We start from the raw sequence: 115,343 nt of genomic DNA on the forward strand, positions 1-115,343 counted from the left end.
GTCCGGCAATTGTAGTAGATTTTGGTACAGCTACGACATACGACGTCATAACAAGCAAAGGAGAATATTTAGGTGGAGTTATTGCACCCGGTGTAGAAACAATGGCCGCAAATCTTTTTAAAAGAACGTCTAAATTACCGAGGATTGATTTGCGATTTCCGGATGAAATTATTGCCAAGGATACCGCTACCGCAATTCGGTCGGGTGTTATGTACGGAGCAGTAGATTCGTTCGAAGGAATGGTGAGGAGGTTGCGGAGAGCGGCAGGGAAATATGCCACCGTCGTTGCAACAGGAGGTTATGCGACAATCATCGCTGAAGTAACGAATGAAATTAAATATATGGAGCCGAACCTTGTACTTGAAGGAGCCAGAATGATTTTTGAAAGGATAGCTAAAAAACCGAAGAAATAATACAAATGAATCTATATGTAAGCTGATTCGCATACTCTTACTACTCCCGGGATTTTTTTTACCCGAATTCCTATTTACATCGCCAAATCAGAGATTGAACGCGGCTTAAACTTCAAAAACCTTTCATCTTTTTAAAAATTCTCCCTTATTTCTTGATTCTCACGGCATGTTTTAGTATTATAAACCATGAATTATAACTTGAACCATACGCAATCTCTTAAAATATTCAACCGGTATAAATGTGATATCGAAAAACGGCTCAAGATATTTGATCAAAATAAATCTCCGTCATCGGTATACGATCCGATCAATTATGTTCTATCAATTGGTGGGAAGCGTGTTCGGGCGATCTTAACCTTGCTTGCGTGCGAAGCCGTCGGTGGCCGGGTAGCTTCGGCATTCAATGCTGCCGCGGCTATAGAAATTCTTCATAATTTCACACTCGTGCACGATGATATAATGGATCATGCTGAATTGAGACGCGGGAAACCGACAGTCCATAAAAAATGGGACGAGAATTTTGCCATTCTCGCCGGCGACGAGATGATTGCGCAGGCATATCGTATTCTTTTGAAAACAAATTCACCAAGGATAAAATTAATTCTCAATGTTTACACAGATGCGCTCGTTAAGGTGTGCGAAGGGCAGGGTTTTGATAAGGAATTTGAAACGAAAAAAAACGTGTCGATTGAAGATTATTTTATGATGATCTCAAAAAAAACCGGGAGAGTGATCGCGGCGTCATCCGAAATAGGAGCGCTTGTTGGCGGCGGATCTTATGCCCAGGTAACCGCTTTGAGAAAATATGGTGAATATCTCGGTAAAGCTTTTCAAGTGATGGATGATCTGCTCGATATTGTTGGAAGTACTGAAGAGTTCGGGAAAAAAATTGGTGGAGATATTCGGGAAGGGAAAAAAACATTTCTGCTTTTGAAGGCAATTGAGAAATCGAAAGGCAGAGAAAAAATAATATTAAAATCAATCGTACCGGGAAATGATAAAAGTGAATTTGAGATTAAGAAAATAAAAAATATTTATATTAATAGTGGCGCAATCGAAGCGGCAAAATCCGAAGTAAAAAATAATACTCTCAGCGCTAAACTTATGCTCTCATCATTACCCGAGAGCAAAGCTAAATCGATGCTGTTATGGTTATCGTCTCAACTGATCGATAGAACTTCGTAGTATGGTAGAACTGGAAGTGACTATTAAAAACCGCGCCGGTATGCACACAAGGCCAGCCGCCGTACTGGTGAAAACAGCCGCAAAATTTAAATCAGATTTTTACATTTACAAAGACGGAATGGAAATCAACGGAAAAAGCATTATTGGTGTAATGACACTTGCAGCCGAACAGGGCTCGAAACTTATTCTCCGGTTTGACGGTGTCGATGAACAGGATGCTTCGAAAGAAGTTTTGGATCTTTTCAACCGCGGCTTTGATGAGTGAACCATGCCTGAGACACAAAATATAAAAAACGAAATTGTTCTTCGTGGTATTCCAGCTTCACACGGAATTTCAATCGGCCCGGCTTACCTCTTTCTTAAAGATATTCCGATAGTGGAAGAAAGAATCATCAAACCCGAAGAAATCGAATTAGAGCAACGTCGGTTCAGCATATCTCTGGAAAAATCTTCCAAAGAATTGAATAAGATACTTTTATTCGCACAGGAAAAAATTGGTGAAGCTAAAGCAAAAGTATTAGATGCGCAGATTATGGTCCTCGATGATCCGGTACTGATAGGCACGATCAAAAAAAGAATCGCCTCGGAAAATCGGAACGCTGAATTTATAGTTAACGACGAAATTGGCAGATATGCGACTCTTATGCTAAAAGCACAAGACGAATATATGCACGAACGCGCTCATGACATGGAAGATTTGAAGAACCGTATCATAAGGAATCTTCTGCAAGAGCGTTTGATATCGAAACTTGAAGGATCGATCATAGTTGTTGCGCATACGCTTACACCTGCTGATACAATGATACTAAGCCGTAATCATGTTCTCGGTTACGCAACCGATCGCGGCGGGATTACATCTCATGCAGCACTCTTTTCCCGTTCTTTGAAAATTCCCGCGATAGTTGGTTTGGGAGATGTCAGCAGGTCTGTGATGAATGGTGATACATTAATATTAGACGGTTACAGCGGCACACTCATAATCAATCCCACCGACGAGCAGATAAAGCATTATGAAAAAAAACGGGAGAGAATGAATAAGTTTGAACAACAGTTAACAGGATTAAAAGATCTGCCGGCGGAAACTATCGATGGTCATCGGGTAGAATTGTCTGCAAATATTGAATTATTGGATGAACTCGATTATGTTGTTGTTCAGGGATCTCAGGGTATTGGATTGTATAGAACCGAAAGTTTACTTCTCAACAGCGATGATTTTCCGTCGGAAGAAGAACAATATCTTGAATACAAGCAAATTGCCGATCGGGTTTATCCGCATCGTGTAATTCTCCGAACATTTGATATCGGAGGTGACAAGATTGCTCCCGCCACAGCCGACGAATCAAATCCGTTTCTTGGTTGGCGGGGAATTCGAATCAGTTTAGACAGACCCGATATATTTCTGAATCAGCTTAGGGCTATGTTGCGCGCCAGCGTTAGGAAAAATTTATCCATCATGTTTCCCATGGTTGCAACACTTGAAGAAGTAAGGATTGCAAAGCGTTATGTCCGCAAAGCTAAGGCAGAGTTGCGCAGTCATGGTATCAAGTTTAACGATAAAACTCCTATCGGTGTGATGATTGAGGTACCATCTGCGGCGCTTATGATTTCTCAAATAGCTGCCGAGATTGATTTTATAAGCATCGGAACAAACGATTTAACTCAATACATGCTGGCAGTTGATCGCGGAAATACTCTCGTGTCGAAATTATACCGTCAATTTGATCCAAGCGTTGTTAATACAATCAAGCATGTGATTAACGGTGCCCATAAACGAGGCATTTGGGCGGGAATTTGCGGTGAAATGGGCGGAAATCCATTGGCTGTTCCACTATTGATTGGTCTGGGAATCGATGAGTTAAGCGTTGTGCCGGCTGTTCTGCCTGAAATAAAAAAAATTATTCGTTCTTTAGATTATTCACTGATGAAAGAACTTGCCGGACAAGCGTTGGAAGCAAGTACAAGCGATGAAGTGGAAAGAATGATGTCAAAATTTTTCAAAAAACATTTACCGGATATTCCTTTAGATCATTAATGATTTTTAAAATTGTAATCGATTAACAAATGTTTTATTTCACAAACCAAAAATAATAAAAAATATGAACGAATTAACTATTCAACGTTACGATAAATCCGACATGAACCAACTGCTTATCGATTTTCCGAAGCAGGTTGAAGACGCGGTTAAGATTGGCAATAAATTTAAACCGGCATTTAATAAATCACAGATTGATTCAGTAGTTATAACCGGCTTAGGTGGCTCGGCTATCGGTGGCGATTTACTCCGTTCAAATCTCTCGGCAGAATCAAAAATTCCGATTCATGTCAATCGTCATTATTTTATGCCGGAGTTTGTGAACGAGAAAACACTCGTTGTGGTGTCCAGCTATTCAGGCAATACGGAGGAAACAATCGCGGCACACGCCGACGCAAAAAAACGCCGGGCAAAAATACTTTGCATCAGTTCGGGCGGTCAAACATCAGCGTCGGCAGAAAAATTTAAACAACCGCTCATAATGATTCCGAAAGGATTACCACCGCGCGCCGCCCTTGGTTATTCTTTCTTCCCGACCTTGATAGCTCTTTCGAAAATGAAATTAATACGATCAAAGAATCAGGAGATAGCCGAAACGCTTTCACTGCTTCGGAAGAAATCAAAAATATTTTCATCACTCGACAGCAAAAATACGGCACTCCAACTCGCGAAGCAATTGTATATGAAACTTCCGATTATCTATTCCGCGGCAGATCGGTTCGACGTCGTGAATCTCAGATGGCGCGGACAGATAGCCGAAAACGCGAAACAGTTGGCTTTTGGACATGTTTTACCGGAAATGAATCATAACGAGTTAGTCGGCTGGAAAGTTTTACGCCGCCTGATGGAAGAAGAAGTTGCCGTTGTTTTCCTTCGCGATAAAGACGACCATCCGCGCGTGAAATTACGAATGGAAATTACTAAAGGCGTGATTGAGCAGTACGCGTCAAAAATTATCGAGGTTCAAAGCGAAGGTAAATCGGTTTTAGCGAGATTGTTTTCATTAATTTATCTGGGTGATTGGACAAGTTATTATTTAGCCATCCTTAACGGAATCGATCCCACTCCGGTAAAAGTGATCGATTATTTAAAAAATGAGTTGGGAAAAATAAAATAGTATGATGAAATATTTGATATCGATTTTATAATATGATCATATTATCATCCTGCATGAAACATGTAACCTGAATCATTTAATATTAAGAGTGTCTCGTTTTAATAAATATGCTCTGATCACAGTTCTGTTTTTTACTTCCGCCCACCCGCAATTTTCATACTTCGGCAGAAATAAAGTACAGTATACTGCGTTCGATTGGCATTTACTGAAAACCGATCACTTCGATATTTATTATTATCCAGAGATGAAAGATTTAGCCGAGCGTGGAGCATTTCTTGCCGAAGAAAGTTACAAAATTCTGCAAGAAAAATTTGTTTATAATGTTCCCTCACGCATTCCTCTCATATTTTACAGCACTCATTTACACTTTCAGCAGACAAATACGACACAGGGGTTAATTCCAGAAGGAGTCGGAGGATTTTTTGAGTTTCTTAAAGGAAGAGTCGTGATTCCTTATACCGGCTCGATGTGGGATTTTAAACATGTAATTCGGCACGAGCTTGTACATGTTTTTATGCACGGAAAGATCAGCCGCATATTTTCAAATCACAGAATCGCTCAAGACCGGTTGCCGCCGCTTTGGTTTGTAGAGGGATTGGCTGAATACTGGTCGATTGATTGGGACACTCAGGCAGAAATGGTTCTTCGAGACGCAACAATTTCAGGATATGTTACTCCGTTAAGTTCAATTGAGCAGATTTACGGTTCATACTTGATGTATAAAGAAGGTCAAAGCATACTCCGCTTTATCGGTAAACATTACGGAGAAAATAAGATTCTGTTGTTATTGGAAAACTTTTGGCAGTCGAACAGTTTTCAAGATGTTTTCAAGTCGACAATCGGAGTTAACTTCGAAGAGTTCGATGAAGAATGGATATACGCGCTGAAAAAAGAATACTACCCTCTGTTGAAAAATTTCGATTCACCGAGCGGTGCAAGCGAAATTTTGGTGCAAAAAGGATTTAATACCAAACCGGTGTATTGGGAGAAAAACGAGAACCGGCAAATTTATTTTGTTGGAAATCATTCAGGTTATGCGAGCATTTACAAAATAAATATCGATAGCGCACTGGTAAATCATGAAACCATGCCGGAACTTGTTGTGGAAGGAGAACGCTCCGAGGAATTCGAGGCATTCCATCCGTTCCAAAACAGACTGGCGATTTCTAAAAAAGGAATACTGGCTTTCGTTACAAAAAAAGGTGAGAAAGACGCTTTACATCTTTTTGATATTGTTGAAGGAAAAAGCATTAAAACATTTGTTTTTAAAGATCTCGTCGTTTTAGGATCAGCATCTTGGTCACCCGATGGAGATAAGATTGTATTCAGCGCAATCGACATGTCCGGTTCGGATGATTTGTACATTTGGAATATCGAAACAGAATATTTGGAACGGCTAACTAATGATTTTTATGACGATCGTGATCCTGAATGGTCGCCCGATGGTTCGACCGTACTATTTGCATCAGATAGATCTGAGAACGGAGAATCGGGAAAATACAATCTCTTCAAGTATCAATTAAACACTAACGATATTTATTATTTAACGCAGGAGAATTTTAATTTTTCATCCCCTCGATACTCATCCGACGATAAATTTATATTGTTCACAGCAGATATAGATGGTGCTCGGAACATATGGATGATGCGCAACGACGAACAAATAGATGGTCAGAAAATGCATAAAGTTTCATCCTTCACCACGGGTGCTTTCGATCCTGCCTGGGCTGACAGTAATTTGATATTTGTGGCGTTTGAAGATTTCAACTTTCGCATCAGAATGGTTGAGAATATTTCTAACTTATATGATTCATCAAAAGAAATATCAACCGCCGAATTTAAAATTGAAAAACCATGGAGACCCCAAACAATTGGTGGCATGGCAGAATCAAAACCGCTTAAATATGCAGAAGATTATACGCTGGATGTTGCTCAAAGTCAAATTGCCACCGATCCTGTTTTCGGAACGTGGGGCGGAGCATATTTATCAATGAGCGATTTATTGGGCAACGAACAATATAATTTTCTGGTTTACAATACAGCTCAAACTATGGATGAGCTGATGTCGAGTTTCAACATCGCCATCTCACGTGTATCGCTTCACCGACGAACTAATCATGCATTCGGTATATACCGTTTCAGCGGGAGGAGATATGATCTCACAGATCCCGATCTGTATTTCTACGAAAAAGTTTTCGGTGGTTACTATGCCCTCAGTTATCCATTCTCAAAATTCAAACGGTTGTCTTTATCGACAAGCATCAGCCATTCAGAGAAAGATGCATATTTTGGAACAGTCTATGAAAGATATACTGAGGGCATCGATTATTCACGGCGGGCATTATTTCTTTCAAATTCAATTTCATTCACTCACGATAATTCGCTTTGGGGTCCAAGTGGTCCGCTGGACGGTAGCCGTTACAGTGCAACGCTTGCGTACACTTCCGATATTCAATATTCACACGCGAATTATTTCTCTGTGATATTGGATTATCGGCATTATTTTAGAATCGGTAATATGTCGGCTTATGCCATGCGATACTGGTTGTTCTATAATGATGGTCAGGAGGCGCGGCGATTTTTTATGGGCGGCAGTTGGGATTTACGCGGATATCCCAGATGGTCGTTGCGGGGGAAAAAAATATGGGTAACAAGTCATGAACTTCGTTTTCCATTTCTTGATGAAGTGCGGTTGCGGTTTCCGTTCACAAATATTTCTTTTTTCGGAATTCGCGGAGCTCTCTTTTGCGATGCCGGCAACGCATGGGATAATTTTTACGGTACAACGTTGGGAAGTATTGGCGGAGGCGTAAGGATTAACCTTGGTAATTTGATTGTGCTTAGATATGATATAGGTAAACGGATTGAAAATAATTTTAAAAACTTTCAATCGAGATTATTCTATCAATTTTTCTTCGGGTGGGATTTCTGATGAAATATTCTATCACATTTATATCCATTTTTCTCTCCGTTTTATTGGGATGCAATAAATTGATTTTGCGTCAACCGGTAATTTCTGATGTCAAAGATTGGAAGGTATTTGCCGGGTCAAAAAACAGATTAAATTTTACGGATGAAGAATTGAAGCCGCCGTTAGTTAAAGCATGGGAATATGATGCTTCCGCGGGCTTCGGCCAGTTCGGTGTAACAATTAATGGGAATATTATCTGTGTGGGAAATCTACGGGGTGAAGTTCATCTTGTAGATAAAATCAACGGTAAAGGATTGGGGATGAAAGATTTCGGAACAGCGATTTATTCTCCACCGATTCTCGATGACAACATTTTATTCATAGCGCTCTCGGATGATAAGGAAAATTTATTTGCTTACGATCTTACCCGTGGATCAATTATATGGAAAAAATCTGTTGGCAGAATCGAATCGGCTATTTTGCTTTTGAATAATAAAATAATTGTAAATACAATTGATAACGGTTTACTTTCTATAGATAAAAATGATGCTACTGTTATTTGGAAATTCCCACAAACAAATAGTCGCATCCGAACAAAGAGTCATTCTTCACCAGCCGCCTCAGGCGAAACAATTGTTTACGGAAATGATGACGGATTAATAGTCGCTCTCAATTCGCAAAACGGATCTGTTTGTTGGCAAAAACAGGTTGGTGGTAGTTTAATTGCTGCTCCTTCAATTCGCGATTATTCTGTTTTCATTGGAACTTTAGAAGGTCGGGTAGTCTCATTAGAATTAGCAACAGGCGATATTCTATGGTCGACTGAGGTTGGTGGTAAAATATATTCTTCATTCGCCTTAACCAATGCATCGATATTTGTTGTTACATCGAAGAATGAGATGTTGTGCCTAAATAAAAATAGTGGTGATATTATTTGGCGGACTTTGCTGGATGGAGTTCTCGGTTCTTCTCCGCTTTTAGCGGGGAATATTTTGTATGTTGGTTCATTCGATAAAAATCTTTACGCCATTGAATCAACTTCTGGGAAAGTTATTTGGAAATTTAAAGCTGATGGACGTGTTGTTTCTTCACCCGTGTTAAACAATGGTTTACTGTATATATTAATCGATGATAATTCATTAATCGCTCTTCGAAGAGGAGATGATAAATGAAAAATCTTTTCTTAATTTTATCCTCCACATTCATTATGATTGGCATGTCGTTCGGGCAAGCCGATAGTTTGAATGAACCTCGGCGGGTTCATTCTACTCTTTCGGTTAATTTAGATTACTCTCAGCTCAAAATATATGTCGATTCAACTTTCATAGGAGTTACTCCGATAGATTCTGCAATCGTTGCAAGCGGTACTCATAAAATAACAGCCGCTACATTTCATTCTTCTCAGTGGAATAATGTGGTTTACGAAGAAACAATTGATATCCCTTTAAATAGCCATGTTAATAAGTATATCTTCATATCGAAACCAATAAAAATATTCACCGAACCGTTCAATGCCGCGGTTTACAAAAATGATTTGTTGGTTGGAAGAACACCGATGACAATTGGTGAGTGGGAGAAAGACATGAAAATAAAATTAACTTTGAATGGATATCGCGACAGCACAATTTCCATCGTAACCAACGAGTTTTTGCCGAAAATATTTTTACAACAATTAACTCCTCCAGATGGCAAAAGTAATCCGATTTTTTTAGATTCAGACGGAACCGATAAATTATTACCGGTTTATATCGCCGGCGGCACGGCAATAGTCAGCGGAGTTACCGCTGCATACTATAAAATTCAAGCCGATAAGTTCTATAAAGAATACCGGTCATCTAAAAATAACCAATTGCTTGATCGCGTAAAACGATTTGATACCGTTTCTGGTATTTCCCTTGCAGTTTCGCAGGTTTCTATCGCAATTTTATCATATTTATTATTCAGTCAGTGAGAGAAAATTCATAAATAACTTGACTTTCAACGCCATCCACAGTATATTATTTCAAACTCGTTTAACAGATTAAATAAATCTTCAGCAACGACGAAAGAAAAGAATGGAAACACATATAAGTATGCCTGGTGTCCCTCAGCCCCCCCTATCCTCCGAACTTGGCGAAGCCATGGAATTTATTCGGAATGTTCCTGTATTTGCGGATATTGAAGCCGCAGAATTAGCGAAAATAGTTCGCGTAGGTGTCAGGAAAAAATATAAAAAAGGAAGTATAATCCTCCTTGAAGAAGAAACAGGCGCCGCGCTTTTTGTAATAGTTTCAGGTAAAGTGAAAATTGTTCGAACCGACGATGAAGGAAGAGAAGTCATACTTTCGATTCTGGGAGAGAACGATTTCTTCGGAGAAATGTCGATACTTGATGGATTGTCACGCTCGGCGAGCGTTGTTGCAATTACGAAAACAGAACTGTTCATGATTCACCGCAGAGATTTTCTAAGGTTGATGCAGGATGTTCCGTCGGTTGCGATTTCATTATTAAAAGAAATGACGCTTCGATTACGTAAGGCGGATTCACAGATTAAGAGTTTATCGCTGAAAGACGCAACTGGTCGTGTCGCAAATGTAATTCTTCAGCTTGCAGACGATATCGGAACAATCCGTAAAGGCCGTGTGGAAATCGACGAACTACCTTTACAGCAAGATTTGGCAAACATGGCGGGAACATCGCGCGAAACAATATCACGAGTCGTTCATAGTTTTATTAAGAAAGGTCTTGTTGAAATGCGCGGCAATAAACTCATTATAAGCGATTACGAAAAATTTAAAAGCTTATTCATGTGAGAATCGAACAATTACTTTGTATAGATAATTAGATCCGGGAGGATTACTTGGACGTAAAGGCAGACTTACATCTACACACACGATATTCTGACGGTGCATATTCTACCGAAGAGTTGATTGATAGAGCGGCTCGGGCGGGATTAAAAATAATCAGCATAACCGATCACGATAGCGTTGCTGCCATAGATGAGGCTATTGATCTTGGAAAGAAAAAGGGGATAGAAGTTATTCCCGGTATTGAATTGAGCGCGACATTCGACGGCACCGAAGTTCATGTTCTTGGATATTTTATTGATCATCATAGTAAAGTCCTTGGTGAATCGCTCGAAATCTTTCAACGGGAGCGTATCAACCGAGCCAGGCGCATTGTCGGCAAACTCAATCAATTGAATGTTCCATTGACAATTGATTCCGTGATGGATCAAGTTGAAGGTGAATCCGTTGGTAGACCACATATTGCCACCGCACTCTTTAATGGCGGACATACGGGAACATATTATGAAGCGTTCAATAAGTATATAGGGAACGGTAAACCGGCTTATGAACAAAAATGGAATTTTACGCCTGAAGAAACTATAAATTTAATTTCGAAGTGCGGTGGATTATCGTTCTTAGCCCATCCGGGCCGTTCCGTCAAAGAAGATTTAATTATACGTCTCATCAAAGCGGGACTTGACGGAATTGAAGTTATACATCCCGCGCATTCTCCCGACTTGATTTATTATTACCGGGGAATAGTTAATGAATATTGTCTTCTAAATAGCGGAGGATCTGATTTCCACGGCGGAGATCGGAATGATGAAGACTCGCTCGGCCAATATGTTATTCCATCCTCGGTCGTTGAGATGATGCGCCGTAGATTATTTTCAAATTGAATTCATTTTTAATCAATCCTCATTCAACTTAAAGTAGTATTATTATGCCAAACATCATTGAAGGAACTCTTTCTGCAGCTCAATTTAAATTCGGAATCGTCGTAAGCAGATTTAACGACTTTATCACAAATCGATTGCTCGATTCGGCAATCGATTGTATCGTAAGGCACGGTGGGCAGGAGAAATCGGTCGATGTTATCTTGTGCCCCGGTGCGTTTGAAATTCCGCAGGTTGCGCAAAAAGTAGCTCAAAGCGGAAAATACGATGCGATTATTTGCCTCGGATGTGTTATTCAAGGAGACACTCCCCACTTCGAATACATTGCCAATACTGTAAGTGTTGGAATTAATCGTGTAGCGCTTGAAGAGCAATTACCTATTGTATTCGGCGTGCTTACAACCGATTCTCTCGAACAGGCAATTGAGCGCGCAGGAACAAAAGCTGGAAACAAAGGATGGGATGCCGCGATTGCCGCCATCGAACTGGCTGATCTGCAGAAGAAATTTTCGAATAAGAAAAAATAATTATCTTATTCCGATAATGCGCTCAATTTATTTGCTACTCTGTTTTCTGAGCATCGGCTTTTTTTCATCTTCTTTATTCAGCGGGGTGGGTGATTGGAAATCTTACACATCAAAACGTGAAGTACGTGCCATCGCTTCCAGGCATTCCGATATTATCTGGGCTGCAACAAGCGGTGGCATGTTCTCGTTTAGATTTTCCGATAGCTCGTACATCGAATTTACTCCTACCGAAGGATTGCGAACATTAGATCTGACTGCCATAACACTGGATAAGGATGATAACATTTGGATAGGTGGGGCGGACGGATATATACAACGGTACACACCATCAACAGGCGAGTGGATTAATATAACAGATATTTTTTTAGATAAAGATCACGGGCCCAGCAAGCGTATTAATAAATTTCTCATCAAAGGTGACACACTTTTTATACTATCCGATATCGGTGTAAGCTTTTACTCCCTCTCAAATCTTGAATTCGGTGACACTTTTTTAAGGTTCGGATCGTCTCCGAATGTTATTAGCGGTGGAGTTACCGGTCTGGAGATTTACAACGACACCATATGGATTGCAACACGAACCGGAATAGCATCCACTTATTCGTCTAATCCGAATCCTTCGGCGCCCGACGGATGGCGAATTTACAATCAAAGTAACGGTTTAGCTTCAACCGTAATTAACGATCTTACGCAAGCCGCTGGTAACCTTATTGCGGCAACTGCGAATGGAATCAGTCGGTGGACCGGTTCTTCTTGGAACACTGTTCCGGGAACGGAGAATAAAAATATTCTTGATATTACAGTCGATAAATTGGCTGACGAAAACGACGTGCAATATTTCTTCATAACCCCGCAAGAATTATGGAGAGTGCTCAACAATAATGCGGTTCTCCGGGATACTCAATTTTATGTTACACTTTCAAGTATCGAATCTTCAGTAATAATCGGCACTGATAAAAGTGGTGTGCTCATTCGAAATTCTTCTCCATCACCCGAAAGAATGTGGATGAATATTTTACCGCCGGGTCCGTTTACAAATAACTTTGTCAGTATAGTTATCGACGAATCAGGTACGCTCTGGTCAGCAACAGGGAAAACCTACGGCGAGGGATTTATGAGTTATGACGGTTTAAAATGGAGGTCGTATAATGCCGCTACCGACTCAAATCTTTGTTCCAACGATTATTATAAAGTGAGTTTAGGAAAAGACAATTCGAAATGGATGAGTAATTGGGGTTGCGGTGTAACTGTAATTGACGGTAATGGAAGCGTGCAAAAAACTTTTAACACTACAAACGGACTCCCACCTACGTTAGATAATAATTTGCAATATATAGTCGTAGGCGGTGTTGCTGTTGATCAACGAGGAACAACTTGGATTACAAACAGAACAGCTCCCGATAGTACCGCGGTTGTTTTATTGAAAGCCGATTCGACGCTGGATTATCATGTTAAACGGAGTATGCGAAGTCCGTTAACAATTTTCATCGATATTGTGATTGATCAAAATGATACCAAATGGTTTGCGAACACCAGCCGATTCGATCATGAAATAGCTCAAGGATTGTTCTATTACAACGATAAAAGTGTAGCTCCCGGGATTTCCTCGGGGTGGGGTAGAATGACATCCGATGACGGTTTGACAAGTTACCAGGTATGGTCTCTTGCTGTTGATAATAACGGTGAATTATGGATCGGCTCGGATCAGGGGATTACAATTGTCTTCAATCCCGCAGATCCCATTCGAACTGTTGCAACCTATCATCCATTGCGTGAGCAAATTATTCAGGCAATTTTAGTCGATGCATGCAACAATAAATGGGTGGCAACAAAACAAGGAGTTTTTGTTTTATCACCCGATGGAACATCGATACTCGAAAGATACACAACAGAGAACACTGATCGGAAACTATTGGATAACGATATTACATCAATTGCGTGGAATAAATCTACCGGTACTATGTACCTTGGTACCGAGAAAGGTCTTTCAACGCTGTCAACACCGTATTTAGCACCAAAAGCTGCGTTTGATGAATTAGTTTTTAAACCGAATCCGTTTATTGTTCCTTCAACAACTCCTCTTACGGTAGACGGGTTGATCTATGCATCTTCCATTAAAATATTAACGATCAGCGGTGATCTGGTTAAGAATGTTTCATGTCCATGCGGACGTGTTGGCTTTTGGGATGGGACTAATGAATCGGGTGAACCGGTTGCAACAGGTGTTTATCTTGTAATTTCATACGGTGAGGATGGAACAAAGACAGCGATTGGTAAGTTGGCGGTTTTGCACAGATAAAATTATCGTTTACTCATCTAAAACTAACCTCTTTAATTCCTGCCTGAACGGTTGAGAAAATAATCAGGACATATATATTTAGTACTGAGTGTAAAATTTAAGAAGTTACTGGAGAGTTGATTTTCTCTAATATAAATTGGGAGTGGCGTAAAAATTGTATTTTGGACTTTTTTACGTTGAAATATAACCTTGACTATCGATTGATTATTTTCTATATTTAAATTGCTTTTTAAGAAAAATGGCGCGATTTGACGAATTTTTCAGAGACGAGGTTGATATGCATGGAAAAAGTAGAAAGAATGAAGCAGTTTCAATTCGAATCTCCGGTCTCTCGAACAACGTTCATGATTTTCAATTCACCGTAGAGCCAAACGAATTAAATCTAACGGAACAATTTAGGGAAAACGTCTCGATTAGTGCGGTGCTTGATAAATCGCCCCATCAGATATATTTAAAAGCAGATATAAAAACAGTCGGATATTTTCAATGTGACCGCTGTCTGGAAGAATTTCGCGAACCTGTTGATGTTGGATGTAAAATATGTTACGTCTACAACGAAAAAGATGGCGGAGCATTTCCTCCGGATGAGTTGCAAATCATAAGTCCCGACACTGTTTCGTTAGATCTGACTGAAGATATTCGACAATTAATAACGCTCTCTATCCCGCTCAAGTTACTATGCTCGGAAGATTGTAAGGGATTATGCCCGCGATGCGGTGCAAACCAGAATCGTGTATCTTGCAGGTGCCAAAATGAAGAAGTAGATCCGCGGTGGCAAGGTCTGAAGAATCTATTACATAAGTGAACATAAAAAGGAAATAATAAAATGCCAAATCCAAAAAGACGACATTCGAAAACTCGCGGTGCGAAACGCCGGACGCATTATAAGGCAACAAAACCATCGTACGGCGAATGCTCGAACTGTCACGAACAAAAACTGCTCCACCGTGCTTGTCCAAATTGCGGACAATATAACGGACGTTCTATTGTTGTACCGAAAGAATCTTAAATCGTTTAAACGATTTTCACTTTTCTCAAATAACGCAGCATTATCAACTGTAGCCGCGAGATAGTTCATTGAACGCTGAAAATTCTCACATACGGATTGCGCTCGACGCAATGGGTGGTGATTTTGCACCTCGAAATGTTTTACTCGGCGCCGTTGAAGCTCTTGAAATGGCATCTAACCGATTCGAGGTTACCCTCGTAGGACCGGAAGAAAAACTTCGCGACGAATTAAAACAGATATCAACCGGACAAGCTAGGTTCACATTCGCCGAAGCAACACAGGTCATTGATATGCACGACGCTGCAACTGCAGGTGTCAAACAAAAACGCGATTCATCTATTAGTATAGGTATGACACTTCATAAAGACGGAAAGGTTGATGCTTTTGTTAGTGCAGGCCATTCCGGCGCTGTTATGTCTACTGCAACACTTATACTCGGAAGAATTGAAGGTATCAGCCGACCAACAATTGGAACATTTTTTCCAACGGTTAAAGGGGTTTGTCTTTTGCTAGATGCGGGGGCAAACGTTGATTGTAAACCGCACCATCTTTATGAATTCGCTCTTATGGGAAGCATCTATACTAAAGAGATGTTTGGAATAGAAAAACCCAAGATCGCATTGCTGAATATTGGTGAAGAGGAAACAAAGGGGAACGAAGCTGTAAAGGAAGCGAATAAACTTTTAAAACAGTCTCAATTAAATTTTATCGGAAATGTTGAGGGACGCGACATTCTTTCGGGCGAAGCTGACGTTATTGTTTGCGACGGATTTGTTGGGAATGTAATTTTAAAGTTCGGAGAAAGCATCCCGACTTTTTTCAAACATCAAATTAAAAAAGTAATTCAGGAAAATATTTTATTCAAACTTTCAGGGTTAGTTCTACGCAGCACATTGCGTAAAGCATTCAAGAGTATGGATTATGAAGAATTTGGCGGCGTACCGGTGCTTGGTGTAAACGGCGTGACTATCATCGGTCATGGCAAATCGACGCCGAAAGCGATAAGGAATATGATTTTCCGAGCCGAAGAAATAGCGCGAAAAAGAATCAATAACCGGATTCAGGAAGCAATTAAACAATGAGTTCAGAGCAAACGAAAAAAATACGAACGGCAATCACCGCTGTTGGACATTACGTTCCTGAGAAAATATTGTCGAATAAAGATTTCGAAAAAATGGTAGATACAACCGACGAATGGATATTTACTCGTACAGGAATTCGTGAACGTCGGATTTTGGAAAACGGTGCAACCTCCGATATGGCAGCCAAAGCGGTTGAACAGGTTTTGAGTCGGCGCGGAATTTCGGCGGAGGAAATTGAGCTCATTATCACAGCAACGGTAACACCTGATATGTTTTTTCCACCAACATCATGTCTGATTCAAGATAAAGTCGGAGCGAAGAATGCGTGGGGATTCGATGTCTCGGCGGCATGTTCAGGTTTTCTTTATGCGCTTTCTGTTGGTTCTCAATTTATTGAAACTGGTGCTCACAAAAAGGTAATTGTAGTCGGCTCGGATAAAATGAGTTCAATAACCGATTACACCGATCGGAACACATGTGTTCTTTTTGGCGATGCGGCAGCGGCAGTTCTGCTTGAACCAAGCGAGGATCCATCATTGGGTATAATCGATAATAAAATGTATTGCGATGGATCGGGCGCGAAATATTTACATATGAAAGGTGGTGGCAGTTTAAATCCGCCATCTCACGAGACTGTAGACAAAAAATGGCATTATATATATCAGGATGGAAAAGCGGTATTCAAAGTTGCCGTGATGGGAATGGCAGATGTTTCTGCCGAAATTATGGAGCGTAACAAACTTAAAAGCGAAGATGTTGATTATTTAGTACCGCATCAGGCGAATCTCAGGATAATCGATGCAACCCGTGAACGCATGGGACTCGATCCATCAAAAGTCATGATCAATATAGACAAATACGGTAATACAACTGCGGCAACAATTCCGCTTTGTTTATCCGAGTGGTGGCAAGCCGGAAAATTAAAACGTGGCAGCACAATTGTGCTCGCTAGCTTCGGAGCCGGATATACCTGGGGTGCAACCCTTTTAAAGTGGACAATCGATCCTCCAAAAAATTAATATGTTGAAAATTGCATATATATTTCCCGGTCAAGGTTCTCAATATGTGGGAATGGGAAAAGATTTGTTTGAGAAGAATGAAAGTGCGAAAGCAATTTTCAAAACAGCCGATAAAATTTTAGGTATCGGTCTTAGCGATATTTGTTTTGAAGGTCCCGAAGAAGTCTTGCGCCAAACAATGAATACTCAACCGGCCATATTTCTTCATAGTATGGTTTTATTTCATTTGATCGGGAATCAAAATATTTCGATGGTTGCCGGTCATTCCCTTGGTGAATATAGCGCTTTAGTGGCGGCAGGTTCACTGAGTTTCGAAGATGGATTAAGACTTGTTCGGCTGCGCGGTGAACTTATGCAGAAAGCAGGGATAGAAAATAAGGGAACTATGGCTGCGATTGTGGGGTTAGAACCAGATACAGTTGCCAATATCTGTACACATGCATCCGTTGCAGGCATAGTACAATGCGCCAATTTTAATTCTCCGGGACAAATAGTAATAAGCGGTTCAATAGGTGGTGTGCAAAAAGCCGTGGAATTATCGAAAGAAAATGGTGCAAAGATGGCAAAAGAATTGGTTGTCAGCGGAGCATTCCATTCTCCGCTCATGCAAAGCGCGCGCGAAGGATTGATGGCTGCATTACAAGAAACGAATATTGAGGATGCACAAATTCCGGTTTACACTAACGTTACCGCGCAACCGGTCCGATCATCGGTAGAAATTCGTAAGATGTTGGGTGAACAGCTCACAAGTGCGGTTCGCTGGCAAGAATCAATTTCTAATATGATCAAAGATGGCGCTGAAAAATTTATCGAGATTGGTCCCGGAAAAGTATTACAAGGATTGGTAAAACGGATTGCCCCGAATATTGATGTTAAGGGTGTTGATAAGTTAGACGATATTGGAAAAGAATGAAAGAATAGAAAATGACATTTACATTAGAAAATAGAGTTGCAATCGTTACAGGCGGTGCGCAGGGAATCGGAAAATCGATCGCGTTAGAATTAGCAAAAGCCGGTGCCGATGTTGTTATCGCGGATATGAATGCCGAAGGTATTGAATTGACAAAAAAAGAAATTGAAAACGTCGGTCGTAAATCGTTAGGCGTTGTCTGTAATGTTGCTAACGCTGAAGATGTTACAAAGCTCATCAATCTCAGCATCGAAACGTTCAAGAAAATAGATATTCTGGTGAACAACGCTGGCATTACTCGTGATACATTAATGATGCGGATGGATGAGAAAGACTGGGACCTAGTGCTGGATGTGAACCTGAAAGGCCCGTTTTTATTAACCAAAGCAGCCAGTCAGATCATGATACGCCAAAGGTACGGACGAATCATAAATATGGCGTCCGTGGTCGGATTGATGGGAAATGCCGGTCAGGTTAACTATTCTGCCTCTAAAGGCGGATTAGTTGCGCTTACCAAATCAGTTGCAAAAGAATTAGCTTCTCGCAATATTACATGTAATGCTATCGCACCCGGATTTATTGAAACCCAGATGACACTAAAACTGGATGAAAAAGTCAGGGAAAATTATATGAGTGTAATACCGCTGCGGCGGTTCGGTAAACCTGAAGATATAGCCGCTCTGGTTCTTTTTTTGGCTTCGGAAAATTCTGGTTATATTACAGGGCAGGTTATCGGAATTGACGGCGGAATGTTTATGCGTTAAATAAGTATCTTATAAGTAATAATATCAACAATCATTAACAATAAAAGGAGTAATTCACATGGCAGATGTAGAAGCAAAAGTGAAAGAGATTATCATGAACAAGTTAGGCGTAGAAGCAACACAAGTAACGCCTGCTGCATCGTTCACGAACGATCTTGGAGCAGACTCTCTCGACACTGTCGAATTAGTGATGGAATTCGAAAAGGCATTCAATCTTCAAATACCGGACGAAGATGCTGAAAAAATTTCAACTGTCGGAGACGCAATAAATTACATTTCAGCGAAAGCGAAGTAATTGATTATCGCAATATAAGATTGCTGATTCGGAATATCATTTCCGAATAATAAATCATTATACGGAGCGTATATGAATGGAAATAACAATAAGCAACGCAGAGTAGTTGTTACCGGGATGGGTGCCGTAACCCCGATAGGTTTAACCGTGGCAGAATTTTGGAAAAACGCTATGGAAGCCAAAAGTGGAGTCGGTATGATTACATATTTTGATTCTGCCCAGTACGATACGAAGATAGCCGCCGAGTTGAAAGGTTTCGATCCGTTAAACTACCTCGAACGTAAGGAAGTTAACCGGATGGATCCGTTCGCCCGTTACGGTATGGCTTGTGCCGGGATGGCGATAAAGGATTCGGGGCTTGATCTCGAAAAAACCGATCGTGATAGAATTGGTGTAGTGTTCGGTTCCGGGATTGGCGGTATGTTGACTTGGCATCAGCAGATGGAAGTTTATTATCATGGAGGTGGACCACAAAGAATAAGTCCTTTCTTTGTTCCTATGATGATTGCCGATATCGCCGCCGGTCATATATCGATGCGGTACAAACTCCGTGGTCCCAACTACGCAACAACTTCAGCTTGCGCAACAGCATCGCACGCCATCGCGGATGCATTCATGCTTATTCAGCGGGGGAATGCGGATGTTATGGTAACCGGTGGCTCCGAAGCAGCAATCACACCGATGGGGATCGGCGGTTTCAATGCAATGAAAGCATTGTCAACCCGAAACGATGCCCCTGAAAAAGCGAGTCGCCCATTCGATGCTCAACGGAATGGTTTTATCATGGGCGAGGGAGCAGGCATTCTGATTCTTGAAGAATTGGAACACGCTCTCAAACGGAACGCAAGGATTTATGCCGAAGTTGGTGGCGTAGGGCTTACAGCCGATGCGCATCATATTACAGCTCCGGCACCGGGTGGCGAAGGCGCTGTCCGTTCTATGCGCTTATCACTTCAGGATGCAGGTGTTCAACCCGAAGATGTCGAGTACATTAACGCGCATGGAACATCAACGGAGTTTAACGACAAATCTGAAACGCAGGCGATAAAAACCGTGTTCGGAGATCATGCGTACAAATTGTTTGTCAGTTCAACAAAATCGATGACGGGTCATCTTCTCGGAGCGGCAGGCGCCATCGAAGCAATCGTTACGATAATGGCGATGGTGAACGATACTATTCCGCCGACAATCAATTACGAATATCCCGATCCGGAATGCGATTTAAATTACGTTCCGAATAAATTTATAAAAAAAGAAATCAATGTAGCCATAAGTAATACTTTCGGATTCGGCGGGCATAATGCTACATTGTTGTTTAAAAAATACCGCCAATAGATTATTCTTTAAAATGGAAGTCTTGCGCCGATTTCTTTCTGGTTTATTCAAAAGCAGAGGCGCCGCTAAATCGACCTCGGAGATAATAAATTATTCTGAATTGGAAAAAATTCTCGGATATTCAATTCGTAATAAAGATTATTTCACCGAAGCATTGTCCCATCGTTCCTACTTACAAGTCAACGGAAAAGAAGATTTACCGACAAACGAGCGATTAGAGTTTTTGGGTGACTCTGTTTTGAATCTCGTTGTCGGAGAGTATCTTTTCAATAAACATCCTGAAGCCGAAGAGGGAGATCTCACAAAAATCAGATCACGGCTCGTTAACCGTAACGCATTAAGCATTCTCGCAAGAGAAATAGATTTGCCGAAATTCCTGCTTCTCAGTCCCAGCGCGCTCCAGGTCTCGGTTAGAGGTATGGAAACTATACTTTCAGATGCTTTCGAAGCTATAATCGCCGCAATTTATCTCGATGGCGGTTTTCATAACGCGGAAAAATTTATTCATCGCTGCTTAACGACTTCATTTGAAAAAAAATTGATAAAGCTTGAAGATGAAAATTTTAAAAGTCAATTACTCGAGCAGGCTCAAAGTGTGGCACTTGGAAATCCACGGTACGTTACAGTCACCGAATCCGGACCCGATCACGATCGGCTATTTACCGTGGAAGTGTTCATAGGAAAAAATTCTTACGGTGTGGGATCTGGAAAAAATAAAAAAGCAGCCGAACAGGATGCCGCGGCTAACGCGCTTAAAAATCTTTTACTTAACGAAAGGCGGACTGATGATGAATCTCCAAAATTCGATAATTGAAAATATTCTACGGAACGCAAAAACTATCGCATTAGTCGGCGCATCCGATAAACCAACGCGCGACAGTTATCATATAATGAAATTCCTGATGGAAGCCGGGTATAATGTTATACCTGTTAATCCCGCATACACCGAAGTTTTAGGAAAAAAATGTTTCCCTGATCTTCGTCAATTGGAAGAACCAGTTGATATAGTCGATATCTTCCGCCGTTCAGATGAAGTTCTATCGATTGTTCAGGATGCGATGTTAATCGGAGCACCAACTGTATGGATGCAGATGGGAGTTTTTAATGAAGAAGCTGCGTCTATTGCTGAACGGGCAGGGATAAATGTAATCATGAACAAATGCATAAAAGTTGAATACCAAGTTCTTATGCAGAAATAAACCTTCCGCCGTGAAAATTATTTTTTGTTTTCTTTTCGTTCTTCCGTATTTATTTCTTCCCTTGAACGCGAAACCATCGGTTTCGGTTCAAGATTCATCATCGGGATTGATAGATTCGGTTTTTGTCGTGGATTCCATTATGATCGTCGGGAATACCTCAACGAAAGATTTTGTCATCAAGCGTGAAATGTCGTTACAGCCAGGTTCTGTAATCGTAAAGGAGTTGCTTCAATACGATCAAAGCCGGATATACAGTCTCGGTTTATTCAATCAGGTATCTATTTATGTTCAACCGACAACTGATAACAAAGCCAATCTGATTATCGAAGTAAGCGAGCGCTGGTTTGTTTTTCCATTTCCGGTAATCGGCATAAAAGACAGAGATTGGAAAAAACTATATTACGGTGCCGGACTTTTGCATTCGAACTTTCGGGGAAGGAACGAAAAATTATATGCGATGTTTGTTCTCGGATACGATCCTTCCGGAGAAATATGGTATCGCAATCCTTTTTTAAGCGGCGATGGTTCATATTCGCTCGACGCGAAAATCGCTTACAGTAAAATCAAAAACAAAAGTGTCTCGGCGCAACTTGCCGGAAATAATTTTACCGAGCAGCATATCTATACAACACTCGGATTGGGTAAACGCTTCGGAGTTCACCACATGCTTTGGTTAACCGGGGGATTTGAATATGTCGGTGTTTCTGAATTTAAACAGGGAAGAACGATCTCTGAAAAAGGGATAGATCGGTTTCCGTTTCTAGGCGCAAGTTATACATACGATACACGCGATCTCATTGAATACCCGTCGAGCGGTACGTTCACGCGTTTTGCAGTTACAAAATTCGGACTGCCTTCCTCGGATTTAGATCTGGTGAGATACGCAACCGATCTTCGGCAATTTATACCGCTTCGATCTAATTTCAGCATCAGCGGCCGGTTGTTCACCAATTTTGTTGCGGGTAGCAGCACACCAAGTTATAACCGTGTTTACTTCGGATATACCGAACGTATCAGAGGACATTTTAAGGAAGTTACCGAAGGAGAAAATCTTTTTGGACTTTCCACCGAACTGCATTATCAATTGTTCGAGCCGGTATTTATTCAGATGAAATTTCTCCCGTCTGAATTCAGTATACTTAAATTCGGAATGGTTGCCGCTGCGTTCGGCGATGCGGGAACGGTTTGGTTTCGCGGTAAACGATTTGCGCTGAATAATTTTAAACGCGGCTATGGTATTGGTTTGCATTTCTTGCTTCCGTACAGTATGATCTTGCGAGCCGATTATGCATGGAATGAATCGCGCCGGGGTGAATTCATTTTCGATCTCGGTTCCTCATTTTGATACAAGATCAATAGTGAGTATATTCTTTCAATAATTAATCTCCATTTTCATTTTTAATTTATACTTTTTAATTTTGACTTGAATTATGGATTATTTCTATTCCCCTCCCCAAAACATCTCTGCCAGAGAAGTTATTATTGATGGCGATGAATATGCTCACCTTACACACGTAATGCGTAAGACTGCCAATGATACAATCAGAGTTGTTGATGGACTTGGAACTGCATACGATGTTCGGCTTACCGATATAAAAAAGAAGACAGCCCACGGAGTGATATTACAAAAATATCAACAGCATAACGAACAAGCTATTGACGTAACCATTGCGGTAGGGATTCTCAAAAATCCTTCAAAATTCGATTTTTTAGTGGAAAAAGCGACAGAGTTAGGAGTGAGACAAATTATTCCCTTAATAACTGAACGTACTATTCCTTCGCACGCAAAAATAGATCGCTGGCAAAAACTCGCTCTTGCCGCTATGAAACAATGCGGGCGTTCTTTCTTGCCAATTGTAAAAGAGCTCACCAATCTGGATAATCTTCTCAATCAAAAAGATAGTGATGCTGTAAAATTAATCGCTCACGAAAATCCGCTTGTAAAAATAAAATCGAATGATGTTAAATTGACAAATGCAAAATCTGCAATCGTATTGATTGGACCGGAAGGGGGATTTAGCGATGATGAAGTATTACTCGCTGAGAAAGCAGGTTACTCCGTTTTATATTTAGGTGAGCGCAGATTGCGGACAGAAACAGCGGCGATTGTTGCGACGGCAAAATTGATTGGTTAAGTTTTCGTATCCTGAGCTAAATGAGGAGTAAGAAATTGTTGACATTCTCGAAATGATTATTTACATTGCCATATCATCCTGGGTGAAACCAGTAAAATTTTAATATTTGGCGGTATTTAAAGTTTTTCAGGTTAAAGGGTTCTTATTTAAAAACAATTTTTTGGCTGGGTCTTATGAGGGATAAGAAAAAATTATTTTATTTCGGAAGTATCATTATTATTATTATGCTGAGCGCGGAAGTAACGCTTTTAACAATTCAAAACAATCAATTAAAAAACACGCTTCGTTCTCTCACTCAGCCAAATATTGACCCGCTCCGTGCAGGTGACACAGTCAAATCTTTTGGGGTGCAAACACTCGGCGGCGAATTTAAAGAATATAAATACGAAGATTATTCTTCAAAACATCTTTTCTTTATACTTTCAACATCTTGCCCATATTGTCTAAGAAATCTGCCTAATTGGAATAAGATAACTGAGCAGAGACCCGATAATGTAAATATATTCGGCATATCGACTGACGATATTCAAAAAACTAATAATTATTTGGAAACTAAAGATGTAAAATTTTATCTCTGCTCGGTTACAGATACAACTTTTAAGAAAAATTATAAAATAGGAGGTGTGCCTGCTACGATTCTTGTCAATGAAAAAGGTGTTGTTTAGAATGTATGGGTTGGCGCATTCACAGACAGCACAACGAACGAAATTATTAATTTGATAAACGCCGATAAGGCGAAACTTAATTGACTGATTCAACAATTAATATCTGGAGTCTTTTATGAAAAAACTTCTTATTGTTCATATTATAGCAGTTGCTATAATAATATTGGCAGCAGTCCAATTATTAAATGGCACTGCTTACGCTACTACATATCCTAATTGTTTGGGGTATTGTCAGTGTGGAACAGGGACTAGTATATGTAATGGTGATCCAACATGTTTAAGTTCAATACAAGACAAGTTCCCTTGTATGTATGGTGGTATTCAGATGAAGTGTTTAGAGTTTTGTTGTGATCATCAACCATGTTGGTCAAGGTAATCCAAATAAGGTAAGAATGTTGCGTTACAGGGATATTTTTTAATATCCCTGTAATATCTAATTTATAAAAATGCAATACATCATGCTGATAAATTATCGATATATAATTTTTTCAATTCTTTCTGTTTTAACTTCACAATTATTACTTATTGCGCAATACACACATTACACCCCTGTTCAACAAGGTTTCGGTATGAAGCTTTGGATGAGCGATCAAGGTAACCTTGGATGGAATGCTGGAATGGCTGCAAGCGATCAATCTGTTAGTACATTTGTTGGTTTAGAATACCCGCCAGGTTCACCATTTAATCATCTTGTTACTGGTGGAATTTGGATTGGCGCTATAGTGGATACAGGAAAATATGGAGTACACCAATATGCTAAATTGGTAACAACTACAAATAATCCCGATATCTATTACCCAGGTCCTGTAAATCCGAATGAAACATTTCCAATTGACACAATAAAACCGTGGTGGAATACATCAACATTATTAAATGGCGAACCGAACAAACGGGGAGACGACGACGATAACGACGGTAAAATAGATGAAGATCCGTTAGACGGAATTGATAACGACGTTGACGGTAAAATAGACGAAGATTATGGTGCAGTGTCGGAAAGCGATTATTATTGTGCATACACAGATACATCTCCCATGCTAAAAAATCGGTATCACCGTCCGCTTGGTATAAAAGTGATCCAATCTTCTTATGCGTGGATTCAAAAAGTGCATGAACCGATTATTATCTTTGAGTACAAAATAATAAACCTTGGGAAATTTCCACTAAAAGATGTTTATATAGGTTTTGATTTTGTCCCGGATATAACTATTTGGAATGATGACAATAAGAATAAGAACTGTATTGGTTATTGGCACGAACTTATGACAGCATATGCTCATAACCCAATTGAAAGAGTTGCATCTCCATTTGGCGTAACGGTACTTGAACTTCCCAAACAGTTGGATAGTTTAAATTTATATTTCAGGTGGTTGACCAACGAAGAATATCGTCCTTCTGGTGCATCTTTTGACTGTCTTAGATATGATTTACTTAGAGGTTCATATCCCGCCGGTCTTCCAAATTATCGTCCCGATATGCTGATCTCACAGGCAACTAACACACCGGAAGTTGTTGTATCATGCGGTCCAATTAACGATTGGGATAAAGGAGATACGCTTAATTTATCTTTTGCAATAGTCGGAGGGAAATCGCTCCGATACAATCCAGATAACTTATACGATAATGCTAAAGTTGCACAAACATTATATGCCCGTAATTTCTATCCGTTTTATGTTCCATCGTCCCCAAAAATATCAATAGAAACAGGTTACAGATCCACTATTCTTAACTGGGGTTATAAAGGTGTCGGTGTAAATCCTGAAGAATCGTGGGATAATGCGAACGCGTTAGTTAATATTTTCCCTGAAGATCACTGGCGCAGATCCAATCCACCGGAAGGACATACAAAAGGTGGAAGAGTGTTTGAAGGATACCGCCTTTATAGAAGCGACGATCCCGCCGGGACAAAAAACAGTTTTGTAATACTCAGGCAATGGGATAAAATAGATTCGGTTGGTCCCCAATACGGATATGACACAGGCATAGAAACAACCTTTGTAGATGAAAATTTAACAACCGGAAAAGCTTATTGGTACAGTGTTACATCGTACGGTATACCCGATCAACATGTAATGAGATACATGGATAGAGATGGGATGTTAAAAGTAGACACGTTATCGACTCCGAGTTTAGAATCATCTGTTTTAGCATCGAGAAAAAGAGTGAAGATGCCGTTCTCTGTGTCGCACGAATTAAATAAAGTTCTTGTTGTTCCCAATCCGTACCGCGTCGATCAGGATTATTCATACGAGATGGGTGGATATGAAGGAAGAGCAAAGACTTGGAGTGAAAACAAAAGGTTGATTAAGTTTATTCATCTGCCGTCTAAATGTCTTATCCGCATATTTTCATTAAGCGGAGATATGATAGCTACACTGCGGCACGAGAGTGAATCGCAGGGTGAACTTGACTGGGATTTGTTGAGCGAGAGCAACCGCACAATTGCAAGTGGTGTTTATGTTTTTACTGTTGAATCGGATTACGGAACTCAAACAGGTAAGTTTGTTATTGTAAGATAATTGATTTTTATAAAGGTATGTTCTCATTTAAAAATATTTTGTTGATTTTGATTATTGTTACAATAGCAATTTTTTCACTCGATTGTAACAAAGCCCCAATCCCAACCGCTCCGCAGCGTGATATTCCATGGAAGATATTCAATAAATCGAACAGTCTACTTGTCGATAATAAAATTAATTCGATTTACATTGATGCCTCGGGCGGAAAATGGTTTAGCACTAATAACGGTGCTAACAGATTACTAAGTGAAACATGGGAAAATGTTACATCTCAGCTTGAATATAATACAGCTAGAGGTCGTAGTAGGGCGGTAAATGCAATTGCTGTTGGAAAAGACGGAAGCATTTGGTATGGCTTGGCGGGTGGTGGTATACGACGGCGTATGGTTGGCCAAAGTAATATCTGGAAAGAGTACAGAACCCCCGATCTGACCTCTGATATAATTTATTCGATAAAGACAGACGACGCTGGAGATATTTGGGTTGGGACTGCAAGCGGTGTGAGTCGTTGTAAACCCGCGCCTAACATACAAAGCGAAGATAGATGGTATCAGTATAACTCCGAAAACAGTCTGATTCCGGACGAGCCGATCCAGTCAATTGGAATTAGTCCACATGATGGAACGGTTTGGTTCGGTACATATTCACTCGGTGTGATTAGATACGATGTTGATATCGATTGGAATTATTTCGCACCGAATGATTTACCGTTGCCGATTTTATCTACAGTATTTACTTACGGAAAATATGTTTGGTTTGGCACATACGGTGATTGGGCGTATCAATTTAATTCACAAACAACTGAATGGAAACAGTTTGCCGATTCCGCAAAAGGAGGCGGGTTACCCAATTTTATAGTGAATGCGGTGGCACACGATCAAAACAACAACATCTGGTTCGGAACGAATAACGGTTTGGCAAAATACACCGGTTCAAAGTGGCAAAGGTGGAATACAATAAATTCTGAACTTCCGAGCGACATAATAACATCGTTGGCAGTTGATAAAAAAGGAAATCTTTGGATCGGAACGACAAACGGTGTTGCAGAGTTCAATGAAGCTGGAATATTAAAATAAAAAAGGCGAGCATTAACCCGCCTTTGAATATAATTACTTTCCGAGATTTATGATTGTTTTTTAATAACTTTTCCGTTAACTATCGCAAGTATCTCATCGGTTTTCATTTTGCACGTTCTTTGTAAAGTTGCAACTTCATCCGTGTGCCACCCAACGAATTCCTGATCGTTAATGCCGTTGAGATTGATGTAAACATTCAGCGCCGCACTTTCCGCGCCGGCATGTAGCATCAAAGCCGCTACTCCGGCATCGCTTGCCGAATTTACATTTCCTTTATCTGCAACAACTTTTGCTAGAGCCAAAGCATCTACCACTAATTTCATAACCCGTAACGGAACCAACGTTGCTTCCTTTGTCGCTTCCTGTATGGCGGCAGATCGCAATGCTTTTTGATCGTCGGACTCTTTCGGAAGACCGAATGCTTCCATTACTTTATTGAATGCATCTGTGTCCTGATCGATGATAACGGTAAATGCTTTTCTTAATTCTTCTGTTTTTGATCGTAGCGAGATCATCTCGGCTTCAACATCTTGATATTTTTTCTTGCCGATTGTGAGGTTTGCAACCATAGATGTAAGCGCAGCGCCAAGTGCGCCGCCAAGTGCGGCAACACTGCCTCCGCCCGGTGCCGGTGAATTGGATGCAAGTTCGTCTAAAAATTTCACAACTGTTTTTTCGGTCAGCATTATTGTTCTCCTGTTAATTATCCTGTAAAATTTATGGATGATATTATATCATATATTCTATAATTTTTTTCTTCGGATCGAAACGTTCAAGTTGACTTAATCCGAGCGCTTCAATAGCGCGCGCGATATATTCTTCTTCTTTGATATTTGAAAAATGATTTGGAGTGTAAAATTTTCCTGCTATTAAAAGAGCCTCTTTGGGAATCAGTCCAACAACTTCACTCCCGGTTACATTCATTCCCAATTTCTGAGCTTCTTTTCGAACCTCTTCGAATGCCACATGAGGCGGGGTGATGTTGAAATTGTTCAGATTGATTGATACCTGAGCTATATCGAAACGCTCAAGCATTACACCCATTGCCTTGACTGCTTTTAATGATCCCGGGATCTTAACGCTTTCTCCATTTTCTTTCTTCAGTGTTCTGCCGCTTTCTCTGATTCGTAATGCAATCTCATGAGCTATATCTTTACTGTTTGTTGTGAGATTAACATTGTAAGCGATCAGGAAAACGCGCGCACCGGTTACCGTTGCACCGGATTTTGGATTGAAGACTGCAGCACCGTAATCGGGTTTCCATTGCGGATCTGATATCTTCGATGAAAATCCCTCGTATTCTCCCTTCCTTATAGTGGCAAGATTTCTTCGCTCAACAGTCTGTGCCGCTTCTTCATACAGATAAATCGGGATATGCAATTCTTCGGCAACACGTTTTCCGAATTCGTGCGAAAGTTTTACGCAATCATTCATCGTTACTCCGCTTATCGGTATGAAGGGGACTACATCGGTTGCGCCCATCCTTGGATGTTCACCTTTGTGTTTCGTCATGTCAATCAGTTCCGATGCTGTTTTCGTTGCGCGAAATGCCGCTTCCTTTACGGCGTCCGGTTCACCGACAAATGTAACCACAGTACGATTGTAATCTTTATCGGGTTCTACACTGAGCAGTTTAACGTTGTGAACCGAGCTAATACTGTCTGAAATGGTATCAATAATTTTTGAATCACGTCCTTCACTGAAATTTGGTACGCACTCTACAAGTTTATTCATAGATTTTCCGTCGAAATATTCCAAAGATTGAAAATGTTTTTAATGCTGATAAATAATAAGATCGATGATATTTATTTGCCGAATTATTAAATAAAATTTTAAAACTCTAAAACTACTCCGTTCTTGATTACTCTCCAAAGATGATTCTCACCGAAGTGATACGGAATAAATTTATAATTCGGTATGTCGAGAACGATAATATCGGCTTTCTTGCCGATCTCAATACTGCCTATTGAATGTGATAAATTGAGAGCTGCCGCGGCATTCAGCGTTGAAGAAACAATCGCTTCCTCGGGTGACATTTTCATCTGTGTGCATGCGAGAGTCATCATAATCGGCATGCTGTACGACATGCAAGACCCAGGATTGAAATCTGTAGCCAGCGCTACAACCACGCCTTGATCGATCATATCGCGGGCCGGGGCGTACCGGTGATTAAGAAACAACGAAACACCCGGAAGTAAAACGGCTGTCACTCCGGTTGTTGCGAGCGCACGGATACCGATATCGCTTATATGTTCTAGGTGATCGGCGGAAACAGCGCCTAATTCAGCCGCAAGCTCTGCGCCACCGCCTGCGGTTAATTCATCCGCGTGAAGTTTTGGGAGTAAACCGAATTTCATTCCTTCCGATAAGATTGATCGGCAATCATCGGATTCAAAATATCCTTTCTCACAAAATGCGTCGCAGAATGATGCCAGTTTCTTTTTCCCGATGTAGGGAATCATTTTATCGATTATTAAACGAATATACTCTTGCTTTTTACCGGAATATTCAGGGGGAATAGCATGCGCCCCTAAAAAGGTGGAGACGATTGTTATCATCTCCTCATCGTTTAATTCTGTAATTGTCTCAAGCATTTTTATTTCATTGTCAACATCAAGTCCGTATCCGCTTTTTATTTCTACCGTGGTAGTACCATGCTGCAATACCGCATTAAGATATTTTCGCGCTATTTTTTTTAAATCTTTTTTTGTGGATTGCCGAACATTGTTGACCGTACTTAAAATGCCGCCGCCTTTTGAAGCGATTTCCTGATAACTGACACCTGAGCTTCTCATTGCAAATTCGTTTTCTCTGCTTCCCGCGAATACCAGATGAGTGTGCGGATCGATAAAACCCGGAAGGACAATTCGATTCATACAATCGAGAACATCCGCGTCTCTCAAACTGTTCATCGAGAGTTCTTCCATCCTTCCGCACCAGCGGATTGAATCGTTCTCAATCAGTACAGCGCCATTCTCGATTATTCCAAGATCTTGCATTGCCTTACCGGTTTTTACGCTGCCGCCATGCGCTGAAACGGTTATAAGTTGCCTGATATTTATAAGTGCTAAAGTCATGAATATTCAACGATTATAACGATAATCCTCTGTTTTTCCGAAGAAAGATACAGAAAAACCGTTCCTTTTCCAATTTTAAATTTCTCATTATATTCCATTATGATCAGTAGCATGTTAAGAATCGTATCGCTCCTTTTCACGGGAATTTCGGTTGGATATTCTTTCTCCGGCGAAATACAATTCGATGAATTAAAAACCAATTTGAAAAATGTTCGCACGTTTGTGGTTGAGTCTTCTATGACTTCAGTAACATCCGAGGTCATATTTTATGTTGATAAGAATGATAGTGTGCGCGGGAAAATTCGTTGTCCGCAAGGTAAATCTGGCACTAAATATCCATTAGCTTTTATGCTGGTGGGAATAGAGACCGGCCGGGATGCTGTCGACTTGATAGAAGGATGTGATAGCGTGATATTATTCAGTATCGATTTTCCAATAAAAAGCTCGCTCGATTTTTCCGGATGGAATGGGATCACAACATTGATAAGGCTGCGGGAAGCGGGATTAAAAAATTTATCGGAAATTGTCATGGCGCTCGATTGGCTTTTCACGCTGCCGATTATTGATACCTCGAATGTAACTTTAATTGCCGTCAGCTTCGGCGTATTTACTGCTGTCCCCATTGCCGCAACCGACAAGCGGATTAGTCGCCTCGTTGTAGTTCAGGCGGGTGGTGATCTATATACTGTTTTTAAATGGAATGCGGAACGCTTAGGTGTGGCTATACCAGATTGGCTTGCCGGATGGATTGCCGCATTCATACTCGAACCCTTTGAACCGAACACCTACATTGATAAATTTTCTCCCAGATTATTTATTATGATTACCAGTGATACAGATTTTATTTTTCCAAAATCATCATCTCAATCGTTATATACCCGTGCTAAGGAACCAAAAGAATGGATTATTCATCACAGCGATCATGTGGCGCCGAATGAAAAAGAATTGATTTTAGAATTAACAAATCTTATAAGTAAGCGTTTATACGGAAGATGAGATGCAATAATTAAAATGATCTTTTTTAAAGTTTACCCGATATCGTATTAAAATTGTTACGGCTAATTCTGAATGTATACCATTCTTTTAGATGAGTTGCACCGATCTTTTCATAAAAATTGATAGCCGGCTTATTCCAGTCAAGTACTACCCATTCCATTCTGCCGCAACCGCGCCTTTTCGCTTCGTTCAAACAAATTTTGAACATTTTTCGCCCGATTCCCAGGGAACGGTATTCCGGAAGGATGAAAATATCTTCAAGATATAAAGTTGGCAGGGCGAGAAACGATGAATATGTTTCGAAGATGATAGAGTAACCAACGGCTTTTTTGTTTACGAATGCAAGATATCCCGTGAACCTTTTTTTTTCGCCGAAACCATCTTTTATCAATCTTTTTCGTGCGGCGGGTGATGGACGTTTGAGTTTTTCGTAATCAGCGAGTGCATTGATGAGCGATAGAAAAGAATTTTCGTCGCCCTTTCTAATCCGCCGTATTTTTAGATTATTTTTTATGTGAATTCGCTTCGGCTTGTTGTAATTGTTCAACTACTTTCCCCAATCCTTTTGTCACCAGCGTATCGAGCAATGTTCCTGTTAGTCTTACCGTTGGCTCGTCTAAATGCCGCATACTTTCTTCAGACCGGTTTAATTCCGGTGTAACAGTCGCGCCTAGTTTTTGAACAACCGGTTCCGCTGTGATATCGCGCGATGAATTATTTCCGCCTGTTAATGCAAATTTGGCACCCAACTCTTTTACAGGTTTAAAATATTCATCCGGAACTTCTCGCGCACTTTTTTGAATTAATTGTCCGACCTCCGACATCCGTTTATCAAGCGATCTCCCACGCAATCGTGATGAACCGGCGATTATGTACATCGCATTCGAAACATTATGACTTAGCGCCTGAGATGATGCCTGCATAGCTCTGCTTAAACTGCCGCCGCATTCTTCGATATGCTGACCCAGCGAAGTTAATCCGTACTTCACGGAATCTCCAAGCGATTCAATTCCTTTACGGACTTGCATACCAAACTCGATTGTTGATTGTGCCTGAAGTTTCGCTGCTTCTATTCGATAAAATTCGTTTGAATAGGATTGCAGCAATTGCGTGGTTCGTTCAATATCGAATTGAATCCGTTCAACCATTGCGCTGTTCTTGTTCTCAAAATAATAATCTCGCCCTTTGTAAAAATGCCAGATCGCAACCTGCATCATACTTTGAAGCAAATTGGGATTATCGCTAATCGTTGCCATAGCTTTTTGGCCAACATGGACATTTATTGCAGCTTCCCATTCTTTTGCAGATAAACGGATGAACCATTGTCGTGCGGCTATTAAATCACTAAGATCTTCAATTGTGTGAATTTCTTTTTCAACCCCGCGCTGGGCGTAACCCATTGCAGTCATATACGCCACCGCTAGAGCCGATTTGTGTATGCCCAGTTCGGAAAAAAGTCGGAATGCGATTATCATTTGATCCAAAACTTTATCCGATAAATTCCCTTTGGAATAATGTTCGTTTACCTTGGAGTAGATTTCCTGCGCGCGCTGGAGGTACAGTTCGGCGATTTCACGATAACGCTGTTTAAGTATTACCGATCTTTTTGCGTGTTTATCAAGATAACTTTTTCCTTCTTTTCGGAGAGAGTTAATTGTTTCACGAATTTCTTTGAGAGATACACATTCAGAAATATTAGTGCTCTCGCACATAAAACATTTTTTTCGGGCGTTTTCATAATCGATCCAACGATGCCCGCAATCGGTGCACCGTTCCATTCCCAATTTCATCGAAAACGTGTCGTTCATTGCTTTCGTTCCTGAAGCTGGCGAATGAGTCTGGAGTATTCATCCTCAGTCAATTCGCCGAAAGCATATTTAGTTTCTATAGTTTCGCGGTCGAAATGCTGGCGGGCTTTTGTTGCAACCTGTTTATAAGTTTCCGCAGCTCTTATCCTAGCGAATCCGCGCAATGTTTCCATTTCTTCCTGATACATTGTTGCGAAGCGGGAGGTGTCGCCCGATGTGTCGAAAATTTTTTCCCCGCGTGATATTCGGCGTAAATTTACAAGTTCACCGAATTCTTTCACGCTTATGTTTTGAAGTAATTCCAGCGCAATTTCAAACTCTTTCGCTTTTGTATAAAAGTGATAGGCGGCTTTGAATTCACTTTCTTTTAAAAACCAGTCTGCAAGTTCTTTGGAATCATTCGACGGAAGATATGCGCGTTCGTAGACGAAAAAAGCCGTCGAATAATCCTTTATGTTCCTTTTAATAGCTCCAACGCTCTGTAAATCGTTCTCCACCCAGAAATACCATTCCTCGAGATCGTACCGGTTTTCTGTACGTGCTATTTCAAGGAAATCAGATGTGCGATCCCAGGCGCGTAAAAAACAATAAGTCAACAAGGCAATATCAAGATTGCGCGGATTATTATTGATTGCTGTCCTGAGTATTTCGATTAGAGCTTCTTTTTCGTTCCCCGGGAGCGAGAAAAATAATTTGATCGGAATACGCGGAAATCGCCGGAGTGTTTTTGTGTGATCATAAAATTGAAGTTTCAATTGTGGATTTGATGCCGGTGGTTCCAATTCAAGCTGTTCAATGGCGGCATAGAAACGTTCGGTATGCAATATTTTTTTTATAGAATCGTACCAGGGAGTTTCAGCGTCCTTGAAGGCACTGTCGAGAAACAAGCGCCAAGAGCTCAACAAACTTTCGGTGAAAGAATTTTCCTGAAGAGGAATAGTGGTTTTAAAAACTTCGATCAAATTATGATCGCGGTTAACAGCATCCTCGGCATTATTTGAATCTCTGACGATTTGATTCAAAAAATAATGTCGTAGCCACTGGCGTGTTAGAGTGTCGTTAACAGGGTGCTTGATTTCCGTTTTATCTTTCGTTACTTCGATCAGATGAACCGGATACGATCCCTGCGCGCCAAAATTTAGACGCTCTTTTGATGTTTGAAATAAATGAAATTTTGCCACTATTATTGTCCTTTGTGCAACGGGAAGTGATCTCCAAGTTTACTTGAAAACAATGGTTGCATCTTCTTAAAATAGTATAATTTAGGATGCAAGAATATACAAAAAATTTCTACTGAACTCCAAATCATTTCTTCAAAATTTTGATAAAATGGAAATATTTTATTCGGAATTCCTTAAAATATAAGAATTTAGCCGTTTCGGGAATTTTGGCAAATTCGTGCCTTTTTCAGTTAATTCTATATATTTCCTGAAAAAATAAAATGGATTTTTGCTGATCGCTTCAATCAATGATTCTCTTCCCATTTGCCTGTCAATCTCACGTGCCATAACCATTCCTGTAATCGAGCCGTAGCTATTCCAGTAACCACTTAAGTTCGCTTTCCTTAGAATCTCGAAAACGGTTTTGTTCGTTACCGTATCGGTTAATAACGCAGATGAATATTTATTAAAATCTGTGAACGCATTTCTGGTTTTATCATTCCAATCGTGCGGTAAATAACCTCCGCCTTGTTGTTCCAGAGAAAGGTAATAGGCGATTCCTTCGTTTTGAGTAAGATCGAGCAAAGCATCTATAGGCGATTGTGGTTTTGTGTAATATTCTTTCCATGAAGAAGAACTTTCTTTGTAGTTTCCGAATGCGGCATGAAATACTTCGTGTGCAACAACCCCCAGAAGAGAAATAAACCGATCTTCAACATCCGATCCGTATCTGACAGCACTTGAAAGATTAACTACGATTGTCAGTTCTCCATCATCGTTCCCTGTGAATTCCGGAGAATCACCATGCCAAATAATTCTTCTCACATAGGCATCAGCATTTTCATGCCCCAAAGCTACAATGAATATCGGTATATCAATTGATACTTCCGCATCGTTCGGAAAGATTTGTTCAACGGTTGCGGTTACGCGTTTACTGAAATTTCTTTTTTTCAATTCTTCGAGAAGTTGTTTGATCTCTGAAACTTTGCTGCGTGCTTCCTCGAGATGGTAGATATCCGCATGAATGATTTGATGATACTTTAACGAATCGAGATGGTTCAATAAGTTTCCGGTCACATTTCGGTCATCTGAAATCAAACCGGTAGTTGATGCGGCAATCCGATTTCCGCGGAGTCGGGCTATTTGCTGCGTGCTTACAGGTTGGTCTTCAAGCAAAGCGATATATTGTTCTGCCGCAGAATAATCGAGTGATAAACTTACATTGAATTTTGGATTCGTCTGTGAATTCATCAGGGCGGGGAATATTGATCCCCAGATGAACATTAACCTTAAATAATATTCAGTCTTTGAGATTAACACGAAGATGGTTTTTGTTTTTCTTTATTAAAGAATCGATATCTATTTCATCATTGGAACTTTTACGCTGAACTTCTTTGCGTTTGAAATTGCTCTGTCATAACCGGCATCTGTATGTCGGATGATCCCCATGCCCGGATCGTATGTGAGAACTCTCTCGAGCCGTTTTTCCGCTTCTTTCGTTCCGTCTGCGACCACAACCATGCCGGCATGTATCGACATTCCAATGCCAACACCACCGCCGTGATGAACGCTCACCCAGCTTGCGCCACCAACGGCATTTAGCAACGCGTTCAAAATGGGCCAATCGGCTATGGCATCGCTGCCGTCTCGCATTTTTTCGGTTTCACGATTAGGTGATGCAACGGAACCGCAATCGAGATGATCTCTCCCGATAACGATTGGTGCTTTTATTTCTCCGTTAGCAACTAAATCGTTAAATATTCTTCCCATTTTCGCTCTTTCGCCATAACCAAGCCAGCAAATTCGTGCCGGAAGACCCTGGAACTTTATATCTTTCTGTGCCTTATCAATCCAGCGGATGAGCGCTTTATTTTCGGGAAAAGCTTCTTTAATCGCAAGGTCAGTTCTGAAAATATCTTCCGGATTGCCCGAGAGTGCAGCCCAGCGGAATGGTCCTTTACCGTCGCAAAAGAGTGGACGGATATATTCCGGCACGAATCCGGGAATATCGAAAGCATTCTTCAAACCGTTGGCATAAGCTTCCCCTCGAATGTTGTTACCATAATCAAAAGCGATTGCGCCTTGATTTTTTAATTCTATCATGGATTTAACATGTTCAACAATTGAAGCCCGTGACATTGTAATATATTTATCGGGATTTGATTTGCGAAGAGCTAATGCCTCGTCATATGATATCCCATGTGGGACGTAACCATTGAGCGTATCGTGAGCTGAAGTTTGATCGGTTAAAATATCGGGGATTATTCCCCGACGAACAAGTTCGGGAAGAACATCAGCCGCGTTTCCGAGTAATGCCACCGACACCGCTTGTTTTTTAGCACGTGCATCTTGAATCCAAGCGAGTGCTTCATCAAGATTTTCCGTCATTTTATCGACGTATTTTGTGCTCAACCGTTTTTCAATTCTTGAACGATCAACTTCAATTGCAAGGCAGACTGCTCCATTCATGGTAGCAGCAAGCGGTTGCGCGCCGCCCATTCCACCAAGTCCGGCGGTGAGCAAAAATTTTCCCGCCAGTGATCCGTTAAAATATTTTTCCGCACATGCGGCAAATGTTTCGTAAGTTCCTTGTAGGATCCCTTGTGAGCCGATGTAAATCCAACTGCCGGCTGTCATCTGTCCATACATCGTAAGACCGAGACCTTCGAGTCTTCTAAACTCATCCCACGTTGCCCAGTGAGGAACCAACATAGAGTTGGATATCAATACACGCGGTGCATCGGTGTGTGTTTTAAAAACACCGACCGGTTTACCGGATTGAATTAAAAGTGTTTCGTCATTCTCCAATGATTTTAAACTGCGGATTATTGCTTCGTAACATTCCCAATCGCGTGCGGCTTTCCCTGTCCCGCCATAAACAATAAGTTCTTCAGGTTTTTCAGCGACTTCAGCATCAAGATTGTTCATCAGCATGCGCATTGCCGCTTCCTGTATCCAACCCTTGCATGTTAATTGTGTTCCCTGCGGGGCTTTAATTGATTTTTTATCAATTGATTTCATTTTCTCAATACTCCGATATATTTATTATTATCTTTTATTGAATGATAAAACAAACAGTTATTTAATCTGCCGTCATCGTGACATCTCTAATACTTGGCATCAATAGAACACTATTCAAAAAAATTTTGTTTAGGTTTTCCCATAAAAGACGGAAGTTCGGATCATCTGCAAATAAAATAATATTTCCCGAACCGAGCTGCTCATGCACAAGAAACGGAGTTTCTGCAATCATCTTTTCGTTTTCTTTTGACATATATCCGCTCAAACGAGGCGATTTTGTGTAAATTCCAACATTGTAACCATTTGAGCTTAATTCATACATCGTGTTCCCCGTTTTAAGAACGGTTATGATAGAGTCATAACCAAAACCGAGAGGATGAGAATTATCCAGCTTTACCCGCAGGATTGTGCCGGGAATATACTCAAGTCGCTGCTTACGCTCTCGTTCTTCAACTGTCATACGCTTTTCAAGTTCCTCATCAGATAATTTGTCGTCTTTCTTCTCATCTTTTTTATCCTCCTTCTTTTCATCTTTTTTGTCTTCACCCTTTTTCTTTTCTTTAAATCTAATACCGGCAATTTTGCCGACTGATGCTGAAGCAAATGCAGCACCTCCATCGATACCTATGAATGTTCCGCCACCCGCAATCCAAGTTTTAATTTTTTGAATTGCAACTGAATCAAGCTGGCTTTTATATCCGTTACCATTCCCCCAATCGTCAGGAAAGATTATTGTTGTGTAATCGTGAAGATCAATATTTCTGAGACGGTCAAGTTTTATCGGAATAAATTCTATGCCGTAGACATTATCAAACATCGACCATATAGCTCCATAAGATTCGGATGATGCGGGTGTGTTTGTTGCTACTATTATTTTAGGTTTTTTTAGTTTGACAGCTCTGTCAGAGCCGAGATTGATTCCTTTTTCTGTGAATCCGCTCTTTGCCGAATAGATGGTTAGATTAAATTTTTCCGAAAGATCTTTCATGCACGCATGAATATCTTTTTGATTTCCCGAAATGGGAATGATTATAGAGCCACGTTCAAATTCTTCGCCATTACTCGTGAATTCTTTTAACGCGGTATGCACCTTGTAATCATGCTGTAATAACCAAACAACGGCTTTGATCGCATTATCTGAATTCCATTTGATGATATAAGCGTAACTGGAATTTTCAACAGAAACTTTTCCCGGTTCAGGGAATACAGTTTGTATTTTTTCGGATGGTACTTGAAAATTTTTGTTTGTCCAGTATGTTTCCACCCCGAAGGCAACAGGCAATGCCCACGATGAGATATCGTAAAAAAATGTATCGCTTATTGCAGGTTCTTGCTCCATCAATGATTTTATAAGTCGCTTTGCCGGCTGTTCAAGCGAAATGATATAACTGCCGACCGGAAACTTTACGATTGTATCTTTATCCCGGAAAAAGGTATAAAGCCCTTCCGATCTGCATTCTTTAACTGTTCGTGAGATTTCAATTCCTTGTTGAAGAAGGAGCGATATCATTCGTTCTGTTTTTGATCGGTTTTTTGTCGGATCTATTATGTAAGTTTTAATAGGGCTGTTTGAACCTTCCTCGATCGCATCTTTAAAAAATTTATAATAGTCTCGTAGTAATTTCTCCCGATTTTCGGCGGTTGCTTTCAAAGTCGCTAATGAAGTTGCAAAATGGTGATCGAGCCGATCTTTAAGTGTGAGTATTGTTTCGTCGTACCGTTTCACTCTGACTCCAACTTGTCCGGCTTGTTCATACGTCATCCCGATTGCACCATTGAGTGAGGGCCATGAATCGCCGAAGCCCGGATAAAAAAGATCGAACACTTCACCACTCCAATAACTCCATCCCTTTGCATCGAACGCTTCAGCGTTCGCTTTGCCGAAAATTTCGCCCCACTCAATAGTGCTCTTCGGTAAATTTTTATTGATCGGCTTGAACGAAGGGAAAAAGAAATAAGAACTGTTATAACCCATCTCGTGATAATCGGCATGGACTTGTGGTTTCCAATCACGATAGATTTTAATCCGTGCCTGAGTTTCTTTTTGTGTAAGCCATGCCCAATCGCGGTTAAGATCGAAAAAATAATGATTCGAACGGCTTCCGGGCCAATCTTCGCTGTGCTCTGTAGCGGCACGGTCTTCAACCGGGTTCTTTCCGGCGCGGGTAACTTGAAAATTCACATACCGCTCGTGACCATCGGGATTCAACAACGGATCGATGAACACTATTACCTTTTCCAGTATCGAGGTCATTTCAGTATCGGTGCGCGAGGCAAGCTCATACATTACCTGAAGTGCGGCTTCAGAACTCGAAGCTTCATTACCGTGAACTCCGTACGATAGCCAAGTAATGGCTGGTGAAGATTTGAAAATTGACTCGGCTTCCCGCTCATTGGTCGTGCGCGGATCGGATAGTTTTTTCTGATTAATTTTAATCTGTTCGAGTTGTTCTAAATTTTTTGGTGAGCTGAATGCGAGTAAGTAAAGCGTTCTATTCTCATAACTCTCACCATAAGGAAAAATTTTTATTCTATCCGGAACAGATTCTTTCAGAGTGTTGATATATTTTTCAATTTGTGAATGAGATGTAAATTTGCTGCCGAGTTGATGCCCAATTATCTTTTCCGGTGAAGGAACAGATGGATTATAACTCGGTTGAGCAATAAGATTGTTGAGTGAGATAAGAATGATAATAAAGTATTTCATGTCGGAACCTTTATTTAGATTTGTAGGCGATGGCTGAGATTTCAACGCGTGCGTTCTTTGGAAGTGCTTCTACTTGCACCGTAACCCGTGCTGGGTAATTTCCTTCCTGAAAATATCCGCCGTAGATGTTGTTCATTTTTGCGTAATCGTGAATGTCCGTGAGATATACATTTGTTGATATTACGTCAGAAGAATCGCATCCTGTCTTTCTTAATATTAACATAAGATTATCAAGCACTCTTTTTGTCTCTGTCTCGATATCCTTATTTTCCAATAATCCGGTTTCCTGATTCAGAGCGATTTGCCCCGAGACGAAAACGAAATTTCCTACTTTTTGTGCCGGACTGTATGGTCCAATTACGTTGGCATCGGTAATTGCTGTTCGTTCCATTGCCGAAGCAATCTCGTCCTTGACGATATTCCGAACTCGCTGTTCATCAGTTTGGCACCCAAGTAAGGTTATTACCAAACAGATAACAATTAACAATATAAAATTTGGCTTATTCATAATATTTCCTTTTCAACTATATTTTCTCAAAAATCCCAAGCTCTACGCTCCATGCTCTTTGCTCATAACTTAAAGCTTATATCCAATTTTTCTGAGGAAATCTTTTCGGTTCTTAATATCGGCATCAGTTTCAATTCCTGTAGACTTTACCCCATCGATAACACCCATAATTCCTCTGCCTTGTTCGGTCTCAGCGATGATAACCTCAACCTGATTTGAGGTTGAACAAAAGATATTACAAACTTCTGACAGGTTTTTAATAACGTTGAGAATGTTGATTGGAAATCCATTCTCCATAAATATGATGAATGAGTGTCCGCATCCGATTTCCAGCGCATTCATTCGGGCGATTTCCATAAGCTTCTGATCGTTGCCGATATAACGGACAAGAGCAGGTCCCGAAGCTTCACAAAAAGCAACACCGAATTTCATGTTTGGATTTGTGGAAACTATGGCTTCGTAAATATCTTCCACGGTTTTAATAAAGTGCGCCTGACCTAGTATGAAATTCATATCGGCAGGTTTTTCGATCGAAACAATTTTAAATTCCATATTTAACTCCTATGGGACTGACATTTTCCATGATAATTACAATTAATGACCATCAGGGATGATGAAGATCCATATCAATTTCTAAATTTTTTATTGGAAAATCAAATAAAACTTCCCCGAACAAAAATGGAGTTTGTATTTATTACATCATTCCTACCGGATCAACATCAACGGTCATTTTCACTGCTTTATTTTTTCGTAGTGATTCCCGAAGATGTTGTACTGTTTTGGAAATAGCATGATGAACGAATCTGCCCGCAGGGTCTGTATTACGTAAACTTTTTATTACAACATGCCAACGGTATTCACCCTGAAGTTTTGCCAATGCGGCGGCGGCCGGACCCATGGTGATGAAATGTTGGTTATTCTTTTTTATGATAGATGCGAATGAGTTTGCATATTCGATAACTTCCGATTCTTTTTTTCCTCTGAACTCGATCAATATTATACGTGAGTATGGAGGATATTGAAGCTGACTTCTGTATGTGATTTCGTCGGAATAAAAACCTTTAAAATCGTGGATGGCGACAAATTGTAAACTTGGATGTTTTGGTTGAAGTGTTTGAATTATAACCTCGCCGGCAAGATTGCTTCTGCCAGCTCTGCCTGCAACTTGTGTCAGCAGTTGAAAAGTACGTTCCGATGACCGAAAATCTGGTAATAGCATCTGAGTGTCTGCAGATATAACGCCGACCAAAGTGACGCGCGAAAAATCTAAACCCTTTGCAACCATCTGGGTGCCGAGTAAAATATCCGCTTTGCCTTCACCGAATTGTTTTAAAAGTTTATCGTGCGAACCGCGTGAGGATGTAGTGTCCAAATCCATCCGGATAATCGAAGCTTTTGGAAATATTTTTTTAAGTTCTACTTCAACCCTTTGTGTGCCGAAGCCGCGATATTGAATATCGATTGAATCGCATTTTGGACAAAAAATCGGTGATTGTTTTACGAAGCCGCAATAATGGCATCGCAAATGTTTTTTTGATTCGTGATAGGTTAATGTGATGTTACAGTTATTGCACATTTCTACATATCCGCATTCCGGACATTCAATAAATGGGGCAAAACCGCGGCGGTTTTGCAGAAGTATAATCCCTTCTTTTTTATTAAGCCGATCTTGAATTTTATTCTTAAGTGAATCGCTGAGCGATGAGAATTCGTACTTCGGTCTTAATAATTTTACCGCGGCTGGATCTTCTTTAAACTTTTGTTTACGTGTTAATCGGTATTTGTCTAATTTCTCCGAACGCTCTTTTCCAATATCGATGATTTTAATGCCGGGGAGTTGCGCGTTGTCTACACGCTCGGGTAATTCGATCAATTTATATTTGCCATTGAGGGCATTCGTGTACGATTCCAGGGAAGGTGTTGCCGAACCAAGTATAACCACGGAACCGGAAAATGATGCACGCATGATGGCGACATCCCGTGCATGATAGCGCGGTGTTTGATCGAATTGCTTGTAAGATGCTTCATGTTCTTCGTCAACCACAATTAAACCGAGATTATGAAGAGGAGCAAAGATTGCCGAGCGTGGTCCAATCACAACGGAGTTTTTTCCTCCCCATGCCATTCTCCACGCATCGAAACGTTCACCGCCCGACATTCTGCTGTGCATTACAACTACATTTTCACCGAGATTGTATTTGAATCGGCGGACAATTTGAGGAGTAAGAGATATCTCCGGAACCAGAACTATCGCAGATTTGCCGGCCTTTATCACATGCTTAATTGTTTCAATGTACACCTGAGTTTTTCCGCTTCCGGTAATACCATGAAGCAGGAACGTAGAATATTTTCCTCGATCAACAGCTTCGTTAAACGAATTCAGTGCGTTTTGCTGATATGAATTCAGAATTATATCTGTCGCCCCGAGAGCCGACCGATACATTTCGAATTGCGGAGTGCGAAATACTTCACGCCGGCCGAGTTTTATAATATTCTTCTTCCGTAATGATGTAACCGAGGATATCGATGCACCAGTGTTTTTTAATAGCTCATTTAAAGATATACAATCGGTTTTTTCATCAAGATGTAAAAGAGATTGTATGATTGTGATTTGCTTCTGACGCTGCTTGGATGATTGAGAATAAAATTCTTTCAACCACGCTTCCCACACATTAAATGATTCCGGTTGAATTTCAATCACCGTTTCCGATTTTGGTTTCACCATTTCGCGCAGTTCCGCTTCTTCCACCGTTATTAAACCACGTTCAGAAAGTTTCTTTAAGACAACGGATAAATTCTTTATTCTCAATTTTCTCTTTAGCTGTGATAATGAGATTCCTCCTTCCGCAGGTATTACTGAAAATATTGTATGGAATTCTCGCGGTATCTCTTTCCCGAAAAGATCGGTATCAATTGTCTTCTCCGACTGTGAAATAATTATTTGGGGAGATTTTAGTGTGCTAAAAACATAAGCCGATTTTAAAACCTCACCCAATGGGGAAAAATAATAATCCGACATCCATCTTGTAGTCTGGAATAAATCTTCAGGCAGTATAGGTTTAACATCAATGATTTCCCTGATAGATTTTAAATTCTTTATTTCAGTTGTTTCTTTTATGTTCGTGATTAAACCGACGACAGACCGTTTCCCTAATGAGATAGCAACACGGACACCGCGTTGCGCAGCCGACTGTAATTCGGGTGGAACACGATAAGTGAAAAGCTTATCAACGGCAACAGGAATGGCTATATCGGCGAAAAGTTCTTTCAAATTGCTATGAATGGTTTAAAGTTTCTGTTTCGAAAATTTCGTGAAAAAAGAGAGTAGATGCAAATCTCAATCACAAACCGGTAACGCTTGTTTGCTAATGTCTGATCATTTTTGTATTCTCTTATTGATTTTGGTACATGTTTATTTGAAATCGTCAATATTATGCAAGTTCGAAGTATAAAAAAAATCAACCCATTGGAAATAGAAATCGAATGGGATGATACTCACCAAAGCAAATTCACATTAAAACAGCTTCGTGACATTTGTCCATGTGCCGGGTGTCAGGGTGAAGATATCCTCTTACATCATATTCCGCCTGTTAAAAAAAATGAATTACCTGAACAATATCATTTAAGTGGAATTAAGCAGGTGGGTTCATATGCAGTTCAAATGACTTGGGGCGATGGGCATAATGCCGGAATTTACACGTGGGAGTATCTCGCCGATAATTGTCCGTGTGAACTTTGCTCAGATAAGCGCTTTGGATTAAATTTCAACAATAAAATATCTTCGGAAGGGATAGAAAATGAAAAAAGCATTTAATTTAATCTGGAGTAAAATAAAAGCTATTGTCGATAAATACCCTGTAATAGTTGCGGCAATAATCATATATCTTTATTATCTTCTTACGTCACTTAATCTATTCAGTAAACCGGTTGGTTCTCATTCTTTTATTGATTACGTGATGGAATTCGATTCGCTCTTCTTCCTATGGCTCGCCGCTGCTGCCTTACTTCAAGTTCAAAAGATCAGGAAAGCATATAAGACTGAAGAAGGTCATAGACGAAACATTGAACGAGCACTCGATCGTCAGCAAATCTATAGTACACTTGTGAACGATATAACTATGCTTTTGCAAGACAGTGTTAACAACCCACTTGCGATAATTTCGGTTACGACACAAGAAATTCGCAGACGCTTCGAAACCGATCCTGAAATAGTTCGCTATCTTGATCGTATTGATGGAGCCATGAAACGAATTCATAACACAATCCGAGATATTCAATCTTTTGAAGCTCAAAAATTGATCGAATCGACGAATGAAGTTCTGAAAGAACAAAAATCATCATAACGGTTTAATCTATACATCTTCTGATTGTACCTGAATCTTAAGGGAACCTTCTTTATTTTCTCGCCTTAAAAACCTCTTTTATTTACTCTTTTTAAAGAATTTCTATCTTAAAGTATCTTCCTGATGACCTACATCACGGTTGGTGTTGAAAGTCACCCATGAAGATGGAATATTGTATTAGGTTAGTATTGTAAATGTCTATGCTTTTTAAGAAATGAGGGTTCATATGTCTGCGATAAATGGAAGTAATAATATTGTGAAGAAAAATCTCTTCAATACGTTTGGGAGTATAGTTGGCAAGCGCGCGCTAGTTGTTGAAGACACTATCCTGAGTGCAAAGCAATCTGAAAATACCGAAATTATAGATCTGAACGATCAAGAAATTTCAGAGAAGTCATTTCTCGATGGCAAGGGGATGCAAAGCACCGTTGCCGAAGGTCAACCTACCGATGAAAACCATCTAAAACGTATTCAACCTCCGCGTTTGATTCAAATGTTGATAGAGAAGGGGAATGTCCCTCAGGAAAAAATAAACAAAGCGATTGAAATTCAGCGAAGTACAAACGATAAACGGAGATTAACTGATATTTTAGTGGATGACCTCGGCGAAGATCGCGATACGATTTTTCAAACCATTGCCCGATATTATTCGTTTGAAACAGTGGACCCGACGCCGAGTTTCGGTAACAAAGAGAAACTGCAATTTATTCGTCAGGTTCTTGATTCTTTACCGCCTTATTACTATGAAATGGCTGTTCGCCGCAAAGTCCTGCCATACGAAATGTTTACAAATGGATATGATAAGATAGTAATGATCACACCCGACACAACCCATCCCGAGGTTCATTCGATAGCACGCGCGCTTCAATTTCCAAAGTACGAGATAAAACATGTCACATTGGCAAACTGGAATGAGTTGTGGAGACAATTGGCTTTCGATCAGGGAGCGAAACAGCTAGGACTTGATGTTGAAGAAGAATTTGCCGAGCTAACAAAAGATGAAACTGAGCGTGAAATTGAACGTTCGCTCGAAGATGAAATCGGGCGAGGAAAACTCAATGATATCATAGAAAGTCTGCTAGTTGACGGTGTACGCACCGGCGCGAGCGATATCCATGTGATTCCCAAAAGTAAAAATCGAACAGAATTTCATTTTCGCATAGACGGTAAATTATCTCTCTGGAGCGCCTTAACCGATTTACCCGCTGAAGCTGTAATTACGGTTATAAAAGACCGTGCAAAAAATCTGGATCGTTTCGAAAAATTTCTCTCTCAAGACGGTTTTGCACAGAGAATGATTGATAATAAAATGTTTCGATTCAGATTCTCTACCATGCCGATTTATGCGAGTGATCTGCGTGCAAAATTGGAATCAATAGTAATTCGTATCCTTCGCGGTGCCGATGAATCTCTCGGATTAGAATCGCTTGGAATGGATACACGAACGATTGATAGTTTCCGGAAATCAATACGAAGACCACAGGGTATGGTTATTTTTACCGGACCAACAGGAAGCGGTAAAACGACATCGCAGCATGCCGCACTCAAAGACATCATGGATCCTGGTGTTAACATCATTACAATAGAAGATCCCGTTGAATACATTATAGAAGGTGTCCGTCAGGTAAAGTTAAATCATAAGCTTGATTTCGAAGGTGCTCTGCGAGGATTGTTACGTCACGATCCCGATATTGTGATGGTAGGTGAGATGCGCGATAAAACATCGGCCGAAATTGCCGTAAAGCTTGCAAATACAGGTCATCTAATTTTTTCCACTCTTCACACTAACGATTCCATAAGCGCGATAACACGATTATATAACATGGGGATCGAGCCATTCCTGCTGGCATATACTATCAATATTATCGTTGCTCAACGGCTCATTCGGAAACTGTGTGACCGATGCAAAATGGTCGACGAAGATATTGATATTGAATTTCTTATGTCTTCCGGTTTAACAGAACAGGAAATTGAGTCGACAAAATTCTATAAACCGGTTGGATGTGCGCACTGCATCAAAGGATATCGAGGTAGAATCGGTATTTTTGAGGCATTGCAAATGAGCAAAGAGATGCGAAAAATTATCTTAAAATCGAGAGACTATATCGATGAAGATGCACTTCGCAGTCTGGCTATGCAAAACGGAATGCACACTCTTCGCCAATCGGCTATTGATTTACTGAAAGCAGGAGTGACATCTGTTGAAACAGCAGAAGGTATGTTGCTGGAAGATTAAAATTATTCCACTGGCGCTGGCCGCTCCGTAGACAAGCGACCCTCCCAGCTGCCAAATAGAAGCCCGTGGTATCCGCCTCGGGCTTCACTTTTTTTGTCACATCATGTCAGGTATATAAAATCCTATCCCACCAAAGTAAATTGAATTTAAACCATGTTTACATATATGAACCAGCATCAATAAGAATAAAATAATTCTGATTCAATGATTCAAACTTACACCTTCTTGCACTTTTCGTAACGATCTTATAAATTGGAAATCGAATGTAGACGGAGTATATTGAATTATCGAATAATGATGAGAAAATTATGGAACAGTTTTTACTTTCATTCATCCCGCTTTTTGTTGCAATAGATGTTTTTGGGGTTCTTCCCTTTTTTGTCAGTTTGGTTGAAGGAATAGATAATAAAAGAAAAAAAGTGATAATTATTGAGGCAACAATCGCAGCATTCGCGTTGTCAATACTATTTCTGCTCACAGGGAAATTCATTTTCTCATTCCTCGGAATTACAGAAAATGATTTCAGGGTGGGCGGAGGTGTTATACTGCTGGTACTTGCGATTCAAGATTTAGTGTTTTCGAAACAGGAGGGGAGAAATCCTGAATCTTCTGTCGGGGTTGTTCCGATCGGTATTCCGCTGATAATGGGACCGGCAGCGCTAACAACAATAATTATTCTTGTCGACTCTTACGGTTATATCTGGACTATCTTATCTTTAGTTGTGAATATGCTGATAGTATTTTTTGTCTTTATACAAGCGCAGTTTATTCATAAGGCGATAGGAAAAGCCGGATCTAAAGCAGTTGGTAAAGTTGCCGCACTCTTTCTCGCCGGAATTGCAGTGATGATGATACGCAGCGGTATAACCTCAATGTTAAATAAATTATAGACAATTTTTTATGGCTCGTTTTAAATTATTTATTGAATTCGAAGGAACCCGTTACAGCGGTTGGCAGGTTCAAAAAAATGCCAGAACTGTGCAAGGTGAATTACTTGATGCAGCCCGCAAATTATTCAACACATCGGATTCTGAACTGTACGGCGCCGGAAGAACAGATGCCGGCGTACACGCTCTGCAACAGATTGCACACCTTGATGTACAAACAATGCTTGCGCCGGAAATTATCCGTATGAAATTAAATGATTATCTGCCCGCCGATATTCATGTTATCGAGGTCGAAAAAACTCATAAAAACTTTCATGCACGCCACGATGCAATCGCGAGAAGTTATCTTTATCAAATTAGCCGAAGACGATCTGCGTTCGGGAAAAGGTATGTGTGGTGGATAAAAGACAAGTTGAATTTTAAACGCATGACCGAAGCATCTAAACTTTTTGTAGGAATGCAAAACTTTCAATCGTTCACGGCGGATGATCCGGATGAAAAATCAACTAAGGTACTTATAGAAGAAATTCAAATAAAGGAAGTCGGCGATCTCATTCTTATCAGAATCATCGGATCCCATTTTCTATGGAAACAGGTCAGGCAAATCGTCGGGGTTCTCGCTGAAGTAGGGAGAGGGAAAATTGATCTTAGCGACATTTCTCGGTTTTTATCCACACAATCAGATGAACCGGCTAAGTATACCGCACCACCATCCGGTTTATTCTTAGAAAAAATATATTATCAAGGTGAAAATCATCTCAAAACCCTTGAACCAGTGATCAATATAGATTCCGGTCATTTCCGTAAATCATGAACTATTACGGAATTATTGTTCTAATTGCTCTGGTTGGAGAGTATGTTATAGATTTAACAGCCGATCTACTGAATCTGAAAACGCTCCGGGGAGAACTTGATGATGAGTTTAGATCTGTATACGATAATCAAACATATTCGAAATCGCTCTCGTACACACGTGATAAAACGAATTTCGGAATAATACAATCATCTTTTAATCTGGTGATAACGTTGTTGTTCTGGCTGTTAGGCGGCTTTCAATATCTTGATGTTATTATCAGAGATTTTCAACTCTCGATTATTATGACCGGAATATTGTATATCGGTGTTTTCATTCTACTTCGATCCATCCTCTCATTACCATTCGAGATATATTCCACTTTTATAATCGAATCACGGTACGGATTCAACAAGACAACCGTAAAAACATTTATAACGGATATTATTAAGACTTTGTTTCTTGCACTTTTGCTTGGAGTGCCGTTGTTATTTGGTATGTTGTCATTATTCCAATATGCGGGGATGTATGCGTGGTTGTATTGCTGGATGGCTGTATCCGTTTTTATTCTTATCGTTCAATTTATCGCTCCGACATGGATCATGCCTCTGTTTAATAAATTCACTCCGCTTCCCGATGGTGAATTACGGAGCTCGATAATGGAATACACAAAATCTCTTAACTATCCCTTAAAAGATATTTTTGTTATGGATGGTTCGAAGCGCTCCAGTAAGTCGAATGCGTTCTTCACCGGTTTCGGAAAAAATAAACGCATCGCTCTTTATGACACACTTATCGAAAAACACACCATTCCAGAACTTGTTGCAGTTCTTGCGCACGAAATAGGACATTATAAATTAAAACATATCCTCAAAGGAATGATCATTAGCGTTATTCATTCTGGAGTGATGTTTTTCCTCCTGTCATTTTTTCTAAATGATAATAAATTATTCGAAGCATTTTATATGCAGAATATTTCCGTGTATGGCGGATTATTGTTTTTCGGCTTATTGTTCACACCGATAGAATTGCTGCTCGGTATCTTTCTGCAATATGATTCGCGTCGAAATGAATTTTCCGCGGATAAATTCGCATCGGCGACGACAAATAATCCGGAAGCGATGATAAATGCTCTGAAAAAACTTTCGGCAGATAATCTTTCTCATCTCATGCCGCATCCGTTTTATGTGTTTCTACATTATTCACATCCTCCGGTATTGAAACGAATAGCCGCACTTCGCCGTATAAGCAATTGAAGTTGCACACCTCCTCTTTTTTAATTAGGTTTAGTAAGTTAATATGACAGAAAACGGTATTTTCAAACAATTTAAAGGAATATTATGAAAAAAGGAACAATTATTCTGCTTTCGGTATTGGGCGGTATCGTCATCATCGGATTGATGCTTTTCGGCTGGATTACTGGAATGTACAATTCATTAGTGAAGTCGGATGAAGGAATCAATCAGGCATGGGCTCAGGTTCAAAACCAATACCAGCGGCGGGTTGATCTTATTCCAAATCTTGTTGAAGTTGTAAAAGGATATGCTGCGCACGAAAAAGAAGTTTTCGAGAAGGTTGCCGAGGCACGAGCGAGTGTCGGAAAGATTCAGGTGACTCCGGAAATTTTGAATAATCCTCAGCTATTCCAAAAATTTCAGGAAGCTCAAAATGCCATGGGAAGCTGGCTTTCACGTTTACTTGCCGTTGCGGAAAATTATCCTCAGCTGAAAGCGAACGAAAACTTTCTTCAATTGCAATCGCAACTTGAAGGGACTGAAAACCGGATTGCAGTGGAGCGAATGAAATTTAATCAGGTTGTGCAGGAATACAATGTTAAAGTCAGAACATTCCCAACATCGATGCTTGCGGGTATGTTCGGATTTTCTCAAAAACAGTATTTCCAATCGGAACCGGGTGCCGATAAAGCCCCCAAAGTCTCGTTTAAATAAATTTTTTTCCGGAGAAAGATTTACCAAAATCTATCATTCTCAGGATTTCTAAAATAAGAAAGTCGAATTATAAATGGACAAATGTCCTGCAGTAAAAATATCATTGGTGTTATTTTTAATTATCTTTTTGATCGGAATATCTTCGGCACAACAAGAAATACCGATAGTTCGTCAGCGTGTTAATGATGCATCGGGAACATTAACCCCCGATGAAATCAGGTCGCTCGAGAGAAATCTCGCCGAGTTTGAGCAAGCCACATCTAATCAGATAGTCGTTTTAATGATCTCTTCTCTTGAAGGAGAAGATTTAAAAGATTACGCTTTCCGGTTCGCTGAAACAAATAAAATCGGTAAGAAAGAGAGAAACAATGGAGTGTTTCTCCTGATCGTAAAGAAAGACAGGAAGATAGATATTGAAGTCGGTTACGGATTGGAAGGAGTCTTAACCGACGCGGTATCGAGCCAAATCATTCGAAAAATAATAGGTCCGAAATTTCGTGATGGAGATTTTTACGGGGGCCTCACAGACGGCATTGATGCAATCATATCGGTTACTAAAGGTGAGTTCAAGGGTGAAGCAAAAAAGAACAGCGTAAAGAAATTTTCTCCGATAATAATAATATTATTGATTTTATTTTTCGGGGTATTCCCTCGCATCTTCGGCGGCGGAAGAAGAAGCTCCATCGGATCAACAGGGTATCGATCTAATTTCCCCTGGTGGTGGGGCGGATTCGGTGGCGGTGGTTTTGGCAGTGGAGGAGGATTTAGCGGTGGAAGTTTCGGTGGTGGCGGCGGATTCGGCGGTTTCAGCGGCGGCGGAAGTTTTGGCGGTGGTGGTGCCAGCGGAAGTTGGTGAATTATAAACAGGTTCAATTTTGAGTTTCATGTTAATCGTTTAAGTCATAATTTTTAAAATCTATTATTATTTTAAATGGAATTATTCGGAAAGAAATATTTAAATAAATCTGAGTTGCAATCTCTCTCGGGGGTAGTTGCGGAAGCGGAAAAAAACACATCCGGTGAAATCCGTGTGGTGTTGAAGCAGCGGCGACAATGGCGGGAAAGAAAACTCACAATTCAGGAACTTGCGTTAAAGGAATTTTACTCGTTGGGAATTCAGAACACCCGTGATCGGACAGGCATTCTCATTTTGCTTCTTCTCTCAGAGCATAAATTTCAAATCATCGCCGACGAAGGAATTAATAAAATGGTTAAGGAAGGAACATGGCAAACAATTGCCGATTCAATGACCGATTATTTTAAGAAGGGCAATTATTTTGATGGGATTGCAACAGCTGTAAGAAAAGTCGGAGAGGAATTGGCAAAACATTTCCCGCGTAAATCGGACGATACAAATGAACTTTCCAATGAAATCATTGAGCGATAACATTTCTACCAGCACACTGTTAAATATTAATTAAATGATTGAACGGATTAAATTCCTACAAAGCATCTCACATCAGTTAGAACCTTCCGGCGAAGCACGCTCAAACCTTCTCGATAAAGTTGTTCGTTATGCAGATGAGTTCATCAATAATATCTACGATATTCCCGCGTATGTTGAAACAGAAGATAAAGGGAAAGGCATTCTCGATTCACCGATTGCCGAAGTTGGATCGGATATAAATACACTTATCGAACTTATTCAAAATAATGTAGACAGACCCGGGTTGAATCCTGCCTCAGGCGGTCATCTTGGTTACATTCCGGGTGGTGGAATTTATTATTCCGCGCTGGGTGATTATCTTGCCGCTGTATTCAATCGCTATTCCGGAATATACTTTGCCGGACCCGGGGCGGTTCGTATGGAGCATATGCTGATAGATTGGATGTCGGAAATTGTCGGTTTGCCGAAAACCTCAGGTGGCAATCTTACATCGGGCGGAAGCGTCGCAAACCTGATAGGTATTGTAGCGGCACGGGATGCGCAGAATATAAAAGGAAAAGATTTTGCGCGATCTGTAATTTATCTCACCGTGCATGTTCATCATTCAGTTGATAAAGCGATTCGCATCGCGGGACTGAAAGAATGCATCATCAGATATATCCCAATGGATTCCACCTACAGGATGAACGCAACATTATTAGAGAGGCAAATTGTTTCAGATAAGAAATCGGGTCTTAATCCTTTTCTCATAATCGCATCGGCCGGCACAACCGATACCGGTTCTGTTGACCCTCTCCCGGTGATTTCACAAATTTCAAAGCAAAATAATCTCTGGTTACACATTGACGGCGCGTACGGAGCGTTCTTTGTTCTTTGCGAAGATGGAAAAAAAATTCTTCGAGGGATGGAAGAGGCAGACTCACTCGTTATGGATCCGCACAAAGGTTTATTTTTGCCGTATGGTTCGGGCGCGGTGCTCGTGCGCGAGAAACAAAAATTGTTCGATTCTTTTTGGTATCAGGCAAACTATATGCAAGATGCGCTCAAAGCTCAAGATGATTTATCACCTGCCGATATTTCGCCTGAGTTGACGAAACATTTTCGCGGTTTGCGTTTATGGCTTCCGCTTCAACTGGTTGGAGTTGCACCGTTCCGGGCGGCGCTTGAAGAAAAATTACTTCTTGCCCGCTATTTTTATGATGAAATTAAAAAGATCGACGGTTTGGAAGTCGGACCTTCCCCGGATCTGTCGGTTGTAACGTACCGATATGTTCCGAAAAACGCTGATGCGAATAAGTTTAACGAAATGCTTGTAAAAGAAGTGCAAAAAGACGGCAGAGTTTTTCTTTCTTCGACTATGCTCGATGGAAAATTTACATTGCGTCTGGCAGTCTTATCTTTTCGAACTCACCTCGATACGATAAACTTAACTCTTCAAATCCTCAAAGAGAAAATTCGATTCCTGCAAAACAGTTAATCAGTAATTGAAATATTTGTCGGAGAGATAAATATCAAACAAACCGTTTGTCATCTGAATTTGTCTTGATGTATCCGGAGGCATGCTGAAGAGTATGCCGGTGAAATTGCCGATTACATGTCTGGTTTGTGCGTCGTAAGAAGTGATTGTAAGATTTCCGGTTTTCGGGACAAACATCCGGAAAAAATTTACAGAATCTGTCAGGATAAAATAAACGTAAGCACCCGGTGAATGGAGTGTTGTGTTAAGATAAGAGAAACCATAACTCCCTGGACGTATACCGACGGTGGTATCGCTTAATGCAATTAAAAGAATTCGTTCATTTAGAGTTGAATTGATAATTGAATGTTCATAACCGGTAATAAGTCCGTTTATTTTTTTTCCGAATAGTAAAGAGTCTTTGACAAATCCGCCGGCACCGCGGCTGGCAGTGTCGTTGGCAAATTCATTACTTGGTTTGTAACTTCCGCTCGCACGTAAACCACTGTCAATATCGGTGGACTCAAATGATAGAGCGCCGGTTCCATATAAACCGGATTTATTATCAGAATCATCAGTCGGATTATTAACCCCGTTTTCCTTCTTACATGTTGAAAGAAGGAATGAGATTATTATCCAGAAGAAAATATTTTTAGTAGTGATTCTTGCCATGTTATAATCTTACTATCTCAATAAAATCATTTTCTTAACATCTCTGAATGCTGAACCATTCAAGTTGCGTGCGGCAATCTCATAGTAGTAAACACCGCTTGGTAAAGATGACGCATTCCAAGTAACCGATTTTAAACCTGCAGCTTGAAACTCATTGACAAGTGTTGCTATTTTTTCACCAAGAATGTTGTATACTTCGACAGTTACATAATTATCCGATGGCAACTGATAATTGATAATTGTTGATGGATTAAATGGATTCGGTATATTTTGCATCAGCGAATATTCAATCGGTATTTGTTTACTGTCGGTTTCAATATTCAGATATAAATTATTCGATTCAATATCATCAATTGTAAAACTGCCGGATTTTGAATTTAAAGATGTAATTTTATTTTCACCTTGTTCATCAAAGAGTGAAAAATAATTTTGTTGATTATCTGATATATTCCATTCTAATTTAACTGGAGGAATAAATGCCTGAAGATTGATTTTTGCTTCAACATTTTTTTTATTATCGGAGAAATCAAAAACCTGAGATCCGTTTGTAAATCTAACATCAAATCCATCTACGGGTGGGAGCGGAGGTAATGTGAAATTATCTGGATCTATGCTGGATTTGTACGCGAAATAGAGAGTTTGAGAATTATTCACAGCATCTGAAATTGTAATCTTATTCATTCCGGATAAAATATCATCTGAGAAGGATTGATTTTTAAGCAGAGCAGAATTATTCTGACGAAGAATTAAAGTCCCCGGTTCGGATGCCTTCACCCAGTAACCCTTACCGGGCATAATCGAATCGGCAGAGAAGTAACTTGTTGAGTAACCAAAATAACGGGATGAAATAATATCGGCTGGAGTAGTGCTGATCGATTGGGTTGAGATAGGATTTGCCACAGATCCGATTATGTTCCAACCGCTTTGAATCTGAATTGTATCCCCTTCAATCGGTTCCCCTGCTAAATATGCTGTGAAGTCATGAGGAAATTTTATCCAATATCCCGGACCCGGTTTAAGAGTATCCGTCATGGAATATCCGGTTTCAAAAGCAAAAGCTGATGAAACGGCATTCGGGAAAATTGTTGATAATGATGGATCCACTAAACTTATCGGCAATGAGACGAGGTTCCACCCACCGAGCAGATTAAAATCGATTGTCGATTGGGTATAATTCCCAAATAAGCAATGATAATTTAATGCTTGAGAAGTTAATGAAAACGAATAACTGCCGGGTGAGCCGGGAAGTATGTTTATCCACGAGGGTGGTAAAGATTGTGTAACAATGTAAGTTCCTGATGGTAAATCTAAAAACTCAAAGTTGCCATTAATATCTGTTGTGGTTTGTCGAGTTTGGGAACCTGCCAGAGAAATAAGCCATCCGGCTAATCCGGTCTCTGAAAAATCTTTTGTACCGTTTTGATTCTGATCGAAAAAAAGAGTGCCTGTGATAATTCCAAACTGTTCGGGTGCGGTGAAACCTAATAATGTTCCGTAATCACCCGCAGAAATGAATTTACCGTTATTCGCTATCGAATATAACGGATAAAGAGTTCTGCTATATTCTGAATACCAATGTTCTCCGCCATTCGTGGTATGAAGAATTGTACCAAGGTCACCAACCGCGATCAATTCATTCGGACCATTATTAGCGATAGCAAATAGAATTACGTTTGTAGCCGAATTCTGCTGAGTCCATGTTGCGCCACCGTTGCTTGTGTGTAATATTTTTCCCGAATCTCCGACTGCCCAACCATTATTTTGATCCGTAAATGTGCAACTGTAAAGTACTGTGTTTATGCCGCTTGCTTGAGGTGACCATGAAGTTCCACCGTTTGTTGTGTGGTAGATTATACCGAAATCACCAACAACCCAGCCGATCAACGGTGTGACGAATGAAATTCCGTAAACCATATGCGGTATAGATGAATTTTGAATTGACCAATCGGCTCCACCGTTGGTGGTTCGTAGAATTATTCCGGTAAAATTATACTGATCTCCTCCAACAATCCAGCCGTCAGATTCATTTGCAAAATCGATTCCAAAAAGTGTGTGTGCAGTTGGGGTTGTTTGTTTTAACCAAGTTACTCCGTCTGTTGTGCGGAGTATGTTTCCTTCTTCACCAACGGCACAACCGTGTGTTTCATCTATAATACTTACGCCGAAAGAAGATAAAGCGGGAGTAGGTGAAGAAATTTGCTGCCACGTTGAACCGTTATTGGTAGTTCTTAACAGCAATCCTTCCTGTCCTACTGCAGTTCCTGAATTATTCGAACTCAAACTGATCCAATTGATGCTCAGTCGTTGCCCGGAATCGAGATTTATCCAGCTTATTCCATTATTAGTGGACTTCATGATTTTACCATATTCGCCAACTGCCCAAAGATAATTTCCGGTATGGCTTAAGCCATTTAAGTTTTCCCCGGACGCAATAGTTGATGATGACCACGATAAACCTCCGTTTACAGTGCGAAGAATTTTGCCGCCATCGCCCGCAATCCATCCGATAAAATTATTAAGCATGTGGACGCGATTGAAGTTAACCGATTCAGTTGTACTGATCGGATTCCAGGATGTTCCTCCATTATCGGTTCTGTAGAGTCTACCGTTTGAGCCGGCAATGAAGCCGAGATGTGCATCTGCAAAAGTTATATGAAGATATGTAGTCATGCTGGATCCAACAACTTGTGATGTCCACGTTGCACCACCGTCTGTTGTACCGAATAATCTTCCTTTACTACCAACAGCCCAACCATTTGTTGAAGATAAAAATATTACACTATTGATGCTTATTTGACCCAATATTTGTCGTTGGATCGACCAGTTTATTCCGCCGTCTGTGGTATGAAGTATTGTCTCCTGATCACCAACAGCCCAGCCATTAAGTGCGTCGAGGAATGTAACGGAATTTAATCCCGTGCTTATTCCGCTTTGCTGCTCGGTCCAATTTTCACCGCCATCGGATGTAAATAGGATAATTCCGTTATCTCCTACAGCCCAACTGGTTGTTGCAGAAATCATACAAAAACATAAGATATCATCTGTACGTCCGTATTCCTGCCCAGTCCAGTTTATGCCACCATTCGATGTATGAATTATTGTACCGAACTCTCCAACAGCCCAGCCATTGGAAGTATCCACGAATTGAACATTGAAAAGAGTATTTCCTTGGGGTTTCGGCGATTGCCATTCCCATTGCGGGTATGCGGGCTGACTGAGGAAAAGGGAAACAAAAATAAGGATATGCTTCATCATAATTTGTCAGCTTAATTAGGTTTAACGATGAGGCAATGGGGGAAATTACTGTTATATTCAATTTAATAAAATAAAAATAAGATTCAAGTGAAATATTTTTTATTTTTTTGTTTATTTGATTTTTAAAATGTATTTTTATATACATGAAGATACGATATGTTTTCCTCGTTTTCCTCTTGCCCCTAATTATCCATTTAAACAACAGTTTTGCGTCGGAAGCGAAAAAGGTTCTAATCCTGTTTGAAGGACGCGATACACCGAATAACTATGCCCGCGGAGATGCACGCCAACTAGCGATGCTCTTGGGTCATTTTAAAGTTGAATACAAGATCGAAGGTGTAGAAGCTTACAAAAGCGATGAGATGAATAATTACGACATCACATTCTTCATCGGATTCAGTAAGCAATACGATCCTCCCGAGAAATTTTTGCGCGAAGCATATTCTCCCGATAAAATGCTGGTGTGGATGAATACAGGCATGGAATCATTCGCTGCGAGATTTGATCTTGTCAAGAAATACGGTTTTAAATTAGAGCGGTTAGATACGATTTCAAATTTTGATATTGTAACTGCCGGTGGAAGAGATTTTACAAAAGGCGAACCGAATATCAACATAATAAATGTTTTAAAACATGATGAAATTGATATTGTTGCAACGGCGTTTTCCACTGCGACGGGTCGTGAAGTTCCGTATATCATTCGGGTTGAAAACTTTATGTATATCGCCGATTCACCGTTTGCCTCGGCGACGGAAACGGATAGATATATATACTTCGCAGACATGTTGCACGATTTATTGGGACAGCCACATGCCGAAATTCACAGAGCCCTTCTGAGAATCGAGGATGTAACGGTGTTCGAAGATCCGGAACGACTTCGCGATGTCGCGGATGCTCTTTACTCGAATGATGTTCCGTTTTTGGTCGGGGTTGTACCTTTTTATGTCGATCCCGACCGCGGTTTACGGGTAAGTTTGTCAGATAAACCCGAGATGGTGGATGCTGTTCGCTACATGGTTTCGCGCGGTGCTACGATCGTTATGCACGGAATTACTCATCAATATCAGGGAACAACCGCTACCGATTATGAATTCTGGGATGCGAGCACGAATGGTAAGCTGAAAGAAGATTCGAAAGTCTACGTTGAAAAGAAAATGAAAATGGGATTGGAGGAATTTTGGAAAAATAATCTCTATCCACTCGTCTGGGAAACTCCTCATTATACCGCATCGCAGGATGATTATCCGATATTTGCCAAATATTTCAGCACGGCAATGGAACAACGATGTGTTCTTAATGATGCCGATTACAGTCAATATTTTCCATACATCATCGATAAAGACCTTTTCGGTCAGCGGATATTACCGGAAAACTTGGGTTATATACCTTTAAACCCAAACCGCGAAGTGGAAGAAGAAGCTGTGCAAAAATTATTGAGAGGCGCCAAGATGCAGCTCGCTGTGCGCGACGGGTTCGCCTCTGCTTTCATTCATTCGTTTATCGGCATAGATTATATAGAAGAATTTATAGACGGCGTAAAAAATCTCGGTTATACTTTTATAGATGTGAGAGAATTAAATCTTAATGTCCGGATGAACAATCATTTAGTTCTTACCGGATCGCAATCTTATGAGATTCCATTGGACGATCAATTTTTTAGAAAAACAATTATTCAGCCGGATGGGGATATAGATAAACGTGAAGTCTCTGCAGAGCGGATTCAAGGAGTAATCAAAAATCATATCCAACTCTTACCCCGTGAAATATTCATCGCAGAACCGATGGAGTTCAATGAAATTGAATTAACGTGGGTCGATCGGTTAAGAGGTGATGCAAAAAATTTGTGGGATGGTATCTTTAAAGCCGAAGAAGATTATGAATATGCGCGCGTTGCACTTTTATGGGAACCGAATGCGAAGGGGGGCTCATTTAACAATCAGGCAAGTTATGCATCTGCTTTTCGATCTTTAAATATCGAAGTGGATACTCTGAGGTCTGATCGCCTGCCGCCATTAAAAGATTATAACCTGTTGGTAGTACCATATAATATGGTAGAACGACTTCCGGATACAGATTATGATCGCATAATTCAATTCATTGAAGAAGGAGGGAACGTAGTTACCGATGGTAAAAACGATCTTGCAGAAGAGTTAAGTGTAAAATTTGCCAGCTCGAATCTAAAAATTGAACGGATGCGAGATCGCCTTTACCCTGCCGACGCTCTGGTGTTGAAATTCCCTGAAATGATGACCAGATTCGATATTCTTCCTGACGATGATATCCTATGCACTGAAGAAAATACCGATGTACCGGTTGTGATAGGCAGGCAGTTCGGTAAAGGGAAATTCATTTTCCTTGGTGTCAGATTCGATCCCATGTCAACAGGTGGTTACAGTAGGTTCCCATATTTTATGGAATATGTTCGTTCGTATTTTCATCTGAAACCGATTTTACGGCGTGAAAATCTTGAGGTCTATTTCGATGCCGGATACCGTCACAATATCAGTGTTGAAGATTTGGTAAAGAGATGGGTAACCGATGGAATACGGATTGTGTATACTGTTGGCTGGCATCAATACGAAAAATGGACATACGATTATAAAAGACTGATCGAACTTTGTCATGCAAACGGTATTTTAATTTACGTCTGGTTAGAGCCGCCTCATGTTTCAGAGAAATTTTGGAAAGATCATCCTGAATGGCAGGAAGTGAATTTCCGCGGCGAACTGGTTGTTGCCTCCTGGAGATTTCCTGTTGCATTAACAGACAGCACTTGCATGAAAGAAATTAAGGAGATGTATAAATCATTTCTTTTAGAATTTGATTGGGATGGTGTAAACCTTGCTGAGCTTTATTTTGAGGCGGGAACCGACGGACCGGAAAATTCAAATCTGATGACGCCGATGCATTCGTCTGCCCGTACCGAATTCAAAATGCTTTATGGATTCGACCCGGCTCTCCTCTTCGATGATAAATCTGAATACTATTGGAAAACTAATGCCTACGCATGGAACCGCTATGAAGAATACCGCGTAAACCGGCTGTCGAGTTTGCACGAAGAATTTCTTGAGCTGATTCAAGAAGTAAAAAATGAAAAACCGCATTTAGATGCGGTACTGACAGTTATGGATAATGTTGGAAACCCGGAACTCAGGAAGAATCATGGTGTGGACGCGATAAGAATAAATGATCTGAAAAAGAAATTCAATTTCACGCTTCAAATCGAAGATCCGCAGAGCGAGTGGTCGAAAGATCCGAGAAGATATTCAACGATCTCTGAAAAATATAAAACAATCCTCGGCGAAAAAAATGCCGTAATGATAGATATTAATATTCTTCAGTTCCGCGATGAGAAAAAACCGACTATTTTTCCGACTCTTGTTCAAACCGGAATAGAAAGTTATATGCTCGTGAATGTTGCCGCGGCTTCGGCTGATCGGTATTCATTGTATTCGGAGTCGAGCATTCGTCCGCAAGATTTGAGGATGATGAGTTATGCTTCATCGGCAAGAGCTAACTTATCAAGCACCCCGGACGGGTGGAAGTTAAGCGCTCCTTTCCCGGTTGTTTTAGAATTATCAAAAAAATATTCAGCACTTACAACTTCAACCGGTGAACGAATTACATCGGACAGGGGATTGTTTTTTTTGCCACCCGGCAATTACGATCTTACACCGGAAAAAAATACGGGAAAGTTATTGAACACATCGATGCCGACCTCAGGAAAACTACTTTCTATTTCCGGTGAAATTCTCGGTTTAATAAATTCGAATAGAAGCGTCTCGGTTAAATATCGAAGTACAGGTCGGTGTTACGCTTCATTCACTCATAAGCCGTATAATATTTATATAGATGGTAAAGAAACCATCGTACCAATTCTTTCCGGGCATCGCCGCTTCACCGCAGTTTTTCCACCGGGAGAACATCAGGTGCTTGCAGTTCTTGAAACTACGGTTTCTTACGGTGTGGATCTGACCAGTTTCTGGTCGTCTTGGTTAATCGTCGGTTTTGGAATGTTCTCCGGCACATTGTTGATCGGATTTTATACGGTAGTTCGATTTATGCGCTCGCGGAAAGGAGAGCGATGATGCCGAGCGAATCGTTTATCGAGCTTGACATCAGCATTATCTTTGTACTATCGGTTATTCTAATTTGGTTTATGATTTTTTACCAGTTGATTTTGACGATGGCTGGTTTCTTTCATTACACTCATTCTAGAAAAGAAAAGAATAAAATCGATTCCTTAACATTCGACTTTCCAAAAGTAACAATCCTTATCCCGGCGCATAACGAAGAGAAGGTGATTGCCTATACGGTAGAAGCCATGCTGAATCTCGATTATCCGAAAGATAAATTGGATATACTTATTATCAACGATGGTTCATCTGATCGCACAGCAGAAATTGTGGAGAACTACACCAGGCGAGATACCCGCCTGCGCATATATAATGTGCCCAAGGATGAGGGTGGTAAAGGAAAATCGCGCGCTCTAAATTTAGGTTTAAAGCAAACAGACTCTCAATTCATAGCCGTCTACGATGCGGATAACACCCCCGATCCGTCAGCGATGAAATATTTAATGGCGCAATTAATTCAGGATGAAAGACTCGGCGCGGTGCTTGGTAAATTCAGAACGGTTAATAAGAATAGAAATTTATTGACACGTTTCATTAATATTGAAACACTCGGTTTCCAATCTATGCTGCAAGCAGGCAGGTGGAAGATGTTCAAAATTTCCACATTGCCCGGAACAAACCTCGTTATCCGCCGTGATCTTTTAGACAAATTGAAGGGATGGGACGAAGATGCGATTACGGAAGATTCGGAGTTAAGCATCAGAATACACATGGAAGGATACCGCATTAAGTTTGTGCCATACTCGATTACATACGAGCAGGAACCGGAATCGTGGAAAGTTTGGATTAAACAGCGGACAAGATGGGTGCAGGGAAATAATTATGTCGGGAAAAAATTCCTGAAAGAAATTCCGTCGTTTAAAAATAAATTTTTAGCAATTGAATTGCTTTACGTGCTATCCCTTTACTATGTTTTTCTCGTAGCCCTCGTCGGTTCCGATATACTTTTCCTTCTGGGTCTTTTCAATGTTGTTGTCATTAATTTGCCGGGACCTTACACACTAGTCTGGATAGTGGGTATTGTTCTGTTCCTGATGGAAATTCTACTTGCATTGTCATACGATAGAGAAGATAAATTCTCTAATCTTCTGCTGACGTTTCTGATGTATTTCACTTATTGCCAGATGTGGATATATATAGTCGGAAGAGCGATTTATTTAGATGTTATAAAGAAAGAAAAACGGACATGGGTAAAGACGGAGAGGTTTGATGCGGTACGAAAATGATAAGTATTTATTATATCCTAAAAAGTATACTCAACGCCCGCCATTATTGTGCTCTTTTTGAAATCGAAGTAAAAAGAGTTTGAGGTATTTTTAATATAGTTGAATCCTATCTCTATCTTCAATCCGGTTTCTTCCGAAATTTCAAATGTGCGGGAAATATTCATCTCTAACTCCCGGCGCATATCGATGCGGTTTGTCGCGGTAACAGAATCTGCAATATCTGTTGCCGCATAAGTATATGTCTTTTTCTCGTATCGCCAGGAGCCGAGGAATAATAATTCAAGCGGAAGTGCCTGCTCCACATCGACAGATATATTGTTCCCGGAATATGAATAATGATCGTCGTATAATTCATTTTCTCCGATTGAATTTTTGATAGACCTGTTGTTGTTTATCGCGGCTCCTTTGCGTAATTCAGGAACAGCACGCGATATCGCCGATGGGGTGTTGAAATGTGTGAATCTGGTGGAGAAATATGTTGCAGGCGCAGGTATGTAATTCCACAAAAATGTGAATGATGTTTGCCGCACTGAAGGTGTAGTTAAATTATAAGAAATGGTTTTGCCGTCAGTTGTGCCGCCACTACCGGGTTTACCTTTCGAATCTTTTGATAAAGTTATTGAATCGGTTTGTATGATTGGAAAACTTTTCACTCCGAATGTTGGTATGACAGCAAACCAACTGAATGGTAAAATATCGGTTCCAAGAATTAGGGAGATATTGTGCTGAATATTTGTAAGCGCCGTCAGATTCGGGTATGAGTTGTATGTGATTGTGTATGAGGGGCGGATGCTTGCATGTCTGCCGAGCGGCTGGCGGATAGCTGCAGTGCCTGCAAGAATAGTGTTATCCCAACTTTCATAATCAACTTTATTAATCTGCAATCCACACGTGAATCTTATATTTAAAAAATTATCCAAACTGTCTGTCGATTCTTCTTCAAGATCTTCCGTTAGAAGTTCATCATCCGCATCTGTTGTTTCAACTGTATCATTTTCTGAAGTTTCGTCCACGACATTTTTTCTAAAATGATAATTGTATCCGACCATCGCCATGTGGAATTGATAATTACGAGCGGGTAAATCTTTATAGAAAGAAAAAGCGCCCGAATAAAAGATGCCGATATATCTGTTCTCGGTGCTGAATCCTTTAAACAGATTGAGCGAAATCCCTGAGATATTATCTTTTAATGGGTAGTATGAGTCGAAAATATTTGGATCGTTGGTTATAGAAGCTCCAAGGCTGACATGCTGGGCTTTGAGGGGAATTGAAAAGCAGAGGACGAAAATAAATATTGCTTTTGCAGAAATGGCTTTCATATTTTATATCCCCTTTATTGATTAAATTTCTTTAAAAATATGAAGAAAGAACAAGTATTCCAAGATCTTTCAATATTCATGTTAAGTTGACTTTTATCAGAGTCTATTGTAATTTAAGAACGTGTGAATGTTCAGCGATTTCACCGATAGACGCTATTTATTAGGTGAAACCGCCACATATATCTCAGTTCCGATGTCAGAAATATCCTAATTTTTTAACCGGTTCATTATTTTTATGGAAATACTTCTCATCATTCTCATCGCGCTCGTTGTTGTATTATTGATTCTTTTTTTGAGGAGCCAGCAATCCTCATCGGTTGCCGATAAAGATCAATCGATGTTATTGGTTCAGCAGCAGGTAGAATCCGTTCGTTCCGATGTTCATCAGAGTTTAAATCAAATATCGGAAGCAATGAACTCACAGCTTGCTCTCGTTGCAAATCAAATACAATCACAAACAACGAACGTCGGCAGCAGGTTGCAGCAAGTTGCCGAAAACGTTAATCAGCAGTTGAATACGGTTACACAGCAAATTCAATCGCAAACATCGAATGTCGGAGACCGGCTCGATAACGCCGCGCGGGTTATCGGAGAAGTGCAAAAAAATCTTGGTGAGCTTGGGCAGGCAACGAAGGAAATAAAAGAATTGGGGCAAAGTGTTTCGAAATTGGAAGAGTTGTTGAGTGCACCAAAACTCCGCGGTGGATTGGGAGAATATTTACTCGAGGATTTGCTGAAGCAGGTTTTACCCGCGGGACATTATGAAATGCAGTACCGCTTTAGAAACGGACAGGCAGTTGATGCAGTCATCAAAACATCAGACCGTCTGGTGTCGGTTGATTCGAAATTCCCTCTCGAGAATTTTAAAAAATTAGCATCTTCCGCAACCGAAGCTGAAAAAAAATCGTACCAAAAAGTGTTTGTGAACGACGTAAAAAAACATATTGATGCGATTGCCACGAAATATATTCTTCCCGATGAAGGAACATTTCCTTTCGCGCTTATGTATATCCCGTCTGAAAGTATTTATTATGAAATCATAATCAAAGATGAAGGTTTAGCCGAGGGAGTCGGGGCGTATAATTACGCGATTGAAAGAAAAGTTATCCCTGTTTCTCCGAACAGTTTCTACGCGTATCTTCAGGTGATTGCTCTTGGACTCCGCGGAATGTATATAGAGCACAGCGCCAAAGAGATTTTAGGAAATATCTCACGCCTTCAGGGTGATATTGGTAAAGTGCGCGAAGTATTCGACATACTCGGCACGCATATCGAAAATTCAAGAAAAAAACATGAGGAAGCAGATAAAAAGTTATCGCATTTCGAAGCGAAATTGGAAGGAATAACCGAGCATGCTCTTGGTGATTCTTCACAATCCAAAGAATTAAAAACATAGACACCTGCAATTCATTAATATGTACACAAAAGTTCATCCCGACAATCCTCAACCCCGGCAAATTAAGCGGGCGGTTGAAATATTGAAGAATGACGGGATAATTATTTACCCGACGGATACGGTGTATGGTATCGGGTGCAGTATTTTCAGTCCACGCGCAATAGAACTTATCTACCAATTGAAAGATCAGGAAAGAAGTAAACCGTTCAGTTTTGTATGTTCCGACTTGAGCCACATTAGTGAGTTTGCGAAAGTATCGAATACGGCATTTCGTTTGATGAAACAGCTTATACCCGGACCTTACACTTTTATTTTACCGGCGAGCCGACTAAAACAATTACCGAAAAGCATGATCTCGAAACGAAAAACAGTAGGCATTCGCGTTCCGGATAATAAAATATGTATGACGCTCATAAAAGAACTTGGACATCCGATTCTTAACGCGAGCGTTACAGACGAAAATGGCGAAATCATCAACGATCCTGGAGTTATCAAGGAATTTTATGAAAAACGAGTCGACCTGATTATTGATGGAGGAAACAGCATCTTGGAATTATCAACGATACTCGATTTAACCGAAGGTCCTCCCGTTGTCGTTCGCGAGGGAGCCGGGGATTTCAGCATGATCGAAAATTATCAAATTTAAAAATGACGACAAACCAAGCACCCAATATCGTTTTAAAATATCAATCTTATATTTCGGCGCATCATTTTCGTACGTTGCTTTGGAATATTCTTCTCGGCGTGGAAGTTTCGGTGGTTTTAATCTCATATCATTTCATCTGGCACTCGTTCAGATCTGATTTGATTCAGCTTTATGTTTTAAGCGGAATGAGTATTTCATTTTTCTGCTGGGGCGCGGATCGATTTTGGGTTACCATTATTTCACCATTGACGAACGATCCTTTTTCATCATCAGCTTACATTTCCAGAATACCTTTGTGGTGGTTAGCAGGTGGGATAGGTTATGTATCCGGAATTGTATTATCAAAAATATTTTTTCCTATTGATTTTTATGAAGTTCCGATAAAAATATATTTCTTTGTCGGAGCATTTGCGGGAATATTTTCACAGCTAACGATTCAGATTCGAGTTTACAGAATTTTACAATCAAACAAATGAGGAAATATAAATGACGAAAGTTGAACAGCATAAAATAATAGATTTGTTAAGAGATTATCTACACAAAATGAGTGGAAGCGACATGGACGATTTTGAGATGTTGCGCAAACGGGATCGCGATGACGAAGACTTGGATACATTCGGAAGAAGAAGATTATCGGAATTATATGTAAAATATGTTCCTGATCGTTTTAGAGATTAATTTATATCTTCTTCAAAAAAATTTGTTCAAGATTTTGTATATTTCACAATTCATTTTTTTGATTAATTAGGATCTGTATGTCGATTACTTTGAAGCGAGTTGGAATACTGACAGGTGGCGGAGATTGCCCCGGATTGAACGCGGTCATCCGCAGTATCGCGAAACCGGCGATGTCGTATTTTAATTCGCATGTTATAGGTATTTTAGACGGATTTGAAGGATTTGTTGAAGGACGTATGCGAGAGCTGACTAAACTCGATGTTACGGGAATTATCAACCTCGGAGGAACAATTTTAGGAACTTCAAATAAAGGAGATCCATTTCATTATCCCCGCGAAACATCGAATGGCGTTTCGATAACCGATTGTTCCGATATGGTACTCGACAGTTACCGACAATGGGGGCTTGACGCTCTGATCGCTATTGGCGGCGACGGTACAATGAATATCGCTCATAAACTCGCGCAAATGGGAATGAACATTGTCGGTGTTCCCAAGACCATCGATAACGACTTAGAGGCAACCGATATTACATTCGGGCATGATTCCGCTCTTCAGGTTGCAACAGAAGCAATCGACAGGTTGCAGACAACTGCATCTTCACATCATCGGGTTATTGTTATAGAAGTGATGGGTAGATATGCGGGTTGGATCGCATTGGGAGCAGGTTTAGCCGGCGGTGCGGATGTAATTTTAATTCCTGAAATTCCATTCAAGTGGGAATCAATTTTTAATTTTGTTTGGAAACGAAGTAAAGGCGCGCGCTACAGCATCATTTGCGTTGCCGAGGGGGCAAAACCGGTTAACGGTGATATAGTTATAAAAGAAAAAGATTTAAAACGAACCGATCCGATCAGGTTAGGCGGTATCGGCGAACTGGTTGCGGCGCGAATAGAGGAAGAGACAAAGTTAGAGACTCGCGTTACCGTGTTGGGGCACGTTCAGCGCGGCGGCAGTCCGTCGGCATTTGACAGGATACTGGGTACAAGATTCGGCTCCATGGCATTACAGGCGGCTTCGCGTGGTGAATTCGGTACTATGGTTAGCTTACGCGGTCGCGATGTTGTAACGGTGAAATTAGAAGATGCAATCCGTAAACAGCGGCTTGTTTCTCCGGAATCCCAGCACGTTCTTGCGGCGCGGGCTGTGGGAGTTTGTTTCGGAGATTGATAAGATTGTGATATTGTTCCATTGAATCATTGTATGATTAAAGTATAAGTGAATCAGTGAATAAAGCAGTAAACATAACAGGAAGCAAAATTATTGAACCTGAATTTCTGCTTGGTGCATACGGCGCAGGTTATTTTCCGATGGCGGAATCGAGGAGCGGTGAAATCGGCTGGTACTCTCCGGATCCACGTGCAATTATACCGCTTGATGGATTGAAAATATCGAGGAGCTTACGACAGGTTTTAAAGAAAAAAATATTTGAAGTGAAAATGAATAGTTCTTTTGAAGTTGTAATGCGACGCTGTGCTGAAAGAGACGATACCTGGATATCGGAAGAAATTATTAGAAGCTATCTTGAACTTCACCGGCTTGGCTTCGCACACAGCGTTGAAACCTGGAAAGATAAAATGTTGGTCGGCGGATTGTACGGTGTTACGTTGGGGGCAGCGTTCTTCGGTGAATCAATGTTCAGGAGGGTGAAAGATTCTTCCAAAATCGCGCTTGTCTATCTTGTGGAAAGATTGAAGACAAAAAAATTCCGTCTTTTAGATACACAATACATCACGCCGCATCTTTCAAGATTAGGTGCAATTGAAATTCCTCGTGATGAATATCTCTCTTTATTAAAAAATTCTGTCAAACTTAAACGCTCTTTTGTTGATTGATAAGCGATGAAAATTATCGGAAATATGAAACTATTTGTTGCATTGATTTTTATTTTTACATCATGTGAAATTTTATCAGCCCAACCCAAGGATAATCCTGACAGCATGAATGTCCGGTTTATACTTCAAGTTCTTTCAAACCAACAGAAAGCGTGGAACGATGGAAGTATTGCCGGCTATATGGAAGGATACTGGAAATCGGATAGTTTGCTTTTCACAAGCGGCGGAAACATTCAGACCGGTTGGAAAGCAACTTTCGAAAAATACAAAAAGAGCTATGGTTCAAAAGAAAAAATGGGTGTTTTGAATTTCTCGAATTTAAATGTAAAATTACTTTCATCAGAATCTGCCTGGATTTTCGGTAACTGGGAATTGAAAAGAGAAAAAGATAATCCCAAAGGAGTATTTACTCTCATTCTTAAAAAGTTTAGTGACGGATGGAAGATTGTACATGACCATACGTCAAGTAAAAAGTAAAAACCTAACAGCTAATAGCCAATTGCTAATTACTAATTGCTAATAACCAATAATTACTAACTAATAACGAACATTTAACATCTAATATCACACATCAATATGAACTCAACAGCAATTTATAAAACCGATTTTCCAACACTGAAATTCGTTAAACGCGGCAAAGTCCGCGATATTTACGATCTAGGCGAATACTTATTAATTATTGCAACCGACCGGCTTTCGGCTTTTGATGTAGTTATGCCACAGCCGATTCCGGATAAGGGAAAAGTGCTTACACAAATTTCAAATTATTGGTTTGAAATAGTCAAAGATATCATCCCAAATCATATCGTTGTTTCGGATGTAAATGATTTCCCGAAAGAATGTCAGCCGTACAAAGATCAACTTTGTGGAAGAAGTATTGTTGTAAAAAAAGCAAAACCGTTGGCAGTTGAATGTATAGTGCGCGGTTACATCTCCGGTTCCGGATGGAATGAATACAAAAAATCGAAATCAATCTGCGGTATTAAATTACCGGACGGATTGGTGGAATCTTCTAAATTGCCAGAACCGATTTTCACGCCCTCCACAAAAGCAGATGTCGGGCATGACGAAAATATTTCTTTTGAGGAAGCCGCCAATATTATCGGGAAAGAAGAGGCGGAGAAAGTTAAAAACTACACACTCGAAATTTATAAACGCGCCGCCAAAATTGCTTCAGAAAAAGGAATCATCATTGCCGATACTAAGATGGAATTCGGATTTTATGATGAAAAATTAATTCTTATTGACGAGTTACTCACGCCCGATTCATCCCGCTTCTGGTCCACATCGAAATACCAACCCGGAACCGGACAGGATAGTTTCGATAAACAATTCGTACGCGATTATCTTCTCTCTATCAATTTCAACAAGCAGCCCCCCGGACCAACCATGCCGGATTCTGTTATTCAAAAGACATCCGAGTTGTATCGAGAAGCGTTGAAGATGTTAACAGGAAAAGAAGTTCAATAAGAAAAATCTGAAATTCGAATTACTAAATCATAAACAAATCTTAAAACCGAAATAATAAACTGAGTGGTTTCCGGGACTTGGAATTTATGATTTTGGATTTGTTTAGAATTTCGATATTAGAGCTTAGGATTTCATATATGGATATAGATAAGGTACCATTGTGAAAATCAGTGTAAAAGTAAAACCCAACGCCCGTAAAAACACTGTTGAACAGATAGATGCAAACAATTTCGTTGTGTGCGTTTCCGTTCCTCCGGTAGAAGGGAAGGCAAACGAGAAAGTTATTGAATTACTTGCTGATCATTTTGGGAAACCGAAACGATGTTTTACAATCCTTCGTGGAACGACAGGGAAAACCAAAATTGTTGAAATAGCGTAGAGTCCCTGCCGCAGGCAGGGACTCTACTGCTTAAAGGCGTGTATACGGTTGATGGATGAAATAACTTTATCCATATCAAACGGCTTAGCGAGGAACTCGCGCACGCCAAGCTTCTTTCCTTCGCGGGCAAGTTCATTTTCATCTACCGCAGTTATCATGATTACTTTTTCTGTAACACTCGGATGGTTGATTTCTTTTAAAACATCCAAAGCATTCTTTCCGGGGAGGTTGTTATCCAGAATTGCTACATCATAATCATGAAGCAATAACTTTTCCTTTGCGGTGCTGCCGTCGCCGGCAACCTCCACGCTATATCCCTCCTCCTGAAGTATTTTTTCTAAAATTCTCTTAAGCGATGAATCTTCATCTACAAATAAAATTTTTGGTTTTGATCCCATAATGTATCACCCCTTTATTTAATGACCGTTAATGTACGAGGAATGATCATAAAAATCAATTTTCGTTTTAAGATGTTTTGGTATGATTATTTGAAGGTGATACAGCCGGCTGGTTGGTAATAAAAAATCCCGATTAAAAATTATAATTGGGATTTTACATCAACAAAATTTATCGTGTACTTACGAAATAATATTCTTTCTTATCAAAAATAATAAAGATACTTTACTTTGAGAACGCCTGCTCTGTTTGTTGTATGCATTCTGTTCGGCAATAAATTCAATGTAGAATCGAACTCATCGCGCCTATCTTGAACATCGTTTATGGCTAAATATATCCAGCTCTTTGGCAGGAAATTATACGATAGAAGAAATCCGGCGATTAACTGTTGAAACCTATCGGTAGATCGAACGAAAACATTATCAAAATAACAACGGATGCTCAAATCGTTTATCGGAGTAAAAGACAAATAAGGTCTTGTATTGTAAGTTATATCTTGAATATCGTTAGACGGACTTCCTTCGATAAACATATTGACGGAACTTCCGATACCTAAAACATTGAAAGGAAGCCAGCCGAATTCGCTACCAAGCCAGGAATAAAAAGATAAATATCCACGATTGAAATTATATGTCTTCTCGTATCCACCCCAAATATTTCCGTTCCAGGTCGGTGATGTATTGAACCATGTTGAAAAATTAATTGAAGTGGAGTTATATTTTATATCGCTGTCTTTTGATTTTCCTTGATTGAAATTAATCTCAAAACCCCAGTTCGAACGGAATTGCATATTGTAGCCGATCAAACCGGCGTAGTCGGGCGCTTTATCGGCGTCTTCATATCCATAAAATCCACCGCCGTAAATCATTATTTGACGAATTGTTCCATCTTCATAATACCAGCGCGGTCCTGAAAGTGCAACCAATTGTGCCGTACCTTTCCATGGAACGAATCCCACCTGATCGACATTGAATTTTTGTGAGATCGCTCTTCCTTTTATACCCGTAAACCAATTCTCTTTTGAAATTGTTCCGCCCGCCGATGCGGCAAAACCACCCTGCTTATCGTTGAATGACTCGGCAAATTGATAAGCGAACTGCCAATCGGAACCGCGAAATGCGCCATCAACATCGATGAAACCGTTATCATTTTCTGCCGAGTGTTTTGCCGCCACCAAAATTCCAAGAGAAGAATTTTCTAATATCTGTTTTTTTATTCTCCCAAGCGCGAAGTATGCTTTATCTTCCTTTTGAAATGTTTCGTCATTTTTATATTCCTTTTCATTCGTCATTGCAACAAAGCCACCGTATTCAAAATCATCGAGGCGGCCAAAAACTTTTGAGCCGACAATAAGCGGTACTTCGGAGCCATCCGAAAGTTTCTTTCCAATCCTGCGCGAATAAAATAATTCTATCGGTTGGTAAAATCCGGAATTGCGTTGTCTGCCCGATGGCGTGAAGACCTCATTCCCCTGCGTGAAGAACGGTCTTCTTTCGGAAAAATATGTTTCGTATCGCGAGATGTTGAATTCGTACGGATCGGCTTCGATCTGTGCGAAATCAGGATTGCCTGTGAGCTGGAACGTAAGCGCCTGGGATGGATTATAGAAGATGTCTATCCCTGCATTGGGATCGATCTTATATTTATTGTCGTGAAGATAAGTTGCCTTTGCAATTCCGACCGGATAGATTTCTAAATTCAATCCTTTTACACTCGGCTTGAAATTATCGAAAACCATTTTACCGAATTTGGAAATACGTTGTCCTTCATTCTCTTCATACTGATTCCAGTAAATATCCTCCGTGCCGTCAGGAATCCATCTGTCAAAATCCAAACCCCACTCATTCAATTGTTCATTGTATTGAATCGACCGGTAAGGAATTTCCATCTCAACAACAAATCCCCAGTCGTACACTTTACTTGCGGCAAACCAAACACCGTCCCAGCTATAATCGCGGTTCCGTGCATCATCTAAAAGCCGGCAGTCGCCGCGTACACCCGCCGCGTTAACTGCGAATTTATATGCCGTTCGTTTATCACCGAAAGTATCCAGCATGATCGAAACCATATCGCCACCGTAATTATCGAGCACACCTGTATTGATCTGGGTTTTGGAATTATCGCCGACACACACCATAAGACAATACAGTGCATCTTCGGTTGTTAATACCTTCGCAGTGGTTTTTTGTGTCGGTGCTTTACCGTTATAAGGTTGAAATTGAACAAAATCGTTCAATGAGTCAACTTCAGACCACAAAGGGTCTATCGCTCCATCAACGTTTGGTGCAATGTTTGTTTTTTTTAGATTTAAAGATTTTTCAGCCGAGAACGAAGTTAACGGTGCTAATATCAAAAAAATGATTACCAATCGATTCATAATTTTTACGGAGGATATACCTAAAGATGATATTTTATTAAAGAAACTATTATCTGGAACGAATATCGAATCAAAATGTTGCGGAACAGATTTCGGGATAATTTTTCATACTTTAGTGTTAATAACAGAAGTAAGATAAAATTAGCGAAAAAGTTGACCAATAAATGATATTTTAAATCTTCACTGTGTAATTTGTGTGATTTTGGTTCTTGGTTGAGCGATAAATCTTTCTTATCTTATAATAGAATAAAATGCCAAATTTTACCTTTTGCCTCATTTATTCCCGAAAATTTAGATTTTCCTTTATATGAATCTCCCCCTCGAGTTGATAACCATCGCTCGATGAACGATGGTTCCTCTTTAATTGTTAATTAATTTATTACACAAAACTATTCCGGTTTATTCATGAAATCATTAATAATATTTACTCTGAACCTCTCTTTATTTCTAAGTTTAATAATATTTTCAGGAGCAAATTCTCAGGTTAAAAACGACCAAAGCATTACAGGAGTGCCCTGGCATGGAGACAGAGGAGTAACTGAAGTTGTAAGTCAAATCGTTAAACGAGAAGAATTGTCTCAGAAGCTTCCGTTCGCTATAAGACCCAGAAGAGAGGAATATCATCTTCCTCATAAAACTGAACAGAATCCATCTGCCCCGTCAATATCTCATTGGCCCTTCGATGAGAAAGTGGTTCAACAAAATGAGATTTCAAGTATAATGGCTCCGCAAACGGTTGGAACATCTTTTCTTGCGACTCAAATTTCAGAAGCATCGGGATATATTCCACCGGATTGTAATGGAGACGTAGGACCGACTCAGGTACTTGTTCACGTTAACGGAAGAATCAGAGTTTTCAATAAGAATGGAACTGTTGGTGGATTGGATGTATCGGATAATACGTTCTGGACATCGGTGCGAAATGGTGCCGATGTAACCGATCCACATGTCAGATATGATCGTATCAGCGGAAGATGGTTTGTAGTAATTATAAACATGCCGTCATCCGGCGCGAATAGGGTTTTAATTGCTGTAAGTTCAGGTTCAACTATCACTAACACATCGAGCTTCACTTTTTTCCAGTTTCAAAACGATCAGGTCGGTACAATACCGAATGTTGATACCGGTGGTTTTGCGGATTATCCGACACTGGGTGTAGACGCTAACGCTCTTTATATCGGAGCGAATATTTTTAATTCCGTCTCATCGGCTTTTATTGGAACGAGCGTTTATGTCGTTCGAAAATCAGATTTGTTAACAGGTACATTGACTGTAACAGCATTCCGTGGTTTGACGAACGGCTCGACCACCGGACCTTTTACACCTCAGGGTGTACACAACGATGATCCGACAGCGACCGAGGGATATTTTGTTGGTGTTGATGCAATATCATTTTCAAAATTGATCATTCGACGTGTAACAAATCCCGGTGGCACACCTGTACTCTCAGGAAATATCGAACTTACCGTTCCAACTACCGTTTATCCGATTCCGCAAGTCGTGCTCGGCTCTGCATCCAACCGTCGCCTTGATGCGTTGGATGATAGATTGTATGCGGCACAAATGAAAAAAAATAGGATAACAGGCGAAACAAGTTTATGGACGACTCACAATATTGAAGTGAGTACGAGTGGAGTTGGAGCAACCGGTGGCGGACGAAACGGATCGAGATGGTATGAAATAATAAATTTATCTTCCACGCCGTCTTTGAAGCAATCAGGGACTTTATTTAATTCCGCAGCTACCAATCCGCGTGGTTATTGGATCCCAAGTGTAGCCGCAAGCGGACAGGGACACATGGCATTGGGATGCAGTTACGCGAGTACGAACGATTACGCCGGTGTGGCTGTTTCAGGAAGATTATCCGGTGATGTGCTTGGAACAACTCAGTCGCCTGCTATAGCTTTCGCGAGTTCAACGGCATACAATGTAGAAGCAAACGATAATCAACGCTGGGGCGATTATTCTCAGGTTGTTGTTGATCCTGCTGATGATATGACGATGTGGACTTTCCAGGAATATTGCAATGCGACTAATTCATGGGGTTTGCGGGTTGTACAATTATTAGCTCCCCCACCGGCAACTCCATCGAGTGTTTCTCCAACAACTGTAAACACTGGTACATCAAACGTCAACTTAACACTTACCGGCACTGCAACTTCCGGTTCGGGATTTTACGATCCGGGTGTCGAATACCCGAATCGTCTTAGTGCTGTCATCAATGGCGGTGGTGTTACGGTGAACAGTGTCGCGTTCACCAATCCAACCACACTGACTCTTAATGTCTCGATCGCGAGTGGTGCATTAACAGGCGCACGCACTATTACAATCACTAATCCGGATGGTCAATCTGCAACGAGCGCAACGGGAATACTCACTATAAATAATTCATCATGTCCCACAATCACGCTTTCACCAACAACATTACCGGATGGTTCGTTGGGAAGTTTATACTCACAGACTATCACCGCATCGGGCGGTATCGCTCCTTATACTTATTCCATAACAAGCGGAACATTACCGGTTGGTATTTCACTGAGCGGAGGAGGTATTTTATCGGGAACTCCAACAACATCCGGCTTGTACAATTTTGCAATTACCGCAACTGATCAAAACACTTGCACCGGAAGTTTATCGTACACTTTGAATATCGGCGGTTGCCCCTCGATAACGCTTTCTCCTTCCACACTTCCTTCAGGAATGGTGGGATCTGCATATAGTCAAACAATCACAGCGAGCGGTGGAACTGCACCATATTCTTATTCAGTAACGAGCGGGGCTCTGCCTTCAGGATTATCCTTGACTTCGCTCGGTGTTTTAAACGGCACGCCAAGTTCATCAGGAACTTTTAATTTTACCGTCACTGCTTCGGATGCAAGTCTGTGCGTGGGAAATTTGGCATATTCTATTACAATAAATCCGAGTCCGGGGAACACAGTTGTTCTTACAACTTTAGAAACAGCTTACACACAAAATTTTAATACTCTGGCAATCACAGGAACATCGAGCACTATGCCGATGGGCTGGATGTTTACCGAAACCGGATCAAATGCCAATACAACCTACACGGCGGGAACTGGTTCCGGAACGGGAGGCGATACATACAGTTTTGGTTCAGCTTCAAGTACAGATAGAGCATTGGGTGGTTTGTTGAGTGGTACTTTAGTGCCGGCATATGGCGCAAGCTTCACTAATAATACCGGCAGTACAATTACATCACTCGCAATTTCATACACGGGTGAAGAGTGGCGTTTGGGTGCAACAGGCAGGGCTGATACTATTCAATTTCAATTCTCAACAAATGCCACAAGTTTGACAACAGGGACTTACACACGCAATTCTGCTTTTGATTTCGCGACTCCGGTTACAACTGGAACTGCCGGTGCGTTTGATGGAAACGCCTCTGCCAACCGCCGAACTATTTCAGGAACAATTAATGGTTTGAATATCACAGATGGATCGTCATTCTTTATCAAATGGACAGATAAAGATCTAACGGGTGCCGATGATGGACTCGCAGTCGACGATTTTTCTTTGACGCCATCAACTACACTCGTGCCTACCAATCCGTCGATCGTTGGAAGCGCAAATCCATTAACTGTGTTGATTGGAAATACTACTTTACTAACCGGAGTAGTAACTCCGGGAACCAGTCCAACAAGCAGCGGCTTAAGCGTAACCGGTAATTTGTCTGCGATTAGTGGCAGCGCTACGCAACAATTTTACGATGACGGGACACATGGAGACGCAGCGATCGGAGATAATATATTTAGTTTCCAGTCTTCTATTCCAACCGGAACTTCAATCGGTTTAAAACAATTACCATTAGTTGTTTCGGATACTCAATTAAGATCTGGGGTTGATACTATAGATGTAACTGTTGCTGAATTCATTTGTCCGACTATTACATTAACACCTTCGGCGTTATCGAACGGTATTCAATACAATTCATATAATCAAACAATATCTGCAAGCGGCGGAACTTCTCCATATTCATATTCAATAACTGCCGGAACACTGCCAAACGGAATTACACTCGCTTCAAACGGAAATCTTTCCGGTACACCAACAGTCAAAGGACAGTTTATCTTTACTGTCACTGCTACAGATTTGAATTCATGCGTTGGAAGCAGGGAATATACATTCACGATCGATTGTCCTGCCATATCTCTTACTCCAACAATATTACCTAAGGATACTGTTGGAAAGTTATATTCGCAAACTATTACCGCAAGCGGGGGAACTTCTCCATATTCATACTCGGTAACTGCCGGAATACTGCCAAACGGAATTACACTCGCATCGAACGGAAATCTTTCAGGTACACCTACGGTTCAAGGGGTGTTCACTTTTACAGTTACTTCAACAGACGTGAACGCATGCGCTGGAAATCGTGAATATTCACTCACGGTTGATTGTCCGTCCATAACTTTCGTGCCAATAACATTACCGGATGATTCAGTCGGGAAATTTTATTCACAGATAATAACAGCGGATGGCGGCACAGTTCCGTATTCATATACCGTTATCGGTGGCATTCTGCCGGATGGATTGTCGTTAAATTCGAATGGGACAATTTCGGGAACATTATCCAAAGCAGGCACATTTAATTTTACAATCAATGCGATTGATTCGTATGGTTGTGCGGCTTCAAAAGCATACACAATATCTGTGCTTCAAATGTCAGAAGTCGTGGAAATTCCATTATTGGCAAAATGGAATCTTGTTTCAAATCCTGTAGGCGTCATAAACGATTCCGCCTCAATGCTCTTCCCGGGCGCTACCGGTAGTGCTTATAAATACACGGCGAGCGGATATCAGGCATCGGCGCGATTGATGAACGGTTACGGGTATTGGATGAAATTTGCTTCTCCCGAAACTGTCCTTGTTGAGGGGAGACCACGATATGAAGATACAATTGACGTAATGGATGGATGGAACATCATCGGCTCGCTGACACGTGGAATTAACGTATCATCGATTACCGGTGTGGGAACATCGATCAAATCTGATTTCTTCGGATACGATGAAGGTTATAATATGACCGATTCGATAATTCCCGGAAAAGGTTATTGGGTTAAAGTGAATCCTGAAGGGAAATTGCATCTCTTATGGTCGGCATCTCCGAACGCAACTGCAGTTCGGTCAGGTCGGTTATCCGAACTGAAGAATAATATGAGCGAAATTATTTTCGAAAATCAATCGGGGCAAAAACGCTCTCTATATTTCGGTGTACAGAATGGAGTTATGGAATCGAAATTTGATTTGCCGCCAACTCCGCCTGAAGGTATTTTCGATGTCCGTTTTAAATCTCAGCGATTTGCCGAAACATTTACACCCCATGTCGGTAAACAATTGCAATATCCGATTCAAATAAGCGGTGCAGTTTCTCCTGTCGACATCCGGTGGAATTCAGCTCTCATTACCGATCAGGTTGTGAGATTGCAGATCCAGGAATCCGGGAAAAAATTAAGGAATGTTAAACTGACCGGAAATGGAGAAATTAAAATTAATGATCCTGATAATGCAAAACTCACATTGGTTTTATCCGATCGGAGTGAAATTCCGTCTGAATATAAATTACATCAGAATTATCCCAACCCGTTCAATCCGGTTACATCAATAGCATACGAATTACCGGTGGAGAGCAAAGTTCGACTTTCTGTTTACAACATTTTAGGTGAAATTGTTTCGATTCTTGCGGATGAAACGACAGACGAAGGATTCCATTCAGTTGAGTGGGATGCGAGCAGTGTAGCAAGCGGAATTTATTTCTATAAATTAGAAGCGACCGGAATTAGCGATAATACAAAGTCGTTCGTTCAGATTAAGAAGATGCTGCTGGCGAAATAAATGCAATCGAATTGTTAATTGTGAATGGCTAATCGCTAATTGCTAATAACCAAGAGCCAAGAGCAGTGAGATAAGAAAGGCAAGAGTATTTATTTGCCGAAGGCATCCCTTCGGAAACTTTTGCCTTTTTAATTTATGAATTGTTTAAAAGCTCAACTCAACCAATTAAGAAACAAAGTAATTATTATTGCATTTGTAAAGTCAATAAAAAATGCACCAACTATTGGCACGACAAGAAACGCGCGCGGTGCCGGTCCGAATTTGCTGACGAGTGTTTTCATGTTTGCCATAGCGTTTGCAGTTGTTCCTAAAACAAATCCGATGAAACCGCTCACTGTCACAGCGGATTCATAATCCTTTCCCATGGTTCGAAAAGAAATTGTAAGTGAGAATAGTGCAACTACTAAAACCTGTCCAATTAAAATAGCCGCCAGAGGAACTGCCAAATAGACAAGCTCCCAGAGTTTTAAATCCATTAAAGCGACCACAAGAAAAATATTCAGCGAAATCGATCCGATCAGCTCCATTGTATTTTGATCTATGTTAAACCATGAAGTTTTATCGTCAATGTTCCGGAATATTGATGCTATTATCATTGCACCTATGTATGCGGGTAGAGTCCACCCAAACGATTTAAAATAAAAACTAACTACACTTCCAATTCCCATAGCAATAGCCGCTACAATAATATTCATCATCAAACCGGAATCTTCGCGGTCTATTTCAATCTTTACGATTTGCGAATCGGTATTTAATTCGTGTTGTAATTCTCTTGTAGAGTTTAGTTTATTGGAAGTTAACTTGTGTTTTCTAATTAGATATGTTCCAACAGGTCCGCCAAGAATTCCACCGCAAACAATTCCGAATGTTGCCGCAGTGATAGCAATCGTGTGCGCGCCTGTAACTCCGGCGTTTTCAAACAACTGGGCAAAAGCCATTCCGGTCGCAGGACCTCCGACTAATGTTACGGAACCGGCAATAACACCGAGAAGGGGATTAACGCTGAAGGCGGAAGCGATTCCCATTCCAATGAAATTTTGAACAAAACAAAACAAGGTCGACATCAAGAAGAAGATTACAACATACTTTCCACCTTTTTTTAATAATGGTAAACTAGCTCCTGCACCGATGGTTGTGAAGAAAAGTACCATAAACAGCGGTTGGGCAGTCGTGCTAAATTTGATATTAACAAATCGATCGTGAAAAAATAAATTCAATCCCGCGAAAAGCAGACCACCTACAACAGCAGATGGTATGTTTAATTTATCAAGGAATTTTATCCGCTTTCTGATTACCATGCCGATGTAAAGTATGATCGCTGCGATAGCCAATGTTTGGATGAGATCAAGATCCAAAACTGTCGTAATATTTTCTGTGGTGATATTATTCAAAAGGGGAAATCCTCCTTAACGTCGAATACTTTTTCTTGTTTTTGCACTTTTGGCTTTTGTGCTTGAAGGTGTACAGAATTTGAGGTGACATAAATTGCTTTTCTCGGTGTTGTCGGGCAAGCATGTTCGCACGCACCGCATCCGATACAGATATCATTATTTAATTCGGGCAATTTGAGTTTTCCCTCGTACGGGACAGTATACACAGCTTTTGTGGGACAATGTTCCGAACAAGCTGCACAATCTTTCTTCTTAGCAACAACAACGCAATCTTCTTTTATAAATACTGTTTTACCGATTTGAACCAATTTTTTCTTATCAATGGATAATGGAAGAATTGCGCCGGTCGGACAAACATCGCCGCAGATGGTACATTCATAGTTGCAGTAGCTTGCATCGTAATTCATCTTAGGCTGAAATAATCCGGCAACTCCATATTCGACAAAAGATGGGTATAAAACTTGTGTTGGGCATTCAGTTACACAAAGTGAGCAAGCAGTGCAGTAAGTTGAAAAATGTTGAATACTCATAGATCCGGGCGGGGAAATAGGATTGCGTTTAGTTTGCCAATAACCACTCTTCACCGTATCTGATTGAGTTGTATTTTGAACTATCGATCCGATCAAAGGAACCGACATTGATCCTAAAAATAACCGCCTCGATTCTATAAAAGATGTTTGATGTTTTGAGAATTTCAATTGAGGGGGTGTGTAGATGATTCCGTCGGTCGGGCACGATTTGATACAATTGAAACATCCTATACAAGCACTGAAATCTATTTTTTTAGTTTTACTCTCGATGCAGTTTGCTTTACAAACTTTTTCGCATGCGCCGCATTCGGTGCACGATTTCTCATTAACTACAATCTTATAAATGGTAAATCGCGACAATAATCCAAGAATCGCTCCTGCCGGGCAGAATGAATTGCAGAAAAGGCGACCGTGAAAATATGAGAGATAAAATATCAAGATCAGAAAGAATATTGAACCGACCATTAAAGATAGTTCAATTGACCGTAGAGGAATATCATAAAAAAAATAAATTTGAAAACGGGAAAGGATAGCTGCTAAACCATTATTCAATAAGGTGGTCAGAGGTTCAATGAGCGTCGTTAGTATCCTGCCGTAATTTGAATACGGTTCAAGAAGATTTAGAAATATGGAACTGCCGATTAAGACGGTTATAAAAGTGAGCCCTAAAAAGAAATAATGAAAAGCATAAGATGGTTTTAGATAAGAAAACCGAAACCGTTTATTTATTTTCTTTCTGATGTAGATGACTATATCTTGAAAAGTACCAAGCGGACAAATTGTTGAGCAATAAACCCGTCCGAATAGCAATGTAAGAATGATGATGAAAAATAAACCTGCCGCTGCCCAACCAAAAGATACTGAAATCATCAACAAAGCCGGAACCAACTGAATAGAAGAGATAATTTCTATTGCAGGTATCGGAATGCTGTTTCTAGGATCTATAAATAGTAAGCTTAACAGTAAAAAGAAAAATAACGAAACACCGATACGAATTTTTTTTAATTTGGTGAGGTTCAATCGGATTACACATTTATTCGCTTTATATTCATCTTATCAAGATCTTTTCTTCCTATTTTCATGTCCGATGCGATTCGAATATACTCAACATCGTCGGGTTTCAATCCGAATAGTTTCGCAGCTGCTGCATCGATAGCGACAATATCTGTCGAAATTAACTGAGCTTTCATTGTTACAACATCTTCAACCGAGACACCTTTTGGTCCGTTAGCCTTCATAACATTAAATGCGTCAACAATATTGAGTGTTGGTTTACGGTAAGATGCAAAATCGGCTATGCATTGATGTAAATCGTTCCTATGCCAATATCTTCTGTCCCACACATTACCCATAAGATTTTTCATGGCAATCGTAAGCGAAGTCCCGCTATGACTTTTCAGGATGGGAACATTGATGAATACGTCTGCCCCAAGAATCAATTCATGTTCTTTAGAGGATGTCAATGATTTACCTTTAGGAATTTTTATTTCGTGATAGTAACTTTCACTATTGCCCGGCGCAATTTTACCCCCTGCATCTTTCACTGCTCTTTCGATACCGCTATTGCTGTAGCATCTCTGCCATTCGTCGCAAGTATGATCAACAACGTAAACCTCTTTGGCACCAACTCTGGTGCAATGTTCGATTATTCTTTTGATCAACTTTGGATGAGTATTGCCTGCTCTATCGGGTGATACATCCCACCCGATGTTCGGTTTGATTACTACTTTTTGTCCTTTATTGATAAACATTTGCATTCCTCCGAGAGCTTCAATTCCTTTATCAAATAAAAGATCGGGTTCTCCACCTTTGATTGCAACTAAATCGAAAGGAAGCAGGGAAGGGGAAGATAAGAAATTATTAGGATATCCGGTAGCAGCATATGTACCGAATACTAATGAAGCGCCAATGGTTTTCTCTAAGAAAGCTCTTCGATCCATAAAATTCCTTTTAAATAATACTGTTAAGAAACAAATTCAGTTATAATCTAACGTTCGTGGTCGAGATTGTCAAGTAGACCAGTAATATAGAGGGGAGAAAGGATTAAATATGCAGACGGAAATTAATCTATGGTACCGATCCAATAACCATATTCAAAAGCATCGCTCCATTGACCAGCGAAGTTGTTAGCCTCAGCGGTAGATTTAAATCGTCCAATAGAGACGCGAAAATTATTTTTAACGTTTACTACAGCGGCAACAAAACCGGCTTCATTCCACCTGACAACTTCTTCTGTCGCAGATTTTTCGCTTGAGTATACGGCAATGTAGACCGTGTATCGTGAATCAGCTGCTATGCTGGGTTGAGGTACCGTTTTGGATAGATCAACTGAAAGAGGTTCTTTTGTGACCGCAGATTCGTCTGAAGGTTTTTGCCGAACAGTAGTTTCTCCTTGCTCGTTATCAGGAGTAAGAACAACAGTTTCAACGGTTGCTGATGGTTGGTATAAGTTCAAATAAAAGAGATATAACAAAAATACCGCAGAAGAAGTAACCGCGATGATAAATCCTCCAAGCAATATATATTTAATCGGATGATATTGTTTTTTTGGTTGATGGAGGAATGGCTGCGGTGCTGATTCTTCATCTGCAGATACATATTGCTTATTTTCAATATTTAGTGGCATATCAATATTGGTGTAATCATATAATTGTTACCAATTTACAATATCGTTATGATTATGTCAAATTATAATAATAGTAAGCAGATCGACCGCTTGAAGGCAGGAATAATGCTAAAAGTAAATAAGAACCGTTTAACGATTATTTCATTTGAGATCTTAAAAGTGTGATAATTTCAATTCCATGGAGATCAGTTATTTCACGAATTATTTTCTTGGTAACCCTAATAAGATTATATCCAAGAATTAGACCGAGAACAATTTGTAATCCGGCGAACGAACCGATCGAAATAAATAATACCTTCGAATAGATGGTTGGTAAAAAAATAATTTTAATCGCCGAAACAACTGTTAAAAGAAGAAATATTGAAATTCCATACATTGTAATCCAATACCAAATCCATGAGCGGAATATACCCCTTCTTAAGAGGTCAGCAAAAATCGATTGATCTTCCGATAATTTAGCAAAAACAGATTGTGCAATTAAAGTTCGTTTATCTGATGTCAATTGATCTAAAACTGATCGCTCTTTTGGTTCTAGAAGTATCAATAATTCTCTCAGAATGATTTCATTTGATTTATATAGAAAACGAAAAAGTTTATTATCCAGCCATATGTGGAATTCCCCCAACCATTGAATTTTATCAGAAATTAGTTTGATAATTTGAAAAAGATTAATGCTACCTAAGAGAATCAAAAAAACTTCACACAACTCCGGGTACAGCATTAGAGTGAAGATGTTTTTTGTACCAACGGTTGCAATTATCCCGAACCAGACGAAAATAAAGAGATAACTGTAAAGCCCGGTTTTTGTCAAGCGCTCTAGGTCTTTAAAATAATTGTATTGAATTTCTATAGTATTCACTTGACTTTTCCTTTTTTATTTTGTATAATATTCGCCAATAAGATACATATTCGAGAAAAATTACGATATGATGGTTGTCATGTGTTGTGTTAGGTGTCAAAATTGGGCGATTTTAAGCGAATGTATTAAAAATACAGTATATTCGTCAATTTCGACTTTATTATATCAAAGACTGAAAAGAATATGTCACTAACGCTTATGTTATTATAAAACAATGGATTACGGAAAAAACAGGTTTTATTAAAAAAATGAGCTTTTTTTTGAAATGAATTTCAACCACAACAATAAATTACAATAAATAGAAGATAGAATGCTGAAAAGACATCAAAAATCTGGAATTATCTATAGGAGTTTTATGAAAAATTTGTACAGGATTTTATTTTTCTTTGCATTTATAACTACGACAGTTATTTCTCAAACTTCGTGGACTGGAATTTCAAATACAAGCTGGACAAATTCTGCAAACTGGACGGCAGGAATACCAACTGCTACTACAAACGCCATAATCGGTGATGCAAACTTCACCGGGCCAAACCAACCATCTATTTCAACCTCAGGAGCTATTTGTAATTCGTTAACAATCGGTACCGGAACAAAAACCTCCTCACTCACCATGGGCACAAATAATCGGAACCTGACAATCAATGGTAATCTCATAATCGGTGCAAGAGGTACTCTCCAACAAACTAAAGGAAACTCTGTAAATATTTCTGGGGACTGGAGTAATTCAGGAACATATCTGGCGACTAACAATAATTCGACTGTTGTATTTGCAGGAACATCTCAGTTGCTTTCCGGTGCAACAACATTTCGAAGTATGACTGTTAATGCGAGCAGCACACTTACGCTAAATTCGAATATTATAGTGACAACTCTTGTAATTGATGGTACTCTGGATCCAAATGAACCTGCATGCACTGTCACAGGTATGAGCAGTTTGACCGTTAATTCTGGTGGAACATTGTTAGTCAAGCGGTCAACGTTTTCCGGAAACTATAGTGCTACAACAAAGACTCTGGCAGCAGGCAGCATCGTTAGTTATGCTGCTAGCACTATTAACCAAACAGTTGATAACACTCTTAACTATAGTACACTGATTATTGCAGGTTCAATGACTAAGTCATTGGCGGGTAATTTACCTGCATTGAATTCTACAACGTCAAGTACCGGTAATATCAACGTCAATAGCGGCACCTTCGATCTTCTTTCATATACGGCGAACCGCGGCACAACAGTGGCGGGAGGTAGTGTAAGTATAGCAAATGGAGCAACGATAAAAATTGGGGGAATAAATTCTTTCCCGATAAATTATGCAAGTGTCAATCTCGGAACAAATTCCACGGTTGAATATGCGGGTACTGCTCAGACAATAACTCCTCTATTATATTACAATCTGACTAACAGTTCAGCCGGTTCTCGTACATTCCCTTCAACAGGAACGATAGGGATTTCGGGGATATTTACGCCCGGTTCGAGTTCATTCTCCGTTTCTGGTAGTACTGTCAGTTTCAATGGATCTTCTTCCCAGTTGATTCCCGGGTTCACATTCAATAATCTTACAATAGACAACACAAGCGGGATTAATTTATCTGGTGATGTTACAGTGAATGGTGTACTGACAATGACCAATGGTATCATAAGTACCGGAATGAATAATATTTTCCTGACATCATCCGGTTCTATAAGTGGGGCAGGTGCGGGGAAATATATTTATGGTAATTTAAGAAAAGGATTCTCAACGGGCGCACAGACGTTCAAATTCGAGATCGGTGATGCTATAAATTACACACCGGTTGATCTTTCATTTGAAAACATTACAACCCCGGGTGATATTTCCGCTTCAACTATTGCCTCTGAACATTCAAATATTTCAGCATCACCTCTTTCAAACGTACAAAGTGTAAATCGATATTGGACGCTAGCAAATAGTGGAACTGTTTTTTCAAATTATGATGCAACGTTTACATTTGTTCCCGGTGATGTGGATGCGGGCGCGAACACAAGTAATTTCTATGGAGCACAATATTTATCCTCAAGTTGGTCTTTGCCGGATGTTGGCACAAGAACTTCAACAACTACCAAAATAACCGGTTTAACTGGTTTCGGAGATTTTGCCATAGGTGAGAAGAAAACATTTGTCATTGCGGCAGCAAGTGATGCCAGTGGTACGATTTCACCCTCAGGAAGTGTAATAGTACCTTACGGCAATGAGCAATCATTTTCAATTACCGCTAATACCGGTTATCATATTACCAACGTAATTGTTGACGGAAATTCACAGGGTGCAATCTCTGAGTTCACATTTACGAATGTCACAACCGCACATACGATTACTGCCAACTTCGCGATCAACACATACACATTAACAGTCAATGCGACAAACGGTACAGTTACAAAGAACCCTAATCAGTTGACATACGATCATGGAACAAGTGTCGAGTTAACAGCAACACCTTCAACCGGATATCACTTTGTCGATTGGACAGGAGATATTACAGGATCAGTGAATCCATCAAGTTTCGCGATCAACACATACACATTAACCTATACAGCGGGATCGAATGGAACAATCACCGGAACAATTTCGCAAACAGTTAATCATAGTGGAAACGGAACACAGGTAACGGCGGTTCCGAATACGAGATATCATTTTGTCAACTGGAGTGATGGAGTAACAATACCATCACGTACGGAAACAAATGTAACCGCCAATGTAAGCGTAACAGCTAACTTTGCGATCAACACATACACATTAACCTATACAGCAGGATCGAACGGAACAATAACCGGAACACTGTCACAGACAGTCAGTTATGGTGGAAATGGTACACAGGTAACGGCAGTTCCGAATACCGGATATCATTTTATCAACTGGAGTGATGGAATGCTGACAGCGGCAAGAACGGAGAATAACGTAATTGCCAATGTAAGTGTAACAGCCAACTTCGCTATCAACACATATACATTGACATACACTGTCGGATCGAACGGAACAATCACCGGAACACTATCTCAAACAGTTAATTATGGTGGAAACGGTGCTCAGGTAACAGCAGTTCCTAATACAGGATATCATTTTGTCAATTGGAGTGATGGAGTGCTGACTGCTGCAAGAACAGAGACAAATGTTCGAGCAAACGTTTCTGTCACAGCAAACTTTGCTATCAACACTTACACATTAACCTATACAGCAGGTTCGAACGGAACAATAACCGGAACAATATCGCAGACAGTCAATTATGGTGGAAATGGTACACAGGTAACGGCAGTTCCGAATACCGGATATCATTTTGTTAACTGGAGTGATGGAGTGTTGACAGCAGCAAGAACGGAGACGAATGTTCAGGCAAACGTTTCTGTCACAGCCAACTTCGCGATCAATACTTATACATTGACCGTCAACGTAACACACGGATCTGTTATAAAGAATCCTGATCAACTTTCATATGATCATGGATCTGTAGTTCAGCTCGAAGCTCAGGCAGATCTTGGTTATCATTTCCGTGATTGGTCGGGTGACTATGTTGGGACGACAAATCCGGTTAGTGTTACAATGGACGGCAATAAGGTAATCACAGCCAACTTTGATCCATATCAGATAGCTATGCAACTTGCGGTTGCCAATGGATGGAACTTAGTATCAGTGCCATTCCAGATGGAAAATTACGAGAAAACAGCCATTTTTCCAGAGGCAATTTCTACTGCATATGCATATAATGAAAAGTACATCGAGTCTCCCGTACTTTCTAATGGTATTGGATATTGGGTTAAATTTTCAGGCGTTCAGACACTAGATCTTGGCGGTGTATTGCAACCTCTTCAAATTATTTCTGTAACTCAAGGATGGAATTTGATAGGATCGATATCTCAGGCATTAGCGGTTTCAAGTATTACCTCTAATCCGCCCGGAATAGTTACATCTAATTTTTTTGGATTCAGTAACGGATATTTTATAACTGATAATATTCAACCCGGAAAAGGATATTGGGTAAAGGCAGATCGGAGCGGAGAATTAATTCTATCAGCGTCAGGAAATAATACTTCTTCGAACAGTATCAGGATTATTCCTACAAGCGAACAACCCCCTTCCGCGCCGGGTGTTAATGATGTTGTGCCGAAAAATATTCCGTCACAATATGCATTGATGCAAAATTATCCCAATCCGTTCAATCCGACGTCGGTTATAAAATATCAGTTGCCGGTTGATAGCAGGGTAAATCTGACTATATACAATCTGCTTGGTGAAGAAATTATCACTTTGGTAGATGAAGTTCAGAATGCAGGATATCAATCCGTTCAATGGAATGGATTAAACAATTCCAACATCAAATTACCGAGCGGTGTCTATATTTACAACATGACTGCCGTAGATATTCAAAATCAAAAGAATATCTTTTCAGAAGTAAAGAAGATGATACTGCTGAAGTAAGCTTTGAAAATATTCAGATGAATTCAAGCCCCAACTGTATCAAGAGTTGGGGTTTTTTATTTGGAATTTCACAATCTAACTCTCGGTTTTATCCAACTTGAACCTTATCCTCAAAAATCCATTCTCAAAACTTGTAGATAAGATTTTAAAATTTCCGATCTCGGAAGTATTGCTGACATGCGGTCCACTGCACGGACAAGCATCATAATCGCCGATGCGGATTATGCGTATACGTTCGCCGGCATCGTCGGGGAGTTTATTTAAATTAAACATCCGCTCCGCCTCTTCGCGTGATATAAATTCCTCGGTTACATTCAGGTTAGAATTGATGATTTCATTCACACGCTTTTCAATTTCAAGTTTCTCTTCTGCAGTTAAATCGCGGTCGATGTTGTAATCAATTCTCGATTTTTTCTTTTCGATATGAGCATTTATGCTTCTTCCGCGGTTGAACATACGCACCATTGTCTGGTTGACTATATGTTCTGCAGAGTGCATAGGTGGATCGTAATTTTTCGACATATTTCTTTTCTCTATGATTGAGTATGAATATATTATAAAATTTTACGGCGATATTTGCAATCTAAGTTTCCTTTTGACCCTCTCCCTGTAATCCCTTTCCCATTCGGGGAGAGGGATTGTTGGTTTAGCAAAATACGATGTAGCCGCGGACTTTTTTTTGCTGTCTCAAGAAAAATGTCCGCGTTGTATGCTGAAGAACGCAATCATCTCAGGTTAATGCCGGGAGGAGATTGCGGCTACTGTTTATCAATTATCGAGATCGGTGTTGTTGGGATATTAAAAATACGGATCTCCGCTAAAAAGATAGCGGATAAAAATGATCCGCTACTACATTATTTGACATGCGAGAATATTTTTGTTATTATGTACGGAACAATTAGACGGATGTTTTATAATTTAGACATCACGAAGATATAGGTTGATATACAGAGATCTCACGCGTATAGAGATTTGATTATTGAATTATGAGAGTGGTGTGAGTAAATAAAAAAAACTTACGACGATAGACAAACATAAAGATGAATCAGAAGTTTTCAAATTTAAATAAAGTATCCTCCTCAGTTGTCGACAAAAATAATCGTAACTCAATTTTAAATCGAGATTAATCATGGATAAAAAAATAACAATACTATTCGCGTGTATCATATTTTTGGGTCTTGCAGTCAGCGCATTCGTTATCGGAAGGTCGATAGAGAGATTCAGAAATGAAGACAGATATATTTCTGTCAGAGGATTCTCAGAGCGTGAGGTGAAAGCCGATCTTGCAGTCTGGTCTCTCAAATTAAATGTTGCCAGCGATGATTTATCTGAAGGCAGCAGGTTGATTGATTCTGCGAAAACGAAGGCGATTCAATTCTTGACTCACAATGGCATCAATTCTGATGAGATTATTCAGAAAGGTTTGCAGGTGAGCGATAGAAAAGCTAAGGAATATGGCTCCACAGGCAACACAAAGGAACTCCGGTATATTATCACAAAAATCATCCAGGTCCGTTCCAATAATGTTGATAATGTTCAGAAAGTGAGTCGCATGACAGATGAGTTGCTGCGTGCAGGCGTTGTTATCTCGTCCACCGAGGATTGGCAGGGAACTGGAATTCGTTTCGTTTTCACTAAACTCAACGAAATAAAGCCAGCCATGCTCGCCGAAGCTACAGGTAATGCAAAAAACGCAGCCCTCGAATTTGCGAAGGAAAGTAACACAAATCTTGGCAAGATGAGAAAAGCGAGTCAGGGTTTATTCACTATTGTTGATCGGGACGAAGTGTCTGGCGCACAGGCAGAGAATAACTATTACGGTTCCGGAATCAGTGATTTGTTTAAGAAAGTTCGGGTTGTAGTATCGGTTGAATATTCCATTGAGTAAAGAGATAGATTACCTTACCCTTTTTTACTAAATATTCTCATCGGTACTGCGCATTATACAAAATAACAATGTTGGAATTAATGCTAAATTGAACTTTAAGAATTAGGTGGCTCTATGATTCGTCGAATATATTTAGCTTTCATATTGCTTCTTGTAACTTCTTTCTGTTATGGTTTTGCTTACAGTCAGGATGACCTGAGCATTTGGAAAGAGTTCATCGGTGCTGTTAAAGATGGCAAGATGGCTGTTGAAAGAATCCGTCCGCACAAACAACTTGGCGATGAGTACAAATCAATATTGCTTGGATATTTAGATTCCGTCAGAACGCAAGCATCGCCGGAAGATTGGGCCACTGAACCGGAGGTGATTCGAATTGAAAATCGAATACAGTACATTATCCCGTGGAGTACCAGAGGTGAAAAGATATCATATTGTTTTTCGTTTGTCATCGAAGACTCCCGGTGGTATTTCCAGCATCTTGAGGCAATCTTTGTGCGGTTAGATAAACTTTCAAAACTGCCGGTCTCAGATTTCCCGGATGTTTCAGAACAACAGAAGAGTTGGGCGCGAGAAGAGATTTACTGGTCTTTTGTTATTCTCAATTTTTATCTGCCTGTCGCTGAAGAAAAAGGTAAGGAACATGCTCTGAATATGCTAAAAGATGGCGGTGGATATTTTGTTGGGGCGAAAACATGGGTGCCGTTTGCCAATCCGCATAGAGCATTTATTCTTTATCTGTGCTGGGAACAGGCAAAGCTGAGAGGCAACGAAGTTACACTTGTGAAGCTCGAAGATGATGAAGCGATCATCAATTTAAATACACATTTCTTTTCTATTTACTTTACTGCCGCGCACTTGAAACCTAAAATCTCAATAGACGAGTACAAGCAGATCTTTGAAACTATCTGGCACGATCGGGCGGCGAACGCGGGCTGGAATCTCGAAATAAAATATGCAGAGGATTACAGAGTGACTTTTAATTTTAAGAGAAAAAGTTGATCGCGGCGACAAGAATATTACAGCGAACAGGTTTATCAGCGATAGTGTTGCGAAAATTGTTTTTTCCCGCTGACCTATCACTAATCACCAGAAAAGGATATCGAATATCCGCCGCCTCCTGAATTGCCGAACCTTGGATTTACGATGTTGTTGAATATTGAGCCGAAACTATAACTTAATCCGACCGAAACCCAGTAATTGTATTTTGATTCCTGCTCTTTTCTTCTCAGCAATACTTCTTCATCCGATGAGCCTGCCTTTGCAAGAGACAGCTGATCTCGTTGAATAGTATAATCTCCGAATAAATTTACCGATAATCCTTCAACTACTCTCAGTGATAACGACGAAAATGTTCCGATATTGAATTTCTTAATGTCGTGAAAATAGTGCGATGCATGCAAAGAAATGCTTGCAGACCCCCAAGGTTGTTTTTGGTCGAGTGTGAGAGAAAGATTTTCGCTGAACAAACGATCATACTTTTTATCGTAAATGGTCTCTTCATGATAATCGGCGTATTCGAATGTTGGGCGGTATGATAAACGTAAAACTCTTCGTGTCGATTCATTGTAAGGGAAAATATTATATTCTATTGCAGGTGAAACAGTCGCGCCAAAGTCAAGGTTTCTATATGTGGAGGCGGAGCTTGAGCCGAAAATACCATATGACCAATGGTCATTTATGCTGAAAATCAAAGAACCGCTGAAACTGCGCGAACGGGAATAATCTTTATAATATATTGTGTCGGCATCATAAAATATCTGCTGATAATACGAACCGTTGTAGGAAAGATTGATTTTCGTTTCGGCGGTTACACGGTTTGCCGAAACAGTCCAGAACAAATTTTCGTTTGTGTACGATTTTTCACCGTTGAACATGCCGTTACCGCTCAGACTGAAAAGCCAGTAATCCCATTTATCCACTACCTTTTCCTGTGCTTCGGGTTTCGAATATTTTATTGAAATCTGGTTGGCAATCGGGGTGTGTGCCGCATACCTGATCAAACCTAACTGAATCGTGTTCACAAGTGCCTGCCGGATGTTGTCTTGCGTGTCCGATTTTTTTGATGTGTAAACAAGAGTGTCGTTTACACCCGCATACTTTTCTTTCCCGATGAAATTGATCGTGTATTCCTGTCCGCCGTTTGCCATCCGTTGAGATGTTGTGTAGACATGAACCTGTGCATCGGCAGGATCTCTTACGAAATTGACAAAAGTTAGATTGCGGCGCGAGTAATCGCGATCACAGCTACTGCAATCAAGAAAAATTCTGACAGCATCTTTTTGCTCTGTCTCAGTAGTATCAGCTTGCTCTTGTGCGATGCTCTGCATGATGCAGCACCCGATGAATAATACGATCAAGATAAATCGAGAGAAATGTTTAATACTCATTAAGTATACTCCAATGAATAATTTAAATGAGGTTAATATAAATATATTTTGTTGGTAAAACAGAACTTAAATTAGACGAAACAAATGATGCTAAGGTTGACATTCGGGAAATAAAATTTTATTTCGATATGCAATTACGATAATCATCGCCTAATTCATCGATTCGATGGTCTTTATAAGAGGAGTGACTACTTTTAGCTCCAATGTTGATTCAACATAAATAAATTGTTTCAAAGATAACCTGCGGCACCATTTTATTTTTTTACCGATAATCAGTTGTGAGGATTTATTAAGATCGGGTTGTTGAATGCCAAGTTTCTTAAAGAAACGAACTCGATCGCTGCGTGCATCGATTGTAATTTGCGTTATGTTGATCATTCCGCTATCTGTCTCAACCGGTAAAAAGTAAAATGAATACGATTTAACATCATCGAAAACATCTGCCAAATCGGGTATGCCGTTCTCAATACCTAATCTTCCTTTAATAAATATGAGCTTATCGATGTGCGGAGATAATAATTCCGCCTTACAGAATGATGGTAGTTCCAATTTTATCAGCGGCAATTTTGACAAAATCTTTCCGGCAATTAACCGGCTTATGTTTTGCTCTTCCTCGATACCGTTGTCGTTTATAATTGAGATGTAAAATTTCCCCGATACACACTGCAGATGATGAGATGAAGAGCAAACGAATTGTGCAAGCGAATCATTGCCGGGACATTTTTTGTGTGAAACTGAAAAGATTCCGAATGCAGCTTCAGGTGAATTCATCTCGTATATATCTACCTTGAAATGAAATGAATCAATCCTGACCTCTTGTGCGGTAACTTTCATAAAACCATATTCAAGATAAATATCCGCCCCTCCATTTATATAACCCCATAGAGAATTATGGTCGTATTGCACTGTGCGTATAATTTGCCCGTCCGGGATATCTGAAGGAATTAATTGTATCGTTATGTTCTGAGCAAAAGAGATAGAAGCATGCCACGCAAAAAAATAAAATAATGGCGATAAATATTTGAAAGAAATCTTCATGTAACCGTCTGAATTGATCAGGATAATTCTATTTTCTTTAAATCAATTTTATTGATATCAGCAACGCCTAATTTTAAATCTTCGGCTAACTGAAGGAATATTCTGCCTTTCGGCGATTCTTCTTTCTGAATTTTTTCCGCGATCCGCTTGCTGAGGATTATTTCATATCCTACACGGTCAACGGCTACCGGATCAGTCCCGACCAACACAGTTTTATACTCTGTGAAAAATTCTGGTGTGGCGCCGGGTCCGCCATTGAAACATCCTTTTATACCATCCACAATATTTAAAACCACTTTATCGCGCAAAGGCGAGAAGGCGCAGACTTCTGCCGAGGTTTCTGACCACAATTGTTTATGCAGCCTTCCAGTGTTTGAAACTGAACCGTATGCTAAATTTTTTAAGCAGAGTGTTATTGATGATCCGGCATTCTTCAGTATAGGTATGTTGATTATTTTATCTACCTGCTGTGTAACAATTTTTGAAAAGTAAGAATGCTTTCCTTCGTTAATCATGTATGGTATGGTCTCAGCGTCGTATTTTTCTTCAACGTCTGCCCAGTAAAACCAGTTTTTATCTATCATCTGTTCGCCGTAAAGTTTTCCTTCACTGTCAACGAACGATCCTTTATCGTCTTTTCGTTCAGTTCCGATGATTTTGATTCCGGGGAAAACTTTTTCTGTAAATCCAACCTCTTGCATCTCAAATTCGCGCCGATCCCAGATAACGAGATTCTTCCTCGGGATTCCTGCCGCTTCCAATTGTTGAATGATCGCCTGAACTATTTCGATGCTCGTAGATAATGTTACGCCTGCAACCGGATTTACCTTTAGTCCGATAATATCTTTTGGAGTAACAAACATCCGCCACGCTTCTGAAATATCTTTATTGCCTGTAAGATTAAGCATCCCGGCTTTCACCATCTTGCCTGAAATATTCTGATCTATTTTATTTTTCACGATGCACTTATCATGGTAAACCTGAACCACTTTCCCCGGAAATTTTCCGGGCATAGAATCAACCGTTCTTGGATATTTAGATGCATCTTTAATGTTGGTTGCAGGTTTTTCGGGTTTCTTATCTTGAGAGAATAATTTCGACCATTCGGGCTGAAGAAAAATTGTGCCAAGACCTGTAGCGGTCAGTATTCGGAAAAAGTGCCGGCGTGAGGACATATGAAGTTCCTTATATAATAGAGATAAAGAAAAATTCGGTTCAGGGAAAATAATTAAATATATGATGAAATCAAACATAGTAACATGCGATATTCATTTTCATTCTGAAATAATCAAACATTAAAACTTTTTCAATATCTTATCGTACATTCGTGTAACAAAAACATTCAATTTTAGAGAGAATTGCATGAATAATGGATTAAAAACTATTTTTTCCCTTACCTGTCTGATATGTTTGTCGATTTTAACTCTTGATGCGGCAGAACCGCTTAAACCCGTTCGCACAAATTTGTCGCCTGTCATCGATGGTATTTTGGATGATCCGATATGGAAAAATGTAACGCGCGTAACCGATTTTAAAACGTTCCTTCCCGATTTTGGAAAAGATGGTTCTCAAATAACAATCGGCTATGCGGCTTATGATTCCGAAAATCTTTACTTTGCTTACCGTTGTTTCGATACTGAACCCGATAAAATAAAAACATCGATTAACAGCAGAGACAATATTATTCAGGATGATTGGGTTTGCATTAATCTTGATTCGTTCAACGATCAACAAGCGCTGACTGCATTCTACATCAATCCTAATGGTATTCAAGCTGACAGTAAATTTTCTGCCGGGAATGAAGATTTCAATGGAGATCTTGTATGGTATAGTGCTGGAAAACTGATAGACTCCGGTTATATCGTTGAAGTACAAATTCCGCTTAAAAGCTTGCGGTATTCCGATAAGGAACCCGTGATCATGAGCGTGATGTTCGAAAGATATATCAGTCGATTTTCTGAACACAGCAGTTTTCCCGAACTCGATCCCGCTAAAGGGATGTCAATTTTGACCCAGATGGTCCCACTGGAGTATTCCGGAATTAAACATTATACATTGCTTGAACTTTTACCTGCAGTTACTTATTCATACAAATCAACATTAGAAAAAAACCGGTTGGTAAAAGATGAAAGCAAACCCGATTTAAGTTTGACGATGAAATATGGTATAACTTCCGATTTGGTGCTTGATGGAACATTGAATCCGGATTTTAGTCAAATAGAATCAGACGCAGGTCAGGTTGATGTAAATTTGCGGTACGATCTTTTCTATGCGGAGAAACGCCCGTTCTTTCTTGAGGGTTATGAAAATTTCCGGATAGCGGCAACACAAGCGTCTGAATTGGACCCGGTTGTTTCACTTGTCCATACAAGAACGATAGTAAACCCGATAGCCGGAATAAAACTTACCGGAAAAATAAATAAGAATAATACTATATCGTCGATATATGCAGCAGACGAATTACCGGATGAATTCAACATCGAAGGAAAATATTCCCATGTTCCAATAGTACGTGTGAAATCTGCTTTATCTGATGACAGTTATATCGGTGGACTAGCAGCGAGCGTGGAAAAGAAAGATTCTTACAACCGCGTAATCGGGTTGGATGAAATGTACAGACTCGGAGATGAAAGTATGCTGGAATCTCATTTCCTCGGGTCGTTTTCGAAATACACTGGGGCAGGAGATAAAATAAACGGTCATGCGTTAGGTATAAATTACTCGAAATCTACACGCGATCTAGGATTCGGCGTTTCAGTGAAAGAAATTTCAAAAGATTTTGCCGCCGATATGGGATATATAAATAGGACGGGAATATTCAGTTTCACCGGTCTTATTCGCCCCCGGTACTATCCTAAATCTGATTTTTTTCAGTTCATAACATTCGAAGTTTTCACAGGTCAGACTAAAGATAAATACAGTAATCTCTGGGAAACATTCAACCATGTTTCAATCCAACCGTATTTTCTCGGAAGTTTAACTGCAAAAGCAAAATATTCCTACTCAACTGAAATTTTCAGAGGGGAAAAATTTAAAACGGGCGGATTTCATTTTCTTTTTGGCGGACAATTCTCAAAGGAATTCAACGCGTCAATTCTTTATCGGCATATAAATTCAATTTATTATGAAAGGGATCCGTTAAAGAATCCATTTCAGGGAGTAACTAACCGTATTACTGTTGCGGCTTTATATCAGCCGTTTGATCAACTTTCGGCAGAAGCAAATTTTATTTTTTCGGATTTTCACAGCACATCCGGAGAAAAACTTTACAGGTATCCTCTTTACAGGGGTAAGCTCACATATCAGTTAAATAAATATCTCTTCTTCCGTGGAATTGCGGAATACAACGAGTATAAAAAAATATTAATTACCGATTTCCTCGCCTCTTTCACTTATATCCCCGGAACAGTTGCTTACCTCGGATATGGTTCGATGTACGAAAAAATAAATTGGAATGAAGATACTGATATGTATGACTCAAGCAATCGTTTTCTGGAATCGGCACGTGGATTGTTTTTCAAAATGTCTTATCTCTGGAGATTGTAATATATTTTATATTATGGTGTTTAATTTGACGTGGATAATCAAAAATTCAACATTGCGGATCGTAAAAAACTGTGGCTTTTATATTCATCAGGAGAAACCGGATGAGTATTTCAAAATAGTGAGGGATTTTTTGAAGTAAGAAAGCTTAAACCTGTTGAGGTTCTATGGTGGAGGATTAATAATATCCGAATATGTAAACCTTTTAGTGATTTCTCTCGTATATATGGTATAACAAATATCGCACAAGACCATTGGCGAAAGATAATTGTGTCGTAAGAATTTCAATCGGAGAATTATGTGAATATAAAATATTCCATCTTAGTTTTACTAACAGCATTAGCATTAACCCCAGTTACATTATTTTGTAAGCCGTCAGAAATTGACGAAAAACCTATCTTTAATATTACCAAGATTGCGGAACCTATCAAGATAACCGGCAAAATGGACAATCCTTTATGGCTTACAGCTGATGAGGTTGAATTGAATTATGAAGTTACCCCTGGTGATAACACTCCGGCGCCTCAAAAGACTTTAGTTAAGGCAATGTATGATGAGAATTATCTTTATTTCGGTTTCAAATGTTTGGATTCGAATCCCGAACAAATCCGGGCAAATATTTCCGATAGAGATAGAATGTATCAGGATGATTGGGTTTTTGTTGCGATCGATACTTATGGAGATTTTCAAAGATCATATGAATTATGTGTGAACCCTTACGGGATACAGGGTGATCTGCTGGCAACAATTAACGGCGAAGATGCAAGCATAGATTGGATATGGCATTCAGCCGCGTCTAAAAATGAAACCGGATGGACAGCCGAACTGGCTATCCCTTTTTCAAGCTTAAGCTTCCCGGATGCTGATGAACAAAATTGGAGGATCAACATTCTCCGAACGGTGCCGAGAGGCAGCAGAACGCGGATATCATGGGTTAAAATGGATAGGAACATACCGGGTATAATGACGCAAGCAGGACATTTAAAAGGATTGAAAAATATTAAATCAGGTAACTCAATAGAATTACTTCCATACGCGATGGGACAAATGGGTGGAGGTTTAATTGATTTTGAAGATCCATCTTCGGGTTTCAAATATGCACCGATGGTCGGGAGGATAGGCGGAGGAATAAAATATTCACCGAGTCCCGATTTTTCAATCGATGCTGTTATCAATCCTGATTTCAGCCAAATAGAATCGGACGCGGCGCAGATAAGCGTTAACACAACATTCGCACTTCAATATGAAGAAAAACGTCCTTATTTTTTAATCGGGCGAGAACTGCTTCAAACACCTATGTATTACTCAAGATCCATAAACGATCCGAAAGGTGCCGCAAGATTGATCGGGAAAGCCGGATCGTTATCTTATATGTATATGGGTGCATATGATCGAAACACGGTATTTGTAATTCCCGGAGAAGAAAGAAGTAATACCGTGGCATCAACATTAGGATCGTATGTTAATATTGGAAGGTTACGATATGATTTAGGTGATGAATCTTATATTGGGAGTATGGTTATGACAAGAAATCTCTCGGAGGGACATAATTACATTGCAGGATTAGATTGGAATTACAAATTCTGGAGTAACTGGTATTTCAGCGGTGAGGGATTTCTGTCTCAAACTAAGGAATTAAACGATTCAACGTTGTTGAATTCTAAACGGAAATTCGGAAAAACTTCTTACAATGCCGCTTTCAACGGCGAAAAATATTCGGGCAACGGCATTCATCTTGTACTATCGCATAATGAAAGATCTTACAATTTTAATTTTGTTTCTAACCATTTTTCACCGACATATCAAACTTATAATGGTCTTTTCGATCAGAATGGATACCGGGCATATTATATGAGTCATGAGTACACATTATATCCGGAGAGTTTGTTTATTGATCGTGGGACGTTTGGATTTAACTCAAATATCCGTTCTGACTTCTATGGTGTGAAAAAAGAACAAGTCATCCAGCCATTTATTTCTATGACACTGAAAGGTCAAACAAATTTATACCTTCAATATCTGCTTGTTAACGATGAAAATTTCCGCAATGTTTGGTTTAAAAGAATTAACAGGTTTTTCTTCAATATAAATACACGTCCGTTAAATGAAATTTCATTATCGGCGTATGGAAATTTTGGTAAATTCATTTATCGCACAAGCAGCCCGACTATGGGCAAGGGGCAAAATATTGGAGCATCCATAACATTAAAACCGACCTCGCAATTAAACGTTTCATTCTCATACGATTGGTCTGCACTCTCAAGTTGGGAGACGGGTGAGAAATATTATGATGGTTTTATCTATCGTGGTGTCGGCACTTATCAATTTTCTCCCGAGTTGTTTGTCCGTGCAATCTTTCAGTATGATGATTTCGGAAAAAGTTTTCAGTTCTATCCGCTATTCAGCTACAAGTTGAATGCCTTTACAACTTTTTATGCGGGGGCAACAAGCGATTACATGAGGTACGAAGGAGAAGTAAGACCCGTCAATACAAGTCAGCAATATTTTATGAAACTGCAGTATTTGCTCACGATCTAACGGCGGCGATATCGTTCATCAAATACCATAGTTGATTTTTATCTATTAATTTCCAATAATCAAATTGCATGGAAATAAAATCAACCGACTGGCTGATGGCACGAAATCTATCGCGATATTATCGTCGTGGATCAGGTGAAGTACGCGCTCTGGATGATGTATCTCTGTTTGTGGAGCGCGGTGAATATATTAGCATTGTCGGTTCTTCGGGCTCAGGCAAAACTACTTTGCTGAACTTATTATCTGGTTTAGATTCTCCAACATCAGGTGCTGTTGAATTTCAAGGAACAGCTCTCCAACTTATGTCGAAGCGTGAGCTTGCGCTGTATCGTGCTAAAAAAATAGGCATGGTATTTCAATCATTCAATTTAATACCGCAGTTCACCGCTCTGCAAAATGTAGAAATGGCTCTTTACTTTAATGGGATATCTGCAAAAGAGCGACGCAGACAATCGCAAACAATTTTGGAGCAGTTGGGTTTGCAGGACCGCTTAACACACAAGCCCGCAGATATGTCGGGTGGTGAACAACAACGGGTTGCTTTAGCCCGTGCAATTGTAAAAAAACCGGAAATATTATTTGCAGATGAACCGACCGGTAATTTAGATTACGAAAACGCTCAACAAATTGCTTTCTTAATCAATAATCTAAATAAAGAAAATTATACGATTATTCTTGTTACGCACAATGTTGAGTTGGCGAAAAAGAATTCAAATAGAATTATTAAAATGAAGTATGGTAAAATAGCGGAGGATGGTGGAATGAGTGATGGAGGAGGATTGTAACGATGACTGTTCCCGATATGCTTCGTATCTCAATCGGCAATATGTGGAGGATGAAATTACGAGCTTCTTTAACCGTAGCCGGAGTTATGATTGCAATTGCTGCATTCGTTTCCATGTTATCGTTTGGCGCCGGCAATCAGCAAAATATAGAGCGGCAATATAACGATCTGGGATTATTCACAACGATGTTTGTCTATCCCAAAGATAAATCAAAGAGTGTCGACACTGTTGAATATCCTAAGCTCGATAAACATGCTCTCAGTAGGTTCGCAAAAATTCCCGGAGTTAATCTCGTATATCCGTATGATGCGTTTTCAATTCAAGTCAAATACGGCGATTCAATTATTGCATCCCGGGCACAATCAATATCTTTCGAAGCCATCCGGACAAAATTATATTCTAGGATCAATGTTGGGACTGCATTTGAGTCGGATAGTTCAAAACAAATTATCATTTCATCCGAGATGGTGAAGCAATTGGGTATAACTGTGCCAGATTCAATCATCGGGAAAAAAGTGGTTGCGTATGTGTATGTATCTCAGGTTGATAGTGGGCTCGCGCATATCATAATGGACAACGGTGAATCGCTGCTTGATCGTATCAAGAAAATTCATTTTGATTCTTTGTTGAACCGCGAGTACCGTGCGAAAGTAATTCGCACCGAGACAAATAGTTTGATTAGACGTTTTATAAATGGTTTTATGAACGCGCAAGAAAAACTGACCGACACACTTACTGTATGCGGAGTTCGGGATGTTGTCCATGGAGGCCGGATGAAGATTGAACCCGTGATTATTCCGATTGCAACAGCAGAAAGATTTCGTTCCAGCGGTTTCAGCCAAAATCCATTGGAAATGTTTAACTCGTTGAGCAGCGGAACATTTTTGACAGAACCGGACAATATCAACAATTCCTCTTACTCGCAAGTTACCCTCAATCTGGATTTACACATACCTTATCAAGGTATTAAAGATACACTCGAGAAACTGGGTTATAAAACTTTCAGTTTTGCGGAACAATTCAAAGAAATTCAAAAATTCTTTTTCTATTTTGATATCGGACTCGGTATTATCGGTTTGATAGCTCTTGTTACTGCTTCACTCGGGATTATGAACACGATGGTCATGTCGATAATAGAACGTAAACGTGAAATAGGAATATTAAAATCGTTGGGGGCTTATGAGCGTGATATCGGCATCCTTTTTCTTTTCGAATCAGGGATGATTGGAATGATCGGAACAACATTGGGAATACTAATGGGTTGGACTATCACGAGAATAATTTCTATGATTGCACAATCTTACATGCGTGATCAGGGGATCCCCGATATGGAATTATTCGCACTTCCTTACTGGCTAATTCTTATATCTTTGGCAGTTGGGGTTGGAGTTAGTATTCTTGCAGGATTTTATCCGGCTGCCCGCGCTTCACGGGTCGATCCCGTCGAAGCGCTTAGGAACGATTGAGATAATCGGTCACAATCTATTGATTTTGCAATTTCATAATTTCTGCATATTTTATTGGGAAGAGTTTTTACTTCTAACGGTAACCAATTCTGTTAAAATATTGTTCTTACTATTGAAAACCGATTGGTTACAATAACTTACAATTTTACAGAAAATTTGCATTGGCGATCAAAATCAGGACATTATGGATTTTTTTAGCAGGAGATCAATACTTAAATTCTCTGCGTGCAATTTATTAAAAGTTCGAATTAATCAAAATATATTAAAGGAAAAGTATTAAATGGAAAAATACGAAAAACATCTATACATGATAGTCTTTCCGGTAAACGCACTCGTCGCTTCTCAGTTGAAACCGGTTGAGTTCGCACAACATTATACAATCGGCAGTACAAAACATTTCCGAGGGAAAGTAATATTTGCCGAGATTGACATTAATTTTCGAAATCCGTTTTTCGAGATCGATCATTATTTGACTGAAACAGTACCACACCCCAACGGTACTCCAAAAAAGACCAAATTCATATCTTCATACGGAGTACTGGAACATATTGATCTTAAGGCGCTTAAAAATTTATATCTTGTTACAGCAAATGGTAAAACACTTGAAATAAAATCAGAACCATACACCGCGGTCAATGAGCCGGGGTTAGTTCGAATATATCAGGAAATAACACCTCTCTCAAATCTGGTGGCATCAACATTGGACCAAAGGGCATTTGGAAAATATATTACTACTGAAACAAAATCGAAAGGCGCGCCCAAAATATGCTTCACCCAGTATGAATTTCATGTCGATGAATTTCTGGAAATGAATAAAAATCGAGAGATGATGTATTCACCAATACCGGAAAATAATCCGACACGCTTATTCGAATATATAACGGAATTAAAAAAGAATCTGGATAAAAAAACAAAAACCTTGAATCTGAATACAACATTATCGGTAGCATCTTATTCTCTGATCCGTCATGGTTTTTGGTTCGCCGGCGGTTCCGAATTGATTTTTTATCCAATGCCATCGCGCAGTCAATTAGAAAATCAATATTACGATTGGTGGAAGTTCGCACAGTAAAAGTTAGCGAAATAAAATATCCCTATTCTACAGATCACCCGCATAACATGCGGGTGTTTTTATTTGTTGAATCTGAGGAAGGTTTTGACTATTATTCAAATAAGAAAATAATGTTGGAACGGATCAATTAATAAATCGAATTCTCATGATCGGAGTTTCTCCATATTGATATGAAGGTTGTTATAGACGATAAAATTCCGTTTATCAAAGGCGTGCTTGAGAAATATGCCGAAGTGGTTTATCTGGATGGAAGTCATATTTCCAGAAAAGATGTTATGGACGCCGACGCTCTCATCATCAGAACCCGGACAAAATGTAACGCGAAATTATTGGACGGAACAAAGGTTAAATTCATCGCGACTGCCACTATCGGGTTCGATCATATCGATACAGAGTATTGCAGTTCAAAAAATATATCGTGGACAAATGCCGCGGGATGTAACTCTTCTTCAGTGCAACAATATTTTGCCGCAGCGTTAATTTATTTGGTTGAAAAATATAAACTTTCGATGGATGATTTAACGATTGGTATTGTCGGGGTTGGGAATGTTGGTAAAAAAGTAGCTTCGTTGTGTGAAGCATTGGGGATGAAGGTGTTATTAAATGATCCTCCGCGAGAACGTGTAGAAAATTTTGAAACTTTTGTATCGTTGGATAGAATCGTCTCTGAATCCGATATAATAACATTTCATGTACCTCTGAATTATGAAGGTCGGGATAAGACATATCACCTTGTGGGTGATGAATTTTTATCGAAGCTAAATGAAAATCAATTTATCATTAACACGTCAAGAGGCGAAGTTGTTAAAACCGAATCTTTAAAGCAAGTCCTCCGAAAACAGAAAATCAAAGGTTGTATTTTAGACGTGTGGGAGAATGAGCCTGAAATCGATTCCGAACTTTTAGAAATGGTCGACATCGGAACACCTCATATCGCGGGATATTCGTCAGAAGGAAAAGCCAACGGCACTGCCATGAGCGTAAATTCTTTTTGCAGTCATTTCGGTTTTAATCTAAAAAATTGGTATCCGGAAAACATTCCAGCACCGCCGGTTACAATCATAGATGTGGATTGCGAGGAATTTAATATTCAGGAGATACTCGGTAAACTTATACGAAGCACATATAATATTCTTGAGGATGATAGTAAATTGCGGGCATCGCCAGGTACGTTCGAAAAGCAAAGAGGAGAATACCCTGTAAGACGCGAATTCAGCGCTTATAAAGTTAATGTATCAAGCGTAAATACAAAAATCGAAAATATTATCAGAAAAATAGGATTCAATCTGCTAGTGAATATTTGAGGAGGTTCAAGCTGACTTAGTTTCAATGGATCTCAGGAATCCAACAACATTTTATGATTTAGGTGTGATGAAATGTGGAAAGTCTCACTATCTTTTAACTTCCCTTTAATTTTCGTAATAATGTTGAATAAATTTGATGATTATTTATTATTAGCGCTAAATAGCTGTGATTTACTCTTATCTCCCTTCGGATACCATTCAAAATTATCAATTTCAACGCCTTAGAGAATTTTATCACAAAGTTGTTTGTGAAATCAATAAAAATTTATATTTTAAGGGGTATAAACTCAACTATGGAAAAAATGTCATCACTAATTCATCCAATCCTGATAGCATGAACCACCGATGAAACGATTGATAGGAAATTATTTCCCAATTATTCTTCTCGCCATAAGTTGTTTTGCGATCATTGTCTTGACGTTTAATGGCTGGAATTATTATGATACCCCGGTTGCGTTAAGGGCATTCCGGCCGGATTATCAGAGCATGAAACCTTCAGGGATTTTCAGTCATGCACTTGGAATTGCGGGTTCGCTAATGATAATTATCGGCGTGGTTTCATATTCAGTTCGTAAAAGAATCCGCAAGTATCGTTCACTTGGTTTGTTATCAAATTGGTTACATATTCATATAATTCTTTGTTTACTTGGTCCGATATTTATCATCTATCATACTACATTCAAGTCGGGCGGTATTGCTGCGATCACTCTCTGGACTATGCTTTCGGTAGCAATCAGCGGAATAATCGGTCGATTTTTATATGTTCTTATCCCGCGCAATCTCAATGGCACTCAACTGACAATGGGAGAAATTGAATCGGAGATGAAGAGGATCGCTGAAGTTTTGCAAGGATACCCTGTTGGAATATTTTTGAGTCAAACGATTGACAAATCATTTTCTGGATTTCAACCCCCCCGAACTTTCTGGCAAACAATAGCAACGATAATCCGGCTTGAAAAATCGAAGATTCAAGTGCGAGGTAAAATTAACGAAATCTTATCATGGAATAAAATCGCCCCCGAAGCCGCTCTGCCTCTCAAACAAGCCGCCTTAGAGAGGGCAGCGTTAACGCAAAAAAAGTTTTTGCTGGGACAGGTCGAGAGGTTCTTTCATAATTGGCACCTTATTCATTTACCGTTTACAATTATTATGTTTGTTACGCTCATCGTTCATGTTGTTGTTGTAATTCTACTCGGGTATAGATGGATATTTTAATTTTTCAAATGATTAAAACATTTTTCTCAAAGATAACCTGGTACTTGTTTTTCTATCGGTTAATTTTTTTTGGATTCATTACATCCAATTTATTTGCCCAATTTTCACCTGGTGATCTATCAAATTCTCACCGGCAACTGGAGGGTTCAGAGAATTGCACAAACTGCCATGAAGTGGGAACCGAAATCAGTGGGGCGAAATGTATATCCTGCCATTTGGAAATTCAACTTCTCAGGAAGAAAAAACACGGTTATCATGGCATAACTGCAGTTGGATCTTGTGTAGAATGTCATAAAGAACATTTAGGCCGCGAATCAAAAACAGTCCTCTTCGAAGAGAGCAAATTTGATCACGTCAAAACCGGATTTACTTTATCGGGGAAACATTCATCGCTCGGTTGCTCTAAGTGCCATTCTTCGGCATACCGCAAAGATACGGCCTTAATGAAAATTCTGGAAAAAAGTAATCGTAAAACTTATCTCGGTTTAACTCAGACTTGTTATTCTTGCCATTCCGATCCTCATAAAGACAAGTTTGGTAAGGAGTGTTCTTCGTGTCATACTTCGGCGGGATGGAAAAATGTAAACCGCTTCGATCATACTCGTACAAAGTTTCCACTTATTGGTAAACATCAACAAGTGAAATGCGATAAATGTCATCCATCAATGAACGAGAAAAGCAACGATGGTAAAATCACTTTGATAAAAAATGATTTTGCTGATTGCAAATCGTGCCATCAATCTCCGCACAACTCATTGTTGAACGAGAAAATATGTTCGAGCTGTCATGCGCCGGTGGGATGGGCGGATGCATCGAATAATCAGTTCAATCATGACTTCACCCGTTATAAACTTACGGGTATGCATAAAGAAGTAAGATGTGAGAAATGCCACCCTGTGAATGATAAACAGGATTTTAAATCACGCTTTAAACGAGATTATAATAATTGTACAGATTGCCATATCGATAAGCATGATGGAGTATTTCTAAGCGCTTATAAAAATGATTGCTCGGTATGCCATTCTCTTCACGGATTCAAGCTGAGCACTTACCCGCAGGAAAAACACAACGCTACACATTTTCCGCTGACCGGAGCGCATGCTGCTGTACCATGTAATGGTTGCCATCGTAAAAAAGAATCTGAGTTTCCCGTATTTCGTTTTACAACTATTTTGTGTGAATCGTGCCATAAGGATATTCATGCAGGCGCCTTCACTTCGATGATGAAAGAAAAAAGTTGTGGAAATTGTCATATCACAACAGGATGGAGAGATGCGTCTTTTGATCATTCAACCACCGCATTTCCGCTCACAGGTCGTCATAAAAACATTGGATGTGCGAAGTGCCATAAATCCGGCGATATTTTATCGGGTAAAGTTGTTTTTCAAAAAATACCATCAGGTTGTGAATCGTGCCATGCTGATGCGCATGCAGGGCAGTTTATTGACTCCGGTAAAACAGACTGCTTCAAATGCCATACGGCTGAAGGTTGGAAATTGCCGATCTTCAATCACGAAACACAAAGTAAATTTAAACTCACTGGTAAGCATTTAAGTGTAACATGCTCATCATGTCATAAAACTGTGAAAGACGGGAAAGTGCAATTTATTCGTTTTAAACCTTTGGAAACTTCCTGCGAATCATGTCATCAAAAAGGGATCATCCAATGATACGATTTATTATATTCGCCATATTAGTTAGCGTGACAAACCTCCACGCACAAAAGTCGCAATCTCCTCACGGAAAACTAAATCGATCTTGCGGAGAATGTCATTCAACTGACTCCTGGAAGATGGGTGATAGTACAAAATTTAATCATAATTCTACAGGTTTTTCTCTCGTAGGATACCACAAAAATGTTCAATGTAAATCTTGCCACAAAGATCTGAATTTCATACGCCAAAATTCCGAATGTACCGCCTGTCATACCGATGTTCACAGAACCGAATTGGGTAAAGAGTGTAAACGTTGCCACGATATGAATTCATGGATAATCACGGATATGAAACAGAAGCACCAGGGAACTAGATTTCCATTACTCGGTAAGCATGCTTTGTTGGATTGCGGTGCGTGTCATGAGCGTGCATCAGTATATCGTTTTGCGGGAACACCGATCACTTGTATAGGTTGTCATGAGCGTGATTATAAAATGACAATCAATCCAAGTCATGCAAAAGAATTATTCTCGGTTGACTGCCGGAATTGTCATAATTTTACAGCTTCAAGTTGGGGTGGAAGTTTCGATCATTCGCTGACTTCCTTTCCTTTAACCGGTGCACATCGTGCGGTAATTTGTACGCAATGCCATAAGAATAATCAATTCAGAAATATTTCAAGTGAGTGTTACAATTGCCACTTAACAGATTTCACAACCGCTGTTTCATTTGATCATGTTTCTGCGGGAGTGAGCCATGCATGCCAGATTTGTCATTCAACCAATGCTTGGAGTCCGTCAACGTTTAATCATGCTTCTACAAAATTTAATCTAACCGGTAAACATACAACCATTTCTTGTCAATCATGTCACATCAACGGTAATTACCTGCTGGTCTATAGCGGTTGTTATTCATGCCATCAGACCAATTATCAGAATGCGAACAATCCGAACCATATTACCGGAGGGTTTAGCACCGATTGTTCTCAATGTCATTCTACAACTTCATGGCAACCGGCAACGTTCGATCATTCTACGACAAAATTCGATTTGACAGGTAAACACAAAACAATTACATGCCAATCGTGCCATGTAAACAGTAATTACCAACTTGTTTACAGCGGTTGCTACTCTTGTCACCAGAACGATTATCAGAATTCGAGTAATCCGAATCATCTTACAGGAAACTTTGGAACAGATTGTTCAAAATGTCACTCTACCGATTCATGGAGTCCGGCAACATTCGATCATTCGGTTACAAAATTCCAGTTAACTGGTAGGCATACATCTACATCTTGTCAATCATGCCACACAGGCGGAAATTATCAACTTGCATATACTGACTGTTATGCTTGTCATCAGGATGATTACGTTCGGCCAACAGATCCTAACCATGCAGTTGCTAATTTCCCGCATGATTGTGCACCATGTCACTCAACATCAGCATGGTCGCCATCGACTTTTAATCATGATCAGCAATATTTCAGAATAAATTCAGGAACGCATCAGGGGAAATGGTCGCTCTGCACAGATTGTCACACCACTCAGTCCGATTACAAACAATTTTCATGCATTAATTGTCATGAGCACAATCAAACAGAAATGAATGCAAAACATACAGATGTCGGTAATTATGTTTACTTGAGTTCCGAGTGTTACAGATGTCATCGGAATGCACAATGAAAAGTTTTGTTTCCATCTTTTTCTCTTTTATTTTTGCCTTGACCATGTACGCGCAGAATTCAATGGTCAAAGGCCGTATTATATATATTTCATCAGGGACTGTTTATACATCACTGGGAAGAGATGCAGGTGTTAGGGATTCGACACTAATTACCGTTCTATCAGGAAAGGATACTATCGCAGTTCTGAAAGTTTTTGCCACGAGTTCAAAAACATCGGTCTGCACTATTCTTAATAAGAAAAGAGATTTAAGAGTTGGAGATGCATTGATATTTATCCCGTCCATAAGTGAAACAAAAAGTTTATCAATCGATCGTCTTAAGGAAACTAAAGCTGGTTCCACACCTGTAATTATTCAAGCTGAATCTAACGGTATTGATAGCGTCGAATTGCGATCTCCAAGTTGGTTACAAATCCATGGTTCAGTAGGACTTCAATATCAAGGGACTACTTCTTCAGGGACTAATTTTAAATATTCTCAATCTGGTGGAATCATCAATCTTAACGGCAAATTGACTGATGTTCCGATCTGTTTTGATATCTACGCGAACCTTAGGCATTTATCGCGGTATACTCTAAATCCTTTTTCTTCCGAAGGTATCGATCAATCGAGAATTTATAGATTTTCATTATCATTCAACGATGGGACCAATATCATATCCATAGGACGAATTGCACCCCCGCACTCACCGGGAATCGGATATATTGACGGTTTATTGGCTCTCAGAACTTTTGGTGATTTGACATTCGGTTTAGCTGCGGGATTTGAACCCGGCTATACACAGCGAACATTTTCATCAAATATTAAAAAAGCGGCTGTATTTGGATCCTATTCCTCAAACAGCATGTTGCAACCGTTTTTAAATATTTCTTATGCTCGAACTTATTACGGTTCACTTCTTAATCGTGAATCTTTAAGCGGGTCATTCAGAATCTTTCCTTTTGAACGACTGAGTATTAGCACGCTGTGCGATATTGATTTGCGAATGAAATCTGAGACGGAATATATTTTATCACCGAAACCCTCTATTTTCAATGCGAATGTAGATTACCGTTTTCCATCCACGGTTGCCATCGGTGCAGGTTTAGTTATGTGGAGACCGTCCTATTCATTCACTTCGATCCGAACAATCCCGGATTCTCTGCTTGATTTAAAAATTCGTACTACACCAAATCTTAATATTAATATTTGGTTACCGCATGGCATATCAATTTATAATAATTACTCACCACGCCTGGTCTCCGGTCAACTTGGTAAAGAATATTTAAATTATTCTTCAATTACTTTTTCAAATGCTTTTAATTCCGGTTTCATATCGCAGTTTTCTTTGTCATTGAACTCGGCAGAATATTCCAAGTCGAAAATTTATGGATTGAGCGTGCAGAAAAATATTTTCAATTTGTTTGATGCATCGCTACGATATCATATGAATCAGAATACGATTTTACGAACGAGTGACTTATTTATGTACAGATCATATTCATTAGACATTTTCACAAGTATTTTCAATTCTGTAACGTTGTGGGGAAGTGTGGAACATTTTGTCGGTTATCAATCTAAAGGTTATACATTTCTCGCCGAAATCCGCAAGAAGTTCTGATGGAAACTGTAATCTCTTTTCTCATATTTATATTTCTTATCCTTATTATAGCCGTGCCGTACTGGCTTATCGCCGGGAAAAAGAAAAAGGTGAACAGGCAGGTGTATGAAAAAAATGTCAATGCCGGCATAACCGCGCCAGCAACACTTCATCCCCAGATAGATATGATGTTTTGCATAGGTTGTGGTGGATGCGTTAGAGCATGCCCCGAAAATGTACTTGGCATGGTCAACGGTAAACCTACGATTATTAATGGCGCCAGATGCATAGGTCATGCTCTGTGCGTGGATGCCTGTCCGGTTGCCGGTATTACTATGGGCTTTGGAAAGCCCAAGAGAGGCATGGAAATTCCGTTCTATGATGAAAATTACCAATCAAACATAGAAGGTCTTTACATTATTGGTGAGCTTGGCGGTATAGGTCTTATCAGGAATGCCTTCTCGCACGGAATAAAAGCAATAGACCACATAACTTCAAATTTTCAATCCAATAATGAAGATGACACTGATATTGCCATAGTCGGTGCCGGACCTGCAGGAGTTGCAGCCGCGCTCAGAGCCAAGCACCATAAGTTTCGCTCTATCATCTTCGAGCAGGATGACCTTGGTGGTTCGATTCTTCACTACCCACGAAAAAAAATCGTATTGACATCGCCTATCGATCTGCCTCTATATGGAAAATTAGATGTTTCCGAAATAAGTAAAGAAGAATTACTCGACCTTTTTCAGGATCTCGTTCAAAGGTTTGAGCTTGATGTTCGCACAGGTGATAAAGTTATTTCGATCCGTAAAGACGGGAACCGTTTCCAAATTTCAACCGTTACCGGGAAATTTAACGTCTCAAAAGTTGTTCTCGCAATCGGAAGGCGCGGAACCCCCCGTAAATTGAACGTACCGGGAGAAAATTTGCCAAAAGTGTTTTACCGGTTATTTGAAGCAGAATCTTTTACAAACAAACATATCCTGGTTGTGGGTGGAGGTGATAGCGCCATCGAAGCCGCGGTAGGGCTCGCACGTCAAACTGGTAATAAAGTCACGATCAGTTACCGGAAAGAAGAATTTTTCAGATTGAAAGAGCGCAATGAAAAAAACATTCGGGAAATGGAAAAAGAAAAAAAAATTAATGTAATATTTCAGTCGCAGGTTATCGAGATACAGGCAGAGAGTATTTTGTTAGAACAAGTTAATACCGGACAAAAAGAAATTAAGAACGATTTTGTGTTTGTTTTTGCGGGCGGAGAATTGCCGTCGGAATTTTTAAAACAGGTGGGTGTTAAACTCAGAACAGATGAAATGGAGAAATGATACATTCGTTTTTCTATGTTTTATCGATACGGAATTTCTCAATGAGATCATTAAGTCTGGCAAGATAAGGTTTTAAGAATGTTTTGGAATACTAAAACGCCTTTCTTATTAGAATAACCAATTTTATCTGAACGAGGAATTAACTATTATTCCAATGAGTAGATAATATGGATTTTGGTCAGTATAAACTCTTACTACTCCACCAAAGAATAAAAATAGTCATCGCCACAAATTTGAGGTTCGCATGAAACTTCCATCAATTCAACAAGTCGTCAATAATTCCACTCGTACGTTTCGTCGTTTTCCTTTAGTTCTGATCAATGCCGGAGTCGGTACTATTGTAGCGTTGATTCTTGTAGACCATGAGGGTCCAGCGCAAGCGACAATCCTTTTCAACATTCTTTTTGGGGCGATTCTCGGGATTCCACTCCTGATAACAATTGCTCTGACAGCGGAAAAAAGAAAATGGAAATCGTCGATGTCTGTTGTTGCTCAGATCATCGGTCTGCTTGCACTCACGGCATATGCATGGTCGGTTCCTTCTGATCTTGCGGATGCCCCCAACATTCATTTAATACGACTTCTCATGATGGCAATCGGTCTCCATCTCTTTGTCGCGGTTGTTCCGTATTTAGGAACGGGAGAGGCAATCGGATTCTGGAATTACAATAAGACGCTCTTACTGCGTTCAATTACTGCAATTATCTTCGCGATGGCACTCAACGCCGGACTTGCAGTCGCGCTTGCGGCACTTGATCATTTGTTCGGAATAGATATCCCCGGAAAACGATATGCCGAACTCTGGATACTCATCAATGGAATTTTCACAACATGGTTTTTTCTTGGTGGTATACCTGAACAGCTTGATGACCTTGAAAATTCAAGCGAATATCCAAAGGAGATTAAGATATTTGCTCAATACATTTTGTTACCATTGGTAATTGTTTACCTCATCATACTGTACACATACATGGGGAAAATTCTAATCGCATGGAACTGGCCGCAAGGATGGGTCAGCAGATTAATTCTTGGATTCTCGACTGTCGGCATGCTCATGCATTTGTTATTCTATCCGATTCGCGATCATGTAGAAAATGTCTGGGTCAAATCTGCTTTGCGTTGGTTTTATATCGTTATGGTCCCGTTGGTCATCATGCTACTTTTCGCAGTCTCGCGCAGAGTTTCTGAATATGGTATGACGGAAGGAAGATATATTGGTGTTGCGACGGGAGTTTGGCTTGCATTGATCGTACTCTACTTCATTTTTAGCAGAGGAAAAAGTATTAAAGTTATTCCGGGTTCACTTGGAATATTATCGATGTTAATTTGTTTTGGATCATGGGGTGCATTCGATGTTTCTGAATCAAGTCAGGTTGCGCGGCTAAAAGAATTGCTGACGAACTCTTCCATACTTGTTGACGGAACTGTCCGCCCGGCAGATAAATCAGTTCCATTCGAGCAGACAAAAGAAATCTGTTCAATCATTGATTATCTTCACGACATTCACGGTTATGATCGTATTCAACCATGGTTCAAAGAAAGTCTTAGAGATGACTCCACAAGCAAGAGATCTGCACGCAAAGCTCCTTCACTTGTTACCAAAATGATGGGGATTGAATATGTGAAAATCTGGGAAGGTACCGCCACCAATGAAATCAATCTGAGGATGGACACCGAACAGGCGATAAAGGTCGAAGGGTATCATCGACTCTGGAGAGGGCAGGTTTTCACCTCCAGTCCGAAGATAAAAGAGATCCCCGGCGGAGGATTCGGCTATGGAGTCAACGAGGGACTTGATACACTCACGTTACTCTCAATGAAAGATGGAAAACCAGTGGATTCCATACAGGTTGATATGAAGCAGTTTACAGAAAAGTTATTGATAGATTACAAGAATTCGAATACGGCA

91 protein-coding genes (2 of these 91 running past the window's edge) are annotated in these 115,343 nt (G+C 40.0%); 65 read left to right on the forward strand and 26 right to left on the reverse strand.

From position 1 onward, the window contains the following. From HZB59_09170 to HZB59_09300, 27 genes are all read left to right on the forward strand, one after another. On the forward strand, positions 1 to 413 hold the 3' portion of the coding sequence (locus tag HZB59_09170; protein MBI5021594.1) for a type III pantothenate kinase. 367 nt of this gene lie to the left of the window's left edge; only the last 413 of its 780 coding nucleotides appear in the window; the start codon falls outside the window, past its left edge; it ends in the stop codon at positions 411 to 413. A gap of 186 nt (positions 414 to 599) precedes the next feature. Next, positions 600 to 1,598 carry a polyprenyl synthetase family protein gene (locus tag HZB59_09175; GenBank protein MBI5021595.1) on the forward strand — a complete coding sequence of 333 codons (999 nt, stop codon included), beginning with the start codon at positions 600 to 602 and terminating at the stop codon, positions 1,596 to 1,598. Between the two features lies 1 nt (position 1,599). Then, complete coding sequence (locus HZB59_09180; GenBank protein MBI5021596.1) at positions 1,600 to 1,863, forward strand: HPr family phosphocarrier protein; 264 nt, start codon at positions 1,600 to 1,602, stop codon at positions 1,861 to 1,863. Between the two features lie 3 nt (positions 1,864 to 1,866). Beyond that, the gene (gene ptsP, locus HZB59_09185) at positions 1,867 to 3,630 is read left to right on the forward strand and encodes a phosphoenolpyruvate--protein phosphotransferase (GenBank protein MBI5021597.1); all 1,764 of its coding nucleotides are present in this window, start codon (positions 1,867 to 1,869) and stop codon (positions 3,628 to 3,630) included. 64 nt (positions 3,631 to 3,694) lie between these two features. Continuing rightward, entirely contained in the window at positions 3,695 to 4,747 is a 1,053-nt protein-coding gene (locus HZB59_09190) for a bifunctional phosphoglucose/phosphomannose isomerase (GenBank protein MBI5021598.1), read from the forward strand. A gap of 88 nt (positions 4,748 to 4,835) precedes the next feature. Next, complete coding sequence (locus tag HZB59_09195) at positions 4,836 to 7,679, forward strand: PD40 domain-containing protein (GenBank protein MBI5021599.1); 2,844 nt, start codon at positions 4,836 to 4,838, stop codon at positions 7,677 to 7,679. Then, the gene (locus HZB59_09200) at positions 7,679 to 8,830 is read left to right on the forward strand and encodes a PQQ-like beta-propeller repeat protein (protein ID MBI5021600.1); all 1,152 of its coding nucleotides are present in this window, start codon (positions 7,679 to 7,681) and stop codon (positions 8,828 to 8,830) included. The genes HZB59_09195 and HZB59_09200 overlap by 1 nt, the downstream gene beginning before the upstream one ends. Continuing rightward, complete coding sequence (locus HZB59_09205; GenBank protein MBI5021601.1) at positions 8,827 to 9,609, forward strand: hypothetical protein; 783 nt, start codon at positions 8,827 to 8,829, stop codon at positions 9,607 to 9,609. The genes HZB59_09200 and HZB59_09205 overlap by 4 nt, the downstream gene beginning before the upstream one ends. A gap of 169 nt (positions 9,610 to 9,778) precedes the next feature. Beyond that, positions 9,779 to 10,450: a Crp/Fnr family transcriptional regulator gene (locus HZB59_09210; protein ID MBI5021602.1), complete on the forward strand. Its 672-nt coding sequence runs from the start codon at positions 9,779 to 9,781 to the stop codon at positions 10,448 to 10,450. A 47-nt stretch (positions 10,451 to 10,497) separates the two neighbouring features. Then, on the forward strand, positions 10,498 to 11,325 hold the full coding sequence (locus tag HZB59_09215; protein ID MBI5021603.1) for a PHP domain-containing protein: 828 nt from the start codon (positions 10,498 to 10,500) through the stop codon (positions 11,323 to 11,325). A 44-nt stretch (positions 11,326 to 11,369) separates the two neighbouring features. After that, complete coding sequence (locus HZB59_09220) at positions 11,370 to 11,849, forward strand: 6,7-dimethyl-8-ribityllumazine synthase (GenBank protein ID MBI5021604.1); 480 nt, start codon at positions 11,370 to 11,372, stop codon at positions 11,847 to 11,849. 16 nt (positions 11,850 to 11,865) lie between these two features. Next, positions 11,866 to 14,148, forward strand: a complete 2,283-nt coding sequence (locus HZB59_09225) for a hypothetical protein (protein MBI5021605.1) — start codon at positions 11,866 to 11,868, stop codon at positions 14,146 to 14,148. A 277-nt stretch (positions 14,149 to 14,425) separates the two neighbouring features. Further along, entirely contained in the window at positions 14,426 to 14,953 is a 528-nt protein-coding gene (locus HZB59_09230; GenBank protein ID MBI5021606.1) for a DUF177 domain-containing protein, read from the forward strand. Between the two features lie 21 nt (positions 14,954 to 14,974). Then, positions 14,975 to 15,157 (forward strand): 50S ribosomal protein L32, encoded by a 183-nt coding sequence (gene rpmF / locus HZB59_09235; protein ID MBI5021607.1) that lies wholly within the window; start codon positions 14,975 to 14,977, stop codon positions 15,155 to 15,157. A 110-nt stretch (positions 15,158 to 15,267) separates the two neighbouring features. Continuing rightward, complete coding sequence (gene plsX, locus HZB59_09240) at positions 15,268 to 16,239, forward strand: phosphate acyltransferase PlsX (GenBank protein MBI5021608.1); 972 nt, start codon at positions 15,268 to 15,270, stop codon at positions 16,237 to 16,239. Further along, the gene (locus HZB59_09245; protein MBI5021609.1) at positions 16,236 to 17,258 is read left to right on the forward strand and encodes a ketoacyl-ACP synthase III; all 1,023 of its coding nucleotides are present in this window, start codon (positions 16,236 to 16,238) and stop codon (positions 17,256 to 17,258) included. The genes plsX and HZB59_09245 overlap by 4 nt, the downstream gene beginning before the upstream one ends. Position 17,259: 1 nt before the next feature. After that, entirely contained in the window at positions 17,260 to 18,171 is a 912-nt protein-coding gene (fabD, locus tag HZB59_09250; GenBank protein MBI5021610.1) for an ACP S-malonyltransferase, read from the forward strand. An 11-nt stretch (positions 18,172 to 18,182) separates the two neighbouring features. Next, the gene (fabG, locus tag HZB59_09255) at positions 18,183 to 18,932 is read left to right on the forward strand and encodes a 3-oxoacyl-[acyl-carrier-protein] reductase (protein MBI5021611.1); all 750 of its coding nucleotides are present in this window, start codon (positions 18,183 to 18,185) and stop codon (positions 18,930 to 18,932) included. Between the two features lie 58 nt (positions 18,933 to 18,990). After that, positions 18,991 to 19,227: an acyl carrier protein gene (locus HZB59_09260; protein MBI5021612.1), complete on the forward strand. Its 237-nt coding sequence runs from the start codon at positions 18,991 to 18,993 to the stop codon at positions 19,225 to 19,227. A 72-nt stretch (positions 19,228 to 19,299) separates the two neighbouring features. Continuing rightward, positions 19,300 to 20,562, forward strand: coding sequence for a beta-ketoacyl-ACP synthase II (gene fabF / locus HZB59_09265; GenBank protein MBI5021613.1), 1,263 nt, complete (start codon positions 19,300 to 19,302; stop codon positions 20,560 to 20,562). A 13-nt stretch (positions 20,563 to 20,575) separates the two neighbouring features. Continuing rightward, positions 20,576 to 21,376, forward strand: coding sequence for a ribonuclease III (rnc, locus tag HZB59_09270; GenBank protein ID MBI5021614.1), 801 nt, complete (start codon positions 20,576 to 20,578; stop codon positions 21,374 to 21,376). Further along, positions 21,351 to 21,761, forward strand: coding sequence for a CoA-binding protein (locus HZB59_09275; protein ID MBI5021615.1), 411 nt, complete (start codon positions 21,351 to 21,353; stop codon positions 21,759 to 21,761). Before rnc ends, HZB59_09275 begins: the two co-directional genes overlap by 26 nt. Positions 21,762 to 21,771: 10 nt before the next feature. Next, complete coding sequence (locus HZB59_09280) at positions 21,772 to 23,106, forward strand: BamA/TamA family outer membrane protein (protein ID MBI5021616.1); 1,335 nt, start codon at positions 21,772 to 21,774, stop codon at positions 23,104 to 23,106. Positions 23,107 to 23,191: 85 nt separating this feature from the next. After that, positions 23,192 to 23,896 (forward strand): 16S rRNA (uracil(1498)-N(3))-methyltransferase, encoded by a 705-nt coding sequence (locus HZB59_09285; GenBank protein ID MBI5021617.1) that lies wholly within the window; start codon positions 23,192 to 23,194, stop codon positions 23,894 to 23,896. A 173-nt stretch (positions 23,897 to 24,069) separates the two neighbouring features. After that, positions 24,070 to 24,561 carry a redoxin domain-containing protein gene (locus HZB59_09290; GenBank protein ID MBI5021618.1) on the forward strand — a complete coding sequence of 164 codons (492 nt, stop codon included), beginning with the start codon at positions 24,070 to 24,072 and terminating at the stop codon, positions 24,559 to 24,561. Positions 24,562 to 25,007: 446 nt separating this feature from the next. Continuing rightward, a complete protein-coding gene (locus HZB59_09295) occupies positions 25,008 to 27,080 on the forward strand; it encodes a hypothetical protein (protein ID MBI5021619.1) in 2,073 nt (690 codons plus the stop codon). 17 nt (positions 27,081 to 27,097) lie between these two features. Beyond that, positions 27,098 to 28,156 (forward strand): hypothetical protein, encoded by a 1,059-nt coding sequence (locus tag HZB59_09300; GenBank protein MBI5021620.1) that lies wholly within the window; start codon positions 27,098 to 27,100, stop codon positions 28,154 to 28,156. 47 nt (positions 28,157 to 28,203) lie between these two features. Here the strand turns inward: HZB59_09300 and HZB59_09305 are convergent, their stop codons facing one another. The 3 genes from HZB59_09305 to HZB59_09315 all read right to left on the reverse strand — a co-directional run bounded on the left by HZB59_09305 (position 28,204) and on the right by HZB59_09315 (position 31,233). Further along, positions 28,204 to 28,842: a cyclodeaminase/cyclohydrolase family protein gene (locus HZB59_09305; GenBank protein ID MBI5021621.1), complete on the reverse strand. Its 639-nt coding sequence runs from the start codon at positions 28,840 to 28,842 to the stop codon at positions 28,204 to 28,206. A gap of 43 nt (positions 28,843 to 28,885) precedes the next feature. Then, positions 28,886 to 29,890 (reverse strand): glutamate formimidoyltransferase, encoded by a 1,005-nt coding sequence (gene ftcD, locus HZB59_09310; GenBank protein ID MBI5021622.1) that lies wholly within the window; start codon positions 29,888 to 29,890, stop codon positions 28,886 to 28,888. 98 nt (positions 29,891 to 29,988) lie between these two features. Next, positions 29,989 to 31,233, reverse strand: coding sequence for an imidazolonepropionase (locus HZB59_09315; GenBank protein MBI5021623.1), 1,245 nt, complete (start codon positions 31,231 to 31,233; stop codon positions 29,989 to 29,991). 111 nt (positions 31,234 to 31,344) lie between these two features. Between HZB59_09315 and HZB59_09320 the strand changes: the two genes are divergently transcribed. Continuing rightward, positions 31,345 to 32,229: a hypothetical protein gene (locus HZB59_09320; protein MBI5021624.1), complete on the forward strand. Its 885-nt coding sequence runs from the start codon at positions 31,345 to 31,347 to the stop codon at positions 32,227 to 32,229. 25 nt (positions 32,230 to 32,254) lie between these two features. Here the strand turns inward: HZB59_09320 and HZB59_09325 are convergent, their stop codons facing one another. The 9 genes from HZB59_09325 to priA all read right to left on the reverse strand — a co-directional run bounded on the left by HZB59_09325 (position 32,255) and on the right by priA (position 44,704). Continuing rightward, complete coding sequence (locus HZB59_09325) at positions 32,255 to 32,725, reverse strand: GNAT family N-acetyltransferase (protein MBI5021625.1); 471 nt, start codon at positions 32,723 to 32,725, stop codon at positions 32,255 to 32,257. A 7-nt stretch (positions 32,726 to 32,732) separates the two neighbouring features. Next, positions 32,733 to 34,037, reverse strand: coding sequence for a hypothetical protein (locus HZB59_09330; protein MBI5021626.1), 1,305 nt, complete (start codon positions 34,035 to 34,037; stop codon positions 32,733 to 32,735). Next, positions 34,034 to 35,218: a hypothetical protein gene (locus HZB59_09335; GenBank protein ID MBI5021627.1), complete on the reverse strand. Its 1,185-nt coding sequence runs from the start codon at positions 35,216 to 35,218 to the stop codon at positions 34,034 to 34,036. The genes HZB59_09330 and HZB59_09335 overlap by 4 nt, the downstream gene beginning before the upstream one ends. Positions 35,219 to 35,377: 159 nt before the next feature. Continuing rightward, the gene (locus HZB59_09340; protein ID MBI5021628.1) at positions 35,378 to 36,448 is read right to left on the reverse strand and encodes a hypothetical protein; all 1,071 of its coding nucleotides are present in this window, start codon (positions 36,446 to 36,448) and stop codon (positions 35,378 to 35,380) included. 108 nt (positions 36,449 to 36,556) lie between these two features. Continuing rightward, positions 36,557 to 38,218, reverse strand: coding sequence for a urocanate hydratase (hutU, locus tag HZB59_09345; GenBank protein MBI5021629.1), 1,662 nt, complete (start codon positions 38,216 to 38,218; stop codon positions 36,557 to 36,559). A gap of 61 nt (positions 38,219 to 38,279) precedes the next feature. Further along, positions 38,280 to 40,925 (reverse strand): hypothetical protein, encoded by a 2,646-nt coding sequence (locus tag HZB59_09350; GenBank protein MBI5021630.1) that lies wholly within the window; start codon positions 40,923 to 40,925, stop codon positions 38,280 to 38,282. Between the two features lie 10 nt (positions 40,926 to 40,935). Further along, complete coding sequence (locus tag HZB59_09355) at positions 40,936 to 41,316, reverse strand: hypothetical protein (GenBank protein ID MBI5021631.1); 381 nt, start codon at positions 41,314 to 41,316, stop codon at positions 40,936 to 40,938. A gap of 186 nt (positions 41,317 to 41,502) precedes the next feature. Further along, complete coding sequence (locus HZB59_09360) at positions 41,503 to 41,985, reverse strand: adenosine-specific kinase (GenBank protein ID MBI5021632.1); 483 nt, start codon at positions 41,983 to 41,985, stop codon at positions 41,503 to 41,505. Between the two features lie 142 nt (positions 41,986 to 42,127). Continuing rightward, a complete protein-coding gene (priA, locus tag HZB59_09365) occupies positions 42,128 to 44,704 on the reverse strand; it encodes a primosomal protein N' (GenBank protein ID MBI5021633.1) in 2,577 nt (858 codons plus the stop codon). 162 nt (positions 44,705 to 44,866) lie between these two features. On the opposite strand from priA, the gene HZB59_09370 reads away from it, so the two are divergent. From HZB59_09370 to HZB59_09415, 10 genes are all read left to right on the forward strand, one after another. Further along, positions 44,867 to 45,247 carry a DUF971 domain-containing protein gene (locus HZB59_09370; GenBank protein ID MBI5021634.1) on the forward strand — a complete coding sequence of 127 codons (381 nt, stop codon included), beginning with the start codon at positions 44,867 to 44,869 and terminating at the stop codon, positions 45,245 to 45,247. Continuing rightward, a complete protein-coding gene (locus HZB59_09375) occupies positions 45,231 to 45,776 on the forward strand; it encodes a hypothetical protein (GenBank protein ID MBI5021635.1) in 546 nt (181 codons plus the stop codon). Before HZB59_09370 ends, HZB59_09375 begins: the two co-directional genes overlap by 17 nt. A gap of 226 nt (positions 45,777 to 46,002) precedes the next feature. Then, complete coding sequence (gene tadA, locus HZB59_09380) at positions 46,003 to 48,012, forward strand: Flp pilus assembly complex ATPase component TadA (GenBank protein MBI5021636.1); 2,010 nt, start codon at positions 46,003 to 46,005, stop codon at positions 48,010 to 48,012. 308 nt (positions 48,013 to 48,320) lie between these two features. Next, entirely contained in the window at positions 48,321 to 48,902 is a 582-nt protein-coding gene (locus HZB59_09385; GenBank protein ID MBI5021637.1) for a MarC family protein, read from the forward strand. A 10-nt stretch (positions 48,903 to 48,912) separates the two neighbouring features. After that, positions 48,913 to 49,713, forward strand: a complete 801-nt coding sequence (gene truA, locus HZB59_09390) for a tRNA pseudouridine(38-40) synthase TruA (protein MBI5021638.1) — start codon at positions 48,913 to 48,915, stop codon at positions 49,711 to 49,713. Then, the gene (locus HZB59_09395; protein ID MBI5021639.1) at positions 49,710 to 50,948 is read left to right on the forward strand and encodes a M48 family metallopeptidase; all 1,239 of its coding nucleotides are present in this window, start codon (positions 49,710 to 49,712) and stop codon (positions 50,946 to 50,948) included. The genes truA and HZB59_09395 overlap by 4 nt, the downstream gene beginning before the upstream one ends. An 84-nt stretch (positions 50,949 to 51,032) precedes the next feature. Next, positions 51,033 to 51,641, forward strand: a complete 609-nt coding sequence (locus HZB59_09400; protein MBI5021640.1) for a LemA family protein — start codon at positions 51,033 to 51,035, stop codon at positions 51,639 to 51,641. 73 nt (positions 51,642 to 51,714) lie between these two features. Continuing rightward, the gene (locus HZB59_09405; protein ID MBI5021641.1) at positions 51,715 to 52,497 is read left to right on the forward strand and encodes a TPM domain-containing protein; all 783 of its coding nucleotides are present in this window, start codon (positions 51,715 to 51,717) and stop codon (positions 52,495 to 52,497) included. Positions 52,498 to 52,572: 75 nt separating this feature from the next. After that, positions 52,573 to 53,028 (forward strand): TPM domain-containing protein, encoded by a 456-nt coding sequence (locus tag HZB59_09410; GenBank protein ID MBI5021642.1) that lies wholly within the window; start codon positions 52,573 to 52,575, stop codon positions 53,026 to 53,028. Between the two features lie 34 nt (positions 53,029 to 53,062). After that, entirely contained in the window at positions 53,063 to 54,505 is a 1,443-nt protein-coding gene (locus HZB59_09415; GenBank protein ID MBI5021643.1) for an aminotransferase class V-fold PLP-dependent enzyme, read from the forward strand. On the opposite strand, the gene HZB59_09420 is transcribed toward HZB59_09415, so the two are convergent. Together HZB59_09420 and HZB59_09425 are read right to left on the reverse strand one after the other, a co-directional pair. Continuing rightward, positions 54,506 to 55,156, reverse strand: coding sequence for a hypothetical protein (locus tag HZB59_09420; GenBank protein MBI5021644.1), 651 nt, complete (start codon positions 55,154 to 55,156; stop codon positions 54,506 to 54,508). A gap of 12 nt (positions 55,157 to 55,168) precedes the next feature. Next, positions 55,169 to 58,411, reverse strand: coding sequence for a T9SS type A sorting domain-containing protein (locus HZB59_09425; GenBank protein MBI5021645.1), 3,243 nt, complete (start codon positions 58,409 to 58,411; stop codon positions 55,169 to 55,171). 143 nt (positions 58,412 to 58,554) lie between these two features. Here HZB59_09425 and HZB59_09430 point away from each other — a divergent pair, with 143 nt between their 5' ends. Continuing rightward, the gene (locus HZB59_09430) at positions 58,555 to 62,499 is read left to right on the forward strand and encodes a DUF2334 domain-containing protein (protein ID MBI5021646.1); all 3,945 of its coding nucleotides are present in this window, start codon (positions 58,555 to 58,557) and stop codon (positions 62,497 to 62,499) included. Then, complete coding sequence (locus tag HZB59_09435; protein MBI5021647.1) at positions 62,499 to 63,773, forward strand: glycosyltransferase family 2 protein; 1,275 nt, start codon at positions 62,499 to 62,501, stop codon at positions 63,771 to 63,773. Before HZB59_09430 ends, HZB59_09435 begins: the two co-directional genes overlap by 1 nt. Positions 63,774 to 63,790: 17 nt before the next feature. Here the strand turns inward: HZB59_09435 and HZB59_09440 are convergent, their stop codons facing one another. Continuing rightward, positions 63,791 to 65,092, reverse strand: coding sequence for a hypothetical protein (locus HZB59_09440; protein ID MBI5021648.1), 1,302 nt, complete (start codon positions 65,090 to 65,092; stop codon positions 63,791 to 63,793). Between the two features lie 235 nt (positions 65,093 to 65,327). Between HZB59_09440 and rmuC the strand changes: the two genes are divergently transcribed. The 9 genes from rmuC (at position 65,328) to HZB59_09485 (ending at position 71,495) form a co-directional block, all read left to right on the forward strand. After that, positions 65,328 to 66,488, forward strand: coding sequence for a DNA recombination protein RmuC (gene rmuC, locus HZB59_09445; GenBank protein MBI5021649.1), 1,161 nt, complete (start codon positions 65,328 to 65,330; stop codon positions 66,486 to 66,488). A 19-nt stretch (positions 66,489 to 66,507) separates the two neighbouring features. Beyond that, positions 66,508 to 67,134, forward strand: coding sequence for a threonylcarbamoyl-AMP synthase (locus tag HZB59_09450; GenBank protein MBI5021650.1), 627 nt, complete (start codon positions 66,508 to 66,510; stop codon positions 67,132 to 67,134). 2 nt (positions 67,135 to 67,136) lie between these two features. Beyond that, the gene (locus tag HZB59_09455) at positions 67,137 to 67,610 is read left to right on the forward strand and encodes a hypothetical protein (GenBank protein MBI5021651.1); all 474 of its coding nucleotides are present in this window, start codon (positions 67,137 to 67,139) and stop codon (positions 67,608 to 67,610) included. Between the two features lie 10 nt (positions 67,611 to 67,620). Next, on the forward strand, positions 67,621 to 67,812 hold the full coding sequence (locus tag HZB59_09460) for a hypothetical protein (GenBank protein ID MBI5021652.1): 192 nt from the start codon (positions 67,621 to 67,623) through the stop codon (positions 67,810 to 67,812). A gap of 77 nt (positions 67,813 to 67,889) precedes the next feature. Further along, positions 67,890 to 68,981, forward strand: coding sequence for an ATP-dependent 6-phosphofructokinase (locus tag HZB59_09465; GenBank protein ID MBI5021653.1), 1,092 nt, complete (start codon positions 67,890 to 67,892; stop codon positions 68,979 to 68,981). An 89-nt stretch (positions 68,982 to 69,070) separates the two neighbouring features. After that, positions 69,071 to 69,646, forward strand: coding sequence for a leucyl/phenylalanyl-tRNA--protein transferase (locus tag HZB59_09470; protein MBI5021654.1), 576 nt, complete (start codon positions 69,071 to 69,073; stop codon positions 69,644 to 69,646). 6 nt (positions 69,647 to 69,652) lie between these two features. Beyond that, a complete protein-coding gene (locus tag HZB59_09475) occupies positions 69,653 to 70,123 on the forward strand; it encodes a nuclear transport factor 2 family protein (protein ID MBI5021655.1) in 471 nt (156 codons plus the stop codon). Positions 70,124 to 70,222: 99 nt separating this feature from the next. Then, positions 70,223 to 71,116, forward strand: coding sequence for a phosphoribosylaminoimidazolesuccinocarboxamide synthase (locus HZB59_09480; protein MBI5021656.1), 894 nt, complete (start codon positions 70,223 to 70,225; stop codon positions 71,114 to 71,116). Between the two features lie 160 nt (positions 71,117 to 71,276). After that, complete coding sequence (locus tag HZB59_09485) at positions 71,277 to 71,495, forward strand: DUF167 domain-containing protein (GenBank protein ID MBI5021657.1); 219 nt, start codon at positions 71,277 to 71,279, stop codon at positions 71,493 to 71,495. A 23-nt stretch (positions 71,496 to 71,518) separates the two neighbouring features. Here HZB59_09485 and HZB59_09490 read toward each other — a convergent pair whose 3' ends face one another. Both HZB59_09490 and HZB59_09495 read right to left on the reverse strand, forming a co-directional pair. After that, on the reverse strand, positions 71,519 to 71,893 hold the full coding sequence (locus tag HZB59_09490; protein ID MBI5021658.1) for a response regulator: 375 nt from the start codon (positions 71,891 to 71,893) through the stop codon (positions 71,519 to 71,521). 203 nt (positions 71,894 to 72,096) lie between these two features. After that, on the reverse strand, positions 72,097 to 74,268 hold the full coding sequence (locus HZB59_09495) for a carbohydrate binding family 9 domain-containing protein (GenBank protein ID MBI5021659.1): 2,172 nt from the start codon (positions 74,266 to 74,268) through the stop codon (positions 72,097 to 72,099). A 405-nt stretch (positions 74,269 to 74,673) separates the two neighbouring features. Here HZB59_09495 and HZB59_09500 point away from each other — a divergent pair, with 405 nt between their 5' ends. Next, complete coding sequence (locus tag HZB59_09500) at positions 74,674 to 80,121, forward strand: putative Ig domain-containing protein (GenBank protein MBI5021660.1); 5,448 nt, start codon at positions 74,674 to 74,676, stop codon at positions 80,119 to 80,121. 152 nt (positions 80,122 to 80,273) lie between these two features. Here HZB59_09500 and gltS read toward each other — a convergent pair whose 3' ends face one another. From gltS to HZB59_09525, 5 genes are all read right to left on the reverse strand, one after another. Then, a complete protein-coding gene (gene gltS / locus HZB59_09505) occupies positions 80,274 to 81,512 on the reverse strand; it encodes a sodium/glutamate symporter (protein MBI5021661.1) in 1,239 nt (412 codons plus the stop codon). Further along, positions 81,509 to 83,062: a 4Fe-4S binding protein gene (locus HZB59_09510; GenBank protein MBI5021662.1), complete on the reverse strand. Its 1,554-nt coding sequence runs from the start codon at positions 83,060 to 83,062 to the stop codon at positions 81,509 to 81,511. The genes gltS and HZB59_09510 overlap by 4 nt, the downstream gene beginning before the upstream one ends. A gap of 5 nt (positions 83,063 to 83,067) precedes the next feature. Next, the gene (locus HZB59_09515) at positions 83,068 to 83,982 is read right to left on the reverse strand and encodes a DUF362 domain-containing protein (protein MBI5021663.1); all 915 of its coding nucleotides are present in this window, start codon (positions 83,980 to 83,982) and stop codon (positions 83,068 to 83,070) included. Between the two features lie 122 nt (positions 83,983 to 84,104). Continuing rightward, on the reverse strand, positions 84,105 to 84,668 hold the full coding sequence (locus tag HZB59_09520) for an SPOR domain-containing protein (protein ID MBI5021664.1): 564 nt from the start codon (positions 84,666 to 84,668) through the stop codon (positions 84,105 to 84,107). Positions 84,669 to 84,804: 136 nt separating this feature from the next. Further along, a complete protein-coding gene (locus HZB59_09525; protein MBI5021665.1) occupies positions 84,805 to 85,527 on the reverse strand; it encodes a hypothetical protein in 723 nt (240 codons plus the stop codon). 355 nt (positions 85,528 to 85,882) lie between these two features. On the opposite strand from HZB59_09525, the gene HZB59_09530 reads away from it, so the two are divergent. Continuing rightward, positions 85,883 to 89,956: an InlB B-repeat-containing protein gene (locus tag HZB59_09530; GenBank protein ID MBI5021666.1), complete on the forward strand. Its 4,074-nt coding sequence runs from the start codon at positions 85,883 to 85,885 to the stop codon at positions 89,954 to 89,956. Between the two features lie 75 nt (positions 89,957 to 90,031). Here HZB59_09530 and HZB59_09535 read toward each other — a convergent pair whose 3' ends face one another. After that, entirely contained in the window at positions 90,032 to 90,478 is a 447-nt protein-coding gene (locus HZB59_09535; protein ID MBI5021667.1) for a hypothetical protein, read from the reverse strand. A 607-nt stretch (positions 90,479 to 91,085) separates the two neighbouring features. Between HZB59_09535 and HZB59_09540 the strand changes: the two genes are divergently transcribed. Both HZB59_09540 and HZB59_09545 read left to right on the forward strand, forming a co-directional pair. Next, on the forward strand, positions 91,086 to 91,844 hold the full coding sequence (locus HZB59_09540) for an SIMPL domain-containing protein (GenBank protein MBI5021668.1): 759 nt from the start codon (positions 91,086 to 91,088) through the stop codon (positions 91,842 to 91,844). A gap of 114 nt (positions 91,845 to 91,958) precedes the next feature. After that, positions 91,959 to 92,843: a hypothetical protein gene (locus HZB59_09545; GenBank protein ID MBI5021669.1), complete on the forward strand. Its 885-nt coding sequence runs from the start codon at positions 91,959 to 91,961 to the stop codon at positions 92,841 to 92,843. Between the two features lie 80 nt (positions 92,844 to 92,923). Here HZB59_09545 and HZB59_09550 read toward each other — a convergent pair whose 3' ends face one another. From HZB59_09550 to HZB59_09560, 3 genes are all read right to left on the reverse strand, one after another. After that, a complete protein-coding gene (locus HZB59_09550) occupies positions 92,924 to 94,231 on the reverse strand; it encodes a hypothetical protein (protein ID MBI5021670.1) in 1,308 nt (435 codons plus the stop codon). Positions 94,232 to 94,381: 150 nt separating this feature from the next. Further along, positions 94,382 to 95,269, reverse strand: a complete 888-nt coding sequence (locus HZB59_09555; GenBank protein MBI5021671.1) for a hypothetical protein — start codon at positions 95,267 to 95,269, stop codon at positions 94,382 to 94,384. A 17-nt stretch (positions 95,270 to 95,286) separates the two neighbouring features. Continuing rightward, entirely contained in the window at positions 95,287 to 96,444 is a 1,158-nt protein-coding gene (locus tag HZB59_09560; protein ID MBI5021672.1) for a DUF362 domain-containing protein, read from the reverse strand. A 187-nt stretch (positions 96,445 to 96,631) separates the two neighbouring features. Between HZB59_09560 and HZB59_09565 the strand changes: the two genes are divergently transcribed. The 12 genes from HZB59_09565 to HZB59_09620 form a co-directional block, all read left to right on the forward strand. After that, positions 96,632 to 98,815, forward strand: coding sequence for a carbohydrate binding family 9 domain-containing protein (locus tag HZB59_09565; GenBank protein ID MBI5021673.1), 2,184 nt, complete (start codon positions 96,632 to 96,634; stop codon positions 98,813 to 98,815). A gap of 297 nt (positions 98,816 to 99,112) precedes the next feature. After that, positions 99,113 to 101,350, forward strand: coding sequence for a carbohydrate binding family 9 domain-containing protein (locus HZB59_09570; protein ID MBI5021674.1), 2,238 nt, complete (start codon positions 99,113 to 99,115; stop codon positions 101,348 to 101,350). Between the two features lie 68 nt (positions 101,351 to 101,418). Continuing rightward, complete coding sequence (locus tag HZB59_09575) at positions 101,419 to 102,135, forward strand: ABC transporter ATP-binding protein (GenBank protein ID MBI5021675.1); 717 nt, start codon at positions 101,419 to 101,421, stop codon at positions 102,133 to 102,135. A gap of 2 nt (positions 102,136 to 102,137) precedes the next feature. Further along, positions 102,138 to 103,601: an ABC transporter permease gene (locus tag HZB59_09580; protein MBI5021676.1), complete on the forward strand. Its 1,464-nt coding sequence runs from the start codon at positions 102,138 to 102,140 to the stop codon at positions 103,599 to 103,601. 280 nt (positions 103,602 to 103,881) lie between these two features. Next, on the forward strand, positions 103,882 to 104,673 hold the full coding sequence (locus tag HZB59_09585; protein MBI5021677.1) for a hypothetical protein: 792 nt from the start codon (positions 103,882 to 103,884) through the stop codon (positions 104,671 to 104,673). Positions 104,674 to 104,843: 170 nt separating this feature from the next. After that, positions 104,844 to 105,977 carry a 4-phosphoerythronate dehydrogenase PdxB gene (pdxB, locus tag HZB59_09590; GenBank protein MBI5021678.1) on the forward strand — a complete coding sequence of 378 codons (1,134 nt, stop codon included), beginning with the start codon at positions 104,844 to 104,846 and terminating at the stop codon, positions 105,975 to 105,977. A gap of 345 nt (positions 105,978 to 106,322) precedes the next feature. After that, on the forward strand, positions 106,323 to 107,192 hold the full coding sequence (locus HZB59_09595; GenBank protein ID MBI5021679.1) for a hypothetical protein: 870 nt from the start codon (positions 106,323 to 106,325) through the stop codon (positions 107,190 to 107,192). A gap of 8 nt (positions 107,193 to 107,200) precedes the next feature. After that, positions 107,201 to 108,862, forward strand: coding sequence for a cytochrome C (locus HZB59_09600; protein MBI5021680.1), 1,662 nt, complete (start codon positions 107,201 to 107,203; stop codon positions 108,860 to 108,862). Continuing rightward, the gene (locus HZB59_09605; GenBank protein MBI5021681.1) at positions 108,859 to 110,529 is read left to right on the forward strand and encodes a hypothetical protein; all 1,671 of its coding nucleotides are present in this window, start codon (positions 108,859 to 108,861) and stop codon (positions 110,527 to 110,529) included. The genes HZB59_09600 and HZB59_09605 overlap by 4 nt, the downstream gene beginning before the upstream one ends. Next, on the forward strand, positions 110,526 to 112,130 hold the full coding sequence (locus HZB59_09610; protein ID MBI5021682.1) for a hypothetical protein: 1,605 nt from the start codon (positions 110,526 to 110,528) through the stop codon (positions 112,128 to 112,130). Before HZB59_09605 ends, HZB59_09610 begins: the two co-directional genes overlap by 4 nt. Further along, positions 112,130 to 113,434 carry an NAD(P)-binding domain-containing protein gene (locus HZB59_09615; protein ID MBI5021683.1) on the forward strand — a complete coding sequence of 435 codons (1,305 nt, stop codon included), beginning with the start codon at positions 112,130 to 112,132 and terminating at the stop codon, positions 113,432 to 113,434. Before HZB59_09610 ends, HZB59_09615 begins: the two co-directional genes overlap by 1 nt. A gap of 244 nt (positions 113,435 to 113,678) precedes the next feature. Next, positions 113,679 to 115,343, forward strand: partial view of a DUF4153 domain-containing protein gene (locus HZB59_09620; protein ID MBI5021684.1) — the 5' portion only. The gene runs 165 nt beyond the window's last position; the window shows 1,665 of its 1,830 coding nt (coding positions 1-1,665); it begins with the start codon at positions 113,679 to 113,681; its stop codon lies beyond the right edge, outside the window.

The organism is Ignavibacteriales bacterium (assembly GCA_016214905.1).
Classification (GTDB): Bacteria; Bacteroidota; Ignavibacteria; order UBA10030; family SZUA-254; genus PNNN01.

What these genes read in the sequence shown, in the direction of transcription:
- HZB59_09175 (MBI5021595.1), top strand. Translation starts at nt 600, where the DNA reads ATGAATTATAACTTGAACCATACGCAATCTCTTAAAATATTCAACCGG.
- HZB59_09180 (MBI5021596.1), top strand. Translation starts at nt 1,600, where the DNA reads ATGGTAGAACTGGAAGTGACTATTAAAAACCGCGCCGGTATGCACACA.
- ptsP (MBI5021597.1), top strand. Translation starts at nt 1,867, where the DNA reads ATGCCTGAGACACAAAATATAAAAAACGAAATTGTTCTTCGTGGTATT.
- HZB59_09190 (MBI5021598.1), top strand. Translation starts at nt 3,695, where the DNA reads ATGAACGAATTAACTATTCAACGTTACGATAAATCCGACATGAACCAA.
- HZB59_09200 (MBI5021600.1), top strand. Translation starts at nt 7,679, where the DNA reads ATGAAATATTCTATCACATTTATATCCATTTTTCTCTCCGTTTTATTG.
- HZB59_09205 (MBI5021601.1), top strand. Translation starts at nt 8,827, where the DNA reads ATGAAAAATCTTTTCTTAATTTTATCCTCCACATTCATTATGATTGGC.
- HZB59_09210 (MBI5021602.1), top strand. Translation starts at nt 9,779, where the DNA reads ATGGAATTTATTCGGAATGTTCCTGTATTTGCGGATATTGAAGCCGCA.
- HZB59_09220 (MBI5021604.1), top strand. Translation starts at nt 11,370, where the DNA reads ATGCCAAACATCATTGAAGGAACTCTTTCTGCAGCTCAATTTAAATTC.
- HZB59_09225 (MBI5021605.1), top strand. Translation starts at nt 11,866, where the DNA reads ATGCGCTCAATTTATTTGCTACTCTGTTTTCTGAGCATCGGCTTTTTT.
- HZB59_09230 (MBI5021606.1), top strand. Translation starts at nt 14,426, where the DNA reads ATGCATGGAAAAAGTAGAAAGAATGAAGCAGTTTCAATTCGAATCTCC.
- rpmF (MBI5021607.1), top strand. Translation starts at nt 14,975, where the DNA reads ATGCCAAATCCAAAAAGACGACATTCGAAAACTCGCGGTGCGAAACGC.
- plsX (MBI5021608.1), top strand. Translation starts at nt 15,268, where the DNA reads ATGGGTGGTGATTTTGCACCTCGAAATGTTTTACTCGGCGCCGTTGAA.
- HZB59_09245 (MBI5021609.1), top strand. Translation starts at nt 16,236, where the DNA reads ATGAGTTCAGAGCAAACGAAAAAAATACGAACGGCAATCACCGCTGTT.
- fabD (MBI5021610.1), top strand. Translation starts at nt 17,260, where the DNA reads ATGTTGAAAATTGCATATATATTTCCCGGTCAAGGTTCTCAATATGTG.
- fabG (MBI5021611.1), top strand. Translation starts at nt 18,183, where the DNA reads ATGACATTTACATTAGAAAATAGAGTTGCAATCGTTACAGGCGGTGCG.
- HZB59_09260 (MBI5021612.1), top strand. Translation starts at nt 18,991, where the DNA reads ATGGCAGATGTAGAAGCAAAAGTGAAAGAGATTATCATGAACAAGTTA.
- fabF (MBI5021613.1), top strand. Translation starts at nt 19,300, where the DNA reads ATGAATGGAAATAACAATAAGCAACGCAGAGTAGTTGTTACCGGGATG.
- rnc (MBI5021614.1), top strand. Translation starts at nt 20,576, where the DNA reads ATGGAAGTCTTGCGCCGATTTCTTTCTGGTTTATTCAAAAGCAGAGGC.
- HZB59_09275 (MBI5021615.1), top strand. Translation starts at nt 21,351, where the DNA reads ATGAATCTCCAAAATTCGATAATTGAAAATATTCTACGGAACGCAAAA.
- HZB59_09285 (MBI5021617.1), top strand. Translation starts at nt 23,192, where the DNA reads ATGGATTATTTCTATTCCCCTCCCCAAAACATCTCTGCCAGAGAAGTT.
- HZB59_09290 (MBI5021618.1), top strand. Translation starts at nt 24,070, where the DNA reads ATGAGGGATAAGAAAAAATTATTTTATTTCGGAAGTATCATTATTATT.
- HZB59_09295 (MBI5021619.1), top strand. Translation starts at nt 25,008, where the DNA reads ATGCAATACATCATGCTGATAAATTATCGATATATAATTTTTTCAATT.
- HZB59_09300 (MBI5021620.1), top strand. Translation starts at nt 27,098, where the DNA reads ATGTTCTCATTTAAAAATATTTTGTTGATTTTGATTATTGTTACAATA.
- HZB59_09305 (MBI5021621.1), bottom strand. Translation starts at nt 28,842, where the DNA reads ATGCTGACCGAAAAAACAGTTGTGAAATTTTTAGACGAACTTGCATCC.
- ftcD (MBI5021622.1), bottom strand. Translation starts at nt 29,890, where the DNA reads ATGAATAAACTTGTAGAGTGCGTACCAAATTTCAGTGAAGGACGTGAT.
- HZB59_09315 (MBI5021623.1), bottom strand. Translation starts at nt 31,233, where the DNA reads ATGACTTTAGCACTTATAAATATCAGGCAACTTATAACCGTTTCAGCG.
- HZB59_09320 (MBI5021624.1), top strand. Translation starts at nt 31,345, where the DNA reads ATGTTAAGAATCGTATCGCTCCTTTTCACGGGAATTTCGGTTGGATAT.
- HZB59_09330 (MBI5021626.1), bottom strand. Translation starts at nt 34,037, where the DNA reads ATGAACGACACGTTTTCGATGAAATTGGGAATGGAACGGTGCACCGAT.
- HZB59_09340 (MBI5021628.1), bottom strand. Translation starts at nt 36,448, where the DNA reads ATGAATTCACAGACGAATCCAAAATTCAATGTAAGTTTATCACTCGAT.
- hutU (MBI5021629.1), bottom strand. Translation starts at nt 38,218, where the DNA reads ATGAAATCAATTGATAAAAAATCAATTAAAGCCCCGCAGGGAACACAA.
- HZB59_09350 (MBI5021630.1), bottom strand. Translation starts at nt 40,925, where the DNA reads ATGAAATACTTTATTATCATTCTTATCTCACTCAACAATCTTATTGCT.
- HZB59_09355 (MBI5021631.1), bottom strand. Translation starts at nt 41,316, where the DNA reads ATGGAACGAACAGCAATTACCGATGCCAACGTAATTGGACCATACAGT.
- HZB59_09360 (MBI5021632.1), bottom strand. Translation starts at nt 41,985, where the DNA reads ATGGAATTTAAAATTGTTTCGATCGAAAAACCTGCCGATATGAATTTC.
- HZB59_09370 (MBI5021634.1), top strand. Translation starts at nt 44,867, where the DNA reads ATGCAAGTTCGAAGTATAAAAAAAATCAACCCATTGGAAATAGAAATC.
- HZB59_09375 (MBI5021635.1), top strand. Translation starts at nt 45,231, where the DNA reads ATGAAAAAAGCATTTAATTTAATCTGGAGTAAAATAAAAGCTATTGTC.
- tadA (MBI5021636.1), top strand. Translation starts at nt 46,003, where the DNA reads ATGTCTGCGATAAATGGAAGTAATAATATTGTGAAGAAAAATCTCTTC.
- HZB59_09385 (MBI5021637.1), top strand. Translation starts at nt 48,321, where the DNA reads ATGGAACAGTTTTTACTTTCATTCATCCCGCTTTTTGTTGCAATAGAT.
- truA (MBI5021638.1), top strand. Translation starts at nt 48,913, where the DNA reads ATGGCTCGTTTTAAATTATTTATTGAATTCGAAGGAACCCGTTACAGC.
- HZB59_09395 (MBI5021639.1), top strand. Translation starts at nt 49,710, where the DNA reads ATGAACTATTACGGAATTATTGTTCTAATTGCTCTGGTTGGAGAGTAT.
- HZB59_09400 (MBI5021640.1), top strand. Translation starts at nt 51,033, where the DNA reads ATGAAAAAAGGAACAATTATTCTGCTTTCGGTATTGGGCGGTATCGTC.
- HZB59_09405 (MBI5021641.1), top strand. Translation starts at nt 51,715, where the DNA reads ATGGACAAATGTCCTGCAGTAAAAATATCATTGGTGTTATTTTTAATT.
- HZB59_09410 (MBI5021642.1), top strand. Translation starts at nt 52,573, where the DNA reads ATGGAATTATTCGGAAAGAAATATTTAAATAAATCTGAGTTGCAATCT.
- HZB59_09415 (MBI5021643.1), top strand. Translation starts at nt 53,063, where the DNA reads ATGATTGAACGGATTAAATTCCTACAAAGCATCTCACATCAGTTAGAA.
- HZB59_09420 (MBI5021644.1), bottom strand. Translation starts at nt 55,156, where the DNA reads ATGGCAAGAATCACTACTAAAAATATTTTCTTCTGGATAATAATCTCA.
- HZB59_09425 (MBI5021645.1), bottom strand. Translation starts at nt 58,411, where the DNA reads ATGATGAAGCATATCCTTATTTTTGTTTCCCTTTTCCTCAGTCAGCCC.
- HZB59_09430 (MBI5021646.1), top strand. Translation starts at nt 58,555, where the DNA reads ATGAAGATACGATATGTTTTCCTCGTTTTCCTCTTGCCCCTAATTATC.
- HZB59_09435 (MBI5021647.1), top strand. Translation starts at nt 62,499, where the DNA reads ATGCCGAGCGAATCGTTTATCGAGCTTGACATCAGCATTATCTTTGTA.
- HZB59_09440 (MBI5021648.1), bottom strand. Translation starts at nt 65,092, where the DNA reads ATGAAAGCCATTTCTGCAAAAGCAATATTTATTTTCGTCCTCTGCTTT.
- rmuC (MBI5021649.1), top strand. Translation starts at nt 65,328, where the DNA reads ATGGAAATACTTCTCATCATTCTCATCGCGCTCGTTGTTGTATTATTG.
- HZB59_09450 (MBI5021650.1), top strand. Translation starts at nt 66,508, where the DNA reads ATGTACACAAAAGTTCATCCCGACAATCCTCAACCCCGGCAAATTAAG.
- HZB59_09455 (MBI5021651.1), top strand. Translation starts at nt 67,137, where the DNA reads ATGACGACAAACCAAGCACCCAATATCGTTTTAAAATATCAATCTTAT.
- HZB59_09460 (MBI5021652.1), top strand. Translation starts at nt 67,621, where the DNA reads ATGACGAAAGTTGAACAGCATAAAATAATAGATTTGTTAAGAGATTAT.
- HZB59_09465 (MBI5021653.1), top strand. Translation starts at nt 67,890, where the DNA reads ATGTCGATTACTTTGAAGCGAGTTGGAATACTGACAGGTGGCGGAGAT.
- HZB59_09475 (MBI5021655.1), top strand. Translation starts at nt 69,653, where the DNA reads ATGAAAATTATCGGAAATATGAAACTATTTGTTGCATTGATTTTTATT.
- HZB59_09480 (MBI5021656.1), top strand. Translation starts at nt 70,223, where the DNA reads ATGAACTCAACAGCAATTTATAAAACCGATTTTCCAACACTGAAATTC.
- HZB59_09490 (MBI5021658.1), bottom strand. Translation starts at nt 71,893, where the DNA reads ATGGGATCAAAACCAAAAATTTTATTTGTAGATGAAGATTCATCGCTT.
- HZB59_09495 (MBI5021659.1), bottom strand. Translation starts at nt 74,268, where the DNA reads ATGAATCGATTGGTAATCATTTTTTTGATATTAGCACCGTTAACTTCG.
- HZB59_09500 (MBI5021660.1), top strand. Translation starts at nt 74,674, where the DNA reads ATGAAATCATTAATAATATTTACTCTGAACCTCTCTTTATTTCTAAGT.
- HZB59_09515 (MBI5021663.1), bottom strand. Translation starts at nt 83,982, where the DNA reads ATGGATCGAAGAGCTTTCTTAGAGAAAACCATTGGCGCTTCATTAGTA.
- HZB59_09520 (MBI5021664.1), bottom strand. Translation starts at nt 84,668, where the DNA reads ATGCCACTAAATATTGAAAATAAGCAATATGTATCTGCAGATGAAGAA.
- HZB59_09530 (MBI5021666.1), top strand. Translation starts at nt 85,883, where the DNA reads ATGAAAAATTTGTACAGGATTTTATTTTTCTTTGCATTTATAACTACG.
- HZB59_09535 (MBI5021667.1), bottom strand. Translation starts at nt 90,478, where the DNA reads ATGTCGAAAAATTACGATCCACCTATGCACTCTGCAGAACATATAGTC.
- HZB59_09540 (MBI5021668.1), top strand. Translation starts at nt 91,086, where the DNA reads ATGGATAAAAAAATAACAATACTATTCGCGTGTATCATATTTTTGGGT.
- HZB59_09545 (MBI5021669.1), top strand. Translation starts at nt 91,959, where the DNA reads ATGATTCGTCGAATATATTTAGCTTTCATATTGCTTCTTGTAACTTCT.
- HZB59_09550 (MBI5021670.1), bottom strand. Translation starts at nt 94,231, where the DNA reads ATGAGTATTAAACATTTCTCTCGATTTATCTTGATCGTATTATTCATC.
- HZB59_09555 (MBI5021671.1), bottom strand. Translation starts at nt 95,269, where the DNA reads ATGAAGATTTCTTTCAAATATTTATCGCCATTATTTTATTTTTTTGCG.
- HZB59_09560 (MBI5021672.1), bottom strand. Translation starts at nt 96,444, where the DNA reads ATGTCCTCACGCCGGCACTTTTTCCGAATACTGACCGCTACAGGTCTT.
- HZB59_09565 (MBI5021673.1), top strand. Translation starts at nt 96,632, where the DNA reads ATGAATAATGGATTAAAAACTATTTTTTCCCTTACCTGTCTGATATGT.
- HZB59_09575 (MBI5021675.1), top strand. Translation starts at nt 101,419, where the DNA reads ATGGAAATAAAATCAACCGACTGGCTGATGGCACGAAATCTATCGCGA.
- HZB59_09580 (MBI5021676.1), top strand. Translation starts at nt 102,138, where the DNA reads ATGACTGTTCCCGATATGCTTCGTATCTCAATCGGCAATATGTGGAGG.
- HZB59_09585 (MBI5021677.1), top strand. Translation starts at nt 103,882, where the DNA reads ATGGAAAAATACGAAAAACATCTATACATGATAGTCTTTCCGGTAAAC.
- pdxB (MBI5021678.1), top strand. Translation starts at nt 104,844, where the DNA reads ATGAAGGTTGTTATAGACGATAAAATTCCGTTTATCAAAGGCGTGCTT.
- HZB59_09595 (MBI5021679.1), top strand. Translation starts at nt 106,323, where the DNA reads ATGAAACGATTGATAGGAAATTATTTCCCAATTATTCTTCTCGCCATA.
- HZB59_09600 (MBI5021680.1), top strand. Translation starts at nt 107,201, where the DNA reads ATGATTAAAACATTTTTCTCAAAGATAACCTGGTACTTGTTTTTCTAT.
- HZB59_09605 (MBI5021681.1), top strand. Translation starts at nt 108,859, where the DNA reads ATGATACGATTTATTATATTCGCCATATTAGTTAGCGTGACAAACCTC.
- HZB59_09610 (MBI5021682.1), top strand. Translation starts at nt 110,526, where the DNA reads ATGAAAAGTTTTGTTTCCATCTTTTTCTCTTTTATTTTTGCCTTGACC.
- HZB59_09615 (MBI5021683.1), top strand. Translation starts at nt 112,130, where the DNA reads ATGGAAACTGTAATCTCTTTTCTCATATTTATATTTCTTATCCTTATT.